The 111,399-nt window shown below is 41.0% G+C and carries 101 protein-coding genes, 1 tRNA gene and 1 pseudogene; 41 read left to right on the forward strand and 62 right to left on the reverse strand.

Annotated elements, in window-relative coordinates; genetic code table 11:
* Window positions 1-48 precede the first annotated feature (48 nt).
* Window positions 49-408: pseudogene (locus PAT01_RS05720) on the forward strand (mechanosensitive ion channel family protein); the annotation flags it as partial.
* Window positions 409-437: 29 nt separating this feature from the next.
* On the opposite strand, the gene PAT01_RS05725 reads toward PAT01_RS05720, so the two are convergent.
* Entirely contained in the window at window positions 438-2,573 is a 2,136-nt protein-coding gene (locus PAT01_RS05725; protein WP_138579779.1) for a TonB-dependent siderophore receptor, read from the reverse strand.
* Between the two features lie 442 nt (window positions 2,574-3,015).
* Here PAT01_RS05725 and PAT01_RS05730 point away from each other — a divergent pair, with 442 nt between their 5' ends.
* A complete protein-coding gene (locus PAT01_RS05730) occupies window positions 3,016-3,468 on the forward strand; it encodes a DUF302 domain-containing protein (protein ID WP_029772176.1) in 453 nt (150 codons plus the stop codon).
* A 147-nt stretch (window positions 3,469-3,615) separates the two neighbouring features.
* Here the strand turns inward: PAT01_RS05730 and PAT01_RS05735 are convergent, their stop codons facing one another.
* The 3 genes from PAT01_RS05735 to PAT01_RS05745 form a co-directional block, all read right to left on the reverse strand.
* Window positions 3,616-4,092, reverse strand: a complete 477-nt coding sequence (locus PAT01_RS05735; RefSeq protein WP_154945133.1) for a BamJ family beta-barrel-assembly machinery protein — start codon at window positions 4,090-4,092, stop codon at window positions 3,616-3,618.
* Window positions 4,093-6,516, reverse strand: a complete 2,424-nt coding sequence (locus PAT01_RS05740) for a Lon protease family protein (protein WP_248462482.1) — start codon at window positions 6,514-6,516, stop codon at window positions 4,093-4,095. It abuts the gene before it with no gap.
* Window positions 6,517-6,593: 77 nt separating this feature from the next.
* Complete coding sequence (locus PAT01_RS05745) at window positions 6,594-7,052, reverse strand: zinc ribbon-containing protein (protein WP_004585924.1); 459 nt, start codon at window positions 7,050-7,052, stop codon at window positions 6,594-6,596.
* 174 nt (window positions 7,053-7,226) lie between these two features.
* On the opposite strand from PAT01_RS05745, the gene leuS reads away from it, so the two are divergent.
* From leuS to lipA, 13 genes are all read left to right on the forward strand, one after another.
* Complete coding sequence (leuS, locus tag PAT01_RS05750; RefSeq protein WP_154945137.1) at window positions 7,227-9,815, forward strand: leucine--tRNA ligase; 2,589 nt, start codon at window positions 7,227-7,229, stop codon at window positions 9,813-9,815.
* Window positions 9,816-10,307 (forward strand): LPS-assembly lipoprotein LptE, encoded by a 492-nt coding sequence (locus PAT01_RS05755; RefSeq protein ID WP_024033758.1) that lies wholly within the window; start codon window positions 9,816-9,818, stop codon window positions 10,305-10,307.
* On the forward strand, window positions 10,307-11,344 hold the full coding sequence (gene holA / locus PAT01_RS05760) for a DNA polymerase III subunit delta (protein WP_004585921.1): 1,038 nt from the start codon (window positions 10,307-10,309) through the stop codon (window positions 11,342-11,344). The genes PAT01_RS05755 and holA overlap by 1 nt, the downstream gene beginning before the upstream one ends.
* 11 nt (window positions 11,345-11,355) lie before the next feature.
* Window positions 11,356-11,991, forward strand: coding sequence for a nicotinate-nucleotide adenylyltransferase (gene nadD, locus PAT01_RS05765; RefSeq protein ID WP_138684564.1), 636 nt, complete (start codon window positions 11,356-11,358; stop codon window positions 11,989-11,991).
* Window positions 11,992-12,045: 54 nt separating this feature from the next.
* Window positions 12,046-12,363, forward strand: a complete 318-nt coding sequence (gene rsfS / locus PAT01_RS05770) for a ribosome silencing factor (RefSeq protein WP_024033760.1) — start codon at window positions 12,046-12,048, stop codon at window positions 12,361-12,363.
* Between the two features lie 36 nt (window positions 12,364-12,399).
* Window positions 12,400-12,870, forward strand: a complete 471-nt coding sequence (gene rlmH / locus PAT01_RS05775) for a 23S rRNA (pseudouridine(1915)-N(3))-methyltransferase RlmH (RefSeq protein WP_004585918.1) — start codon at window positions 12,400-12,402, stop codon at window positions 12,868-12,870.
* 9 nt (window positions 12,871-12,879) lie between these two features.
* Window positions 12,880-14,760, forward strand: a complete 1,881-nt coding sequence (mrdA, locus tag PAT01_RS05780) for a penicillin-binding protein 2 (RefSeq protein WP_154945139.1) — start codon at window positions 12,880-12,882, stop codon at window positions 14,758-14,760.
* On the forward strand, window positions 14,757-15,863 hold the full coding sequence (gene rodA / locus PAT01_RS05785; RefSeq protein WP_004585916.1) for a rod shape-determining protein RodA: 1,107 nt from the start codon (window positions 14,757-14,759) through the stop codon (window positions 15,861-15,863). The genes mrdA and rodA overlap by 4 nt, the downstream gene beginning before the upstream one ends.
* Window positions 15,863-16,627 carry a septal ring lytic transglycosylase RlpA family protein gene (locus PAT01_RS05790; protein WP_154945141.1) on the forward strand — a complete coding sequence of 255 codons (765 nt, stop codon included), beginning with the start codon at window positions 15,863-15,865 and terminating at the stop codon, window positions 16,625-16,627. Before rodA ends, PAT01_RS05790 begins: the two co-directional genes overlap by 1 nt.
* Before the next feature lie 310 nt (window positions 16,628-16,937).
* Window positions 16,938-18,098, forward strand: a complete 1,161-nt coding sequence (locus PAT01_RS05795; RefSeq protein ID WP_004585914.1) for a serine hydrolase — start codon at window positions 16,938-16,940, stop codon at window positions 18,096-18,098.
* 341 nt (window positions 18,099-18,439) lie between these two features.
* Window positions 18,440-18,718: a DUF493 family protein YbeD gene (ybeD, locus tag PAT01_RS05800; protein WP_024033764.1), complete on the forward strand. Its 279-nt coding sequence runs from the start codon at window positions 18,440-18,442 to the stop codon at window positions 18,716-18,718.
* Window positions 18,719-18,737: 19 nt separating this feature from the next.
* Window positions 18,738-19,391: a lipoyl(octanoyl) transferase LipB gene (lipB, locus tag PAT01_RS05805; RefSeq protein WP_004585912.1), complete on the forward strand. Its 654-nt coding sequence runs from the start codon at window positions 18,738-18,740 to the stop codon at window positions 19,389-19,391.
* Window positions 19,388-20,353: a lipoyl synthase gene (lipA, locus tag PAT01_RS05810; protein WP_004585911.1), complete on the forward strand. Its 966-nt coding sequence runs from the start codon at window positions 19,388-19,390 to the stop codon at window positions 20,351-20,353. Before lipB ends, lipA begins: the two co-directional genes overlap by 4 nt.
* Window positions 20,354-20,417: 64 nt before the next feature.
* Here lipA and PAT01_RS05815 read toward each other — a convergent pair whose 3' ends face one another.
* Window positions 20,418-23,546, reverse strand: coding sequence for an efflux RND transporter permease subunit (locus tag PAT01_RS05815; RefSeq protein WP_154945143.1), 3,129 nt, complete (start codon window positions 23,544-23,546; stop codon window positions 20,418-20,420).
* 2 nt (window positions 23,547-23,548) lie between these two features.
* Window positions 23,549-24,781, reverse strand: coding sequence for an efflux RND transporter periplasmic adaptor subunit (locus tag PAT01_RS05820; RefSeq protein ID WP_154945145.1), 1,233 nt, complete (start codon window positions 24,779-24,781; stop codon window positions 23,549-23,551).
* 148 nt (window positions 24,782-24,929) lie between these two features.
* Between PAT01_RS05820 and PAT01_RS05825 the strand changes: the two genes are divergently transcribed.
* Window positions 24,930-25,868, forward strand: a complete 939-nt coding sequence (locus PAT01_RS05825) for a LysR family transcriptional regulator (RefSeq protein WP_096042013.1) — start codon at window positions 24,930-24,932, stop codon at window positions 25,866-25,868.
* Here PAT01_RS05825 and PAT01_RS05830 read toward each other — a convergent pair.
* Window positions 25,857-27,134 carry a VCBS domain-containing protein gene (locus PAT01_RS05830; protein WP_154945147.1) on the reverse strand — a complete coding sequence of 426 codons (1,278 nt, stop codon included), beginning with the start codon at window positions 27,132-27,134 and terminating at the stop codon, window positions 25,857-25,859. The genes PAT01_RS05825 and PAT01_RS05830 overlap by 12 nt on opposite strands.
* A gap of 215 nt (window positions 27,135-27,349) precedes the next feature.
* On the opposite strand from PAT01_RS05830, the gene PAT01_RS05835 reads away from it, so the two are divergent.
* The gene (locus PAT01_RS05835) at window positions 27,350-27,589 is read left to right on the forward strand and encodes an RNA recognition motif domain-containing protein (RefSeq protein ID WP_024033770.1); all 240 of its coding nucleotides are present in this window, start codon (window positions 27,350-27,352) and stop codon (window positions 27,587-27,589) included.
* Between the two features lie 57 nt (window positions 27,590-27,646).
* Here PAT01_RS05835 and PAT01_RS05840 read toward each other — a convergent pair whose 3' ends face one another.
* Window positions 27,647-28,240, reverse strand: coding sequence for a TetR/AcrR family transcriptional regulator (locus PAT01_RS05840; protein ID WP_154945149.1), 594 nt, complete (start codon window positions 28,238-28,240; stop codon window positions 27,647-27,649).
* Window positions 28,241-28,422: 182 nt separating this feature from the next.
* Between PAT01_RS05840 and PAT01_RS05845 the strand changes: the two genes are divergently transcribed.
* Window positions 28,423-29,448, forward strand: a complete 1,026-nt coding sequence (locus PAT01_RS05845) for an MBL fold metallo-hydrolase (RefSeq protein ID WP_371370264.1) — start codon at window positions 28,423-28,425, stop codon at window positions 29,446-29,448.
* A 55-nt stretch (window positions 29,449-29,503) separates the two neighbouring features.
* Here PAT01_RS05845 and PAT01_RS20065 read toward each other — a convergent pair whose 3' ends face one another.
* The gene (locus tag PAT01_RS20065) at window positions 29,504-29,653 is read right to left on the reverse strand and encodes a hypothetical protein (protein ID WP_024033773.1); all 150 of its coding nucleotides are present in this window, start codon (window positions 29,651-29,653) and stop codon (window positions 29,504-29,506) included.
* Between the two features lie 155 nt (window positions 29,654-29,808).
* Between PAT01_RS20065 and PAT01_RS05850 the strand changes: the two genes are divergently transcribed.
* On the forward strand, window positions 29,809-31,431 hold the full coding sequence (locus PAT01_RS05850; RefSeq protein WP_154945150.1) for a M28 family metallopeptidase: 1,623 nt from the start codon (window positions 29,809-29,811) through the stop codon (window positions 31,429-31,431).
* A gap of 52 nt (window positions 31,432-31,483) precedes the next feature.
* Here the strand turns inward: PAT01_RS05850 and PAT01_RS05855 are convergent, their stop codons facing one another.
* The 25 genes from PAT01_RS05855 to PAT01_RS05975 form a co-directional block, all read right to left on the reverse strand.
* On the reverse strand, window positions 31,484-32,428 hold the full coding sequence (locus PAT01_RS05855) for an EAL-associated domain-containing protein (RefSeq protein WP_154945152.1): 945 nt from the start codon (window positions 32,426-32,428) through the stop codon (window positions 31,484-31,486).
* Between the two features lie 232 nt (window positions 32,429-32,660).
* Entirely contained in the window at window positions 32,661-32,867 is a 207-nt protein-coding gene (locus PAT01_RS05860; protein WP_154945154.1) for an EF-hand domain-containing protein, read from the reverse strand.
* 73 nt (window positions 32,868-32,940) lie between these two features.
* On the reverse strand, window positions 32,941-33,144 hold the full coding sequence (locus PAT01_RS05865; RefSeq protein WP_154945156.1) for a calmodulin: 204 nt from the start codon (window positions 33,142-33,144) through the stop codon (window positions 32,941-32,943).
* A gap of 422 nt (window positions 33,145-33,566) precedes the next feature.
* Window positions 33,567-33,779: an EF-hand domain-containing protein gene (locus PAT01_RS05870; protein ID WP_004585903.1), complete on the reverse strand. Its 213-nt coding sequence runs from the start codon at window positions 33,777-33,779 to the stop codon at window positions 33,567-33,569.
* A 540-nt stretch (window positions 33,780-34,319) separates the two neighbouring features.
* On the reverse strand, window positions 34,320-34,535 hold the full coding sequence (locus tag PAT01_RS05875) for a TIGR02450 family Trp-rich protein (protein ID WP_024033778.1): 216 nt from the start codon (window positions 34,533-34,535) through the stop codon (window positions 34,320-34,322).
* Window positions 34,536-34,636: 101 nt separating this feature from the next.
* Window positions 34,637-34,987: a cupredoxin domain-containing protein gene (locus PAT01_RS05880; RefSeq protein ID WP_029772196.1), complete on the reverse strand. Its 351-nt coding sequence runs from the start codon at window positions 34,985-34,987 to the stop codon at window positions 34,637-34,639.
* Window positions 34,988-34,997: 10 nt separating this feature from the next.
* Window positions 34,998-37,241 (reverse strand): heavy metal translocating P-type ATPase, encoded by a 2,244-nt coding sequence (locus tag PAT01_RS05885; protein WP_154945158.1) that lies wholly within the window; start codon window positions 37,239-37,241, stop codon window positions 34,998-35,000.
* On the reverse strand, window positions 37,238-37,675 hold the full coding sequence (locus PAT01_RS05890) for a MerR family transcriptional regulator (RefSeq protein WP_154945160.1): 438 nt from the start codon (window positions 37,673-37,675) through the stop codon (window positions 37,238-37,240). The genes PAT01_RS05885 and PAT01_RS05890 overlap by 4 nt, the downstream gene beginning before the upstream one ends.
* 150 nt (window positions 37,676-37,825) lie before the next feature.
* Window positions 37,826-38,323: a DUF2059 domain-containing protein gene (locus tag PAT01_RS05895; protein WP_054982209.1), complete on the reverse strand. Its 498-nt coding sequence runs from the start codon at window positions 38,321-38,323 to the stop codon at window positions 37,826-37,828.
* Window positions 38,324-38,615: 292 nt separating this feature from the next.
* The gene (locus tag PAT01_RS05900) at window positions 38,616-38,948 is read right to left on the reverse strand and encodes a Na+/H+ antiporter subunit G (protein ID WP_004585897.1); all 333 of its coding nucleotides are present in this window, start codon (window positions 38,946-38,948) and stop codon (window positions 38,616-38,618) included.
* Between the two features lie 9 nt (window positions 38,949-38,957).
* Window positions 38,958-39,227 carry a K+/H+ antiporter subunit F gene (locus tag PAT01_RS05905; RefSeq protein WP_004585896.1) on the reverse strand — a complete coding sequence of 90 codons (270 nt, stop codon included), beginning with the start codon at window positions 39,225-39,227 and terminating at the stop codon, window positions 38,958-38,960.
* Window positions 39,221-39,757, reverse strand: a complete 537-nt coding sequence (locus PAT01_RS05910; protein ID WP_054982208.1) for a Na+/H+ antiporter subunit E — start codon at window positions 39,755-39,757, stop codon at window positions 39,221-39,223. Before PAT01_RS05910 ends, PAT01_RS05905 begins: the two co-directional genes overlap by 7 nt.
* The gene (locus tag PAT01_RS05915; protein ID WP_154945162.1) at window positions 39,757-41,274 is read right to left on the reverse strand and encodes a monovalent cation/H+ antiporter subunit D; all 1,518 of its coding nucleotides are present in this window, start codon (window positions 41,272-41,274) and stop codon (window positions 39,757-39,759) included. The genes PAT01_RS05910 and PAT01_RS05915 overlap by 1 nt, the downstream gene beginning before the upstream one ends.
* Window positions 41,271-41,624, reverse strand: a complete 354-nt coding sequence (locus PAT01_RS05920; RefSeq protein WP_004585893.1) for a Na+/H+ antiporter subunit C — start codon at window positions 41,622-41,624, stop codon at window positions 41,271-41,273. Before PAT01_RS05920 ends, PAT01_RS05915 begins: the two co-directional genes overlap by 4 nt.
* Window positions 41,624-44,416 (reverse strand): monovalent cation/H+ antiporter subunit A, encoded by a 2,793-nt coding sequence (locus tag PAT01_RS05925; RefSeq protein ID WP_055253048.1) that lies wholly within the window; start codon window positions 44,414-44,416, stop codon window positions 41,624-41,626. Before PAT01_RS05925 ends, PAT01_RS05920 begins: the two co-directional genes overlap by 1 nt.
* 154 nt (window positions 44,417-44,570) lie before the next feature.
* The gene (locus PAT01_RS05930) at window positions 44,571-45,704 is read right to left on the reverse strand and encodes a hypothetical protein (protein ID WP_154945164.1); all 1,134 of its coding nucleotides are present in this window, start codon (window positions 45,702-45,704) and stop codon (window positions 44,571-44,573) included.
* On the reverse strand, window positions 45,688-46,566 hold the full coding sequence (gene nlpI, locus PAT01_RS05935) for a lipoprotein NlpI (protein WP_029773956.1): 879 nt from the start codon (window positions 46,564-46,566) through the stop codon (window positions 45,688-45,690). The genes PAT01_RS05930 and nlpI overlap by 17 nt, the downstream gene beginning before the upstream one ends.
* 140 nt (window positions 46,567-46,706) lie before the next feature.
* Window positions 46,707-48,833, reverse strand: a complete 2,127-nt coding sequence (pnp, locus tag PAT01_RS05940; protein WP_004585889.1) for a polyribonucleotide nucleotidyltransferase — start codon at window positions 48,831-48,833, stop codon at window positions 46,707-46,709.
* A 500-nt stretch (window positions 48,834-49,333) separates the two neighbouring features.
* Window positions 49,334-49,603, reverse strand: coding sequence for a 30S ribosomal protein S15 (gene rpsO, locus PAT01_RS05945; protein ID WP_004585888.1), 270 nt, complete (start codon window positions 49,601-49,603; stop codon window positions 49,334-49,336).
* 109 nt (window positions 49,604-49,712) lie between these two features.
* Window positions 49,713-50,657, reverse strand: coding sequence for a tRNA pseudouridine(55) synthase TruB (truB, locus tag PAT01_RS05950; RefSeq protein WP_054982205.1), 945 nt, complete (start codon window positions 50,655-50,657; stop codon window positions 49,713-49,715).
* Entirely contained in the window at window positions 50,657-51,064 is a 408-nt protein-coding gene (gene rbfA, locus PAT01_RS05955) for a 30S ribosome-binding factor RbfA (RefSeq protein WP_004585886.1), read from the reverse strand. The genes truB and rbfA overlap by 1 nt, the downstream gene beginning before the upstream one ends.
* Before the next feature lie 109 nt (window positions 51,065-51,173).
* Window positions 51,174-53,831: a translation initiation factor IF-2 gene (gene infB / locus PAT01_RS05960; RefSeq protein WP_004585885.1), complete on the reverse strand. Its 2,658-nt coding sequence runs from the start codon at window positions 53,829-53,831 to the stop codon at window positions 51,174-51,176.
* A gap of 25 nt (window positions 53,832-53,856) precedes the next feature.
* Window positions 53,857-55,356 carry a transcription termination factor NusA gene (nusA, locus tag PAT01_RS05965; RefSeq protein WP_004585884.1) on the reverse strand — a complete coding sequence of 500 codons (1,500 nt, stop codon included), beginning with the start codon at window positions 55,354-55,356 and terminating at the stop codon, window positions 53,857-53,859.
* A 38-nt stretch (window positions 55,357-55,394) separates the two neighbouring features.
* Window positions 55,395-55,850: a ribosome maturation factor RimP gene (gene rimP, locus PAT01_RS05970; protein WP_004585883.1), complete on the reverse strand. Its 456-nt coding sequence runs from the start codon at window positions 55,848-55,850 to the stop codon at window positions 55,395-55,397.
* A gap of 280 nt (window positions 55,851-56,130) precedes the next feature.
* Window positions 56,131-56,207, reverse strand: a tRNA-Met gene (locus tag PAT01_RS05975).
* A gap of 376 nt (window positions 56,208-56,583) precedes the next feature.
* On the opposite strand from PAT01_RS05975, the gene PAT01_RS05980 reads away from it, so the two are divergent.
* Together PAT01_RS05980 and PAT01_RS05985 are read left to right on the forward strand one after the other, a co-directional pair.
* Window positions 56,584-57,045 carry a globin gene (locus tag PAT01_RS05980; protein WP_004585882.1) on the forward strand — a complete coding sequence of 154 codons (462 nt, stop codon included), beginning with the start codon at window positions 56,584-56,586 and terminating at the stop codon, window positions 57,043-57,045.
* A gap of 90 nt (window positions 57,046-57,135) precedes the next feature.
* Window positions 57,136-58,692: a cryptochrome/photolyase family protein gene (locus tag PAT01_RS05985; protein WP_138577438.1), complete on the forward strand. Its 1,557-nt coding sequence runs from the start codon at window positions 57,136-57,138 to the stop codon at window positions 58,690-58,692.
* Between the two features lie 58 nt (window positions 58,693-58,750).
* Here the strand turns inward: PAT01_RS05985 and PAT01_RS05990 are convergent, their stop codons facing one another.
* The 9 genes from PAT01_RS05990 to PAT01_RS06030 form a co-directional block, all read right to left on the reverse strand.
* Window positions 58,751-59,197, reverse strand: a complete 447-nt coding sequence (locus PAT01_RS05990) for an Hsp20 family protein (RefSeq protein ID WP_004585880.1) — start codon at window positions 59,195-59,197, stop codon at window positions 58,751-58,753.
* Window positions 59,198-59,444: 247 nt separating this feature from the next.
* Complete coding sequence (locus PAT01_RS05995; protein WP_054982203.1) at window positions 59,445-59,975, reverse strand: peroxiredoxin-like family protein; 531 nt, start codon at window positions 59,973-59,975, stop codon at window positions 59,445-59,447.
* Window positions 59,976-60,233: 258 nt separating this feature from the next.
* A complete protein-coding gene (locus PAT01_RS06000; protein WP_138577440.1) occupies window positions 60,234-61,628 on the reverse strand; it encodes a sigma-54-dependent transcriptional regulator in 1,395 nt (464 codons plus the stop codon).
* Between the two features lie 11 nt (window positions 61,629-61,639).
* Window positions 61,640-62,011, reverse strand: a complete 372-nt coding sequence (locus PAT01_RS06005) for an Hpt domain-containing protein (RefSeq protein ID WP_138577442.1) — start codon at window positions 62,009-62,011, stop codon at window positions 61,640-61,642.
* A gap of 87 nt (window positions 62,012-62,098) precedes the next feature.
* A complete protein-coding gene (locus PAT01_RS06010) occupies window positions 62,099-62,920 on the reverse strand; it encodes a putative bifunctional diguanylate cyclase/phosphodiesterase (protein WP_235207553.1) in 822 nt (273 codons plus the stop codon).
* A gap of 299 nt (window positions 62,921-63,219) precedes the next feature.
* Window positions 63,220-63,510 carry a hypothetical protein gene (locus PAT01_RS06015; RefSeq protein WP_138577444.1) on the reverse strand — a complete coding sequence of 97 codons (291 nt, stop codon included), beginning with the start codon at window positions 63,508-63,510 and terminating at the stop codon, window positions 63,220-63,222.
* Between the two features lie 541 nt (window positions 63,511-64,051).
* Window positions 64,052-66,871 (reverse strand): PAS domain-containing hybrid sensor histidine kinase/response regulator, encoded by a 2,820-nt coding sequence (locus tag PAT01_RS06020; RefSeq protein ID WP_138577446.1) that lies wholly within the window; start codon window positions 66,869-66,871, stop codon window positions 64,052-64,054.
* Window positions 66,864-67,460 (reverse strand): cysteine hydrolase family protein, encoded by a 597-nt coding sequence (locus PAT01_RS06025; RefSeq protein ID WP_138577448.1) that lies wholly within the window; start codon window positions 67,458-67,460, stop codon window positions 66,864-66,866. The genes PAT01_RS06020 and PAT01_RS06025 overlap by 8 nt, the downstream gene beginning before the upstream one ends.
* Before the next feature lie 21 nt (window positions 67,461-67,481).
* Window positions 67,482-68,513 carry a response regulator gene (locus PAT01_RS06030; RefSeq protein WP_273605736.1) on the reverse strand — a complete coding sequence of 344 codons (1,032 nt, stop codon included), beginning with the start codon at window positions 68,511-68,513 and terminating at the stop codon, window positions 67,482-67,484.
* Window positions 68,514-68,774: 261 nt separating this feature from the next.
* Here PAT01_RS06030 and PAT01_RS06035 point away from each other — a divergent pair, with 261 nt between their 5' ends.
* From PAT01_RS06035 to PAT01_RS06045, 3 genes are all read left to right on the forward strand, one after another.
* Window positions 68,775-69,038 carry a GrxA family glutaredoxin gene (locus PAT01_RS06035; protein WP_004587283.1) on the forward strand — a complete coding sequence of 88 codons (264 nt, stop codon included), beginning with the start codon at window positions 68,775-68,777 and terminating at the stop codon, window positions 69,036-69,038.
* 162 nt (window positions 69,039-69,200) lie between these two features.
* Window positions 69,201-71,018, forward strand: a complete 1,818-nt coding sequence (locus PAT01_RS06040; protein WP_004587284.1) for a DEAD/DEAH box helicase — start codon at window positions 69,201-69,203, stop codon at window positions 71,016-71,018.
* Window positions 71,019-71,150: 132 nt separating this feature from the next.
* A complete protein-coding gene (locus PAT01_RS06045; RefSeq protein WP_138577452.1) occupies window positions 71,151-71,741 on the forward strand; it encodes a hypothetical protein in 591 nt (196 codons plus the stop codon).
* Between the two features lie 80 nt (window positions 71,742-71,821).
* On the opposite strand, the gene PAT01_RS06050 is transcribed toward PAT01_RS06045, so the two are convergent.
* The 6 genes from PAT01_RS06050 to PAT01_RS06075 all read right to left on the reverse strand — a co-directional run bounded on the left by PAT01_RS06050 (window position 71,822) and on the right by PAT01_RS06075 (window position 76,732).
* Entirely contained in the window at window positions 71,822-73,378 is a 1,557-nt protein-coding gene (locus PAT01_RS06050) for an AbgT family transporter (protein ID WP_138577454.1), read from the reverse strand.
* Window positions 73,379-73,529: 151 nt separating this feature from the next.
* Window positions 73,530-73,805 carry a YfcL family protein gene (locus tag PAT01_RS06055; protein WP_004587288.1) on the reverse strand — a complete coding sequence of 92 codons (276 nt, stop codon included), beginning with the start codon at window positions 73,803-73,805 and terminating at the stop codon, window positions 73,530-73,532.
* Window positions 73,806-73,809: 4 nt separating this feature from the next.
* On the reverse strand, window positions 73,810-74,940 hold the full coding sequence (locus PAT01_RS06060; RefSeq protein WP_138577456.1) for an ATP-NAD kinase family protein: 1,131 nt from the start codon (window positions 74,938-74,940) through the stop codon (window positions 73,810-73,812).
* The gene (locus PAT01_RS06065) at window positions 74,930-75,484 is read right to left on the reverse strand and encodes an elongation factor P hydroxylase (protein WP_055253038.1); all 555 of its coding nucleotides are present in this window, start codon (window positions 75,482-75,484) and stop codon (window positions 74,930-74,932) included. The genes PAT01_RS06060 and PAT01_RS06065 overlap by 11 nt, the downstream gene beginning before the upstream one ends.
* 101 nt (window positions 75,485-75,585) lie before the next feature.
* Window positions 75,586-76,233, reverse strand: a complete 648-nt coding sequence (locus PAT01_RS06070) for a glutathione S-transferase family protein (protein WP_138577458.1) — start codon at window positions 76,231-76,233, stop codon at window positions 75,586-75,588.
* A gap of 118 nt (window positions 76,234-76,351) precedes the next feature.
* A complete protein-coding gene (locus PAT01_RS06075) occupies window positions 76,352-76,732 on the reverse strand; it encodes a DUF4112 domain-containing protein (RefSeq protein WP_138577460.1) in 381 nt (126 codons plus the stop codon).
* A gap of 333 nt (window positions 76,733-77,065) precedes the next feature.
* Here PAT01_RS06075 and PAT01_RS06080 point away from each other — a divergent pair, with 333 nt between their 5' ends.
* Entirely contained in the window at window positions 77,066-77,710 is a 645-nt protein-coding gene (locus PAT01_RS06080; RefSeq protein ID WP_138577462.1) for a DUF6795 domain-containing protein, read from the forward strand.
* The gene (locus PAT01_RS06085; protein WP_138577464.1) at window positions 77,707-78,852 is read left to right on the forward strand and encodes a lipase family protein; all 1,146 of its coding nucleotides are present in this window, start codon (window positions 77,707-77,709) and stop codon (window positions 78,850-78,852) included. Before PAT01_RS06080 ends, PAT01_RS06085 begins: the two co-directional genes overlap by 4 nt.
* A gap of 49 nt (window positions 78,853-78,901) precedes the next feature.
* On the opposite strand, the gene aroC is transcribed toward PAT01_RS06085, so the two are convergent.
* Both aroC and prmB read right to left on the reverse strand, forming a co-directional pair.
* A complete protein-coding gene (gene aroC, locus PAT01_RS06090; RefSeq protein WP_024031890.1) occupies window positions 78,902-79,999 on the reverse strand; it encodes a chorismate synthase in 1,098 nt (365 codons plus the stop codon).
* Window positions 80,000-80,057: 58 nt separating this feature from the next.
* Entirely contained in the window at window positions 80,058-80,993 is a 936-nt protein-coding gene (gene prmB / locus PAT01_RS06095; RefSeq protein WP_138577466.1) for a 50S ribosomal protein L3 N(5)-glutamine methyltransferase, read from the reverse strand.
* Window positions 80,994-81,144: 151 nt separating this feature from the next.
* Here prmB and smrB point away from each other — a divergent pair, with 151 nt between their 5' ends.
* Together smrB and PAT01_RS06105 are read left to right on the forward strand one after the other, a co-directional pair.
* Window positions 81,145-81,702, forward strand: a complete 558-nt coding sequence (gene smrB / locus PAT01_RS06100; protein ID WP_024031888.1) for an endonuclease SmrB — start codon at window positions 81,145-81,147, stop codon at window positions 81,700-81,702.
* A gap of 15 nt (window positions 81,703-81,717) precedes the next feature.
* The gene (locus PAT01_RS06105) at window positions 81,718-82,650 is read left to right on the forward strand and encodes an AEC family transporter (RefSeq protein ID WP_138577468.1); all 933 of its coding nucleotides are present in this window, start codon (window positions 81,718-81,720) and stop codon (window positions 82,648-82,650) included.
* Between the two features lie 5 nt (window positions 82,651-82,655).
* On the opposite strand, the gene PAT01_RS06110 is transcribed toward PAT01_RS06105, so the two are convergent.
* Both PAT01_RS06110 and sixA read right to left on the reverse strand, forming a co-directional pair.
* Window positions 82,656-83,006, reverse strand: coding sequence for a RidA family protein (locus tag PAT01_RS06110; protein WP_004587297.1), 351 nt, complete (start codon window positions 83,004-83,006; stop codon window positions 82,656-82,658).
* A 15-nt stretch (window positions 83,007-83,021) separates the two neighbouring features.
* Window positions 83,022-83,492, reverse strand: coding sequence for a phosphohistidine phosphatase SixA (sixA, locus tag PAT01_RS06115; protein WP_004587298.1), 471 nt, complete (start codon window positions 83,490-83,492; stop codon window positions 83,022-83,024).
* Between the two features lie 183 nt (window positions 83,493-83,675).
* Here sixA and PAT01_RS06120 point away from each other — a divergent pair, with 183 nt between their 5' ends.
* The gene (locus PAT01_RS06120) at window positions 83,676-86,399 is read left to right on the forward strand and encodes an insulinase family protein (RefSeq protein ID WP_138577470.1); all 2,724 of its coding nucleotides are present in this window, start codon (window positions 83,676-83,678) and stop codon (window positions 86,397-86,399) included.
* A 55-nt stretch (window positions 86,400-86,454) separates the two neighbouring features.
* Window positions 86,455-88,713, forward strand: coding sequence for a sensor domain-containing protein (locus tag PAT01_RS06125; RefSeq protein WP_138577472.1), 2,259 nt, complete (start codon window positions 86,455-86,457; stop codon window positions 88,711-88,713).
* 405 nt (window positions 88,714-89,118) lie between these two features.
* Here the strand turns inward: PAT01_RS06125 and efpL are convergent, their stop codons facing one another.
* Window positions 89,119-89,691, reverse strand: a complete 573-nt coding sequence (gene efpL / locus PAT01_RS06135; protein WP_004587302.1) for an elongation factor P-like protein EfpL — start codon at window positions 89,689-89,691, stop codon at window positions 89,119-89,121.
* A 194-nt stretch (window positions 89,692-89,885) separates the two neighbouring features.
* Here efpL and PAT01_RS06140 point away from each other — a divergent pair, with 194 nt between their 5' ends.
* Entirely contained in the window at window positions 89,886-90,272 is a 387-nt protein-coding gene (locus PAT01_RS06140) for an MmcQ/YjbR family DNA-binding protein (RefSeq protein WP_004587303.1), read from the forward strand.
* A 37-nt stretch (window positions 90,273-90,309) separates the two neighbouring features.
* Here PAT01_RS06140 and PAT01_RS06145 read toward each other — a convergent pair whose 3' ends face one another.
* From PAT01_RS06145 to fadI, 3 genes are all read right to left on the reverse strand, one after another.
* Complete coding sequence (locus PAT01_RS06145) at window positions 90,310-90,819, reverse strand: GNAT family N-acetyltransferase (protein ID WP_138577474.1); 510 nt, start codon at window positions 90,817-90,819, stop codon at window positions 90,310-90,312.
* A 288-nt stretch (window positions 90,820-91,107) separates the two neighbouring features.
* Window positions 91,108-93,330 carry a fatty acid oxidation complex subunit alpha FadJ gene (gene fadJ, locus PAT01_RS06150; protein ID WP_055253032.1) on the reverse strand — a complete coding sequence of 741 codons (2,223 nt, stop codon included), beginning with the start codon at window positions 93,328-93,330 and terminating at the stop codon, window positions 91,108-91,110.
* Window positions 93,330-94,640: an acetyl-CoA C-acyltransferase FadI gene (gene fadI / locus PAT01_RS06155; protein WP_024031879.1), complete on the reverse strand. Its 1,311-nt coding sequence runs from the start codon at window positions 94,638-94,640 to the stop codon at window positions 93,330-93,332. The genes fadJ and fadI overlap by 1 nt, the downstream gene beginning before the upstream one ends.
* A 329-nt stretch (window positions 94,641-94,969) precedes the next feature.
* On the opposite strand from fadI, the gene PAT01_RS06160 reads away from it, so the two are divergent.
* From PAT01_RS06160 to PAT01_RS06200, 9 genes are all read left to right on the forward strand, one after another.
* Window positions 94,970-95,926: an AAA family ATPase gene (locus PAT01_RS06160; protein ID WP_004587307.1), complete on the forward strand. Its 957-nt coding sequence runs from the start codon at window positions 94,970-94,972 to the stop codon at window positions 95,924-95,926.
* A 3-nt stretch (window positions 95,927-95,929) separates the two neighbouring features.
* Window positions 95,930-96,874, forward strand: coding sequence for a DUF58 domain-containing protein (locus PAT01_RS06165; RefSeq protein WP_054982187.1), 945 nt, complete (start codon window positions 95,930-95,932; stop codon window positions 96,872-96,874).
* A 2-nt stretch (window positions 96,875-96,876) separates the two neighbouring features.
* Complete coding sequence (locus PAT01_RS06170; RefSeq protein ID WP_055253030.1) at window positions 96,877-97,311, forward strand: DUF4381 domain-containing protein; 435 nt, start codon at window positions 96,877-96,879, stop codon at window positions 97,309-97,311.
* Window positions 97,304-98,290: a vWA domain-containing protein gene (locus PAT01_RS06175; RefSeq protein WP_138577476.1), complete on the forward strand. Its 987-nt coding sequence runs from the start codon at window positions 97,304-97,306 to the stop codon at window positions 98,288-98,290. The genes PAT01_RS06170 and PAT01_RS06175 overlap by 8 nt, the downstream gene beginning before the upstream one ends.
* Window positions 98,290-100,191: a vWA domain-containing protein gene (locus tag PAT01_RS06180; RefSeq protein WP_138577478.1), complete on the forward strand. Its 1,902-nt coding sequence runs from the start codon at window positions 98,290-98,292 to the stop codon at window positions 100,189-100,191. The genes PAT01_RS06175 and PAT01_RS06180 overlap by 1 nt, the downstream gene beginning before the upstream one ends.
* Window positions 100,185-101,849, forward strand: a complete 1,665-nt coding sequence (locus PAT01_RS06185) for a BatD family protein (protein WP_154945166.1) — start codon at window positions 100,185-100,187, stop codon at window positions 101,847-101,849. Before PAT01_RS06180 ends, PAT01_RS06185 begins: the two co-directional genes overlap by 7 nt.
* A gap of 63 nt (window positions 101,850-101,912) precedes the next feature.
* Window positions 101,913-102,470: a sigma-70 family RNA polymerase sigma factor gene (locus PAT01_RS06190; RefSeq protein WP_039972214.1), complete on the forward strand. Its 558-nt coding sequence runs from the start codon at window positions 101,913-101,915 to the stop codon at window positions 102,468-102,470.
* Window positions 102,470-103,222, forward strand: coding sequence for a DUF3379 family protein (locus PAT01_RS06195; RefSeq protein WP_024031868.1), 753 nt, complete (start codon window positions 102,470-102,472; stop codon window positions 103,220-103,222). Before PAT01_RS06190 ends, PAT01_RS06195 begins: the two co-directional genes overlap by 1 nt.
* A gap of 160 nt (window positions 103,223-103,382) precedes the next feature.
* Window positions 103,383-104,228: a Tim44 domain-containing protein gene (locus PAT01_RS06200; protein WP_138577482.1), complete on the forward strand. Its 846-nt coding sequence runs from the start codon at window positions 103,383-103,385 to the stop codon at window positions 104,226-104,228.
* Between the two features lie 266 nt (window positions 104,229-104,494).
* Here PAT01_RS06200 and PAT01_RS06210 read toward each other — a convergent pair whose 3' ends face one another.
* The 4 genes from PAT01_RS06210 to PAT01_RS06225 form a co-directional block, all read right to left on the reverse strand.
* Window positions 104,495-105,685, reverse strand: a complete 1,191-nt coding sequence (locus PAT01_RS06210) for an amino acid aminotransferase (RefSeq protein ID WP_004587316.1) — start codon at window positions 105,683-105,685, stop codon at window positions 104,495-104,497.
* A gap of 80 nt (window positions 105,686-105,765) precedes the next feature.
* Window positions 105,766-106,425: a GAF domain-containing protein gene (locus PAT01_RS06215; RefSeq protein WP_138577484.1), complete on the reverse strand. Its 660-nt coding sequence runs from the start codon at window positions 106,423-106,425 to the stop codon at window positions 105,766-105,768.
* Window positions 106,426-106,481: 56 nt separating this feature from the next.
* Window positions 106,482-108,131 carry a fused response regulator/phosphatase gene (locus PAT01_RS06220; protein WP_138577486.1) on the reverse strand — a complete coding sequence of 550 codons (1,650 nt, stop codon included), beginning with the start codon at window positions 108,129-108,131 and terminating at the stop codon, window positions 106,482-106,484.
* Complete coding sequence (locus PAT01_RS06225) at window positions 108,131-108,436, reverse strand: STAS domain-containing protein (RefSeq protein ID WP_004587319.1); 306 nt, start codon at window positions 108,434-108,436, stop codon at window positions 108,131-108,133. The genes PAT01_RS06220 and PAT01_RS06225 overlap by 1 nt, the downstream gene beginning before the upstream one ends.
* A 129-nt stretch (window positions 108,437-108,565) precedes the next feature.
* Between PAT01_RS06225 and PAT01_RS06230 the strand changes: the two genes are divergently transcribed.
* On the forward strand, window positions 108,566-108,895 hold the full coding sequence (locus PAT01_RS06230; protein ID WP_024031864.1) for an SUI1 family translation initiation factor: 330 nt from the start codon (window positions 108,566-108,568) through the stop codon (window positions 108,893-108,895).
* A 12-nt stretch (window positions 108,896-108,907) separates the two neighbouring features.
* Here the strand turns inward: PAT01_RS06230 and PAT01_RS06235 are convergent.
* Window positions 108,908-111,399 (reverse strand): EAL domain-containing protein (locus tag PAT01_RS06235; protein ID WP_154945168.1); only part of this gene is annotated, 2,492 nt, incomplete at its 5' end.

Below are 111,399 nucleotides of genomic sequence, written 5' to 3' on the forward strand. Positions count from 1 at the left end.
TCGCCCCTAGATTGAACAAATTTCAATCCGCAAAGTTCAACACGCCCTAATTACTTTCACCCCGAAAAAGAACTGAGCGTACCTGTTGATGTAAGCGTTCACTACAGCTCAGACCTAGAATTTGTAGAGCAAGTAACGCTAGAAGTTGCGCGCCAAGTACTGATTGACCATGAATGGGGGGTTGATGATTACAATACCTTTGTGGTGTATCACACCTTTGATAACTCAAGCATTAATTTTACCGTAATGCTGCGCGCAAAAGAGTACTTTAATCGGTTTTGGGTTAAATCTGCTTTTATTAAAGCGCTACATAAACGCTATAACCAAGAAGGAATTGTGATCCCCTTCCCTATTACAGCTATTAACACAGCGCAAGAAGCCGCTAATTTGAATAGCGATAAAAAATAAGCGCGAGATAAGCTCGCGCTTAAATTGCTTTAAAATTTATAGGTTACTTGGCCTACTATTTCTCGTGGGCTGCCCGGGAAATGACCGTTACGCTCACTAAAGCCACTTACTGCGTATTCTTTATCAAATATATTATTAATATTTACGCTTAATAACACATCGTCAAAGCGCGTAGTCCAGCTCATATCAAATACAGTAAAGGGTTTAACTTTTTGGCCATCTTGGCTTATTTGCTCGCTTACGTAATTTGCGCCAAATGCTATAGACGAGTCGATGCTATCAAGCGCAAAACGCGACCATAAACCAGCTTGGTGGCGCGGCGCATTAGCAAAGCGAGAGCCATCACCGTAGGTGCTTGAAATAGTATCGCCGGTTACACCTTCAACAACTAGTGTATCGTTGTAGGCGTAGTTAGCTGTTAGCGTCCAGTGCTCGGTTAAATCGCCCACCAGCGTTGTTTCAAATCCGCGGCTTTCTACCTCACCAATATTTAAAAGTGCTGCAATGCCGTCACCCGCGCCCGTGTCGTCTGGGTTACTCATTACTACGTTTTCTTTATTAATTTGGTAAATAGCAAAGGTGCTCATAATTTTGCCATCTAGCCATTGGTTTTTCATACCAATTTCGGTTTGTTTACCGGTTTCTGGCGTTAAGTTGCCCTCGCCTTCTACATCTTCTTGGTCACCCGACGATGCTGGGTTAAAGCTTTCTGAGTAGTTTATGTATAACGAGGTATTTTCAACAGGTTGGTATGTAACGGCCACGCGCGGTGTTACATCGTTATCTGAATAACTGTAACCGGTTTCTTTATTTAGCTCTTTAAAATAATCGTAACGCAGGCCGGCAATCACGGTCCATTGCTCGTTAATGCTTACAACATCTTGTACGTATAGTCCAAAACGGTCGGTTTCAACACCATCGCGGTTCATGTCGGTAAGGTTATAAGTACTTGGGTCGGTTTCGCCGTAATTTAAGTCAAATATGTTTAAGTTAGCCACGCCGTCCGCTTCATAACGGGCGCGTAAGTAATCGTACTCGGTATCGACTATGTGGTAGTCGCCACCAAATAATACTTGGTGTGCTAATTGGCCCTGCTCAAAGCTATAAACAAAGTCGGTGGTTAAGCTTGTTTCTTCGTTGGCGCGGTATTGCTTTCGGTATTCGCGTTTAATGGTTTCGTCATCAATGTTTGCTTCACCATCGCCGTTTACATCTACCCAGCTTTGCGACTCATGGTAGGCTTGGTCGCGTTCGTTATCCATGTAACGCAGTGTGCTACTTACAGAAAAATCATCATTAAAGTAATGCTTTAGCTCGGCTTGCAGCACTAACGCTTCCATGTCTTGGTAGTCAAATGCTTCATTTGCGTTGTAACTAGGGTCAACTAAAAAGTTGCCATTGTCGTCTACCGGTACACCACGTAAACGGTTACCGCCTAAGTCTTGCTTAATGTAATCAACAGTGGTGGTTAGTGTGGTTGAATCGGTTAAATCAAATAATAAACCAGCGGTAAACTCACTGTTTTTTGAATCTGCATTATTACGAAAGCTGTCTTGCTCCTCGTAATAACCACCTACACGATACGCCATGGTGTCGGTTAAACCGCCGGTCATATCAAGTGAGGCGCCATGTGTGTTGTAATTGCCAAGCGTTAGCTTTAGCTCTTTGCTTTGCATGTACGAAGGCTTTTTAGTCACGTAGTTGATCATACCGCCTGGCTCACCACCACCATATAACGCAGAGGCTGGGCCTTTTAATACTTCTACACGCGCTACATTAAATAATTGGGGTACACCAAAGCCCGAGTACGGATCGCCACGTACGCCATCATAAAATACATTGGCATCGTCTCTAAATCCGCGAAAAGTAACGCCTGAATAACTGTACTCACTTACTCCGGCTATTGAGCGGTATAAATCGGTAATATCGCGCGCGGCTTGGTCAATAATAAGCTGCTCGGTTAATACCTGCGCAGATTGCGGTAATTTAATAAGATCTAAATCCGTTTTAGTCCCAATTTTACTTTCGGTTTCTAGGTAAAACTGCTGAGCGCGGCCTGTTACTTCTATTGTTTCGATTTCGTTATTTTGCTCGGCAAGTGCCACATTAGAAAAAGCAGAAAAAGACGCAGCAATACTAAGCGCCAAGTATTTTTGGTTAAACATGTTGATCCTGAAAAGAGGTGTATAAAACGCCGCGAATGATAACGACTATCATTACTATATGCAATGCAAATAATTTCATATTCATCCTTATTTTTCGAATTAATCGCAACTAAAATAGGTACTTAAAGGCTTTTATGCTCACGTTTTATACATATTCCCTTTGCGCAGTGTTGAACCAAATAAGGAACTCAGATAGTGTGTATTTTTCATACGCTTTATAATAGCAATTCGCATTAATACTTAATCATTTTGTGGGGCTAAACGTGTCGCTACTTGCGTTAAAAAATGCTCATTTACGACTGCATGGATGCAGAAGTTAGGGCAATTGCCGAGAACGACTAAATAGCGAATTTTTTGCCTAGCTATAAACACGTTTTTCCAGCCTCAAAATAAACCACTTAATTAAGCGAATTGGTATCAGCTTTTTTATGAGGAGCAAACCATGTTAAACCGACTATTTTTAGGGGTTATTTTACTCTCGGCCACGGCCGTGGCGAGTGCGAATGACAGCTTAGTACGTTTTCAAAGTAATTATTCTGTTCAAGAAACGGCTAACCGTTTTGAAAAAATAGCCAGTAACAAAGGGATAACCATTTTTGCACGGGTAGATCATCAAAAAAACGCTCAAAATGTTGATATGGAATTGGCCCCTAGTGAAGTGATTATTTTTGGTAACCCAAAGGTAGGCACACCGTTAATGCAGTGCCAGCAAAGTGTGGCAATAGATTTACCGCAAAAAGTACATATATCTCAAGACAACAATGGCCAAGTTTGGCTTACCTATAACAGCCCCACTTATTTACAAGAACGCCACAATATAAAAGGCTGCGAAGAAGTACTTAATAAAATAGCTGTGGTGCTTAATAAGCTTTCTATGGCAGCGGTGGCCAAATAATTAAAGTTATACCAAACCGCAGTAATACTTAATTAAGCGAATTGGTTTTAATATTAAATAACTTAAATAACTTAAAAAAACACGCAATAAAAAACCCGTTAGCTAACGGGTTTTTTATAAAGTTAATAACACTTTTTTACGCGTGTATTAAGACTCAATAGCCAAAAGCTCTACTTCAAAAATAAGCAGTGATGCAGGTGGAATACTGCCCGCTCGCTTTTCGCCGTAGGCTAATTGGTGCGGTACATAAAATATGTACTTATCGCCTGGGCTCATAAGTTGTAAGCCTTCGGTCCAGCCTTTAATAAACTGATTTAAACCAAAGCTTATTGGCGTTTTACGCTCTACTGAGCTGTCAAATACGGTGCCATCTATTAACGTGCCGTGGTAATGCACGTTTACTTTACTAGTAGGGTTAGGTGTATTTTCGCTTTCGCCTTTGTGCAGCACTTTGTACTGTAAGCCTGAGGCGGTTTCTATTACGCCCTCTACTTTTGCGTTAGCGACAAGGTAGTCGGCTTCAATTTGCGCGTTAATGCCAGCTTGTTGCTTTGCTTTTTTACTATTTTGAAAAATTAAAAAACAAAATATAGCGATGATCACCGCTAAAATTATATTGATCATTTAGTGTTTTTCCTCATCTTCTTCGGCTTCTTTATCTTCTTCGCTATCGCCATTAACTATGTCGGCTATGTCTTTTAAGCGTGCTAAAGCAATACCGTTAACAGAATCCTCTGGGTATTCGCCGTCAATAATATCGCCGGCATCAATATCCATTAATAAGTTAAGTGCTTGGTCTACAGTTTCTACTGCGTAAATATTAAATTTACCGCGCTCAACCGCTTCAAGTATTTCATCATCAAGTACTAAGTTAACTTGGTTAGATTTAGGAATAATAACGCCCTGCTCGCCTGTTAAGCCGCGCATTTTACACAGCTTAAAAAAGCCTTCTATTTTTTCGTTTACACCGCCAATGGCTTGCACATCACCGTGTTGGTTAATAGAGCCAGTAAGGGCAATAGACTGGCTAATAGGCAAACTAGTAATGGCCGATATAAGCGCACATAACTCAGCAAGTGAGGCGCTATCGCCATCTATATACCCGTAGCTTTGCTCTATAGCTATGTTAGCACTTAGCGTTAAGCTAAAGTGCTGGGCGTATTTGTTGCCTAAATAACCGGTAAGTAGCATTACACCTTTTGAGTGAATTGCTTTACCTAGCTCGGCTTCACGCTCAACATCTATTACACCATCGGCGCCGGCGTATACGGTGGCGGTAATACGCGCGGGTGTACCAAACGACGTATCGCCAATGTGCAACACTGTTAAGCCGTTTACTTTACCAATGGCTTGACCTTGTGTGGCAATAAGCGTGTGTCCTTCTTTTATATCGCTTAGCATATTTTCGCTTATTTGGCCGGTGCGGTACTGCTTACCTTCAATGGCTTCATCAATATGATGCGCATCAATCAGTGTTTGCTTATCTTGCTTGGCGTAAAAGCTGGCCTCAGCCACCAGCTCAAGCACATCGGCAAAGCGCGCCGATAATTTATTATGGTGCTCTGCTTGGCGGTAGCTAAATTTAAGTAACCGCACCATGGCGGCCTCTGTGGTTGTGCACTTTAACGTTTGCTGGCAGTACTCACTCACTTTAGTAATAAATTGGTACTGAAGCTTATCGCTACTTGGTAAATAGTAATCAAAGTCGGCAAGTACTCTAAACAGCTCTGCAAATTCTTCATCGTACTCACCTATGGTGTAATACAAATCGCGCGAGCCTAATAAAATAATTTTTACATCAAGAGGAATTAATTGCGGACGCAGTGTAAAGCTGCTGCCTACTGAGCTGTCTTGATATGGTAGGTCGTTTTTAATTTGGTGCGTTTTAAGCGAAAGCTTTAAGCCATCCCACACTTGCGGGTTGGCCATCACTTTTTCGGCATCCATAATTAAGTAACCGCCATTTGCACGGTGCAATGCACCAGGCTGTATAGAGCGGTAACTGGTTATAAGCGAGCCTTGCGATGTTGAATACTCAATTTTGCCAAATATATTGCCAAAGGTTGGGTTTGGCTCATACACCACAGGTGCGGCATCGTCTTCTTTAAATTCAACTAAAATGTTAGGCGCAAAAAAGTCGGTAAGCATGCCTTTACGGTCAAAATCTTCTTTGCTTTCTTCGCTTTCATCTTCATCGTCTAGCCACTCAAGTACTGCATCAATTATTTCTACGCGAATGTCTTTTAAGTAGCGCAGCACTCCAATATGGGCAGCGTATTTATGCTCTAAGTCTTTTAATAATGGCTTTGTAGCTTGCTCGGCTGTGGCCTTTTTTAGATTACGCTGTTTTTCTTTTGATTCGCGTTTCCAGCGAGGCAGCTCAATCAGCGCTTCAATTAAGGCATCTTCTAGTTTTTCTATTTTTTCAAAAAACTCATCACGAAGCTCTTCATCTAGGGCGGCAAATTCGTTATCGCTTAACTGCCTGCCTTCAACTAAAGGCGCAAAACCTACGGCGTTTTTCTCTTCTATTAGCGCTACGCTTTGCTCAAGCGCCATTTCTTCTACTGCGGTAATAGCGCTGTCGTAAGCGTCGTTAAATTCGCTCTCGATTGACTTTTTTTTGCGCTGATAAGCTGGGTTATCAAACGCTGCCGGAAAGGTGTCGAGTACTTCATCTAAAAATGAGTCTATGTCGTCACTTAACTGCTTGCTTTGCCCTGCTTGCATAAATAGCGCAATTGGCTCGCGGTGGTCGTCGTAATTATTAACATACAACCACTCGTTAGGTGTGGGGCGATCTTTTGCGTGTTGTTTAAGTTTGTCTTTTACGAGTGTAAATCGGCCATGCGCGGCCTCACCCATTACATAAACATTGTAGCCTGGCAGCTCCATCCCAAGTGAAAAGTCGAGCGCACTTTGAGCGCGTTGTTGGCCTATAAAGGTAAGTTGCTCTGGGTATGGATTGCTCATACACGTGCTAACGTGATTAGTAGAAATGCTCGGTGCGAGCTGTGAAACAGATAATGGCAGCAGTTTTTTCGTCATTCTAACTTCTTTTTGTACCAACATACTCGCTGGCTTTGGGCGTATTAAGTGGCCTACAAGCCACTTAATACATATATTTAGGGTTGTAATGCCTTACGGCTAAAATAAATACCATCACATTCAATGCACGGTGTAATTTGTGTAGCGTGATAAATATCAAAACTATGGGTGCAATTCTTACATACTAATGTGCCCATGGCTATCCATTCGCCTGCGTGATACATCCCATTGTGCTTAAAATCTTGGCTAAGGGACTGCCATTCAAGCTGGGTTTTGTCCTCTATGTGTGAAAGCTCATACCATAACGACTCTTTAAGCTCTTGCCATGCAAGCGAATTATAGTGCGATTCGTTTTCTTGAACGTGTTCTATGTCGCGCTGCAAATAACTTTTATAGAGTCCGTATTTTTCTTTGCCTAGGTCTTTAAGTGCTTGCTCAGATTCAACAAATCGGGTCATTGCATCTTTTACTTCGTGATCTTTTACATCTTTTAACCAATTAGTTAAATCGCTAAGCCATGTTTTATAATCTGCCATTTTATACTCCATCAAAATCAAGGGCGTGTTGGCCTTTAACATAGATAAGTATAGGTTAACCTGCACTGAAAGTGAGATTTTAACAAAACCGTGCTTATACGCTGTGATTAGGCTTTTATTTGGGGTATCCTATCGGCAATTTTTTATTAGTTTGCAAGAAGTCTGGAATCATAGATGCAAGAGCAATATAACCCGCAAGACATAGAGTCAAAAGTCCAAAGTTACTGGGAAGAAAACCAGGTATTTAAAGTCACCGAAGATGAGAGCAAAGAAAAGTATTACTGTCTTTCTATGTTCCCATACCCAAGTGGCCGACTGCATATGGGTCATGTGCGTAATTACACCATTGGTGATGTTGTTTCTCGTTTCCAGCGCCTGCAAGGCAAAAACGTAATGCAACCAATGGGTTGGGATGCGTTTGGTTTACCTGCAGAAAACGCCGCTATCAAAAACAAAACAGCGCCAGCTAAGTGGACATACGAAAACATTGATTACATGCGTAACCAACTTAAGCAATTAGGCTTTGGTTACGACTGGGATCGTGAAATAGCCACGTGTCACCCAGAATACTACAAATGGGAACAATGGTTTTTCACTAAGTTGTACGAAAAAGGCTTAGTGTACAAAAAAATGTCAACGGTTAACTGGGATCCAGTTGATCAAACTGTACTTGCTAACGAGCAAGTTATAGATGGCCGCGGATGGCGCTCTGGTGCAGTGGTTGAGCAAAAAGAAATTCCACAGTGGTTTATTAAAATTACTGACTACGCACAAGAGCTTTTAGATGACTTAGACAAGTTAGAAGACTGGCCTGAGCAAGTTAAAACCATGCAGCGTAACTGGATTGGTCGCTCTGAAGGGTTAGACATTGAGTTTACGCGTACCGACAACAACGAAAAGTTTAGCGTATACACTACACGTCCAGATACATTTATGGGTGTAACTTACCTAGCCGTTGCCGGTGGCCACCCTATTGCGCAAGAAGCCGCTAAAAACAGCGATGCAATTGCAATGTTTGTTGAAGAATGCAAAAACACCAAAGTTGCCGAAGCAGACATGGCTACTATGGAGAAAAAAGGCATTGCAACAGGCTTTTACGCGACTCACCCATTAACGGGCGAGCAAGTACCAATTTGGGTTGCTAACTTTGTATTAATGCATTACGGCTCAGGCGCGGTGATGGCAGTACCTGCACACGACCAACGCGACTATGAATTTGCCACAGCATACGGCCTAGACATAAAACAAGTAATTGCACCGGTTGAAGGCTCAGAGCTTGAAGTAAATTTAAAAGAAGAAGTATTCACTGAAAAAGGCGTGTTAGTTAATTCTGGCGAATTTGATGGCCTTGATTTTGAAGGCGCATTTAACGCTATTGCCGACAAACTAGAAGCACTGGGTGTGGGTGAGCGTAAAGTTAACTTCCGCTTACGTGACTGGGGTGTTAGCCGCCAGCGTTACTGGGGTTCACCAATCCCAATGCTGAGCGACGAAAACGGTAACGAATTAGCCGCCACCGAAGAAATGCTGCCAGTACGTTTACCAGAAGATGTAGTTATGAATGGCGTTACTTCGCCAATCAAAGCAGACCCAGAATGGGCAAAAGCAACGGTAAATGGCGTACCAGCAACACACGAAACAGATACCTTTGACACCTTTATGGAGTCGTCTTGGTACTACGCACGTTACTGTAGCCCGCGTCACGACGAAGGTATGCTTGACCCAGCAGCAGCTAACTACTGGTTACCAGTAAACCAATACATAGGTGGTATTGAGCACGCTATTTTACACTTATTGTATTCGCGTTTTTTCCATAAGTTATTACGTGACTTTGGTTTAGTAAATTCAGACGAGCCATTCGATCGCTTACTTTGTCAGGGCATGGTACTTGCCGAAACGTTCTACCGTAAAGATGAAAAAGGCGGTGACGTATGGATTTCGCCAAGCGATGTAAATACCGAAACTGACGAAAAAGGCCGCGTAACTAAAGCATGGCACAAAGAAGATGGTGAACCTGTGTTCTCATCGGGCATGAGCAAAATGTCTAAGTCTAAAAACAACGGTATAGACCCACAAGAAGTAATTGCCCAATACGGTGCAGATACTGTGCGTTTATTTATGATGTTTACCGCACCACCAGAGCAAACGCTTGAATGGTCAGACTCAGGCGTAGAAGGCGCGCACCGCTTCTTAAAACGTATTTGGAAATACGCAGTAGATGTGAAAACAGTTGGCTACCAAGCACTTGATAAATCAGCGCTTAGTAACCCACAAAAAGTACTGCGTCGTGAACTACACAAAGCCATTGCAAAAGTGAGCGATGATATTGAACGTCGTCAAACGTTTAACACTGCAATTGCTGCCATTATGGAGCTCTCTAATAAGTTATTAAAAGCGCCGTTAAACGATAAGCAAGATGTTGCTATTGCTAACGAAGCATTAGAAGCCCTACTTATTATGCTTGCGCCAATTACGCCGCATTTATCGCACCAGTTATGGCAAGAGCTTGGTAAAGAGGGTGACATTTTAGATGCAGCATGGCCTAAAGTTGACGAGTCTGCCCTTGTTGAAGATGAAAAATTAATCATCGTCCAAGTAAATGGCAAACTACGCGCTAAGCTAACTGTAGCGGCCGATGCAACACAAGAGCAGGTAGAAGCACTTGCGTTTGCTGAGTCTAACGTAACTAAATTTACTGATGGCGCAACCATTCGTAAAATTATTTACGTACCGGGTAAACTACTTAACGTGGTAGCTAACTAAATGGTTAGCTTTAACACCCTTAAAAACACATTAGCCTTAGTGCTAATGTGTTTTGTGTTATCTAGCTGTGGCTTTCATTTAAAGAAAGCCTCTAGCCTGCCCGATAACCTTAAAACGCTTACACTTAAAGGTGATGATGAAAAATCATCGTTATTTTTAAACCTTAAAAAAGAGCTTAAAGCCAGTAACGTAGAACTGACGCCTTCGGCTAAAAATGTTGCCCAGCTTTACTTACGCAAAGAAAGCATTGAGCGCCAAACCTTGTCGTTGTTTCAAAATGGTCAGGTGGCTGAATACGAGCTTGCCTACGGGGTAAGCTATGTTGTTAAACGCCCAGGCGAAAAAGCCATAGAAAAACGCTTTGAGCTTTATCGTAACTACCAAGACGACCCCGATCACGCACTTGCAAAAGCAAAAGAGCTTGAGCTGCTTATTAGCGAAATTCGTAAGCAAGCCAGTGGTCGTATTGTTAGAGAGCTGTCGCAACTATAATGCGCTGTTATGCTAATCAGTTACCGAGTGAATTAAATAAAGGTTTAAAACCCTTTTATTTAGTGTTTGGTGAAGAACCGTTTCAAGAAGCGCAATGTGTGCAGCAAATACGCGACACGGCAAAAGCCCAAGGCTTTGATGAGGTAATTAAATTTACCCTAATGCAAGGGTTTGATTGGCAAGAAATTATAGCTCAATATCAAAGCATGTCTTTGTTTAGTGCGCGCACTATAATTGAGCTTGATTTAAACCAACAAAAACCTGGCACCCCAGGAAGTAATACCTTTAAAAAAATAGTCGAGTTAATTAACCCTGATACCATTTTAATCGTAAAAGGGGCTAAAGCCAGCCAAGACGTACAACGTGGCGCCTGGTTTAAAGCGCTCGATAAACACGGTGTATTTGTACCGTGCTACCCGCTTGCAGGGAATCATTTAAAACGCTGGTTAGATGAACAAGTAGCGCGCCTTTCTCTAAATATGCAAAACGAAGCAAAACTGAGCTTAATTAACGCTACCGAAGGCAATTTATTAGCGTGTTTTCAGGAGCTCGAAAAGCTCTCGCTACTGCATGGTAATGCCTTAATAACCCAGCAACTTGTGATGCAAGGGCTATTAAATCAAGCCAAGTTTGATATTTTTGACTTAAGTGATGCCCTATTAAATGGCCACGCCAAGCAAGCAATTAAGGTACTTAATAAACTGGCCAGCGATAACACCGAAGTGGTGAGTATTTTATGGGCTATAAATAAAGAACTCACCAGTTTGCTCACTATTCAGCAAGGGCTTTTAAATGGCGAGCCTATCGCACAGTTATTTAAAAAAAATGGTATTTGGAAAAACCAGCAAGGCCCAGTGCAAAATGCGATTAACCGCTTAAATATTAATACCCTTGAGCAAATAAGCAGTGAGCTTGCACTGTTTGATTCAAGCTACAAACAAGGTAACTTAATTGCGCCTTACCAAGCGCTTGCGCATATTTGTATTAAGTTTTGCCAGCCGCTTGATATTCCAATGCCTTGCCACGCACTTAACTAAAGATTTTTAACATGATTGCAATTTTTGGCGGCACCTTCGACCCCGTGCATTTAGGCCACCTAAATATGGCCTCACAGTGTGTAAATACATTTAACTTATCCACGTTGTACTTTATGCCCTGTGCACTTCCCGCGCACAAAGCTGCGCCAGGTATAAGTACAGCGCACCGTATTAATATGCTCAATGCCGCTATTGCCCCTTACCCTCATTTTGCACTTGATTTAAGAGAGCTTAATCGTACTGGGCCTTCTTACTCATTGTTGAGTTTACAAGAGCTAAGAGCTGAGCACCCAGATACGCCAATTCTTTTTTTAATGGGCATGGACTCGTTTAATAACCTCAACAAATGGTATGAATGGCAAGCAATTACACAGCTATGCCATATAGTGGTTTATCATCGCCCGGGGCAAACATGTAACCCAAATAAGGCGCTTAACAGCTATATTAGTAATGCCCACACTGAAGCGCTACAGCAACTTGCCACACACAACTTTGGTAAGCTTTATTTTTTACCTGGTGAAACCCTTGATGCTGCCTCAAGCACTATTCGAGAGCAATTAAAAAAAACCAATAAAAATAATGAACTATTACCCGAACCTGTCAGTCACTACATTAAGCAACACCAGCTTTATCAAAGTGATGATTAAAACCCCCTAGCATGTTAAAATGCACGCTATTAAATTTAAAATTGAGACAATACCTTGGATTCGAAACAACTACTTGCCTTTGCACTAGACAAAATTGACGATATGAAAGCACGCGACGTGGTACAACTAGACGTACGTGACAGCTCAGACATTACCGATTACATGGTTGTGTGTTCGGGTACTTCTAAGCGTCATGTGCAATCAATTGCCGATAACGTAGCAAAAGAAGCTCGCCACGCTGGCGAAGAACCTTTAGGTTACGAAGGTCAAGACGAAGGCGAATGGGTACTGGTAGATTTAGGTGATGTAGTTGTACACGTGATGCAAGATCACGCACGTAGCTATTACGATCTAGAAAAACTGTGGGGCTAAGCGCCACTATTTTTTAATTGAGCTTGGAAGTATTACGTGAAAATACAAATGATTGCCGTTGGCACAAAAATGCCAGCGTGGGTAGAAACCGGATTTGCAGAGTACCAACGCCGTTTTCCTAAAGATATGGCGCTTGAGTTAATAGAAATTCCGGCCGGTAAACGCGGTAAAAATGCCGATATTAAACGCATTTTACACACCGAAGGTGAAAAAACCTTAGCCGCTATTCCAAAAGGCAATCGCATTGTTACCCTTGAAGTAACAGGTAAACCACTTGATACTCACCAGCTTGCTAAAAATATGGAAAAGTGGCAGCTCGATGGCCGAGACGTTAGTTTGCTTATTGGCGGCCCTGAAGGGTTAGCCCCTGAGTGCATTGCCGCCTCTGAGCAAAAATGGTCGTTATCTAACTTAACGTTACCGCACCCTTTGGTGCGTATTATTGTTGCCGAAAGCCTATACAGAGGCTGGAGCTTAAATAACAACCATCCTTATCATCGCGAGTAACGCCTTGTTATGATTAAGCAAAGACCCACAATACGCGACCATTCCGCTGAGGCAAACTTATTTGCACGGCGCGCATTTGTGGGTTTTATTTTTGTTTTGGGCTTAGTGGCAATTTTGCTTTCTAATCTTTATACCATTCAGGTAGAAGAACACACCGACTATCAAACCCGCTCTAACGATAACCGTATTAAAGTCATTCCTATTGCGCCAAACCGTGGCCTCATTTACGACCGCAACGGTGTACTGCTTGCTGAAAACAAACCCGTTTATAACCTCGAGGTTATTCCTGAAGAGGTCGATGATTTAGCTAAATCGCTTGAGCAAGTTAGCAAAATAATTACGATTACCGAGCAGCAAAAAAAAGACTTTATTGATGACATAAAGCATACGCGTCGTTTTAAGTCGCAAGTACTAAAAGCCCGCTTAGATGAAACCGAAGTGGCCCAATTTGCGGTTAATCAGCATAAATTTCCGGGCTTTAGCATTGAGGCGCGCCTAGCACGCTTTTACCCATATGGCGATACGCTAACCCATGCATTAGGCTACGTTGCCAAACTAAACCGCAAAGAACTTAATAAGTTAGAACAAGAAGACCAAGCCACAAATTACCGCGCTACGCACGATATTGGTAAGCTTGGCATAGAAAAATATTACGAGCAGCTTTTGCATGGCCAAGTCGGCTCTCAACGCGTTGAAGTAAATAACCGCGGCCGTGTTATTCGCACATTAAGTATGACTCCCCCACAGCCAGGCAGTGATTTAGTACTTACCTTAGATATAGGTTTACAACAAATAGCCCAACATGCGCTTAAAGATATGCGCGGCGCGGTTGTAGTAATGGATGCCAAAGATGGCGGCGTATTAGCACTTTATTCAAACCCAAGTTACGACCCTAATTTATTTGTCCATGGTATTACCAGTAAAGATTATAAAGCACTGCTAAACCCCGACCGCCCTCTAATTAACCGTGCCACTCAAGGGCGCTATGCGCCAGCTTCCACAGTAAAACCGCATATGGCTATACTGGCACTTGAAGAAAACATTGTCAGTGAAAGCACCTCGGTGTGGGACCCTGGTTTTTTTCAAATACCGAATGTTGAACATAAATGGCGCGATTGGAAACGTTGGGGCCACGGCCACGTAGATGTTTACAAAGCGATTGAAGAGTCGTGCGATACTTACTTTTACGATGCGGCATACCGCTTAGGCATAACAAAAATTAGTAATTTTATGGCGCGCTTTGGCTTTGGTGACTTATCGGGAATAGACATACACGAAGAAACCACAGCCATATTGCCCTCAAAAGAGTGGAAAGAAGGCCGCTTTAAAGAGTCGTGGTGGCGTGGCGATACTATTTCCGTGGGGATTGGCCAAGGGTATTGGACTGCCACCCCCATTCAAATTGCTAACGCGACTAACATATTGGTTAATAAAGGCATAAACCACCCGCCGCATTTAGCACAAGTGGCTAAAAAAGAAGACCAAGTGACGCAAATTAATAACGAAGAAAAACCGCCAGTGGTACTTAATAACCCTGATAACTGGCGTATCGCGCTCGATGCCATGCACAATACCGTAAAAAAAGTAACAGGAACGGCACACCGTGCTTTTAAAGGCGCTAATTATGACCCTGCGGGTAAAACAGGCACAGCGCAAGTAGTGAGTATTGCCCAAGGTGAGCGTTACGATGCAAAATCACTTAAGGAGCGCCAACGCGATAACGCGATTTATATTGGTTTTGCTCCGTATGACGACCCTAAAATTGTGGTTTCAATTGTGGTAGAAAACACCGGTGGCGGCAGCTCTGTGGGTGCCCCTATTGCACGTGAGCTAATGGATTACTATTTTGCAGCAAACCCAATAGAAGTTGCTAGGAATACAGCGCAATGACCGTATTAAACACCCAGCGCTCGATATGGATGCGCATGCATTTAGACTTACCGTTACTAATTGCCTTATTACTTATGATGGCAGGCAGTATCACCATAGTATATAGCGCAAGCGGCCAAGACTCGGCCATGATGATCCGCCATATCACCCGTATGGGCGGCGCTATTATAGGCATGATAGTGCTTGCACAGTTCTCCCCCGCGACACTTAAACGCTTAGTGATCCCCCTTTACTGTGTTGGGTTACTCATGTTGGTGGGCGTATTGCTATTTGGCGTGAGCTCAAAAGGCGCTCAGCGCTGGTTAAATTTAGGCATTACTCGCTTTCAGCCCTCAGAACTTATGAAGCTAGCGGTCCCTATGATGGTGGCTTGGTATATTGGCCGTAACCAACTTCCGCCACGTCCATTACACCTAATTATTGGCTTTGTCATCGTGATGCTGCCTACCTTATTAATTAAAGAACAGCCCGATTTAGGCACCTCAATTTTGATTGCCAGCTCAGGAATATTTGTGTTGTTTTTATCCGGTTTAAGCTGGCGTTTAATTGGCTTTTTAAGCTCGGTTGTCGCACTGGCTGCATGGCCATTTTGGCACTACGGTATGCACGACTACCAAAAGCAGCGCGTATTAACGTTTTTAGACCCAGAGAGCGATCCGCTTGGCTCGGGGTATCATATTATTCAATCCAAAATAGCCATCGGTTCTGGTGGTATAGAAGGTAAAGGCTGGTTGCAAGGCACGCAATCACAACTCGAATTTTTACCAGAGCGCCATACCGACTTTATATTTTCGGTATTAAGTGAGGAGTTTGGCTTATTTGGTGTGTGTGTTTTATTAAGCCTGTACTTATTTATTATCGGCCGTGGTTTATACATTGCAGTAAACGCGCAAGATGCGTTTGGCAAATTATTGGCCGGCGCCCTTACCCTCACCTTTTTTGTTTATATTTTTGTAAATATAGGCATGGTATCGGGCTTGTTGCCTGTTGTAGGTGTACCTTTACCCCTTATTAGTTATGGCGGCACCTCTATGGTGACGCTAATGGCCGGATTTGGCATTATTATGTCAATTGCGACAGATAAAAGGATGCTTTTAAAATAATGAATAAGCTTACCCAGCTGTTATTTATTTCAGCCTTAATATTTATGTTAAGCGCATGTAGTAGCGGCTCTAATAGTCGTTATCATATGGAGCACGATGCCGCACCTTTACGCGCGCCAACCACACTTGAGATGCAAGATGCCGTTGTGGTGGATGTTAAAAAAAGTGCCAGTGCAAGTCGCCCGTACGAGGTGTTAGGCAAACGTTATACGCCGATGCTTGATGAAAAAGGGTATACAGAAGAAGGGATCGCTTCGTGGTACGGCCGTAAGTTTCATGGTTACCATACCTCAAACGGTGAAATTTACGATATGTTTGCCATGAGCGCGGCCCATAAAACCTTACCCCTGCCAAGCTTTGTACGCGTTACTAATACTGCCAACAATAAATCGGTGATTGTACGTGTAAACGACCGTGGGCCGTTTCATGATGACAGAATAATAGATCTTTCGTATGCTGCTGCTTATAAATTAGGCTATTACACTCACGGTACAGCCAAGGTTAAGCTAGAGGCGATTACGCTCGACAGCATTCCTGCACGTAAAACATATATACAGGTAGCTGCGGGTAGTACGCTTAGCAATATTGAAGCATTAGCTTCTACATTACGCCTGCAGTATCAAGTACCTACTAATATAGTAAAAGCAGACAACATATATCGTTTGCATTTGGGCCCGATTAAAGATGCCCAGCATGCACAAGACGTATTAAAAAAATTAAAACAAAACCAATTTCAAAACGCGTTCTTGCTTTACACTCAGTAAGACAAATACCTAAACCACGCCAAAATGTAGGATTCAGCGTTGTATTGGGGCTTAAAATCTAGGTGTTATTTTTTAAATGGCAATCCCTATAAAAAATAACAATACAGAAAATCAGCCTCAGTGAAACGCCCTGAAGCGTGGTTTAAAAACGATTTATACTGCGTTATTGATTTGAACAATAGAGTGACTATTATTGACAATCAATGCCTTGTCTAAGTTGTTTTTAATTCCAACGACGCTCGCATCTCGGGGTAGTTTGGGTATAAGATGGACTAACGCGAATTTTTAACTTTAACCATTAATGAGTATGATGAAATCAATTAAACATAAAATCCTCAAAGGTGTATGCGGCTTAGTTTGCACAGCCGCCGTATTTTCAGCCAGCGCCCAAATTATTCCGGCTCCACCTCAAATTAATGCAAAAGGTTATTTTTTAGTAGACTTTACAACAGGTAAAGTTATTGCTGAAGGTGAAGCTGATACAAAGCTAGCCCCTGCAAGCTTAACTAAAATGATGACCAGTTATGTAATTGGTACAGAAATAAACGCCGGTAACATTGCACCAACCGATATGGTTACCGTGAGCGAAAAAGCCTGGGCTAAAAACTTCCCTGAATCGTCAAAAATGTTTATTGAAGTAGGCAAGCAAATAAGTGTTGATGAGCTTAACCACGGTATTATTATTCAATCAGGTAATGATGCATGTGTAGCCATGGCTGAGCACATTGCAGGTAGCGAAAGCGCATTTGCTGATTTAATGAATGCCCATGCCGCTAAATTAGGCATGAGCAACAGCCACTTTATTAATAGCCACGGTTTAGATACAGACGAGCATTACACTACCCCACGTGATATGGCGACCCTAGGCGCTGCACTTATTCGTGATGTACCTGATGAGTACGCACTTTATAAGCAAAAATCGTTTACTTACAACGGCATTAAACAATATAACCGTAACTCTTTGTTATGGGATGAAAGCCTAGATGTTGATGGTATTAAAACGGGTCACACATCAGAGGCAGGTTACAGCTTAGTAACGTCTGCGACTAAAAACGACATGCGTTTAATTGCGGTTGTTATGGGCACATCAAGCGAGCGCGCACGTAAAGTAGAAAGCAAAAAACTACTTAACTACGGATTTCGCTTTTTTGAAACAATTACACCTTACAAAGCAGGCGACAGCTTTGCAGAACAACGTATTTGGATGGGTAATAAAGAAAATGTATCGTTAGGTATTTTAGAAGATACCCCAATTACCATTCCACGTGGTCAACATAAAAACCTTAAAGCTAACTTTGAGCTAGACAACACGCTTGAAGCACCATTAGCGAAAGGCACTAAAGTAGGTACGTTATTCTTACAACTAGAGGGCGAAGACATTGCACAATACCCACTAGTAACACTTGAAGAAGTGGAAGAAGGCAGCTTCTTTAGCAAAATTTACGACTACTTACGTTTACAAATTATGTAAACGTAAAAATAACCCGACAGTCGTTGGGTTGTTAAACGAAGCGCCTCTGTTATGAGGCGTTTTTTTTTGCTTGAAAAATGCTAGAATGCGCCCCATATAAGCAGGATCACCCTAAACCTGCCAGTCACGCTTAGCGTTATACCAATTCGGTTAATTAAGTAATCTATTTTGAGGCTGGAAAAACGTGTTGATAACTTGGCTAATAAATCGCTATTTAGTTGTTCTAAATGAGCATTTTTAACGCAGGTAGCAACACGTTTAGCCCCGCAAAATGATTAAGTCTTATTGCGGATTGATATTATCTCACGTAGCCAACATTTTTTGTTTGAGGAGTCACCGTCGTGGTTCAACCTGTTAAAAATACTAAATTTGATGAGTACCTTGAGTACCCATGTCCGTTCACATTTAAAGTTATGGGTTTAGCAAACGTTAACCTTACGGAACAAATTTTAGCTAAATTACAACCTATTGCACCTGGTGACTACGCACCAAAAGTAAAGCCAAGCAGTAAAGGCAATTATGAGTCGGTAACGTTTGTTGCCACAGTGACAAGCGGTAAACACATAGAAGAAATTTACAACGTGATCAGCAACATTGATGACGTACGCCATATGCTTTAAGCCATAGTTGAGACTTGTTGTGAACGAAAACACTTTAATCGTACGCCAACTAGGCCGTCAGCGTTACATGCCAATTTGGCAAAAAATGCAAGCCTATACCGACACCCGTGACGACAGCTCGCCAGATGAAATTTGGCTTGTAGAGCACGAGAGTGTATTTACACAAGGCCAAGCAGGTAAAGATGAGCATTTACTCGCCCCTGGTGACATAGAAGTCATTAAGGTAGACCGTGGCGGGCAAGTTACTTACCATGGCCCCGGCCAACAAATGATGTATGTATTATTTAACTTGCGCCGCTTAAAAATTGGTGTGCGCGAGCTTGTTACATGGCTTGAAGAGTGCATTATTGATACCCTTAATGAGTATGATATTAAAGCCTACGCAAAAGCCGATGCACCCGGTGTATACGTAAACGACAGTAAAATTGCATCATTAGGATTACGTGTTCGTCGTGGTTGCTCGTTTCATGGATTAGCATTAAATGTTAACATGGACTTAAGCCCGTTTTTACGCATCAACCCGTGTGGTTATGCTGGCATGAACATGGTGCAAACGAAAGAATTAAACGGCCCTCAAAACTTAGCACAAGCAGGTGAAGGGCTGGTAAAACACATGATAAAGAAGCTTAATGCAACACAGGTTAAGCATACTGAAGGGTTTGAAAACGAATGAATAAACCAGTCAAAATGGAACCAGGTGTAAAACTACGCGACGCAGAAAAAATGGCGTTGATCCCCGTTAAAGTTTTACCTACAGAAAAAACTGAAATGTTGCGCAAGCCAGAGTGGCTTAAAATTCGCTTACCAAAATCTACCGAGCGTATCGACGGTATAAAACAAGCTATGCGCAAGCACGGCTTACACTCAGTATGTGAAGAGGCCTCGTGCCCTAACCTTTCTGAGTGTTTTAACCACGGTACTGCTACCTTTATGATTTTAGGTGCTATTTGTACTCGTCGTTGCCCATTTTGTGATGTTGCCCATGGTCGCCCACTAAAACCTGATGCAGCAGAGCCTGAAAAGCTTGCACTGACAATTAAAGACATGAAGCTTAGCTACGTGGTTATTACCTCGGTTGACCGTGATGATTTACGTGATGGCGGCGCACAGCATTTTGCCGATTGTATTCGCGAAATCCGTAAGCACAACCCAACCATTACTATTGAGATTTTAGTGCCAGATTTTCGTGGTCGTATGGACCGCGCACTGGAAATTTTAATTGAAACGCCACCTGATGTGTTTAATCACAATCTAGAAACTGCCCCGCGTTTGTACAAGCTTGCGCGCCCAGGTGCCGATTATAAATGGTCGTTAGAATTACTTCGTCGCTTTAAAGAAGCGCACCCAGAGGTAAAAACTAAGTCTGGCTTAATGGTTGGCCTAGGTGAAGAAATTAGTGAAATAGAAGAAGTATTACGTGACCTACGTGCGCATAACGTTGACATGCTTACCGTTGGCCAATACTTACAGCCTTCTAAGCATCACTTGCCAGTTAAACGTTACGTGCCACCAGCGGAATTTGACGCACTGAAAGAATACGCTGATGAAATTGGCTTTACGCATGCTGCCTCTGGCCCATTTGTTCGTTCAAGCTATCACGCTGACCAACAAGCTGCAGGTAAAGAAGTAAAATAATTACTTTTTAAAACGCATTAAAAAAGCCCTTAGCAATTAAGTTGCTAAGGGCTTTTTTGTCGCTTTAATTTTTACCACTGCGTTTAAGTATATAATAAAACACAGGTGTAAGTATTAAGCCAAATACCGTTACGCCTATCATGCCAGAAAATACCGCAACGCCCATAGCTTGGCGCATTTCAGAGCCTGCTCCCGATGAAAACACCATAGGTACAACCCCCATAATAAATGCTATTGAGGTCATTAATATTGGGCGTAATCGCAACCGGCTCGCCTCTTTAATGGCATTAAATGCATCCATACCTGTATCTTGTAGCTCTTTTGCAAACTCAACAATTAAAATAGCGTTTTTAGTGGCAAGTCCAAACAACACGATTAGGCCAATTTGGGTGAAAATATTATTATCACCACCATAAATAGCCACACCAATCAGCGCACTTAGCAATGTCATAGGCACAATTAAAATAATAGCGACAGGCAAACGTAAGCTTTCGTACTGCGCTGCTAAAACCAAAAATACAAGCAATACAATAAGTGGAAATACATACATTGAAGTATCGCCCGCTAAAATTTGCTGATAGGTTATGTCTGTCCACTCATACGCAATACCCATTGGCAGTGTTTCATCGAGTATTTTTTCTATTGCGGCTTTAGCTTGGCCAGAGCTATACCCTGGTGCGGGTACGCCGTTAACCTCAGCCGTAACATAGCCGTTATAATGCATTACTCTATCCGGCCCTAAACTATGTTCAATACTAAGCACTGCGCCAAGGGGGATCATATCGCCATTTTTATTGCGCACTTTTAATTGCTTAATTTGCTCTACATCTTCCCTGTAGGGTGCATCGGCCTGCACATTTACCTGGTACGTGCGACCAAATAAATTAAAGTCGTTCACATAAACTGTGCCCAAATAGCCTTGCATCGCTTCAAATAAGGTGTTTATTTCAAGCCCTAAGCTTAGTGCCTTTTTACGGTCTACCTTTACATCTAGCTGTGGTACGTCGGTTGTAAAACTGGTAAACGCATTAGCAAGGGCGGGGTCGGCTTTAGCCTTAGCAATTACTTCATTTGTTACTTGCTGCAAGGTGTCAAACCCTAATGAGCCTCTATCTTCAAGCTGCAGCCTAAAGCCACCAATGGTGCCCATTCCCCTTACTGGAGGAGGCGGAAATATAGCAACATTAGCGCCTTTTATTTGACTAAGTTGTTTATTTAAATCTTCCGCTATTTCAGCTGCCGACATGCGCGGGCCCTGCCGCTTTGAAAACGGCTCTAACGGTGTAAACATCATCCCCGAACTTGGGTTTATAGATAAACCATTAATGCTTAAACCTGCAAAGGCGACGGCGTCACTAACGCCTGGGTGCGCCCTGATTATCTCTGACATTTGGCGAACCACCGCTTCAGAGCGATCTAGCGATGCTGCATTAGGTAATTGCGCAAAAGCGACGAGATACATTTTATCCTGCGGCGGAACATACCCTGTTGGCGTATTTTCAAACTGCTGCCACGTTAAGGCCAGTAAACCAACGTATAGCACACCAATTATGCCGCCTTTATGCACTATTCGGCCAACGGCTCCTGTGTATTTACCCGAGGCTTTATCGAACATTTTGTTAAAAGGCGCAAATAACCAACGGCCAAATAATTTATTAATGGCACGACTTAACCAATCGTTGTCTTGCCCATGAGGTTTGAGTAATAATGCAGCCAGCGCTGGGCTCAGCGTAAGCGAGTTAATGGCAGAAAGCACTGTTGAAATAGTAATTGTAAGAGCAAATTGACGATAAAATTGCCCTGTTAAACCGCTCATAAACGCAGTAGGAATAAACACCGCAGCAAGCACTAAAGTAGTGGCAATAATAGGCCCTGTTACTTCTTTCATTGCTTGAGTGGTTGCATCAATGGGGCTTAATCCCTCACTGATGTTTCTTTCAACGTTTTCGACCACAACAATGGCATCATCAACAACAATACCGATTGCTAACACCAAGCCAAATAACGACAACGCATTAAGTGAAAATCCCATTAAGTGCATAAAAGCAAAGGTGCCCACTAATGAAATTGGCACTGCCACCAGCGGAATAATAGATGCTCGCCATGTTTGTAAAAACAGCACGATGACCAACACAACTAATAAAACCGCTTCAAATAATGTATCGACTACAGCTTCAATAGAGCCCCTTACAAATACGGTAGGGTCATACACTATTTCATAGCTCATGCCCTCTGGAAATAGCGCCGACAGTTCAGCCATTTTAGCGCGCACATCGTCAGAAATTTGTAATGCATTAGAGCCTGGCGCTTGAAAAACAGGCACAGCGGCAATGGATTCATTATTAAGAAGTGGCCTAAGGGTATAACTATCTGCACCTAGCTCTACTCTAGCAACATCTTTTAGCAGTGTAATTTCGCCGTTATCGCCCGTTTTTACGATTATTTCTTCAAATTCATTTTGCTCTATTAAGCGCCCTTCTACATTGATAAGCCATTGAAACTCACTGGTGCCTATGGGTTGTGCGCCTAGGCTTCCTGCCGCAGCTTGCTGATTTTGCGAGCGAATAGCATTGACTACATCACTTGGATTTAAATTGAGCGCCGCTAATTTGTTAGGCTCTAGCCACACACGCATACTGTAATCGCCTGCGCCAAATACACGTACTTGGCCCACGCCATTAATGCGCTTTAGCTCATCTTTTATAAATTGATCGCTATAATTAGACAGGTACAAACTGTCGTATCGCCCTGTAGGCGAAGTTATGTGTACCGCGAGGGTAAGGTTGGGTGATGACTTTTCGGTGACTACACCTAGCCTTTGTACTTCCTCTGGTAGGCGGGGTATTGCTCTATTAACCCTATTTTGTACCAAGGTAGTTGCTTCGTCAGGGTCGCTCCCTATCGCAAAGGTGACTGTTAATGTCATGGTGCCGGCAGAGTTTGCAAGCGATGACTGGTACAGCATGTTTTCTACGCCGTTTATCTCTTGTTCAAGCACTGTGGCCACGGTTTCGGCTATTACCTTAGGATTGGCACCTGGGTAGTTAGCTGTAACAACAACTGTTGGGGGTACTACATCTGGGTATTCTGTAATAGGTAATTGCCATATGGCTATGGCACCCCCTATAAAAATAAGAATAGATAAAACCGCTGCAAAAATAGGTCGATGAATAAAAAACTGAGAAAAATTCATTATTACATGCCTATTTCAAGTGTTGGCTCGGCATTGGCTAAGCGGTTTTGATTATCAACCTTTTGCTGCCAAGCTTGTAACTCGTTTAAAGTACTTTGCTTTGCCATATTAATTAACTCTGGCGTAATGAGTACGCCAGAGCGCACGCGCTGCAAGCCATTAACTACTATGCGTTCGCCGCTTTTTAAACCTTGTTTAATAACTCGTAGCTCACCCACTTTGTCGCCTAAAGTAATGGCACGGTATTGCACTTTATTTTGCTCATCAACCGTTAAAACGTATTTATTATTTAAATCAGTACCAATGGCTTTCTCAGCAATTAAAATACCTTGCTCAGTATTGCCCCCTGCTAACTTTAAATGGGCGAATAACCCAGGTAAAAGCGCGCCGTCTTGATTATTAAATACAGCCCGCACGCGTAATGTACCGGTTTGGGTATTTACTTGGTTATCAACAAAATCAAGATTGCCCCAGTGTTGGTAATCTTGCTCATTCGCTAAACGCATCGCCACAGGTAACGCGGTAGATTGATTGTTATCAAGGTGCGCTTGTTGATAGTTAAGCCATGTTGCTTCATCAATATCAAAATAGGCATATACTTGCTCTGTAGAGACAATAGAGGTCATTACAGTTTGCCCTGCACTGACATAGTTGCCCTCGGTAATTAACGCACGAGACACTCGCCCAGAAATAGGCGCTTCTACGCGTGTAAAGGTTTTGTTTAGCTGTGCAAGCTCAAGGGATGCATTACTTTGTGCTACGTAGGCATTTGCTTGGTCAACCTCTGCGCCTCGGGTCTCTAATAACTCTTTAGATATTGATTTACTTTTAAATAGCTCTTTAGCTCGATTAAAATCTTGCTTTGCTAGTTTTAAGCGGCTTTTTGCTTCATCAAGTTGCGCTGTTAGGCGGTTTACTTGTGCATTAAATTCGCGGCTATCAATTAAAAATAAGGTGTCGCCTTTATTTACCAGCTCACCCTCTTCAAATACTGCCGCTTCAATATAACCAGATACGCGAGGACGCAAAGACACTATTTGCGGCGACTCTAGCCGCCCTGTAAAGCTGTCCCACTCGGTTATTCGCTGACTTATTACTTCGGCCACTTCTACGGCCACCCCTTGCGTAGAATCATCATTACTTTGAATAGAACTTGGTTTATCGCTGCATGCACCCAGTATTATCGCTAATAGCGCAATAATAAACGTGTATGTAAATTTATATATAGCTGACATGGTTAACTCTCTTGCTGTACGAGTTGTGTTAAAATCTGCTTATATTATGAACGCGGTAAAAGCATAAAAATAATTATATTATTGTATAAAACACATCACTAAAAATGATGTAAAATAATCTTACATTTAAAATTTATAACGGTGCTATATGCGTCCTCAAGAGCTTAATTTACTAATGATTTTTGATGCCATCATGACTGAAGGCAGTATCACTCGTGCAGCAGAGCAATTATCGCTGACACAACCTGCGGTATCTAACGCGCTTGCACGTATGCGCGCAGCGTGGGGAGAAGAGTTATTTATAAAAGATGGCCGAAATATTCAACCTACAGCATTTGCTAACAATTTATGGGGGCAAATACAGGGGCCACTTGGATCATTAGAACATGCTATAAACCAAAGTGAATTTAACCCAGCGACAGCGCAGCGCACTTTTCGTATTTCTGCCGCTGATATATTTGTAGAAATGATATGGGGGCCTCTTCGTAAAATTATTGAGCAGCAGGCCCCAGGCATTAATATCCATGCAATCCCTAATCGGGCGGTAGAGGCTGCCAATGTACTTAAAGACGCCGAAGCCGAACTGGCAATTAATCGCTACACCCTGTCTGAAAACGTTATTAGAGCCGAGCACTTATTAAAGCCTAAATATGTTGTACTTATGCGCCCTGACCACCCGCTTGCTAATGCCCCTTTAAGTATTACTGACTTTGCTAATACAGATCATTTATTAGTATCAATTACGGGCGATATTTTAGGGCCATCTGATCAAGCACTAAGAGTATTAGGGTTAAAGCGCCGAGTAGCGATGACGGTAAATAACGCGGCAAATGTACCTAACATTCTTAAAAATACCGATCTTATTTGTGTCCTCCCCTCAATAGCGCTTGAGCAGGAAATATTTACCAATAAGCTCGTGGTTTTAAAAAGCCCTATTGATACGCCACCAACACCCGTCTCTGTTATTTGGCATAAGCGCCAAGACAACGATGCCGGTTTGCAGTGGATACGCCGTCACATAGTGGCTATTATTCAACAACGTGTAAGTAGCCACGATAAAAAACTAGGCAAATATTTACTGCGCTAAAACGCCTTTTTTAATCACAAAATCAGCAAATCTTACTTGCTCTTCTTCAGCGCGAAGGCTATCGGTTTCGACTATTGAACGATAGATACCCCATTTAGGACGGGCAAAGTCATCATCGCTAAAGCCACGCCACATATCTATGTTTTGCTCGCTAATGCTAAATAGCTCTTCGTTGTCACTTAACCGGGTTAGGGTCATTTCAAATTGCCCCGCTTCACTAAAAGTAGCTTGTACAAATACCGCAATCCATTCATCAGTAATAAGTGACCAGTCGGTTTCGATAAGGTTTTTATCAAGCCCTGTGCTGTTACCGTTTTCATCAAAGCCTGCGCTATAACGTACTTGCAGCTGATTACCTGTACTGTTTTTTTGTGCACCAGAGAGCGTAATAATAGGTTGGTCGTCGTTGCCATTGGTATTGTCGTTGCTGTCGTTACGGGCTTTTATTTGAAAAAAGTGACTAAATTTACTACTTAGCTCAAGCTCGCTAGAGACTTTAAACTTCCAACTGTATTGTACGGTTTCGTCTTTAAAGGCAAGTGTTGCGGCGGGCGATTTATCAAAGGCTTTTATTTCGTTGCGCTGGCGGTCAGTTTCGCCCTTATCTTTATCTTGGTCTTCATCACGATGTGCTAAAAACACAAAGTGATTACCTACGATTGAGTCAGTATCTTCAATAATATGCACAACATCTTGATGATTCCCGCTATACATATCAGGCGATTCAATTGCACCTTCACTAAACGCATTTTCTATTAATGTATAAGCACTTAGCCCTGTGTTTTCGCCATCGGCATTGAGGGTTGTTTCTTGCGTTACTATAAAATCATCACGGCCTGCAGTGCCTATAATGCTTATAGACACTGTCGCTTCGGTGCCATCTACCGATGTGACGGTTATCTCATCAAGTAAGGTTTCGCCCTCGTTTAGTGCACTCACAGAGGCATGCTCGCCATTAAGTGTATATGACCAATTACCATCCTCAGTTAAGCTAAATGAACCATAAGTTGTGATGTTATTGCTTTGCGTTTCAAATACTGCCTCATTGGCTTGTGCATCCGTTATAGATAGTTCACCTGTAATTGCTATATCGCGGGTGTTTTCAATACTTACAGTTGTTTGACCGCTAATTACCGCGGCGCTTAGCGCTACAACCGATGCATTTACAGGCTCACTATTTGACCCTGAGCTGCCGCACCCTACAGCTAAAATACCCAAAGAACAAACAGAAGAAATTGTTAAAACACGCAAGCCAAACTTTGACATAAACAACCATCCCAGGTTAATGGTAAGTAAATAAAGTAAAATATAACTTACCAATTATTTGTTTTAATAACTAGATCTTTATTACCAGTATGGTTTTATAATTGTTAGCTGAGCTATTTGTAAAAAACAACTTTAAATAAAAGGGTAAAAATAAAATTAGGTTAAAACCAAGTTACTTGAGATAATCCTCAGCGAACCCCTCATTTAGGTTATATATGAAATTATTAGTTCGTAATTTGTCTCGCGCTACCACAGAGCAAGACCTTCGCACGTTGTTTGCAGCACACGGTAAAGTAACTACCTGTAACTTGGTGCTTGATAAAGACACTGGTTTATCAAAAGGTTTTGCCTTTGTAGAAATGCCAAACGACATAGAAAGTAGAAGCGCTATTAAAGCACTTAATCAATTAAGCGTTGATAAAAGCAAAATTCGCGTAAAATACGCAGATGAGTAATTAGTTACTTGCTATATTATTAAAACCAGCTATTTGCTGGTTTTTTACGTTTTAAGTTTATGCTTTATATTTAGCCAGAAATAAGCTGACTGTTTGTTCAATTACTTTATTATTTTGCTGCTCTGTTATTGTTTCAAACCCATAAAGTAGCGGATAAAACACAAACGATTTTAATTGATACACAAACTGTTTAGCAGCTATATTTAGCTCATCACCTTTTAAAACACCTGCTGTTCTAGCTTGCTCTAAAAAATCTTCTAAATAAGTCATACACCCCATAGTATTATTACTTAAAAACTTTGCTAGCTGCGGCTCTTGTAGCATTTGCATAAAGGCAATTTTAGCTAAACGTAAAAAATCAGGCGATGTAAGCATAGCCACTTCTTGCTCGGCAATAGCAGTAAGCTGCAAATCAATTGGTTGATTTTTATTAAAGTAAATAACATCACCATGATTAATTTTAGCCAGCATAGTCGTTAAAATAGCCTGAAATAGCTCTTCTTTTGTCGCAAAGTGATTATAAACAGTTCGCTTAGAAGCCTCCGCTTTTGCAGCAACTTGATCCATACTAGTGTGCTCTACACCTTTTTCAAAAAACAGATGCTCTGCTGCTTGAAGAATATTTATGCGTTTTTTTTCTGATAATTTCATAATGGGTTCTGCAATTGTTAATAGCTACATTTTAACTAAACAATAAAAAAATGCACTGTATAGTTTACTTTTCATCAAAACAATGAAAAACTACACTCATTAGTTTACTTTAAGGTTTAACGATGACATTTATAAAATGGGTAGTTGTGATCATCGCCATCATTGTTTTTGGAGGTTGTAGCGTGAATAAACAGATAGTTGCGCAAGGTGTTAATGAAGCACCTAATGTAGATAACTACGAAAATGGTAGATTTCATAACCATCAACAGGTTGAGCCGAATAGCTTTAAGAAAACACTCGGAATTTTAGGGCGTTACATAACAGAAAAGCGTACCAACATTACACCTAAAAAGCCCATTGCAATTAAAAGTGTTACAGCAAAAATGCTTAACTCCCTTGCAAATAATACTGTGCATGTCATTAAACTTGGCCACTCTAGCGTGCTTTTAAAAGTGCATGGCGAATACTGGTTACTCGATCCGGTATTTAGTGAGCGCGCATCTCCTTTTTCTTTTGTAGGGCCAAAGCGCTTTTCTAAATTACCTATTAGTATTAGCGAACTGCCACCAATCGATAAGGTGCTTATTTCGCACAACCATTACGATCACCTTGATAAATCAGCTATTAAAAAGCTGTCTGCAAAAACTAAGCAGTTTTATGTGCCACTTGGTGTAGATACCGATTTAGTTAAGTGGGGAGTGAATGAAAACAAAATTAGCACATTTAACTGGTGGCAGGAGTTACAAACCGAACATGCATTAGTTGCCTTTACTCCTACCCAGCATTTTTCGGGCCGTGGATTAAGTGATGCAAACAACACACTTTGGGGTTCGTGGGTTATTAAAACCTCCCAGCAAAGTGTTTATTTTAGTGGTGATTCGGGTTATTTCGCAGGCTTTAAAGAAATTGGTAACAAGTACGGTCCTTTTGATTTAACCCTAATTGAGACAGGCGCCTACGACAAAGATTGGGCCGATATACACATGACACCAGAGCAATCGGTTCAAGCTCATATTGATTTACAAGGTAAAACTTTAGTGCCTATTCATAACGGTACGTTTGACTTGGCGTTTCATGCTTGGGTTGACCCATTTGAACGAGTAACGGCTGCAAGCAACATAAATAACGTAACATTGAGTACACCCGAATTTGGACAAATATTTACCCCTACCGACGCTGCAATAACCCATAAATGGTGGAAAAACTAATTTGGTAGGTGTTTTAAAGGTATTTATTACAAGGTGTTAATTAAATAAGCGGCTATTAAGCCGCTTTTTTTATACTAATTGTACCTAACACTACAAAAGATGCAGCTAAAGCAAAAAACATCGCTTGCTGTGCGAGCAAAGCTGCTGCAAAAAATGCTACGCCGCTGCCTATAAACAGGTATCCGCTTTTTTTAGATTGGCTCATTGTGTGTGCTCCATTTATTGTTGTCGATTATTTATACACCCTACACCGGCAATTTTCAATTTTTGAAAAATAGAACTGGCAAGGTGATAAATATTCGACTCACATCAGTGCTTCCTTTATATTAAAAGCCAATTTTTAAAACTATTCAGAAAACTATGGCCTCTACTTTTTTTAAAAGCGCTAGCCTAAGCCTGCTAGTCGCTCTCTTTGGTTGCTCTGAACCTGCAAGCGAGCATTCTTCTTTAGAAAATACGCCCGGCGTAAGCCTAAATAACGTTAAACAGCATATAAAAACGCTAGCCTCTGATGACTTTCAAGGTCGCGGCCCACTTACTCATGGTGAAGTAAAAACAGTAGGTTACTTGAGCGAGCAATACGAAGCTATGGGTTTAACTGGGGCGTATAATGGTAAGTTTTTACAGCCGGTAAAAATGGCAATGGTCACGGCCAATCAAAATATGCAATTGCAGGTGGGCGACTTAAAGTTTAAAGCAGGTAAGGATTTTACCGCCCGTACAGAGCAATTACAGCCAGTAATAGATGTACGAAACTCTGACATTGTATTTGTGGGTTACGGTATTAATGCCCCCGAATACAACTGGAACGATTACGAAAACATTAATGTTGAAGGTAAAACCGTTATTGTATTGGTAAACGACCCTGGCTTTGCTACACAAAACGATGCGTTATTTACAGGTAATGCTATGACCTACTACGGCCGGTGGACTTACAAATACGAAGAAGCCGCACGCCAAGGTGCCAAAGCGGTATTTATTGTGCACGAAACTGCCCCTGCAGCTTACCCTTGGGGCGTGGTTGAAAGCTCAAACACAGGGACTAAATACACCCTGATGGACAATAACCTAAACGCTTCTAAGCTCCCAGTTATGGGCTGGCTAACACTTAATACTACTGAGCAAATTTTTAATGCCGCACAGCTTAACTACCAAAATTTAAAACAAAAGGCTTTAAGTGATGACTTTAAAGCCACAGCGCTTAATTTAACAGCCAACCTTTCATTTAAAAACGAAGTATCGCATGCCAAATCACATAACGTAGTTGCGCAAATTACAGGAAGCGACGCCCCTAATGAGTACGTGGTAATAGGTGCTCATTGGGATCATTTTGGTACCAAGCAAACCGACAGCGGCCCTAAAATTTATAACGGCGCAGTGGATAATGCCTCTGGCACAGCGGCCACACTTGAAATTGCCCGCATTATGAATCAAATCCACCAGCAAACACCGTTTAAACGCTCTATTTTATTTGCTAATTTTACCGCAGAAGAAACTGGCCTCATTGGTTCGCAAGAGTTTGCAACCGGTGGCGTTGTGCCCACTAAACAAATGGTCGGGCTATTAAATATTGACGGAATGAACGTGCTAGATGGCACCGATTACATTTTGCAATACGGTAAAGATTTATCCACCCTAGAAAACTACCTAGCAAACGCGGCAAAAGCGCAAGGTCGCGTTGTTAAAATGGACCCTCGCCCGCAAAACGGTTTGTTTTTTAGATCAGATCATTTTTCTTTAGCTAAGCAAGGTGTGCCGAGTTTATTATTTATGAGCCTTGGCGATACCGACCCTGATTACATTGCGCATAAATACCATAAAGAAGCCGACGATTACTCGCCGCAGTGGTCATTAGGTGGCGTAAAGCAAGACATAGAGCTTATTGTTGATATAGCCACAAAGCTTGCTAACAATGGCGATTGGCCTACATGGACGAGTGACTCAGACTTTAAAGCAAAGCGCGAGCAAGATAAGCCGCATTAGCAGGTAAAGTTTAAAGCTAAATAATAATCATACCAATCGCATTAAAATCCTCCTACTTGGAGGATTTTAATTTTGAGCGCGCCCGCATTAGTAAGGTTTCAGCTTTTGCTCCTAAATACACATAAATAGCCAAGGCTATTAAAAGCCCTACCACCGCAAGCATCATCGCAATGGCCGGTAATAAGTATTCAGCCTGCCCCAACGCTGCCTTAAACATGGTTAATAGCGCCTCAATAGATATTGCAATTAGCACGGTAGATATAAACCGGGTAATTGTACGCCGTGTAGAAGAGTGCCTAAATATATCCTTATGCATTAAAATCTCTTCTTCGAGAATGGTCTTTCCTAAATCAAACACGGCCAACGCTAAAGTAATATATATAATAATGCTAAAGGGCTCGAGGGGATCAGACGCTGAGTCAAAGTGGGTTAATAATGCATATATATCGTTAAATACTATGCTCAGTAAAAAGAGTACCAAAGTAAATAAACACGCCACAATCACCCCATAACCCGCTTTAAAATAAGGCGAAATACCGGCTCGCGCGCTGTCTCCCATTACAAACTCAATTAACTGGGTTAAGCATACGTCTAACACTAAATAATGCTGCTGGTTAATTGGCTTTTTTAGCTCTTTAATAGCCGAAATACATAAATGATTAGTTGCGATAGAAATATACGGTTCGGTAAAGCACACCGAGTCGGTTTGTTTAGATTGTAAAAAGTAAGGGCGCTCACTTAAATCTTGCTGATTACCTTGCTCGGCTAATTTTTTATAGGCACGCTTAAAGCAAACATTATTGCCTTGCTGAAGCCCAGATTCGTTTAAACAGTATTGCAGCTCTAAAAAGGGATATTGCTTTACTAAAAAACGCGTATCTCGATTTTTGTTAAGCCCATCTTCAATACTCATTAAAATAGAGTCAAGCAAGCTGTGTATTACTTGCTCATACTCATGGTAGCGCTCAACACTACTTATATAACTCATTCGCGCCATAATTGTGTACTCACTCAGTTGCTATAGCGTTAACTAAGCAAGTTTAAAACCAAGTATAAAAAATGTTTTTATTCATAAGATTAAGGTTTTAACTTGCGCTCATTTGCACCTATTTGGTGAAAAAGCCGTTATGCCTGCGCCATGCACAAAAAAAGCAGCTAAGTAAATGTTACTTAACTGCTTTGTGAGTATGACCTGATAAATTTTAAGCGCGTAAAACTACGCCATAAAATTATTGTACTTTAGAAAACTCTTGCTGTGAAAGCTCACCATTTTTATCTGTATCGAGCTTATCAAACAACCGTGCTAACTGTGCGTTGGCTTGTGCTTCTGTTTTGCTAATTACGCCATCGCCATTGACATCAAAACTGTTAAAGTCGACCGCGGCAAACGCCGCTGATGAAGAGGCAAGGGCTAGAAGTGCGATAAATTTTTTCATAATCATTTCCTTAGGCTAAGTGATTGGCAAAGGGGAAGAAATCCTTTTCTGAGATCCATAAAGGGAGAATCGGTTATTTGTATTCAAAAAAATCGTTTTCGGTTAGGCCATTTCGGCTTTGCATATTTAATTGCTGCATTATTTGTTCTGCTGATTGATCACTTTGGTTTGTTAAATCACCTTCGCCTTGCATAGGTGTTTTAAACTCTGTATTTGCCAATACCACCGATGATGACACCAAGGTGATAAGTACAAGTGTTGTTTTCAGCTTAGTCATAATGTAATCCTTCAATAATATGCATTACCTGTATAAATTTGCACTGAGGTGGTTACAATTCACTTCCTTGATATTCTTTTTAATAGGCTCCCTTGCCTATTTAGGTTGTCTTTGGCAACTCAGAATCATGCTTACACCACAGCGCATTAATCGTCTACGCTTGTAAAACCTCTGCTTTAAAAAGTTTACCGCTTGTGTTGGTATCAAACTTTGCAAATGTGCCAGAAAATACCAGCGCTATTGCAAGCAAAGTTGGGTATCGCTTTTACATATCGATTCCTTCGCTATGCGTTTATAATAAAATGCCCTGTGTATTACACTGTCCTTGTTATTCTTTATGGTAAGCTCCCTTGCCTACTTAGGTTGTCTTTGGCAACTCAGAATTAACGTGCCACTGGGCGTTAACTACTCAAAGCACTCACTTATGCTTTGTCGAACTCACTCTTAGATAGCTCGTTGTTTTTGTCAGTATCAAGTTTTGTAAACTGACTCATTAATTCAGCATCAGCAGATGCTTCTAACGGGCTTAATGTGCCACTGCCATCTTTATCGAGTGTGTCAAAATCTGTTACTGCAAAAGCCGCTGATGAAGAGGCTAAAGCCATTAATACCAATGTTGATTGTGCCTTTTTCATAATGAAATCCTTCATAGGGTTAGGGGAGTAGCCAATTGGCGTTACCCACGTTTTGCTTAATACAGCTTAACTATTACAACTTCAGTGCCATGTTTTATTTTCAATTAATAAACAATGAGTTATGCGATAAGTATATGGAAAAATTAAGTTTCGAGGGGTATTTTTGTTGCTTTTTAGCAACAGTTAGATGAGCCACTTAAAATAAAGCAATAGAATCAACAGCTTATGATTTATAAAAAAGCCACACATGAGCTAAAAGCTAACTAAAAACATAATCTGGGGAAGTTTAAGAATAAACTAAAGCTGAACAGCTTAATTAAAACAATTAAACGTCATAAAACCTAAAACATAACCAATTGAAATATATTGATATTTAAAAAAATATTTAGCGTTTATTTTTTAAAAGCATGGCAAGCCTGTAAAAAACAGGCATTTGTTGCCAAATGGCGAATTTAGTAAAAGGCAGGGATTAAAAAGAGAGCGCATTGCATTTAGTTGGGCAAAACAAATTGGCGTTTTTAAAGTATAAAAACAATTTAACTACTTCCAGCCTTGACGCCATTTTTGTGTGTCTTTTAAATCTCGCCAGCGTATTGAGTACTGATTTTTAGAAAATACCGACTCGGTAATGCATTCAATTACATTACCCTCTTCATCGTATTCTACTTCTACAATGATAAAGTGTTTTTCTTTGTTGATAGCTGGAGTGGCAGTCCACTTACTGTTTAGTAATTTTTTAGGGTTTAAGTTATTCATTAAATAATCTAGTGTGCTTAATTAACACTAATACGACATAACCCGTTGTTTAGCTCAACATAAAGTTAGGCCGTATTAATGTTACTTTATCTACTCACTGGTTACTCAGCGATTAACTTACCTTTATACATTTTCATTTGGCAATGAAAGTCGTACTCACCTGCTTTAAGTGCAGGCAAAGTGATTGTATTATCTCCCATTGCAAGGCTTTCACTTACATCAAGCTGCGGGAACACCATAGTTTCGGCGCACGGTGCACTGTCTTTTCTATCAAATGTAAGCGTTACTTTTTTATTAGCCGCCACCTTTATATGACTTGGTTGATAAACGCCGTTATCTACCACTATGGTTTGCGTATTATCATTACTGTGTATTTGCTTTGGCTTATAAAGCCAAAACCAATAAATAATGGCCACTATTAATACTGCACCAAGTAAATTTATCATTAACATTATCGACTCCTTAGCGCTTATTGGGTTTATAAAAACGTAAGCGATTGGCATTAGTGACTACTGTCAGTGATGAAAGCGCCATAGCTGCGCCCGCCACTACTGGGTTTAGTAGTACACCAATAAACGGATACAACACACCGGCTGCAATAGGGATGCCCGCAACGTTATAAATAAAGGCACCAAACAAGTTTTGTTTAATGTTTTTAATTGTTGCGCTACTAATGGCAATAGCATCGGCAAGGCCATGAAGTGAGCCACGCATTAAAGTAATATCGGCGCTTTCTATGGCTACATCTGTACCTGTGCCAATTGCAAAACCGACATCTGCTTTAGCAAGCGCGGGGGCATCATTGATCCCATCACCCGTCATGCCTACAATCTCGCCTTGCTGCTGGCGTTTAGTGACTTCGTTTACTTTATCCTCTGGCAACACTTCTGCGATAAAATCATCAATACCGACTTTTTTAGCCACAGCGTGTGCGGTCGCTTTATTATCGCCAGTGAGCATTACTAGATGAATACCTTCATTTTGCAGGCGCTTGATTGCCTGTACTGAGTCTTCTTTTAGCGGGTCCGCCACCGCAATTAAGGCCATAAGTTGGTTATTACAGGCAAAGTACATCGGGGTTTTTGCATCATTTGCAAAGGTGTGTGCTTGCTCTGTGGCGTCATCAACTGCAATCTCGTATTTATCCATAAGCGCTTTATTGCCAAATAGCAGTGTTTGCTCATTCACCGTTCCACTTACACCTTTACCGGTAATCGCATCAAAGTCGGTAACTTTACTCAAGGTTACGTTTTGTTTTTGAGCGTACTGTGTAATCGCCTCCGCAAGTGGGTGCTCAGAGCTATTTTCGAGGCTTGCAACTAATTGCATTACGTTATTTTCATCTGCGTTATTAAACGTTACAACATCTGTTACCTGTGGTGCACCTTGGGTGATAGTGCCGGTTTTATCTATAATCATGGTAGTAATTTTAGAGGTAGTTTGCAGTGACTCGCCATAGCGAATTAATATGCCAAACTCGGCGGCTTTACCTATCCCCACCATTACCGACATAGGCGTTGCTAAACCCAGCGCACACGGGCATGCAATAATCAGCACGGTGGTTAACGCTACCACAGCATAAGCAATTGAAGGGGCTGGGCCAAAATTCAACCATGCAAGGGCTGCTAGTATCGCAATTATCATTACTGTGGGCACAAAAATGCCCGATATAACATCGGCTAATCGCCCTATTGAAGGCTTAGAGTTTTGCGCGCGTTTTACCATATTAATGATATTGGCAAGGGTTGTTTCTTGGCCTATATGTGTGGCTTCAAATAATAATGTACCACTTTTATTAATACTGCCAGCAACCACTTTATCGCCTGCTTGTTTACTCACTGGCATAGGCTCACCCGTGAGCATAGATTCATCTAGTTTGCTGCTACCTTCGAGCACATCACCATCTACCGGGATTTTTTCGCCTGGGCGTACCCTTACATGGTCGCCCTTTTGCACATCACTAATGTCTATATCTTGCTCTGCGCCATCGCGTATTACACGGGCTGTTTTTGCTTGTAAGCCAATTAACCGCTTAATAGCCTGCGAAGTACGTCCACGCGCTTTCACTTCAAAAGCCAGGCCTAAACTAATTAACCCGATTATCATTGAAGAAGCTTCAAAATAAACGTGCCTTGCAACCTCAGGTAGTAAGCTAGGCGCAAGTACAACAAACATTGAATATAACCACGCAGTGCCCGTTCCCAAAGCAATAAGCGTATCCATGTTAGCACCATGATTTTTAAATGACTGCCATGCGCCTTTATAAAATTGCTTACCTGCTACAGCCATAACGACAAACGTGATAATACCGACCACACCCCATGCAATTCGCTGGTTAGTGGTTGTCACGCTCATATCAAAAATAAGCCCATAAATCATAAGCGGTACGCCCACACCTAAAGCCAGCATCATGTTGCGCATTAGCTTTTTGTAATGTGCCTCGTCTGACTTGGCTTTTTCATCAAGCGCATCTTGCTCTGATGTGTTATCCATAGGTTTTGCGCTGTAACCTATATTTTCAACGGCGCTAATTAATGTGCTTTGCTGCGCGCTACCCTCTACTCGTACGGTGCGATCTGCAAAGTTCATTTCGACATTGTTTGCGCCTTGCACACTATTGAGGGCTTTTTCTATTTTGGCTACACAACTGCCACAATTAGCACCTTCAATAATAAAGTTTTGCTCTGTTGTTTTACTGCTACTCATTGCACATCTCCGCTTTTATTTGGCTCAACAAGTGGGTCAACAAACGTCTCTATTAAGCTACACACATCACTTGCAACAGCGCCGTCTGTCGATGTTTCCCACTGTTTTAACGCCGCTTGCATACGCACTCGTAATTTAAGGGTTTCTTGAAACAAGGCTTCGGTTTCTTCTAAACGTTTTGCAATAATTTGCCGTGTAAGTGGGCATGGGCAATGCCCTTGTTCTGACTCGCCAATGATATGCTGTATATCTTTTAGGGAAAACCCGAGCTTTCGGGCGCTTATAATAAACTGTAAACGTTGGCGGTCTGCTTTTGTATATTGTTGATAACCATTACTTTGGCTACGTATGGGCGTTAAAAGGCCTATTCGTGTGTAATGACGAACTGTATCAGGCGTTACACTCATTAACTTCGCTAATTGCTTAACATACATAATTTAGCCCCCTTAGATTTTAGAGCTCAATTGTAAACCTATGTGTGACACACAGGTCAATAGAGGGGAGCATTAAAGCATAATTTAAATTTACTGGAGCTGATAAAATAAAAGCGCGCTAATGGGCGCGCTTAAAAAGAGGCAGAGAGATTAATTTTCTTGTTGGCGAGAGGCTTTTAGCTCTTCACTTAGTTCACCGGCTATTTGCTGAATTTTTGGCATTGCATCTTGCACTAGGCTTTGCGACATTTGCATAGACTCTTGCATTACTACAGGCATTTTTTGAAGAATTTTTTGCCCTGTTTCAGTTTTATAAAACGCCAGCATGTCGGCAATTTCTTGCTCGTTAAAATGTTTGTCGTAAACGTTAACCATCATCGGCTGCATTTTTTTCCAGCTCATTTCGGTTTTAAGTACGTTGGTCATATCTGCGTAGTATTTATCAAAAATAGCTTGCTCAGAGGGCTTAACACCCATTTGTGCAGACATATTTTTCATCATGCCTTCAACTTGCCCGTACATAGAATCAACCATAGCATCCATGTTCATCACGTTTATCAGCTCGTCTATTTTTTGCTGCTTAGTTGCTTCGTCAGCCAATACGCTGCCAGAAAATATAAGTAACGAAAGTAATAGTGCCTTAGCCATTGTCATATCCTTAAATATAAAAAAGTAAGACCATACTCACATGATTAATATCAATCCGCAATAATACTTACTCATTTTACGGGGGTAAACGGGTCGCTACTTACGTTAAAAAATTCTCATTCAGAACAACTAAATAGCTAATTTTTTACTAAATTATCAACACGTTTTACCAGCCTCAGAGTAAATTACTTAATTATGCGAACGGGTATAAAATAGTTTGTAAATGTGTAAACCCATACTAAAAAGGCCAAATAAAACATGTTTATTTGGCCTTTTTATCAGTGCACAGGGGCTAATCGTCTTCTACGTTATCGAGCCCTTTTGTGCCTTCTTTTGCTTTAAGCTTATGATGAATCGCTGATTTTATTAACATATACCCACTAATAGGGGCAGTAATTAATAAAAACACGGTAATTAAAATCTCTTTTACGCTTATGGTGTGCACCGACGTTGCAAAAAACACCATTGCAGCAATTAATATGCTGGCCATACCCAGTGTTGTTGCTTTAGTAGGGCCGTGTAAGCGCATGTAAAAATCAGGTAATTTAATTAAGCCCAGCGACCCTATTAAAATAAATAGCCCACCAAAAAGTAGTAATATTGATACAACCCACTCGCTTATCATTATAATATCCTATTCAATTAAGTCGCCGCGTAGTAAATACTTACACACTGCAACAGTACTTATAAAGCCAAGCATCGCGATTAATAACGCGGCTTCAAAGTACAAACCAGTGCCCATACTAATACTGTATAAAATAATTAACGCGATAACATTAATGTACATAGTATCTAGGGCTAAAACTCTATCAGGCACTGAGGGGCCAATAATTAATCGCCATAGGTTTAACAGTAACGATAAACCAATCATGGCAAATACAATAAGTAATACAGTATCTAACATTGAAATATCTCCTTTAGGGGAGCTTCGTAGCGCTGTTTAATTTGCTTAATAAGTGCCTCTTCATCTTTTAAATCAAGCACATGTATAAGTAAATAGCGCTGTTTAGGCTTTTCGCCTTCCTCTAGTGACTCAGGAATAGGATATACCTCGGCACTTACTGTACCAGGAGTAAGAGATACACAACTGGCAAGAATTGTAATGGGCATATCGTGTATTAAATCTATAGGCACCTTAACAAAAGCAGGACGTAACTTTTTAGCTGGGCCAACGATTAATAAGGCTACCTGTAAATTAGCAACCACTATATCGTAAAGTACAATGAGTAATTGTTTTAGTGCCAAACCTGGCTTTAGTATTAAAGGTTGCGGATCACGTAATGAAACACTTAATAGCGGAATAAATATCGCAAAAAACGTAGCTAATACTATATGCCCTGCGGATACACTATTATTAAGCAACAACCAAATTAAAAACAAAAACAAACTACGAAACGGCGTTGGCAACCAACGATAACGGGCTTGTAACCTCATTACTCACCTCCCTTCATAACTGCATTAATGCCACCACTTATGTCATGCAATTGCGTAGCAGCACTAACCATGTATTCACTTATTGGTCCGCCAAAAACAACTAACAAAGGTGAGCACGCAAGTAGCCCTACAATTATCATCACTTGTAATGGGTGAGCATTTTCGCCCTCGGCGCTTTCTGTTTTATTGCCTTTTCTTTCCCAAAACATACTTGTACCAGCACGAGAAAGTGCAACTAATAAAACAAAACTAGCAATTAAATAAACAGGCCAAAATAGTAAGGCTTGCTCGCTATTTAAGGTTGTTTTGAGGATCCAAACTTTTCCAACAAACCCCGATAGCGGCGGCATACCTACTACGGTTAATGCAGCAATTACAAAGCATGCTCCTAATAAGTAAGGTTGGTTTACGGCTCGTCCGGCAACCAGTCTATCCCCTACTTTGCCCCTTTGTGTGGCAATTAAATCAGCTAATAAAAATAGTGCAGCGCTGACTAATGTGGAGTGTACTAAATAATAAAGCAGTGCAGCTGTTGCAGTTACGTTTTGCAGTGCAATTAGAGCGACTAACGTGCCCACTGATACAACAACTAAATTTGCCGTTAACTTACGTAAATCTTGCGCAGCCATTACGCCAATTGCACCAACCACTATAGTAGCAATGGCTAAGCCCCATAACCACGATTGCGCCATATGTTCAAGCTCACCGGCTTGCTCACCAAAAATAACGGTATAAACGCGCAGCATGGCGTATACACCCACCTTGGTCATAATAGCAAATAAAGCGGCAACCACAGGCTTTGCACTGGCATAAGTATTAGGTAGCCACAAGTGCAAAGGGAGCAATGCAGCTTTTAAAGCAAATACAACTAACAGCAGTAAGCCGCCGGCCTTCGCCAAAAAGACATCATCGCCCGTTAACAGGGCTACTTTTTGCGTCATATCAGCGATGTTTAATGTACCCAGTACGCCGTATAAAATACCTAAACCAATTAAAAATACGCTCGAGCCAACCAAATTTAATATGACGTATTGGAGCGCTGCACGGGTATTTTGTTTATCTCCGGCATGCATAAGTAGTGAGTATGAGGCAATCAACAACACCTCAAAAAATACAAATACATTAAATAAGTCACCCGTTAAAAATGCCCCATTAACACCTAATATTAAAAAATGAACTAATGGATGAAAAAAGTTTCCTTTTGCATCATCGCCGGCACAGCCATATAAAATGACTCCCATTCCTAAAAAGGATGTGAGTGCAACCAATAAAGTAGAAAGCATATCGGCAACAAGCACTATGCCAAAAGGAGCAGACCAATTACCAATAGCGTATACATTGATACCACTGTTATATACATGGATTAACAGCAATGCACTGACAATAAATGTGATCACCGCCATGATTGACGAGGCAATACGGCGAATACGTAAACTTTTACCACAGGGTGGCAAAAGCAATATTACCGCTGCCAACATAGGTAATAAAATAGGCAAAGAGGTTAAATGTTGAATCATTTTTGCTCCTTGCTATCGGCTGCGCTTTTGATGATTTGCCCATCAACATGATCGCTTCCTAAATCGGCTCTACCACGTATAGCTAAAATAACCACAAACGCAGTCATTGCAAACCCTATCACTATTGCAGTAAGTACTAGTGCTTGAGGTAAAGGGTCGGCATATTCAGCCCCTGTACCAAGCACAACCGCTTTATTTATGGTTAAGCGACCCGCAGAAAACAAAAATAAGTTAACGGCATAGGAAATCATAGTAAGGCCAAGCACTACCGGAAACGTACGGGCTCTTAGCAGTAAAAACACTCCACAACTAACTAATACACCAACGCAAGATGCGTACAATAGCTCCATTAAATATTTACCTCTTTTTTCTGGGTATCTGCTGTCATGTTGCCAAGGCTTGCTAATATCATTAACGTGGCTCCAACCACTGTTAAATAAACGCCTAAATCAAACACAATTGCGCTTGCAAGTTCTGTTTTGCCAATAAATGGGATATCGAAATAATCAAACCACGTAGTTAAAAACGGCCGTTCAAAGAACCAGCTACCGACTCCAGTAAACAAGGCAATACCGATACCTGATGCAATAATTTTCCGGTAGTTGACTGCAAAGCGCTCGCTTATCCAAGCTGAGCCATGAGCCATGTACTGCAATATAAAGGCAATTGATGTTACTAAACCTGCAATAAAGCCGCCGCCAGGTAAGTTATGACCACGTAAGAAAATATAAGCCGATACTAATAATGCAAGCGGTAATAAGCTATGCGAAATACTGGCAAGTAGTATAGGGTGGCGCTCGCGTGCCCATGGGCGCCCTTCACCATCACTTGCTGGCATGAACAATGGAATACGAGAAAGCACTTTAAATATACCCAACGCTGCAATACCCAATACGGTTATTTCGCCTAGGGTGTCAAAGCCCCTAAAATCAACCAAAATAACGTTTACTACATTGGTACCGCCACCTCCTGTTTTGGCATTGGCTATGAAAAAATCTGATATCGATTCGAGTGGGCGTGTAAGTAATGCATAACATATACTTGCCACCACAACACCTAATGTTGAGGCTATCCCTAAATCTCTGAGTACTCGTAACGAACTAGACTCTTTAGGCGTATGTTGTGGTAAGAAAAACAACGCCAACATTAATAAAATAACGGTTGCTACTTCTACCGTTAATTGCGTAAGCGCTAAGTCGGGCGCAGAAAAACGCGTAAACGCCACCGACACCATAAGTCCTACAATAGAAATCATTAGTAACGCAACTACGCGTGAGCGATGCCAAATAACGGTAGCAAAAGCACCTATAATCAGTAGGCCTGCACCTATTGCGTTATGCACATCAACCGGAATACGCGGCATACTGCCCGCTAATTGTTGCATTTCAAATAATGGCCAACCGGCACATAACAATACCACCGCCAGCATTACAAAAATGTAGCGTTGTAATGAGCCGTTTTCGATAGTGTTTACCCTGCTTTGGCACCAATTAATAACTTTAAGCACAATTAGCTCAAAGGTTTTTTTAGCATTAAGTGGCGGTAATGATGCTTGAAATTGAAATAGGTATTTACGATTTATATAAATAAACAAACCACCCACTACCGCCATGGCGCTCATTAATAGCGGTAAGTTAAAACCATGCCATATAGCCAGTTCGTACTCTGGTACCTTTTGACCAAGTACAGCCAAAGACGCAGCAGATAAAATGCCATCGACTGAAAAATGCGGGAACAAACCAACCAGCACACACAGCACAACCAATACTTCAATAGGGAGTCGCATATAACGCGGAGCCTCATGCGGCTGGCGTGGTAAATCAATTGGCTCGCCATTAAAAAATACATCGTGAATAAAACGCGACGAATAAGCCACCGATAACGCCCCTGCAATAGTGGCTAACACCGGGATTAACCACGACATAGAGCCAAGCACTTGCTGATGTAAGGTTTCGGCAAAAAACATTTCTTTAGATAAAAAGCCGTTAAGCAATGGCACACCCGCCATTGAAGCAGCCGCAACCATGGCAAGTGTGGCCGTATACGGTAAATACCGCCACATACCATTAAGCTTACGCATATCACGAGTGCCGGTTTCATGGTCAATTATACCTGCTGCCATAAATAGCGAGGCTTTAAACGTGGCATGATTAATAATATGGAATATTGCCGCCACAGTAGAGAGCTCAGTATCTAGGCCCAATAACAGGGTAATTAACCCTAAATGGCTAATGGTTGAGTACGCTAACAGGCCTTTTAAATCGTGTTTAAATAAGGCGATATAAGCGCCAAATAAAAGCGTTGTTAAACCGGTTAAACCAACCAGTAAAAACCAAGTATCTGTACCTGAAAGTACTGGGTGAAAACGCGCTAATAAAAATATACCTGCTTTTACCATAGTCGCAGAGTGTAAATACGCGCTAACAGGGGTTGGGGCTGCCATAGCGTGAGGTAGCCAAAAATGAAATGGAAACTGTGCCGATTTAGTAAATGCACCTAGCAAAACTAATACCAGTGCTATTTCGTATAAATCATGTGATTGAACAATTGCCTTGCTAGCTAAAATTACATCTAGGTCGTAACTGCCAACTATATCGGCCACTAACATTAAACCTGCCAGCAGTGCTAAGCCACCGGCACCAGTAACAGCTAGCGCCATGCGAGCGCCCTTTCGTGCTTCTGTTTTATGCCACCAATAGCTAATTAATAAAAACGAGCTAATGCTGGTCAGTTCCCAAAACAGCCAAAGCTGAATAACATTGTTAGACATAACAATGCCCAGCATTGCGGTCATAAACAACAATAAGTAACTATACAGCTTAGCTAAGGAGTCGTTTTTACTCAGATAATAACGTGCGTAGGTAATTACCAGTATGCCTATGCCTAAAATCATAAACATAAACAGTAAGCTCAAGCCATCAAGACGAAATGATAAGTCCAGTCCAACAGCGGGGATCCACGTTACAGCATAACGAATCGTTTCACCTGCTAAAATAGCGGGGGTGTGGTATAGCGTAATACCTAATGCTGCTAAAGGGGCAAGTACAGTGACAGCTGCAGCTTGCGTACGGGATAGTTTGCCGGTGCATGAAGAAATAACACTGCCAATTAAGGATAACAAAGGTATCCAGAGCAAAGTCATAATGTAGGGCCTTTTATAATCATAAGTTTATCCTTACGTTTTATACATCACGAAAAGATGCTTTTACTGTCTGTTTTTAAACGACATTAATACGTACAGTTATACTTATAAACGGCCATTTTGTCTATAGATAGCAAGCCTAATCGATTTAAATTTAATCAAGCTGAGCGGTTTTAGCAGCATTGATTTGATCAACCCACAAAGCCCTGTACCGCTTTGATAAACCTAGTTGTTGATACTGCATAATTGACCATTGCTTAGCTGGCTTATATGCCACGCCGCCTTGCTGGCAGCTTAAGCTTTTGTGCCATCCATTTGGCGCAGCCTCACCTTGCGAAATATATAAATTTGGGGCCACGTATCCTTGGCGTTTACACAGCCAGCGCTGTTTAGAAATAGGCAGCGTATATTCATCTTCAAAACCACTAAAGTGCATTAGCTCATGCAAAAATACATTATAGTTTGCCTGGGTACTTAGCTGCATTTTTTTACCTGTTACATTGGCGCTGCCGCTCGTACCCATAATTACAGTGTAGTCATAACCGTTAGTAGACTGCGCTTTTAAGTGCGCGTTTTGCCATAAGCAATTAGCCATGTCCGAGGTGGGAGCGCAGTCAATTGCGCCCCCAGCGTAAACCGGTTTACTTAAGCAATACGCCCCGCTTTGCGGCTCAGGTTTTTTATTATACTGCGCGGCAAAACTTGATAACTTAAACAAGGCTCCTCTATTTACACCTAATAGCAGCACATTGTAACTACAGCTATTGTTAATCGGCGGGCGTGTATTTAACGCTGCAAAACCAAGTTGATGTAAAAAGGAAGGCGAAACTTGCTCATAGTCACTCCCTTTGTGCAGCGCTAAATGATTAAATGCCGCGCCTTTAGGCAGTAAGTTTTGGGCTAACAATAGTTGAAGGTCATTCCAGCGCCCTTGCTTTAAAAGAGCATCCGCGAGTTGTTGGCGCTTGTTGTGCCCAACATGCTCAATACTTTGTAGCCAAAATAACTTTGCTTGCTCGTTTTTGCTTGCATTAATCAGCTTTAAAGAATAATTGTACTGAGCTGATGGGATATTTTTACGCGCTAAAAAGCCTAAGGTCAGCTCGGGAAGATGTGCAATATTATTTGCAAAGTAACGGGGAAATTGCCAATAACTTTGCAGCGGATTAGCCTGAGCGTGAAGTACATGCCAAAAGCTAATGCTGCTTAACTGGTTGCTAGAGCCTTCAATAAGCAGGCTAAATAGCAAACCAATCAGATAACACAGGTATTTAACTAGCGTCTGCACCAGCCATAAGCTCAAGCTCTAAACGTGCATATTTGTATTCAATAAACTCATGCACATTAGTGGATAATGCCAACCTAAAGTAATCAGCAGCTAAAAACTGCTCACCGGCTGCTTGGTGCATTTTGGCTAAGTAAAAGTACGCCTCGCATAAGCGCTGTGCGTATTCTTGCTCTGATTTAACGCCCTCGCTAATACCCGATAAAAACGTATGCTCACTCATATCGCCGGTATAAAGCGAAATTAACTGATACGCCCATTGCGATTCATCCAGGGCTGCAGCATTTGTTTTAAGAGCGGCTAATGCTTGTTGTTTATCCTCTTGCGACTGTGCCAGGTAAAGCCATAAAACACGGTAAGGATCGTTGGGTGAACGCGCTAAAAACTCATCAAAGTCACTTTGCGCCAGGTTTGCTCTTTCACCATAATACAGTGCGATGCCACGGTTTAAATAAGCGTATTCATGCTCTTCATTAAGCTCAAGGGCTGAGTCAAAAAACTCATACGCTTTTTCGTATTGCTGCATTAAAGTGTGCTGAATACCTAAAAAGTTATACACCTCGGCTAAATCAGGCTTTAGTTTTATAGCGCGGTTAAAATCAATGCGCGATAACGTGGTCATTCCTAAGCTATCAAATAATACCCCACGGTCATAATAAAGCTTAGCTTGTTGCTCGGTACTTAAATCGGCTCGATTTAATAGCTCAGAGTAACGTGCAATCGCAATTTCACTTCTAAAGTCAGATGCAAGGGGTGCAGTAAAAGGCACATTAACAATCGGCGTAGGTTTTGATTCAGTCGTGGTTTGGCAAGCGCTTAAAGACAAAATAGCAAAAGATGCCAAAGCTAAATGTTTGAGTATCATTAAAATCCTTAATACCAAGATATATCGCAATAAAAATAAGACAGACCTTGTCTAATAAGGTTTCATTAAAGCATAAAAAAAGGGGCTAAACAGCCCCTTTTTTATTATCCCGCGTATATTAACGGGTTAAAGTTTAGCAATTATGCGTCTTTTGACTCATCAGCTGCAGGTGCTGCTGATTCCATTGCTTCTTTAATGCTTAGACGTACGCGGCCTTGGCGGTCTACTTCTAGTACTTTAACTTTAACTTCTTGACCTTCACTTAAGTGGTCAGTTACGTTGTTAACACGCTCTGTGCTGATTTGAGAAATATGCACTAGGCCATCTTTACCAGGAAGAATGTTTACAAACGCACCAAAGTCAACAATACGTACAACTTTACCAGTGTAGATAGTACCTACTTCTAGTTCTGCTGTTAATTGCTCAATACGTGTAATTGCGTTTTGCGCGCTTTCACCGTCTGTTGCAGCAATCTTAATTGTACCGTCGTCTTCAATTTCAATTGTTGTGCCTGTCTCTTCAGTAAGTTGACGGATTGTAGCGCCACCTTTACCAATTACTTCAGCAATCTTCTTAGCAGGAATTTGCATAGTGTAGATGCGAGGAGCAAACATTGATAATTCTTCAGAAGGAGCAGAAATCGCTTCATCCATCACACCTAAAATGTGTAAACGTGCAGCTTTTGCTTGTTTAAGCGCAATTTGCATGATTTCTTGTGTGATACCTTCAATCTTGATATCCATTTGTAGTGCAGTGATACCGTTAGTAGTACCTGCTACTTTAAAGTCCATGTCACCTAAGTGATCTTCATCACCTAAGATATCTGAAAGAACAACAAACTTCTCATCTTCTTTCACAAGACCCATCGCGATACCCGCAACAGACGCTTTAATTGGTACACCCGCGTTCATAAGAGCTAGTGACGTACCACAAACAGATGCCATTGAAGACGAACCGTTAGATTCAGTGATTTCAGATACAACACGAATTGAGTAAGGGAACTCAGTAAGTGTAGGCATTACAGCAGAAATACCACGCTTAGCTAGGTTACCGTGACCAATTTCACGACGCTTAGGAGAACCTACAAAACCAGTTTCACCTACACAGAATGGAGGGAAGTTGTAGTTAAGCATAAAGTGGTTTTTGTGTGTGCCCGTTAAATCATCGATTAACTGTGAATCACGTTCTGTACCAAGTGTAGCTGTAACTAATGCTTGAGTTTCACCACGAGTAAAGATTGCAGAACCGTGAGTACGTGGTAATACGCCTGTCATTACGTCTAATGCACGGATCATGTCTGGTTCGCGACCATCGATACGTTTTTCACCAGCAGTGATGCGGCCACGTACAATTTTCTTCTCTAAAGAACCAAATACTTTACCTACTTCTTGCTTATCAAGTGTTTCATCTTCAGCAAGCTCGCTTGTAAGCGCTTCAATTACAGCGTCTTTTGCTGCAGTTAATGCTTCTTTACGCGCTACTTTATCGGTAATACGGTAAGCTTCACCTACTTTATCAGCTGCAAGTTCAGCTACTTTTTCTTCAAGCGATACGTTTTTCTCAGGTGCAGACCAATCCCATGTAGGCTTGCCCGCTTCTGCTTTAAATTCGTTGATTGCGTTGATAATAGCTTGAGATTGCTCATGGCCGTATACAACCGCGCCTAGCATTACGTCTTCAGCTAGTACGTCAGCTTCTGATTCAACCATTAGTACTGCGTTATCAGTACCTGCAACTACTAAATCAAGTTGGCTTTCTTCAAGCTCTTTTAGTGTTGGGTTAAGTACGTACTCACCGTTGATGTAACCAACGCGTGACGCACCAATTGGGCCGCTAAATGGGATACCAGAGATAGCAAGTGCTGCTGATGTACCAATCATCGCAACCATATCTGGTTGGATTTCAGGGTTTACAGATACAACGGTTGCAATAACTTGTACTTCGTTTACGAAACCATTTGGGAAAAGTGGACGAATTGGACGGTCAATAAGACGTGCAATAAGTGTTTCGCCATCGTTAGGACGACCTTCACGCTTTAAGAAACCACCCGGGATACGACCCGCAGCGTACATACGCTCTTGGTAGTTAACTGTTAGTGGGAAAAAGTCTTGACCAGGTTGAGCTTCACGCTTACCAACTACAGTAACTAATACTGACGTGTCGCCGATGCTTGCTAATACTGCGCCGTCTGCTTGACGTGCGATTGCACCTGTTTCTAGGGTGACTGTGTGTTGACCTAGTTGAAATTCTTTAATAATTGCTTGCACTTAAAATATTCCTTAAATGTTTTTATATTTCATTAATAAGTGTCATTAAAAGGGCCAATTACAGTACATAATTGTATTCAGTTGGAAATCAATTAAGTACTACAATTGGCAAAATTTTTAATGACTGCAGATAACCTATTTATCTACGCGCATAGTATATACCAAAGCGACGTAAAATTGCGAGCCTACCCAAAGATAAAACGTAATCGCTTTTGCCACATTATTTTTTAATTGTTTTATCGCAAAGCGTTTAATTAAGCGTTTAATTTTTAGCTATGAAAAACCTTTAGATAACTAGGTGAATAATTCGCTATTAAATTGTTCTTAAAGATAATTTTAACGCAGTTATTGCAAGCGTTGCCTACCCTTAATTGTTAAGTGCTAGCACAAGGTTGGTGTTATTTATATTGCAGGGAGATTAAGTTAACGATGGAGTGTGAAGCGTTAAATTTAGGCACAAAAAAAGGAGCTATAAAGCTCCTTTTCTCGTAATCAAGTTCTTAGCGACGTAGGCCAAGCTCTTGGATTAACGCAGTATAACGCGAGATATCTTTACCTTTAAGGTAATCAAGCAATTTACGGCGAGTACTTACTTTACGAAGCAGACCACGACGTGAGTGGAAGTCATGCTTGTGGTCAGCAAAGTGACCTTGAAGCTTGTTGATATCAAAAGTAAGTAAAGCTACTTGTACTTCAGGTGAACCAGTGTCGCCTTCAGCACGTGCAAATTTAGCAATGATATCGATTTTTTCTTGATTGCTTAGTGACATAATAACTCCAAAAGTTAAATTTAATAGGTGCTTTAGCCGATCACTAATTCAGCCAAAACGATTAAGCGGGCGTATTCTACCAACTATGAGAATAACTACAAGTTAAAGTTTACTCGGGTTGCTGATTAGACAAGCCACGCTTTGATTTTAAATGCCCGTCAGGGTTGCGCTCACCGGTGCCAATAAACACACCATCAGCCAGAACTTTAATTGCCCCTTCGGGTAAATCAGTGCCTAGTACGACTGCTTGTCCATGGCTAAACGAAACGCCCTGCTCTTTGCTAATTTCTACAACGGGTAAATCAACCAATGCACTATCCATTGGCAATAGTAATTCATCAAGGTATGTAGAAGGGGCCACCTCTTCTTCTTTGGCCTTGGCTAATAAGGTTTCAAGGTGCTCAAGCGATACCATTTTATCTTTAGGGTAATGGCCAACCGCTGAGCGATGCAGCATAATAACATGTGCGCCACAGCCTAGGTTTTCGCCTAAATCATCAACAATGGTACGAATGTACGTCCCTTTAGATACATGGGCGGTCATTTGTACTTCGTTATTTGCTTCATCAAACTCATCAAGCGTTAAGCTAAACACGTTTATTTTTCGGCATTTACGCGGTACTTCAATGCCTTCACGCGCGTATTTATATAAAGGCTTACCTTCATATTTAAGCGCTGAGTACATTGATGGATACTGATCTGACTCGCCTAAAAACTTTTCAATTTCTGCAGCTAACTGTTCAGTGGTAACGTTTACGTCACGGGTTTCAACCACTTCGCCATCTGAATCAGAGGTAGTTGTGCGCTCACCTAACTTTGCTCTTACCACATAAGTTTTATCTGTATCGAGCAAAAATTGGGTAAACTTGGTCGCTTCACCAAAGCAAATAGGCAGCATGCCAGTGGCCAGTGGGTCTAGCGCACCGGTATGGCCAGCTTTTTGGGCAAAATAAATACCTTTAGCTTGCTGTAGGGCTTTGTTCGATGAAATGCCTTGAGGTTTGTTTAACAACAAAATACCATCAATCGGACGGCCTTTACTGCGTCTTGCCATTAGTCTTTAGTGCCTTCTTCGCTATCAGTTTCATCATCAACATGTTTAGCGTTATCTTCGCGAATAACAGAGTCCACTAAGTTAGAGATACGCATCCCTTCCATTAGTGAGTTATCTACTACAAATTTAAGCTCAGGCATTATACGAGCACGAATACGCTTACCCAATAACGAGCGGATATAGCCCGTTGCTTCGTTAAGTATTTTTGCGCTTTCTTTTGCTTTGTTTTCATCTTCGGTATTAAACACCGTAATAAAAACTTTTGCGTAAGATAAATCGCGCGATACTTCTACCGCAGACACTGTCACCATGCCTAAGCGCGGATCTTTAATTTCGCGTTGTAAAATTACAGCAATTTCTTTTTGAATTTGCTGAGCAACACGATCAGTGCGAGAAAATTCTCTCATGATTGTTTTCCTAAAACCATAACTTACTGAATTAAAATAATAAGTTAATTAAATAATGGATACAGAAATGGGGGCAAAGCCCCCATTTACAATCTTAGTTTACGAGCAATTAAAGTGTACGTTGTACTTCAACTGTTTCGAATACTTCGATTTGGTCACCAACGCGAACATCGTTGTAGTTCTTAACGCCGATACCACATTCCATGCCGTTACGAACATCTTGAACGTCATCTTTAAAGCGACGTAGTGACTCAAGCTCACCTTCGTAAATAACCACGTTATCACGTAGTACACGAATTGGTGCGCTGCGTTTAATAGTACCTTCAGTAACCATACAACCAGCAATTGCGCCAATTTTTGGAGACTTAAACACGTCACGTACTTCAGCAAGACCAATAATCTCTTGCTTAAACTCAGGAGCAAGCATACCAGACATGGCTTGCTTAACTTCTTCGATTAGCGCATAGATTACGCTGTAGTAGCGAAGGTCTAAGTTTTCAGTATCAATCACTTTACGTGCAGATGCATCGGCACGAACGTTGAAGCCAACTACGATTGCGTTAGATGCAGCAGCAAGTGTTGCATCAGTTTCGGTGATACCACCTACGCCAGAACCAACAATCTTCACTTTTACTTCATCAGTAGAAAGCTTAGTTAGTGAGTCTGAAATTGCTTCGATTGAACCTTGAACGTCTGCTTTAAGTACCACGTTAACTTCTGATACATCGCCTTCAGCCATGTTAGTAAACATGTTTTCAAGCTTCGCTTTTTGCTGACGAGCCAATTTAACGTCGCGGAATTTACCTTGACGGTATAAAGCAACTTCACGCGCTTTACGCTCATCTTTAACAACAGTCGCTTCATCACCTGCAGCCGGAATACCAGAGAGACCTAAAATTTCAACTGGAATAGAAGGACCTGCTGATTTAATGTCTTTACCGTTTTCGTCTTTCATTGCACGAACACGGCCGTATTCAAGACCACACAGTACGATATCACCTTGGTTAAGGGTACCTGATTGAACTAAGATAGAAGCAACCGGACCACGTCCTTTATCAAGACGAGATTCAATTACAACACCTGCTGCCATGCCTTCTGATGGAGCACGAAGCTCTAAAAGCTCAGATTGCATAAGAACAGCTTCAAGTAAGTCATCAATACCTAAGCCTGTTTTAGCTGAGATATGAACGTACTGCGTATCGCCGCCCCAATCTTCAGGGATAACGTCTAACTGAGCTAGCTCGTTTTTAACGCGATCTGGATCTGCGCCTTCTTTGTCCATTTTGTTTACAGCAATGATTAAAGGAACGCCAGCTGCGCGAGCATGCTGTACCGCTTCTTTAGTTTGTGGCATTACACCATCGTCTGCTGCAACCACTAAGATTACGATATCTGTCGCTTTAGCACCACGTGCACGCATTGATGTAAACGCGGCGTGACCTGGTGTATCTAAGAAAGTGATCATGTTGCCGTTAGTTTCAACGTGGTATGCACCAATGTGCTGTGTAATACCACCGGCTTCGCCTGATGCAACTTTAGCTGAACGAATGTAATCAAGCGTTGATGTTTTACCATGGTCAACGTGACCCATTACAGTTACTACTGGCGCACGCGGCTCAGACTTACCATCTTCATGACGGTCATTTAGTACTGTTTGCTCTAATTCGTTTTCTTTAACGATGATAACTTTGTGACCCATTTCTTCAGCAACAAGTTGTGCTGTTTCTTGGTCAATCACTTGGTTAATGGTAACCATGTCACCCATTTTCATCATTGTTTTAACAACTTCAGCGCCTTTAACAGCCATGCGCGATGCAAGCTCAGCTACTGTAATTGTTTCGCTAATACGCACTTCATTTTTAACATCGGCAGTAGGTTTTTGGAAACCATGTTGCAATGATGTAGGTGCTTTTAGCTTGCCTTTACGGCCTTTAGCGCCTGCAAATTTATCTTTTGCTGGGGCTTTTTTCTTTTTCTTCGCGCGGCGTGAACCTTGCTCATCACGTGCATCGGCAACATCTTCTGCCTCACGTGCATAAGTAGAAGTCGTAAGATGGTGATCCGCGGTTTCTTCGCGTTTCTTACGTTCTTCTTCTTCTTTTTTCCAGCGAGCTTCATTTTCTTCAGCTAGCTTTCTTGCCTCTTCTGCTTGACGTTTCGCTTCTTCTTCAGCTTTCTTCAATGCGGCCTCTTCTGCTTCTTTCTGCAGACGCTCAGCTTCGATGCGATCTTTCTCAGACTTAGCACTTTGCTCTGGGGTCATCTGCTGTTGTTTAGCTTTACGCTCTGCATCTGCTTTGCGTTTAGCTTCTTCTTTGGCTTTACGATCAGCGTCTTCTTTTGCTTTACGTTCTGCCTCTTGTTTCGCTTTTAATTCAGCGGCTTCTTGTGCAGCTTTTTGCTGCTCTTCGATACGCGCTTTTTCTTCAGCGGCTAGACGTTGCTGTTCTTGCTCTTGCTCCATTGCGCTCTTTTTCACGTAAGTACGTGTTTTGCGAACTTCAACTTGAACAGCCTTTGCCTTACCCGTAGAGCCCGTTACACTTAACGTGCTTTTGCTCTTACGTTGTAAAGTCATACGTGCTGGGCCATCTGAACCAGTACCACCGTGCGATTTGCTTAAGTGATCAAGTAACTGTGCTTTTTCAGCTTCAGTTACATTATCACCTGCTTTTTTAGTGATACCCGCTTGTGAAAATTGCTGAAGCAATTTATCAACAGTTGTACCTATATCGCCGGCTAGTTTTTCAACATTTACTTCTGCCATAGTGTGTAATACCTCCGTTAATAAATTACTCGTCTGCGAACCAACAAATATTACGTGCAGCCATAATTAGCTCACCTGCTTTTTCAGGTGTTAGCTCTGTAATATCTACCAATTCATCAATACCTTGCTCAGCTAAGTCTTCAAGTGTAATTACACCCTTGCTTGCCATAACAAATGCTAGATGACGCTCTAAGCCTTCAAGCGCAAGTAAGTCTTCAGCAGGCTCTACACCTTCTAAGCTTTCTTCCGTTTTAAGCGCTTTAGTGGTTAATGCATCTTTTGCACGTGAGCGCAGTAAATCAACCGTTTCTTCATCTAGGCCGTCGATTTCTAAAAACTCAGAAGCTGGCACATACGCTACTTCTTCAAGTGTTGAGAAACCTTCGTTGATAAGTAATGATGCAAATTCATCATCAATATCTAAGTTTTCAGTAAATAAGTTAATTAACTTATCTGACTCTGCTTCGTTTTTAGCGCGCATGTCTTCAACAGTCATTACGTTTAGTTCCCAGCCAGTTAATTGGCTTGCTAAACGAACATTTTGACCATTGCGACCAATTGCTTGTGCTAGGTTATCAGCTTCTACAGCGATATCCATTGAATGAGTGTCTTCATCCATTACGATTGAAGCTACTTCAGCCGGTGCCATTGCGTTAATAACAAACTGCGCTGGGTTGTCATCGTAAAGTACGATATCAACACGCTCGCCACCAAGTTCTGATGATACAGCTTGAACACGTGCACCACGCATACCAACACACGCACCTACTGGGTCAATACGCTTGTCGTTAGATTTAACGGCGATTTTAGCGCGTGAACCCGGATCGCGTGCTGCAGCACGAAGCTCAATCATTTCTTCGCCAATCTCTGGCACCTCAATGCGGAATAATTCCATCAGCATTTCTGGTTTTGAACGCGTTACAAATAACTGTGCGCCGCGTGCTTCAGGTTTAACTTCGTAAAGAAGACCACGGATACGATCTCCTGGACGGAAGTTTTCACGTGGCAGCATATCGTCACGGTAAATAACCGCTTCTGCGTTGTTACCTAAATCAAGTACGATTGCATCACGTGTTGCTTTTTTAACGACACCTGTTACTAGCTCGCCTTCTTGATCTTTATAAGCTTCTACAACTAAAGCGCGCTCAGCTTCACGTACTTTTTGTACGATAACTTGCTTTGCCATTTGTGTAGTTATGCGGTCGAATTTGATAGATTCAATCTGTTCTTCAACATAATCACCCAGTTGCAAGTCAGGTTCTTCAACTTGAGCTGCTTCTAATGTGATTTCGCTGTAAGGGTTTTCTAAAGAACCATCTTCTTGAACTTCTGCAATCTGCCAACGACGGAACGTGTCGTAATCACCGGTTTTACGGTCGATTGATACACGTACTTCAATTTCGCCATCGTGTTTTTTCTTTGTCGCTGTTGCTAGAGCGAACTCTAACGCTTCAAAAATCTTTTCTTTTGGAACCGCTTTCTCATTGGAAACGGCTTCAGCAACCAATAATATCTCTTTTGCCATGGGTAATGCCTCGCTTGCCCTATTCCTTCGCACTCGAATTAAAACTTTGCGATGATGTTCGCACGTTCGATATTGCTAAGCATGATTAAGTGCTCTTCGCCATCGCTTTTAAGTGTGATCATATCACTGCTAACTGCTACTAAGTCGCCTTTAAAATTACGGCGACCGTCTTGTGGAAGCTTAGTACGCACGCGTACTTCCTCTCCTTGCGCCTTCTCGTAGTGATCTTGTTTGAATAATGGACGATCAACACCAGGAGACGATACTTCCAAATCATATTCGTTTGTAATTGGGTCTTCGACGTCTAAAATCGCACTAATTTGGCGACTCGCATCCGCACAATTATCAACAGATATTCCATCCTCATGGTCAATATAAACCCTTAAGGTAGAATGGCGGCCTGCTTGTACAAACTCAAGACCATGTAATTCAAAGCCTAACATTTCTACTGCAGGCGTAAGCATGGTTAATAAATCTTGCTCAAGTTTTGTCACGAAAATCCTCCATACAAACAAAAAAAGGGCTTATAGCCCTAAAATACTGAGTTTAAGTTTTGATTTAATGACAAAGCCATAAATCAATGGTGCAGATACAACAACGCCCCGAACCAAGCGGGGCGTCACACCAATAAAGCATAAAACTGTGTGGCCTCAGGCCAAGCTTGGCTGCGGGTCATTACACTGACCAAATTAAACTACATTAGCTTAAACGCAAAACGCGCATTACTTAGAATGCGCGATATAGAATTAGTAAGGATATACCTACTATAAAAATTGGTTGCGGGAGCCGGATTTGAACCGACGACCTTCGGGTTATGAGCCCGACGAGCTACCAGGCTGCTCCATCCCGCGCCAATAGATATTAAACCTAAAATTCAATATCGCTGTTAGTGGTTAATCAACCGCTAAACAATGGCGGCTATTATAAGGATATACGGGGTAATTAGCAACCATAATAACTAATAAGTTTGATAAAATCAGTGAACCCCCATTTTAAGCTTCATCAGTATGTACTATGATTATGCAGACGTTAAAATGGTAATCGTAACGTCACTAATATGTACGTAAAAAGCCGTATATTCATAAATAAAATATCTAAAATTCATAAAACTGATACAATTTTGTGCTTTTTACGTTTAGATTACGTGCGATATTTGAGCAACGCACTATACTAAAAGCTCACCGATGTGGATAAAAATAAAAATTACAAAATTTAATGAGATTGCTAATGAATACTTATCAGCCACAGTTAATTAAAAGTTTGCATATAGTTAAGCCAAACTTTCATGCGTTTACCGCGCGCTTTCATGCAAAGCTTGAAGAGTCAAATATAACAATGCAGTACCCAAGTGCCGCTTATTTTAACGAAAAAAGTTATATTTTATATTGTGTTTTAGAACGTATAGTTAGGCATTTAGATAACCCATCTTCTGTTGCCCCATTTTTAACCTTTCACTTGCAATACTTAAAAAAGATGGGCGTTACGCCAAAAGAAATATCGCTACTATGCGATGCCTTTTACGATACCTTAAACGAGCACTTAGGGCGTTTATTCACCGCACAAACACAATTTGCTTGGCAAAAAGCGCTTCGTTATTTTGAAAGTTTTGCTAATACAACTTTGTTTAACAAAACAAATGTTATTTCGCTTGAGCAAAAAATCACTCAACTTCGCACAAGTAAGCTTTAAGTAACACAAGCCTCAGCTTTTATGCACGTATGAGCAAACTACCTAGATCCACGTTGTCGCTTTTTACGTACAACTAAATTTAGGTGGTTTATGGCTCATTATAAAGTGTTGCGCCTAATTTTAGGTGATCAACTCAATGCTTCGCATTCGTGGTTTAAAGAAAAAGAGCCTGATACGCTTTATTTAATTGCCGAGTTAAAACAAGAAACCAATTACGTTAAGCACCACGTGCAAAAGTTATGTGCTTTTTTTTATGCGATGGAGCGTTTTGCTACAGCTTTACAAAGCGCGGATTACAGCACACTGCACCTCACCCTTGATGATACCCACCAAGACAAAACCTTGCCTGTTTTACTCACGCGCATAGCCAAACAGTATCGTTGCAGTGAAATACATTATCAATACCCTGATGAATTTCGCCTCAAAGCACAGCTAAGTAAATTTAAAAAAGAGTCTGATCTTCTTGTTAAAGCCTATGACACCGAGCATTTTATGCTGCCATTTGAGCGTATTAACGAGCGGTTTGAAAAAAACAAACATGTGACTATGGAGCACTTTTATCGCGCTATGCGCAAGCAATATACTATTCTTATGGATGGGAGTAGACCGCAAGGAGGTCAATGGAACTTTGATAGTAATAACAGAAACAAATTTAAAAAAGCAGATTTAAACGCTATCCCCCCGCCAAAATTATTTAATAACGATGTAAGCTCTATCATTAGCAGACTTAAAAAACATAACGTAAATTACTTTGGTGAAATAAATCCTCAGCAGCTGCCATGGCCGCTCACTCGCAAACAAGCCAAAACGTGTTTAGAGTATTTTTGTACCCACCTGCTAAAAAATTTCGGCCAGTTTCAAGATGCAATGACCGACCAAGTTACAAATAACGCCAGCTTGTACCATAGCCGTTTATCATTTGCTTTAAACGCCAAGTTAATCCACCCGCTGTACGTTATTAGGCGTGTAATTGACGAATTTAATGCTCACCCCGACACAATTTCGATTTCTCAAGTAGAGGGCTTTGTTAGGCAAATTTTAGGTTGGCGTGAATATGTTCGCTGTATATATTGGACAAACATGCCCGACTATGCACAAAAAAACCAATTACAGGCCAACCAGTCGTTACCAGGGTACTTTTGGCAGGGTAATGTAAAAATGAACTGTTTAAGCCATGCATTAACGCAGAGCTTAGACACCGCATACGCTCATCATATTCAAAGATTAATGATCATTGGTAATTTTTGCTTATTAACAGGCATCGACCCTAATGAAGTCGACCAGTGGTATTTAGGGGTTTATATTGATGCCATTGAATGGGTTGAAATGCCTAACACCCGTGGCATGAGCCAATTTGCAGATGATGCTATTATCGCCACTAAACCCTATGCAGCCAGTGGTAATTACATCAATAAAATGAGCGATTACTGCAAAAACTGTCATTATGATGTTAAGCAAAAAATAGGTGAGAAGGCGTGTCCTTACAACAGCTTATATTGGCAATTTATGGATAAACACCGCGCATTACTTGAAAAAAACCCACGCATTGGCATGGTTTATAGAAACTGGGATAAACAAACACCTCAACTTCAACAGCAGACCTTAGCCCAAGCAAATTATTATTTAACACATATAAACGAGTTATAAGAACGAAAAAGCCGCCTCAGTTGAGGCGGCTACAATCAGGGAAAATGTTTATTAGCGATTATTTACCTTCGATTAGGTTTCCACCGCCAATTTCAATTTTACGAGGTTTAAGTGCTTCTGGGATTTCGCGCTCTAGATCAATGCTAAGCAGACCGTTGGCTAAATCGGCACCGAGTACTTTTACATGATCCCCAAGTTGAAACTTACGCTCAAAGTTACGTTCCGCAATACCTTGATGAATAAACTTGCGCTCTTCATTTTCATCTTTGTTTGGTTTAGTACCTGCAACTTTTAAAGTGTTGTTCTCTGACTCAATGGTGAGTTCATTTTCACTAAAACCAGCAACGGCCATAGTGATTCTGTATTTGTCTTTATCTAGTGCTTCGATATTATAAGGAGGAAAGCTAGGCTGCTTGTCTGTACGAGCTGCCGCATCCATTAAAGATGCTAAATGATCAAAGCCGATGAATGAACGATAAAGTGGTGATAAGTCTACTGTACGCATAATAATATCCTCATATTTAAGCGATATAATGTTGTTACTTTTCGTTTGAACAAGTACAACATAATTAAATTAATAATATAAATTTCAATAACTTCTGTATTTTTTGGGACCCATCAGGCGTCCTCACTAAACTATTTATGGGCAGTAAAATAGTTTTCAAGTAATTAAATTAAAAAAAGTGAAAAAAAATAAAAAAGGGCACAAAAAAGTGCCCTCTTCGTATATTCATCAAATTACTCAATACACGTTACTTAATAAAAGTACCGCGAATTGGGTAGTCGTTTTCGCGTGAAAATTTAATACCGCCTAGCACCTGCTTAAGGCTTGGGCGAACAAATGGGCTATTTGATTTATCAAGCATCTGTACTTGGTTATCTTCGTTTAAGACAATAATACAAGGCTCAGCAAATGGGTGATCTGTTTCAGCATCACTGCGCGGTTCACTAATGTATAAGCCTAAATCAGTCATTTGCTCAATGGTTAAATTGTAATAAAGAGGGAAATTTACGTCTATTTTTTCAAGATGCTTTTTAAGCTGCTCTTCGCTATCGCCACTTACTGCTACAACTTCTACACCTGCGCTGGCAAAATCGTCATGCATTGTTGCAAGCTCATTGAGTTGCTCGGTACATTTAGGGCAATGCTGGCCTCTGTACACCACTATCATTTTCCAAGGTTTGTCGCTTACGCGGTCAACTAAATTCACGTCATTGTTATCTAAATCGCTTACCACTAAAGGCTGCATTACACTCGCTGGCTGTAAATTAACGTTACTCATTATGATCTCCTTTTACTATTAAACTTAGGGTGTAGTAATAGAGCTTAGGGTATCTTTGTTTATTTCAACCATGAAAATGTAACTGAGAACGAAATGGCAGGCGACTCGCTTTTATTAAGTAGCCTTGTTTAATATGATTAGGAGAATTATAAGCTGTAAGCAGAATAATGAAATGTTAGATAAAACAGGCATCTTGCTCTTTTTAAGTAGCATTAGCACAGTATAAACACCAAGAAGATGTGAGCAAGAAGCGTAAAGCTAACTCCAGCCTTTTATTTTTCTGTAAATAGTCGAGGCGCTTACGCCTAAATAGGCCGCAGCAAGTGGAATGTTATCATCGCATACGGCTATTGCCGACTCTATTGCCCTTTTTTCAACTTGCCACAGGGGCTCTATGTCGTGTACGCCCATAAGCGAGTTAGTTTGTATTTGCTCTGCAGATTGAGACGAGCTGGTATTTTTGATTGGAATAGCAGAATTAACACCAAATGAGCTTGGCAACATATCTAACTCAACTACGTCACCCTCGTTGATAACAACGATATTTTCGATAACATTTTGCAGCTCACGGATATTACCGGGCCAATCGTAGTTGCAAAAAAGGTTTTCAACTTCTTTTGAAAAGCGATGGAATAATTTAGCGTTACTTTCACTTTTTTGCTTTAAAATATGCATTGCAAGCAACATTATATCGCCAGCTCGTTCGCGTAGCGGAGGTAACTTTACAGGAATAACATTAAGCCTATAGTATAAATCTTCTCTAAAACGCCCTTCGGCAACTTCAACTACAGGGCTTCTATTTGTTGCACACACTAGCCTTACATTACTGTGTAAAACCTCGCTACTGCCTACCCGATTAAACGCACCCGTTTGTAAAAAACGTAATAACTTAGCTTGTAGGTTGAGCTCCATTTCACACAGTTCATCTAAAAATAAAGTACCACCGTTTGCAACTTCTACAGCCCCTTTCCTGTCACTTAGCGCTCCGCTAAAGGCCCCTTTTACATGGCCAAAAAACTCTGACTCAAATAACTCTCCTGGAATAGCAGCACAGTTAATTGCAATAAATGGCCCTTCACTTCGTGGGCTAGTGTCGTGCAAAGTTTGCGCGCACACCTCTTTACCTGTGCCACTCTCACCGGTAATAAAAACACATGCTTTGCTTCGCGCTGCACTATCTAAAAGCCTAAACACCGTTTGCATTGCTAACGATTCACCAATAAACCCGGAAGTGTTTTGCGCTTTCTGTTCTTGAATTTTAACTGCAGGAGGTGCTTTTTGCGAAAGCGCGCTATCTACGGCGCTCACTAAGCGCTGGCCTGAAAACGGTTTTTCTAAAAAATCAAAACCACCTAAACGCATTGCCTCTACTGCAACATCAATAGAGCTATTTGAGGTGATCATGACTACGTTAGCGGGCTTTTCTTGCTTTTTAACAAACTGCAGCACTTCTAAGCCACTAATATCGGGCAAACAAACATCTTGGACAATGACATCAGGCATCATCTCTTTTATACCTACCAAGGCAGAGTAGCCATCGGTAAAGTGTTTACATTCGTGCCCTGCTTGCTCTAATTGGCTCGCATAAAGAGCCCCGCTTGCAATGCTGTCTTCTACTATATAAACCAGTGATTTTTTTTGAGAATCGTTCATGGCAGAGCCTTTTAGGTAATATTATTAGCAATAACTTGGTATGCAGCGTGGGTTTTTTCTAGATTATGTTGAACGATCTGAGCAGCGTGAATATTTTCTTCAATGGTAACAGGGGGGTAATCATGTAATTGACTGGCAAGGGCTGCCAAAGTTAATGCGCCATATAGCGCCGCAGAATTTTTAAGTACGTGCATTATATCTTTAATATTATCTTCATCTTGCTCATCAATTGCATTTTTAAGACGAACTCGCATTTCTTCTAATTCATTAATAAATAAGTTTACCAGCCTTACTAAAGTGAGTGAGCCAACATCTTGCTCTAATTGCGCTAGCACATGAGCTTGAGTGATGGTGTTATCAATATATTCTTCAGGTATTGGCATATTAGGCCTTTATTTATTATTGTGATACAAAGCTTTTATACTTTTAGAGTAAGTCGTTTTTCGCATTTTGCAAATCTAAACATTAAGTTAAGTGTACATTTTTACCCATGTCGCCGTATTATTAGCTAAACTACTTGGTCTTCCGAGTAAGTAACCTTGTGCTACATCACACCCTAGCTGCTCTAATATTTGTAATTGTTCGCGCTGTTCAATCCCCTCAGCAATGGTTTCTAACCCGAGTCTTTGCGCCATAGCAATAATTGCGCTACACAGGGTAAAGTCTTCATTGTTCGTTGTAATGCCACTTATAAAGCTGCGATCTATTTTTAGCCCATCAATATTAAACTGCCTTAAAAGGCCTAAAGAGGCATAGCCCGTTCCAAAATCGTCTAGCCAAATTTTTACCCCTTCTTTATGAAAATGCTCAAATGTTTTAGCAATACGCTGCGGACTTTTTATTAATGCTGTTTCTGTTAATTCTACTTTTATGGCTGCGGGGTCTATTTGATACTTATCAAGTAAGCTCATTACTTTGGAAAACACATCCCCTTCAATAATTTGTACCGGCGAAATATTCAATGAAATAGTTATATCATTCATACCTATTTTTCTCATTTGGCTTAAATCGCTTAGGGTTTGCTTAAAAATCCAATCACCTAAATCTAAAATCATACCTGACTGTTCTACATGCGGAATAAATTCATCTGGGCCAACAACACCATAGCGTGAAGATTCGCAGCGCACTAATGATTCAAAGCCAACTAATTGCCCACTTGTTAAAGATACAAGCGGCTGGTACACCATATTAAAACAATGGTTTTTCATTGCATGAGCCATAATTTGCTCAAGTTCATGCCAGCGTGCAATGTTGACCGTATTGATAGGCTCTAAACTTTTAAAAGCATTCATAAATTTCTCCACAAATAAGGGCTCACCGTAAGCTTGTTACATAAATTGCAAATTACAGACCAAAACGAGCCGTCAAAAACAAAAAATAAATGCATAAAATTCAATTAGTTAAAGTCGGGTTGTTAGTCTAAAGTTATTGATATATATATTTGCATTTTGCAAATCACACTGACACGCAAGCTGATTTAGAGTGGGAGCGGGAGTAAGCGATGGTTTGGGTATAAAGTGGCTTTAAAAATAAAAAGGCTGACCTAATTGCTTAGAGTCAGCCGAAATAAATACTAAAGGAGAAGTATTGTTTAGTTGTTTAAACCTTGTGTGCCTGATTGGGCAGATTGCTCATCTATGTTTTGAGCGTAGTTTAATGTGTTGCTTTCAATAGTGGCATTATCTAAATCACTATTGTTAAATTTATTGGTGAACATCTCGGTATTACCTTTATTAACAGGTTCAATAGTAACGGTGCCTCGCAGTGCTGTTGCACCAACAATAACAGCTGCAACAATAATAATAGACAGCACCATTAACTCTGGAGTAAGAACAAAAGACATTTTTTTTGGTTGCTGTTTAACTTTAGTATTAGTTTGCATAATGGACACCCTTAAAATTTATTTAACTACTTAGCAAATTTATATCAATGATAACTTCGCTCTACTTGGTGTTTATATTGCGAAAGCCATGCCAAAATAAATTTAATGATGATAAAAAATTTAAGTCTTTATAAATCAATGGGTAAATTAATTACTTTGATAGGGATAATAAAAAATAGCTGAGCGGATATTTGCATTATGAGATTTCAATTTCATTTTGATTTGCAAAATGCAAACCAATTTAAAAATAACCATTAAGAACCAACCTACACAACCCAATCAATTAAAAAGGATTAGTATTTCAGCATTATTTACAGTTTTGCTTAATATATTAAGGCTTTTTAGGCAGTAAAAGTAATTGACTACGCATTACTCAATCGCCATCGCTTTTTTTGAGAAAACAGTCAATTTTAACCTTTTGAGGTTAAATTTTTGCTAAACTCACTATTTATGTTTGTTTACTTAACAACTAAAAACTTTAATCATAAATACCTTAAGGCCATCTATAACTATTAACCTAAAAGCACGGTTGCATTGCTTGTTACTTTAATAACGACCAAATTTCGTTAATGCGCTCTAACTTAGAGTGTTTAGCGTCATTAAGTTTTGGTAAGTATTGATTTAAGAGCAAATTGAGTTTTTCGCTAATAATTGGTTTAGCTAAATAGTCATTCATTCCTGCTTTAATAAAACGCTCTTTATCTCCATGAATCGCATTCGCTGTTAACGCTATAATAGGGGTGACAATAGCTAACTCTCTGATTTTTTTAGTGGCAGAAATACCGTCTAAAATTGGCATTTGAATATCCATAAATATTAAATCTATTGTTTGCGTTTTAACTTTTTCAATCGCCTCTTGCCCATTACTGGCTATTTTAACTAAGCACCCTTGCTGCTCTAAAAATTGCTGAATCACAATTTGGTTATTTTTATTGTCTTCAACCACGAGTACGTGCGTACCTTTAAATGGCTGAGCATTAATAGTGGCTGTGTTTAGTGTGGTTTCTTTTTTATTAGTAAAAATAATATCAAGATGAAAAAGCTCTTCCTCAAGCGCAGCAATCGCTCTGGGCAAATGCGAAGGCTTAAAAGGCCCATTAAACATCAACATACCAGAGCTCGGCGCCTCTGTTTTTTGGTTTTTACCCAGTAGGTCTATGAGTAATAAACACGGTTTATTTAGGCTCTTATAACTTTTTAAAAATTGTTGCGCTGCGTCTAAATCGGCTTTATTAGTGGTAACAATAGCGTCGGGCGTATTGATACTGTCTAGCTTTTCGATGTCCTCAAGGCGTGAAAAATCTATCGAATGGCGAGTAAGCATATGCTCTATCGCCGTGTTTAATGGCAAGTTTTTACTTATCACACACACATAGGGCTTTTTGGCTCTGGCAGAAAAGCCTTCTCTTTGCACCTGCTCGCTTGTATCTATTAATAAAGGGTAATTCACAATAAACTCACTCCCTTTACCAAACTGCGAGTTAACAGTAATGCTGCCCCCTGCAGCATCACATATTTGCTTACATATGGCTAAACCTAAGCCACTGCCGCCATATTCCCGAGTGATAGAGTTATCCGATTGTATAAACGGCTTAAACATACTCTCGAGCTTGTTTTGCGCAATGCCTATTCCTGTATCTTTAAAACTAAGCTGCAACGTAAATTTATTATTTTCAAACTCAACACACTGTGCTGTCACTATAAGTGAACCTTTTTGAGTAAACTTAATGGCATTTGAGAGTAAATTTATTGCAATTTGCCTTATACGACCATGATCGCCCACCACCTGCGCAGGAACATCAGGGTGCAGATCAAAAATAAGTTCGAGGCCTTTTTGCACGGCGCTTTCACTTACAATATCGATAGCCTCTTCTAAGCAAATATCGAGGCTAAATGGCTGATTATCTATTGAGATTGCTTGCGCTTCAAAGCGTGAGTAGGTCAGCACGTCATCTAAAATACTCAATAATGCATCTGAACTTGTTTTAATCATTTGGGTGTAACGTTTTTGATCTGTTGTAAGCCCAGTGTCGTGTAAGATATCTGCACAGCCAATCACTGCATTTAAAGGTGTGCGTATTTCATGGCTTATATTAGCCATAAAGCGACTTTTAGACTCAGCCAACGATTCAGCCTGGTGCTTAGCATCTAAGAGTATTTGTTCCGCTATCACACGTTCTTGAATATCAACCACGGTCGCCGCTATAGACGTTAAGTGTGTGCCATTAAATGAGGTAATTGGTGTGAGGGTCATTTCAACCCAATTTGGCTCATTAAGCGCGTTGGTTAACCTAATATCCAAACGTTTAACTTCTCGGTTGCCACTACTGTAGCCTGTAAGAGCTGTGTTTAGCTTTTCCACATCCTCACCCATTACAAAATTAGCAATGGGTAAGCCAAGGTGTTTATTTATGTCTGTTTGGAAAAAATTTTGCCATGCTTTGTTCATAAACAATAAACCGCCCTGCGCATCTAACCTCAATACAATATCAGGGATGTTATCGACCACAGAGTGGTAGTTATATTCTATTTCAGCCATGGCTTGTTCAGCTTTTACACGCTGGGTAATGTTGGTTTCTATGGCTATAAAATGCTTAACATTACCGTAATCATCTTTTACGGGGGTGGCATCAATAGCAACCCAGTATTCGTTTTTATTTTTATCATAATTAACGGTTTCTATTTGAAAAGGCTCGGCATTTTTAATCGCTTTAGCCATTAACTGGCGCGACTCTAGGCTTGTTTTAGGCCCTTGCAACAGTTTGCCAGGGCTAAGCCCGATGACTTCTTCACATTTATAACTAGTAAGCGTTTCAAAGCTTTTATTAACCCATTCTATTTTGCCAAATCGGTCGGTAATTATAACTAAATTATTGGTGTGGCTTGCCACTAAAGAAAGTCGCTTAGCGTACTCTTGTTGCTGGGTGAGTAAGTATTGGTAGTCTTTATGTCGTTGAATGTCGTGTAACGAGCCAATAAACCCGCCGCTATCGTCGCAGGCCAAGCGCATTTCAAACCAGTTAGTAAGGCCGTCATTATTTTTTACTTGCAGCTCTATACTGGCACTAAAAACGCCTTCAAAAATAGACTCAATATACGCTGACAGCTTTAACGAGTCTTTGGTCTCTAACAGCGATGTGATTTTTTTACCTATGAGCATGGCCGGCGTAAAACCCAACTTATTAAGCCATGCTTCGTTCACGTAGCTAAACACTAAATGTTTATCACATTCAAATACACACTCATCAAGTAAGGCAAGTAACTTAGTTTGCCTGCGGGTGTTTGCAGAAAGCTGCTCTATTAGCGCGTAATGAACTTGTACTTGTAGCTCGTCTTTTTCTTCCATATGCGCCTCATTCATTTACTAGTTCTGTATGGCTGCACACCTTGGCATAAAGCGGAAAAACCTCTTCACAGTAAAATGATTGCTCAAACGGCGTTCTGCTTGATGTACAGTCATTAAGTACCGTCACATTAAAGCCAAGCTCTACCGCAGAACGCGCCGTAGAGTCAATGCAAATAGAGGTCACCGTGCCTGCTAAAACAATGTTAGTGATGCCATTTTTATTAAGCACATTTGCAAGCTCTGTATGAGTAAACGCATTTAACCCGCGTTTACCGGGTATTTGCATAATACGTTTGCCATATTTATTAAACTCTTTAATGCCTTGAGCACCATAAGAGTCGGCTTTAAAAGCCCCTACTTCGGCAATCACTTTTAAAATACCAATTGGGTTTTTAAGCTCGCTATAATCTTGTGTAAAGTGAATAGGCGTACTGAGCACTAATGCAAATTTATCTATGTATTTGTCGAGCAGCGCTAACGTGTTATTTACCACGCCGGTTACTCTTGATGACTCTTCAACCACTTGGTATAAAATGCCATCAGGCGAAAAGTAATCATTTTGAAAACCAATGAGCAGCAAAGCTGTTTTTGATAAATCGTTCATAACGTCCTCCTAAACGGGCCTTTAGGCAGCTTGCCAAGGCTTAATAAACTCTTCTAATACAGCTTTTGTTACCGGTTTTTGAAGATAGTGCGTCACCCCTTTTTCGAACAACTGAGCAATTTGTTGCTCCTCAGTAATGCCCGTTAAAATAACTTTTGGCGTGTTATCGTTTGGGGTGTTTTGTTTAATGAGCTGCTGAGCTACATCACTGCCAAACATACCTGGCATACGCTCATCTAACAGCAGTAAATCGAAAGGTTCTTGCTGGGCAATAAGTAAGGCACTTGAGCCATTTTCTGCACAGGTTACTGCGCAGCCAAGCATTTCAAGCATGACTTTGGTCGCAACTTGGCTTGGCAAGCTGTCATCAGCAACCAATACAGATAATTTGCTGTGGGTATTTAAATTATTAACCGCATTAACTAAGTCAGTATCAAAAAACGGCCACGCCAATACAGGTTGAGAAATAGCGTGATGGCTTTGCAGCTCACTGAGCGCATCAAATGCGCAAATTTTTATACTCTGAGACGCCCCATTATTTAAAAAATCACTCGCAAGTTGCTCTGCAGATAGGTGACGCGCATCTTCAATTTTTAAAGCGTTGGTGTGGTTGCTGTCGGCGAGTTTTAAACCATAGTTTTGCGCACTAAAATTAACTAGATAATGAATGCTTTGCTCTAAGTCGTCTTTATTATTGGCTGCGCTAATAAACTCTTTGTTTGTATCTACCGATGAAATTGGCTCACGGGTTGCAAGTAAACCGTGTATATCAATGGTGTGCATTTCAGGATTCGAATCTACCCAGTAATTTAAATTAATGCCCTGTAAATTGGCCTCTACTGTTAGCAAAAAATGGCTTTTAGCGGCTTTTAGCGAAGGTAAAATAAACGCTTCACACTGGATAATCATTTGCTCAGGAGACACCTGTAAACAAATATAATTACACTGTAATTTGTTGATGAGTGTAATTGCCACATTTGTGTTGTCTGCTTTGCAAAAGCGGGCAATTACCCCTTGAATAATTTCTAAAACATGGCTGTTATTACTCATCATCGTTCCTAATAAGAATGGCTCTGTAGTTAAATATCAATTTACATGCCACTTGCAGCGCCTTTACTAATACGATGAATTCATTAGATTTAAAAATTACACATCCTTTACATAAATGCGCTTTTGCAAATTGCAATTCAAAATGCATGGCAAATGAGTAATTAAGCGAGTTAACAGTAAAACAGAATTAACCAATCGATTTTTTGCGCTTTAAATTATTAATTAATCGTTTAATATGAACCCAACTAAATTGAGGAGAGTATTATGCTTACAGTAATTTTTGGCCGCGAAGGCTGCCCATTTTGTGTACGTGCTAAAGATGTTGCCGAGCAACTATCAAATGAGCGTGATGATTTTAAGTTTCGTTACATCGATATTATCAAAGAAGGCATTAGCAAAGCGGATTTAGAAAAGTCTGCAGGAAAACCATGCCCAACTGTGCCACAAATTTTTGTAGATCAAACCCACATTGGTGGATTTACTGAATTTGAAGCCTACGCAAAAGAAAATCTAGGCCTATATAAATAACGCTTTGTATATAGCTTGTTAACCAGTTTAAAAAATCAAAAACTTAAACTGGTTAAATTTCAACCAACATCAACCACATACAAATTAGTTGTAATTTATACAAGCAATTGCCTCGTATTTCCTATACAATGCGCGCCTCTTTAAATTCGTTGAGGCGTATTAATGTCAGAACCAGTCACGTTTGAATCTCTAAATCTTTCTCCTGCAATTTTAAAGGCAGTTGAAGAGTTGGGTTACAAGACACCATCTGAAATCCAAGCTCAATGTATACCGTTATTGCTAGAAAGAAAGGACGTACTGGGACTAGCACAAACGGGTACAGGTAAAACTGCAGCATTTGCACTGCCGTTACTAAACAATATTGACCCGTCTGTGAAACAGCCACAGATCCTTGTACTCACACCAACACGTGAGCTTGCGATCCAAGTTGCTGAGGCATTTGAACAATATGCAAAAGGTACTCGTGGTGTTGAAGTATTAGCACTGTACGGTGGCCAAAGCTACAGCATTCAATTAAGCGCACTTCGTCGTGGCGCACAAATTATTGTTGCTACTCCGGGTCGATTAATCGATCACATAAACCGTGGCACTATCAAGTTTGATGCTTTACAAGCACTTGTACTTGATGAAGCCGATGAAATGTTACGTATGGGCTTTATCGATGATGTTGAAAACATCATGGAAAAAACACCGCGCGAAAAGCAAACATGTCTTTTCTCTGCGACCATGCCTAAGCAAATTCAAAACATCAGCAGCAAATATATGAATAACCCTGAACAGGTTCATATATCTGCGCGTAACTCAACTGTATCATCTGTTGAGCAAGTGTTTTGGAATGCACACGTACATAAAAACAAAGCCATTGTTCGTTTCTTAGAAGCAGAGCAATACGAAGGTGCTATTGTTTTCGTACGTACACGTAACGATACAGTGCAACTTGCTGAGTTACTAGAGCGCGAAGGTTTCTCTGCTGCGCCACTTAATGGTGACATGAACCAGCAAGCACGTGAGCGCACGGTAGATCGCTTAAAAAGCGGTATGCTAAACGTTGTTATTGCAACAGACGTAGCAGCACGTGGTCTTGATGTAGACCGTTTAAGCTTAGTTATCAACTACGATATTCCACAAGACTCAGAAGCCTACGTTCACCGTATTGGCCGTACAGGTCGTGCTGGACGTACTGGTAAAGCAATTTTATTTGTTAAGCATAACGAACGTTATTTACTTAAAAATATCATTCGTCATACTAAGTCTGAAATTGCACAAGTTGAGCTACCTACAGCTAAAGTAGTTGAAGAAAAACGAATTAATGCGTTAAAAGAAAAGCTTACGCTTGCTCTTGAAAACAAAGACATTACGTTCTTCAATGAAGTTGCTGCTAGCATGGCACAAAAACTAGACTTATCTTTAGAAGACCTAGCGGGTGCATTACTGTGTTTAGCACAGCAACAATCGCCAATTAAAGTTGAAGAAGTTAAGATTCAACCTCGCAACGAGCGTAATACACGTAACGAGCGTGGCGATCGTAATGACCGTCGTCGTAACGAACGTGGTGACCGCCCTGAGCGTAAACCTCGCGAGCGTAACAGCCGCGATGCAGGCCCTATGGATACTTACCGTATCGAAGTGGGTCGTGAGCACGGTGTACAGGTTAAAAACATTGTTGGCGCGATTGCTAACGAAGCTGATATCTCAAGCAAGTTTATTGGTGACATTCGTCTACACGACAGTCACAGTACGGTACAATTACCGCAAAACATGCCTAAAGATGTACTTGATCACTTCCAAAAAGTGTTTATTTGTAAACGCCCAATGGGTATGACACTAACACAAGATCAAGGCCCAGCTGAGCCACGTGGTGAACGCGCTGAGCGCCCAAGTGGTGATAAAAAGCGTAGCTTTAACAAAGACAACCAACGCGGTGATAAACGTGGCGGCCCTCGTAAAGAACGTCGCCCTGTGAGCTTCACATCTAACTAAGCTTTATAGCTTACGTTATAAAAAACCTTGCCACGAAAGTGCCAAGGTTTTTTTGTTTTAAAGCCACTGCTTTTGTAAAAAATAAAAATTCTGTAAACTAAGAAAAAACTATAATTCACGGATGAATTAAAATTGAAAAAATATTATGACAACTTGCTCTTTGCAGCAATAATAAGCTTTCCAATACTGAGCATTGGCATGCTTATGTTAATGGATTTTACCGACCCGCCATTTATCGAAAATAAAATTTATGAGGCTATTTTTTATATAGCGCTTCCTATTTTTTGCGGGGCATCATTTATCTATCTCCATGTACTTGTAATCAAAAAATATAGACGTTGCAGTGACTATAGAGAGCACCTTAAAGATAGCTTTTCAGATACAAAAATGAAGTTATCATTAATCTTCATCTACCCATTACTCCCTTTGTTAATCTATGCAACTCTCTATTTTTTACTCTCTGCCCCCATTGAGTTATGGGCTTACTACACGCAAGGCGATTATTGGTATAAGGAATATATCCTCACTGATGTACAAGAATGTGGGTCTGATTATGAAGATAGTTGTACTCGTTTATACTTTAAAGACCCTACAACTAACAAAACGCACGATTTTAGATGGTACGACGATAAATCTACAATAATGAATAACAAAAACGATTATGTGTATATTGTTGGTGAGGCCAGTTTGTTTGGCTATATAGTGAGAGAATTAGAAAGGTAATTAACACTACTTTTTACATTGCAGCAATTTTATATAAAAACCTCACTCAAGTGAGTGAGGTTCATAAATTAAGGTTTAAGTTAAGGTAACGCCGGATAAACGTAACTCGCATCTAACCCTAACGGAATACCGAGTGCCCAATACCCTAGCAAGAAAATACTCCAGCCAATCATAAACGCGATTGAGTAAGGGATCATAAGCGCGATGAGCGTGCCTATACCGGTATCTTTTACGTACTTTTGGCAGTACACCACAACCAATGGGAAATACGGCATAAGTGGGGTAATAATGTTTGAGCTAGAGTCTCCGATTCTGTAAGCCGCTTGGGTTAAATCGGGTGATATACCTAGTTGCATTAACATTGGTACAAAAATAGGCCCCAGTAATGCCCATTTTGCAGAGCTTGAGCCTACGAACAAGTTTACAAAGCCGGTTAAAAATATAATACCTACAACCGTTACGGCGCTGGGCAACTCCATTGCTTTTAAAAGCTGCGCCCCTTCAATGGCCATTAATGCCCCTAAGTTAGACTTAGAAAACGCAGCAATAAACAACGCACAAAAGAACGCCATTACAATGTAATAAGCCATGCCACTCATCGCGGTACTCATCGCATCTATCATATTTTTTGAGTTTTTAAAGGTACCAACGGTAAAACCATACACGGCACCGGGTATCCAAAATAATAAAAAGATTAAAGGCACGATAGATTGCATCAGGGGCGATCTAAAATTAGTTAGTGAGCCATCGGCACTGCGCATTGCTGAATCGGCAGGAGCGGATACAAACGCAAGTAAAGCAAGTCCTGCAATCATTACGCTACTGGCTATAAAAAAAGCACGTTTTTCATCACTTTTAGCTTCATCAAACGCGGGTAAGTTTTGGGTGTCTTCATTAAGTGCTGTGTTTTTTAACCGAGGCTCTATTATTTTATCAGTGATATACCAGCCTAATAACACAATAAATAAACTCGAGGCAGAAGTGAACGCCCAGTTATTAAGCGGGTTAATCGACATATCGGGGTTAATAATTTGCGCTGCACTTTGGGTAAAGCTTTGCAGTAATGGGTCTATTCCTGATGGAATAAAGTTAGCGCCAAATCCACCACTCACACCAGCAAATGCGGCTGCAATACCCGCTAATGGGTGTCGCCCTGCGGCAAAGAAAATAACACCCGCTAATGGGATCACTAATACGTAGCCAGCATCGGTTGCTGTATGGCTTACAATAGCTACCAAAATGACTGAAGGGGTTAGCAGTTGCCTTGGGGTAACTTTAAGCATTAGCTTAAGGCCTGTATTGATATAACCTGAGTGCTCAGCCACTCCCACGCCTAACATGGCAACCAGTACCACCCCTAGCGGTGCAAAGCCTGTAAAGGTTTTTACCATAGAAGATAAAAATGAGGCGAGTGAGTCGCCCTCTAATAGGTTATTTACAACAATGGCTTGGCCTGTCCGTGGGTCTAACGCGTCAAAGCTAATCCCCGACAGTAACCACGAGCACAACCAAATAAGTAACATAGCGAATAAGAAAATAATCGCCGGATCGGGAAGTTTATTACCAACTCGCTCCACAAAGTTTAAAAAACGCGCGATTAACCCTGTAGGTACCGCAGCTTGATTATTATTGTTCATTTAAAGCTCCCAAAATAGGTTTAAGTAACAATATACCATTAATGTGTAACAGTAAATTAACTAATAAATCTATTATGGGCACAAATAGAGCATAAAAAAACGCGGCTTCATTATCGTCGCCGCGTTTTTATAATTGTGAACTAAACATCGGTTAAGCGAGGGCTTTCACTTCTTCCCAAAGCCTAACAACCAAGGTTTTATCTTCTTCGTTTAGCTCGCCATTGCGGTATGCTTTAACTAAGCTCTGCTCTACGGTTTCGTTGAGCTCATCAATAGAAATTGTCAGCTCTTCTACTTCTGCATAACCTACTGCAAGGTCGTAATGTCCGCGCAAGTAACCACCAGCGAACAGCTCATCATCTGTTGCTTTAATTACTAAATCATCAAAGTATTGCTGCGCAGCATCAATATAATTCACTAAACTCATTGGGTTACTTCTCCTGGTTTTCATAACCGACAGCATACATAATATGGTCGTTATAGCCGGTGGTTACTTTAATGTAACCTGTTAATTCATCATCTAAAGCGCTGTCGCCGGTGTCACAAATAAGTGGACGCCCGTTCAACGCGTGTAATTTGGTTTTAGTTGCCACCACAATAATGTTTTCTTTGCCAATAGTGCGAATAAGCTCAGGGCTTAGCTGCTGATTCCCTCGGCCAAAAATATGGCCTTGCCCGCCTATTAATGTAATAACTAATTGAGTAGCTTGCCCGTGCGTGTACTCAAGTAGCTGTTTAGCAGTTAAGTCTTGCGCAACTAGGGTTTGATCTTTAATTAAATCTACGCCTAATAAAGTATTATCCAGCCCCATTTCTTGCATTATTGCTTCAACAGTTGAGCCACTACCCATAATGTAATAGGTGTCTTCATCCATTTCGCTCACCACATGCGCGGCAATGTCGGCAAGTACTAATTCATCTGTTTCTTTACCACCATTTTTAACCGCTTGTACATAACGTACTTCGCTTGGTATTTGCATTTCACCGTAGCACTTAGCTTTTACGGTGCCTTGCCTAAACGCCTCTTCGTCAATATCCATTACATCGGCATCTGCAAGTGTAACTAGCTCGCCTTTTACTAGCATTTCTACTACGCGCCCTGCTGCTTTAGGTGTAATTGCATATACGCCAGAGTGAATTTTACAGCCAGCAGGTATACCCAGCACTGGCACGGTATCTTCTATGGCATGACAAATATTGCGCGCAGTACCATCGCCACCAGCAAACAGGACTAAATCTACGCCTAAATTTTTAAGTAGTTTAGCGCTAGCCTCTGTATCATCGGCGCTTGTTACGGTATTGGCGGTATAAATTACTTCAACATTAAAGCCTAGTGCGCGTGCTGCTTTTTCGCCCATATCGCCATTTACAGTATAAATTGTTAACTGCTCTTTATAGGGTACAAGTACTTCTAGGGCAGCCTGTGTGCGGCTGTTAGCTTTGGCTTGCGCACCCAGCTCAATTGCCTTTGCAGCAGTGTTTTCGCCATCACTGCCTTTTAAAGCAACGCTGCCACCAAGTCCTGCAACAGGGTTAATAATTAAGCCTAACTTAAACTGCATTTTGTAACTCCTGAGGGTGGTGCCAATTAAATTGTTGAGCGGTTAACGGCCACGGTGTTTTATAAAAATCACTTAACGCTTTTAATAATGCATGGGTACGTGCGTTAACTCCCTGCTCTAATAACATTAATACTTGCTGGTGTACTCGCGCCTGAAAGTCAAACCGACAAGTTTGCTCACCGTTCAAGTTATCTACCGACACATTAAAATCAAAGCCAGCAGCGGTGCTGAGCAGCCACTCTATGGCTTGTGGTTTTATTTCTACGTTTTCAAATTCAGCCTGCTGGTGTTTATCTCGCCCATCTGGGCAGTACCAATACCCATAATCTTCAAGCTCTCTGCGTTTATTGCCAGCCACTAACCAATGCGCTATTTCATGTAGGGCACTGGCGTAAAAGCCGTGTGCAAATACAATTTGATTAAAACCATGGGTATTATTGGCAGGTAGATAAACAGGCTCATCATCGCCTTTTACTAAGCGAGTGTTATGGCTTTGATAAAAAACACTATCGAAAATAGATATAAGATCGGCTATATGATGCATAAAAACTGATTAATTCGTCTCGGTTACAGCGCAAAATTAGCGCACTAAAAACGAGACGAATTGTACGGGCTTTTACCTTTAAAGTAAAAGTGATGAGCGAGTTATACCTCTACTCCCGCCTCATCGCACTGCACTATATCGGTTTCTGTAAGTGCTTGGGTTATCCACTTTTGCAAAACAGGGCAACGCATCACAAAATCACAATACTGCTGCGCCGCTGGGGATAAGGTAATCTGATACGTTTTTAAACGAAGTACAATGGGGGCGTACATCGCATCGGCAATACTAAAGTCGCCAAAAAACCATTCATTAGGAAACATATCTTGCTGCTGGGAAAATATCTCATCAATACGTTGAATATCTTTTAGTGCAGCACTTGATAGCGTTACTTTACGTGTGGCTCTTATATTCATCGGCATTTCGTTTCTCAGTGCCATAAAGCCGGCATGCATTTCAGCGCTTAATGCGCGCGCTGTAGCTCGCTGAGTAATATATTTAGGCCACCCTGCTCCCGATAAATAGGCATCGTTAATATATTCACAAATTGCGAGCGAGTCCCACACTTGCAAATCACCATCAATTAACGCCGGCACTTTTTGAACGTGGAAGTGTTGTTTTAGTTCGTCGTAAAAGTCACTGGTGTCGAGCACAAGCTGGGTTTCGTCAAACGGGACATCAAATTTACTCATTAAATACCATGCGCGTAATGACCAGCTAGAATAGTTTTTATTACCGATAAATAATTGCATTTTGTATATACCAAAGTGAATAGGCTTCCCTACCTTACTAGGTGATTAAACAACCAACAACACTTTGTTTTTTATTCTTAATGCTAAATTTAAAGCCTCTAAAAAAACAGTATTACTATCAATTATCTAACTGCGCATTTAAATGTTTTTTTAATAAACGGGTATTGCGGGTGTTGGCTTTAAAAAAAGCATCAAATATATCGCCAAAAAATGGAACTAAGCCGCCTACAAAATCAATCAGCATATTAATAATCATTTTACTCTTTATACGTTTACTCACGCCTAAGCGCTGCGCTTCTATTAGCACATAGCTTGATAAAATAAGTCCTGCAGCATCCCCTATTACGGGTATTAAGCCAATCACCGCCTCTAGCCCTATGTTAAATTTAGTAAAAGGGATGGCAATGCTGCTATCGGTATAATGACTAAACTTTTCCAAACGTTTTAATGTTGATTCATATTCAGCATGCGAGAGGTTAGTTTGAATATTTTTACTCATAATAGCTACTTTTTATGTGAGGTTGTCATATATAAACACTAAGGATATTAATACTTAATGAATTATTAAAAACTAATGGAATACTTTCAACGATGAATTTAATATAAAAAATATTAGTACGCCTACAGAATAAATACGGAAACATCTGCCCAAAATATAAAGTACCCTCGGGAGTTAATAATCTATAAAGACTACTTATATAAAAGAAAAGTGCTAGAGGAAGAATTGCGTACTTTTATTAGCAATTAAGGCACCTTATAAAAACAGGTACAGTTCACTTTACATACATTTTTTTCTTAGTTAAAATCTAAGAAAATTATGCAAGGATTGCCTATGAATAAATCTATTTATTTACCTCGATTAGCCATCCTATTGATTCTTTTTTGTGCTATTGTTTTTCCGGCCCTTAGTCAAGGAGAAGATATGTTTAGCTGGTTCAGAAAAAAGAAAGAAGTATTTTTAAGCCCTGAAGTCAACGGCGTCGTCACTGAAAATGGCATACCAATTGCTGATTTAGAAATAATACGTTCATTAACATATATTGATGGCGTTGAACGACTTGATTCTGTAATGACAGGAGATGACGGACGATTTCATTTATCAAAGAAAACTATACTTTCTTCTATCCCGAATAAATTAATTTCCGAAGACCGTGTCCATCAGAAGATTTTTATTCGTAAAGATAACAACTTAGTTATTGGTTTGTGGGGGGCCACACAACCAGGCATTTCAGAGTTACCTGAATTCACCAAAAAGCTTGATTTTTTAAAGTGTGAAATAACTAATCAATTGGTCAGATTTGAATTTAAAAATAACACCAATAAATACCTCAATAGAACTGCAACAAGCATTTGCAGATGGGATGAAGATTACAATCCTACATGGGTTATGGAAAACGGTGAAGAAAAGTACGAAATCCATAATGGCGATTTAAATGATTTAACAGAACGTTTTACAGGGAAGAAGGTTGAACTATGAATAAAACAATATCACCAAGCACAGCTGCTTCTGTCGCGAATAGAGTTTATGATATAAGAAAAAGTTATGACTTCAGCGGAGAGTTTCATAATGACTTTGTGAGAAACTTTAAAGTGACTAACAATCAAATTCAGGGGGTTAGTGGTGGGCTAATAAATCAGCTTTTGAACCGTACGACAGGCTTCGCTTTAACTGCTGAAGGTGTTTCATCACAATTCAAAAACCACCATATTATTGGCATTCGTGGAACCGTTTTCTCATCTTGTGCAGATTGGCTAACTAACTTAAATGTTGCAACTACCCTTGGTCCTAAAAATTTGGAAGTACATTCAGGCTTCGAGAAAGCCTTCACTAGTATGGAACCCATGTTTAATTCTTATATAAAAAAGCATAAACCAGAATTTTTGCATATTGTAGGGCACAGTTTAGGTGGTGCAATTGCTCAGCTTACTGCTATTTGGGCTAGCAAAAAAGGTATACCTACTAATTTATATACGTTTGGTGCGCCTAGGGTGGTATTAAGTAATTCAATACATTCAGCAGCAAATAATATCGGTCAATATCGAGTTACTCATGGCGCCGACCCTGTTCCTTGTGTACCTGCCTGGCCATTCAGCCATACCTCTAATGAATACCAAACTGCTATGAATGAAGGATCTTTTTTTAGTCTTGCCGCACACTCTATGGAAAAAAGTGAACCTGGTTACGTCAATACCGTCGCTGCATACAGTGATTATGCAAGTATGGAAAATTCTTTGAAGACCCTACATCATAATCATACTGTTCTAAAGTATTCATCGCGTTATAACGTAACCTTTTCACTTAAATGGCAACGAATAATTACAGACGGCTTAATAACTTTTTTAAAGAAAACAGGACAATACGCTTTTATTTCCGTCCAAGCGGGTTTAGGCCTCGGCCTAACTTTCTATGATACGCTTGCTCGATGTTTATTTGATTCTGTAGTCAAATTTGTAGAATTAACTGAAGAGTTAAAAGGCTTAATTGGTCATATGCTTGCATTTGTAGGAAAAAAAACTTACGAGGTTAAAGAACTAAGCAAACAGTTCATCAGGTGGGTGCTCGGTTTGATGATCAAAAAGCTTTATATGGTAGCAAAACAGGCAATTGATCTTATTTAAATTAAAATGAGCGCGGTTCGTAAAACCTAACCGCGCTCCCAGAAATGACTTAAACAGAGCCGTTAATTGGTCCATGTTCGTGGTTAACATGTGGGTTTTGCCCGCGCTGGCGCAGTAAATGGTCCATTAAGGTAATGGCCATCATTGCCTCAGCAATAGGGATTGCACGAATACCAACGCACGGATCATGACGCCCTTTGGTTATCATCTCTACTGCTTCGTTTTCAGTATTAATGCTTTTACCTGGAATAGTGATACTTGATGTAGGCTTAAGCGCAATAGAGGCAATAATATCTTGCCCTGTAGAAATACCAGCAAGTACGCCACCCGCGTGGTTTGAGGTAAAGCCTTCTGGGGTTAACTCATCACGATGCTCTGAGCCTTTTTGCTCTACCACATCAAAGCCATCGCCAATTTCTACACCTTTAACGGCATTAATGCTCATTAGTGAATGCGCAATTTCAGCATCTAACCTATCAAATACAGGCTCGCCTAATCCTACCGGTACGTTGCTAGCCACTACTTTTACTTTAGCGCCCACTGAGTCACCTTGCTTTTTAAGGTCTCGCATGTACTCATCAAGCGCTTCTAGCTTACTTGCATCAGGGAAAAAGAATAAGTTGTTTTCAACTTCATCCCAGTCGTAACTTTCGGCTTTTATTGGCCCAAGTTGGCTTAAACATGCTTTTACTTCAATACCGTGAAACTGCTTTAAGTATTTTTTAGCAATTGCGCCTGCCGCTACACGAATTGCGGTTTCACGCGCAGAAGAGCGACCACCGCCGCGATAATCGCGCAGGCCGTATTTGTGCCAGTAAGTGTAATCGCCATGACCTGGGCGAAACACATCTTTAATTTTACCGTAGTCTTTTGAGCGTTGATCGGTATTTTCGATAAGTAAACCAATACTTGTGCCTGTGGTTTTACCTTCAAAAACGCCTGAAAGAATTTTTATTTGATCGTCTTCTCGGCGCTGCGTTGTATAGCGGCTTTGCCCAGGTTTACGACGGTCTAAATCAATTTGTAAGTCAGCCTCTGTGATCTCAAGGCCTGCGGGAGTACCATCTACAACACCGCCTAGGGCAACGCCGTGGCTCTCACCAAAGGTGGACACTTTAAACAACTGCCCTATGCTATTACCTGCCATTAACTTTCCTCATTCCTAATGACTACAAAAGTTGCCGAGCATACGCTCGGCCTAAAATTTATTTTGCAAAATACGTATCAAGCTGCGCTTTGCTTATTACAAATACACCTAAGCCGCCTTGCTCAAACTCAACCCACTCAAATGGTGCGCCCGGATATAAAGCATCCATATGTACCATAGAGTTACCAACTTCTACAAATAACAAACCGTTATCAGTTAGATGATTGCTAGCATGCTCTAAAATAGTACGTGTAACGTCTAAGCCATCATGCCCAGATGCTAAACCAAGCTCAGGCTCATGATGAAATTCTCGTGGTAAATCAGCCATGTCCTCAGCATCAACATACGGAGGGTTGGCTACTATTAGGTCATACTTTTGCCCTGGCACTCCACTAAATACATCTGACTGAATAGGCAGTACGCGGTCACTTAGCATATAGTCGTTTATGTTTATATCTGCTACTTCAAGCGCTTCATACGAAATATCAACCGCATCGACTTGTGCCGCTTCAAACGCTTGAGCAAGCGCAATAGCAATACAAGCAGAGCCTGTGCATAAATCTAAAATACGGTTAACGCTTTGCGGCTGCTCAAGCCACGGTGAAAACTTATTAGCAATAAGTTCAGCAAACGGCGAGCGCGGAATAAGCACACGCTCATCAACATAAAATGGCATGCCCGCAAACCAAGCAATGTTTGTTAAATAAGGAACCGGCGTGCAGTCATTTATACGCTCTGCGATTAACCCTGCTAGGCGGTTTTTTTCTGTGCTTGTTAACCGCGCATGCATTAACTCTTTGGGGGCATCAATAGGTAAACTTAGTGCAGGCAGTAATAAGCTAACAGCTTCATCCCACGCGTTATCTGTGCCATGTCCAAAAAATATTCCACTACTTGCAAATTGGCTTGTAGTCCAGCGTAACCAGTCATGTAACGTTGACAGTTCTGCAACAGCTTCATCAAGTGTTGCTTCTTCTATTTGTAAATCACTCATATTTTTTACCTGTTTTAGCTAACTGACTGTTTTGAGTCTTTGCGACGATTGCATTGCCTAACTGTGCTGAGCAAATTACAATTGCCCCTCACCTTTATATTGTACCGCCTTTTGCGCTGCGTTTTTACGTTTTTTTGTTTAGGTAAAATTTATGAAAAAAGACATCTCATCACAATCGTCCCTAAGCAATGACGACATTGACCTTTTTCGCCAAACAATTACAGGCGCTAAGGTGTTTAAACAAGATACCCATAGGTTTGATACAAAACCTAAGGTGTCACAAGCGAAGCAATTTGCCCAGCAAAAAAAGCAGGTTGAGTCTGAATTTTTCTTCTCTGACGAATATATTCCCGATATAGACACAAATAGCACCATTAATTACGTGCAAAATGGCCACGACTCTTTTTTAGCAAAACAGTTACGACGCGGCGACTTTGCACCCGATTTAACACTCGATCTGCACGGGCTTAATAAAGAACGTGCAAAAGATGAACTCGCGGGACTTATTCACGAGTGCAAAAAACAGCATTATTACTGCGCGTGCATAGTGCATGGCATTGGCGAGCGTGTTTTAAAACACAAAGTACCGCAGTATTTGGTACAGCACCCCGATGTAATTGCCATGCACCAAGCACCGCTAGAATATGGCGGGCGCGGTGCCGTGCTGATTTTAATTGATTTACCGCAAAGCGATGAGTTTAGACGCTAATTAAAGGAAGAATACGTGCAAATTTTTTCGATTATTTTTCCCTTAATTTTTATTGTCGCACTGGGCTACACCTGTTGTTATTTTAAGTTTTTTAATCAGCAGCATATTGCCGGCTTAAGTAAATTTACTTTTTATGTGAGCTTACCCGCCTTTTTAATGCTCAATATGTCGCAAATAAATTTGCATCAAAGTATTAGCCTCGAAGCATTTTTAAGCTTTTATATTCCTGTATTAGCGGTATTTGCTTTGGGCATACTTATTGATAGGTACTATTTAATTAAACAAGCCAATGCTGGAAATTATCAACAGCATAGTGTGTTTGGTCTTGCCGGTAGTTATTCAAATATGGTGTTAGTGGGTATACCCATTGTTATTGCTTCACTTGGCAAAGACATGATTGCTATCGCCTTTATGATCATCACATTTCATAGCACGCTGCTTTTTGCGTTAACTTATTTAATAGGCGCGAAAGGAAACACAGCTGACTTCTCGTGGGCAAAATTTGCTAAAAACATGGTCCTTAACCCTATAGTGTTAAGTATTGGCTGTGGATTACTTTTAAATGTGTCGGGAATTACATTATTTGCTAATTTAGCCAATGCCTTAAAGCTAATCGCCAGCCCTGCTATTGCATGTGCTTTATTTGTGTTAGGCGCTAATTTGGTGTTTTATAAAGTGGCAGCAAATTGGCAGCCGGCCCTTATTTCTTCACTGTTAAAAATACTGATTTTGCCTGCTGCTGTGTGCGTAGCAGCTACGTGGGTGTTTGTACTAGATACGCAAATTCGTAACGTACTGGTATTGCTAAGCGCCTCGCCTGTTGGCGTTAATGCGTATTTAATTGCAAGCCAATTAAATACGCATCAAGTTACGCTCGCCGGTGCAGTGGTGCTTTCAACGGTGCTTAGTGTAGTAAGCTTTTCGTTTTGGCTTGCTGTGCTTTTATAAAACGCTTATTTAAGTGCGGCCACTACCGAAATTTCGACCAATAGCGCATCGCGCGCCATTTTAGCTTCAACACAGGCGCGTGCTGGTGCATAACCTTCTGGCACCCACGCATCCCATACAGCATTCATATCGGCAAAATATTCCATGCTCTTAACGTAAATAGTTGCGCTTAGCATATGTTTTTTAGAACTCCCCGCCTGCTCAAGTAAGGCCTCTACTTTGTCGAGCATAGTTTGCGTTTGCTCTGTAATGTTTTGCTCTGCATCGCTGCATACTTGTCCGCATAAATAAACGGTTCCATTATGTTTAACTATACGGCTCATGCGCGCACCCGTTTCAAGGCGTTCTATACTCATTGTTATCTCTTTTCTCTATATGTTGGCAGGCGCGTTAATATTTACATATTCACTGCGCTGTGATGTTTCGTCATACTGAATTACAGCAACTGCTGCGGTGTTAAAAATAGGCATATTACCCGGGCTGAGCTGATCAACTATATAGCTCACAATAGGCATATGGGCGACCACTAACCAGGTATTACACTGAGGATGCATGGCAATAAGTGTTTCTAAATAATCAGCTGCTATTTGTGGCTTTCCCTCGGGGATTATGTCGCTACAGGTTTCACTAAATTTAAATACATTGTTTTTTTCAACTTCTTTAGCCGTTTGCTGCGCGCGCGAGTAAGGACTTACCAATAACGCATCAACAGAAAAGTGTTTGTGTAGCCATAAGCCCATTTTTTCTGCTTCTGCATGGCCTTTCGGAGTTAGGTTTCTTGCTGCGTCGTTAGCTTGCATCGGTGTCGCTTCGCCGTGGCGCATAATTAAGATTGTTTTCATAAAAAATCAACCGATTAATGAATATAAAACAGTAGCCAGTTTGCCCATTTGTCCGCTATATTAACTATTATTCCAAAGAATAATTCTCTCATGATATTCAGGTAAATCTTTTCGCTATTTTTTCGCTGTCCTGAAGCTATCATCTGTTGTTAACAAGTAAACGTCTAGTTTCAGGAGCATCATTTGAATATCAGCCGCAATGATAACAGAGCATACCGCGCCATTACACTCGACAATGGGCTAAAAGTATTATTAGTGCAAGATAAAGATTCAACTAAAGCCGCTGCTTCTATGGCGGTTAACGCTGGCCATTTTGATGACCCCCTTGACAGGCAAGGCCTTGCACACTTTTTAGAGCATATGCTTTTTTTAGGTACCGACCAATACCCTGATTCTGGAAGCTTTAATAATTTTGTGTCTCAATCGGGCGGTAACACCAACGCCTGGACCGGCACTGAGCACACCTGCTATTACTTTGATATTAATAACCAAGCCATTGAAAAAGCACTTGCGCAATTTAGCCGTTTTTTTATTGCCCCATTATTAAACCCAGCGGAAACCGAAAAAGAACGTAATGCCATAGAGGCTGAGTTTAAATTAAAAATAAAAGATGATGGGCGTCGTATTTATCAGGCTCATAAAGAAACCGTAAACCCAGCCCACCCCTTTGCTAAATTTTCGGTGGGTAATTTACATACCCTCGCCGATAGAGAGCGCTGCATAAGTGACGAGTTAAGAGATTTTTTTAATAAGCACTATCAAGCGCAGTGGATGACACTGGTAATTTGTGCCAACGAACCGCTTGATACACTTGCGCAGTGGACGCATCGTTATTTTAGTGGCATTAATGGCCATAAAGGTGCGCTTAAAGCCCCTATTGAGGAGCCATTATATCGCGCGCAAGATATTGGCAAAGTACTGCACATTGAACCACACAAGCACATGCAAAAACTCATTATTAGTTTTGCTATGCCAAATATCGATGACTTTTATCGCCACAAAACCGTCAGCTTTATAGCCCATTTACTCGGCTACGAAGGCGCAGGCTCGTTGTACTCAATTTTAAAAGAGCAAGGGTGGATTAACGCACTTTCTGCCGGCGGCGGTATAAATGGCAGTAACTTTAAAGATTTTAACATTAGCATGGCGCTTACCGATGAAGGCATTGAATACTTTGAAGACATAATAGAAATTGTGTTTGAGTATATTTGCCTAATCAACGATAACACCGACAAACTACCGCGCCTGTATCAAGATAAAAAAAACCTGTTACAAATTGCGTTTGATAACCAAGAAAAATCGCGCTTAATAGATTGGGTAAGTAACCTAAGCATTAATATGCAGCACTACGACGAAGCTAACTATGTGCAAGGCGATTACTTAATGGAGGGCTTTAATAAAGCCACTCACGAAATGGCGATGCAATGGCTTACCCCGCATAATATGCGCTTGGTACTTATTCATCCAGGCGTAGAGGCTGAGCACACCACCGCGTGGTACAACACCCCTTACAAAGTTGAGCCAATTTCGCCGCATTGGCTGGAGTCGCTTGCGCATATAAATAAACCGCTGAGCACTATGCTGTTGCCCACAGCAAACCCCTATTTAACAAAAGAAGTGGTGTTATACGAAGTCGAAAAACCCCAAACCAAGCCTTTACTGTTAGTTAAAGAGCCAGGGTTTGACTTTTGGTTTAAACAAGACAACACCTTTAGAGTGGCCAAAGGTCATTTTTATTTAGCAATGGACTCGCACTTTGCAGTAAAAGATGTAAAGCACATGGCATTAACGCGCCTTTTTAGTGATTTATTTATGGACAGTGTTGGCGAGCAGTTTTACCCCGCAGAATTGGCAGGTTTAAGTTATCATTTAACCTCTCACCAAGGCGGGCTTACGTTGCACACCGCTGGGCTATCGACTAGTCAGCTAGAGTTGGTGGAACAATTACTTGATGCGCTGTTTAATGTTGATATTTGCGCACGCCGCTTTGCCGAATACAAAAAGCAATTGGTAAGGCACTGGCGCAACAGCAACCAAAATAAGCCCGTGAGTGAATTATTTAGCGTGTTAGGTGCCAAAATAATGCCATGGAACCCACAACCCGACGAGTTAGCCACTGCACTTAAAAATACATGTTTTCAGCAATTTAACGAATTTAGAGCCGATTTTTTTAAAGCCTTACATGTTGAGTCGTTTTTACACGGTAATTGGCAACAAACAGACGCGAAGGTATTTCATAAAAAAGTGGCAGAGCATTTAAAAAACGCCACGGCTATTGAAGATTTAACACGCCCGCTGCACGAGATAGACCAAGTGACTCGCTGCGAACTTGAACTGCCATGCAGTGATAACGCCATGGTCATTTACTACCAAGCACAAACTGCAGAAGTGGATGAAAAAGTTAAATTAATGGCACTTAATCATATAATTAACCAAGACTATTTTAACGAGCTGAGAACCACACAACAGCTAGGTTACTTAGTTGGCTCTGGCTATGCACCATTTAACACCCGCGCCGGTATTGCTTTTTATATTCAATCACCAAAATTTGAAGCTCAGACTCTACTGCACAGGCATAATCATTTTGTAAGCCAGTTTATTGCTAACCTAGACTCCCTGGATGAAACAACATGGCAGCAGCATAAACAAGGTTTGACAACTCATATTGCTGAAAAAGATAAAAACTTACGGTTACGCTCACAGCGCTTTTGGCTTGCAATAGGCAATAAAGATCATGACTTTCATATGCAAAAACGCCTGCTAGAGGCACTGCACGCCCTCAGCCTAGAAGAAATGAAAAGTTATGCCATAGCTACTTTTTCTAAAGATAGGCCAAGGTATGAGTTATTAAGTAGCGCAAAAGTAAATAAATCGCAAAAAATGCCGCTTTGCTCGCAATCTCTTTGACTCTGCAAGTGGCATGATTTAAATTATCATTTGTTAATTAGTAGTAATAAAACAAATGATAAAAATAACAACAATAAAATGTGGTTTTTACTGGTTGCTGCTAAGCCTAGCACCCGCAGCGGTTGCCTTTGAACACGCCTTTAATATAAATACCAACACCGTTTTAATTATTGCCAGTGCCCTACTTGCGCTGGCTTTGCCATACCTATTATTTGTAATTTATAAATTAAAGCGCTCTCGGTTACAGCACAGCCTCTCGGAAAAGCGCTTAAAAAGCACGGTTGAAGGCAGTGGCGATACGCTTTGGGATTGGAATATAAAAACTGGCGAAGTTATTCGTATTAACGATAAATACATGATGGATTCAACAACGCTAATGGGGTTTCCGCCAAATAAAAGCTTGATCCACCCACACGATATTGCCTCAGTAGAGCATTTATTAAAAAAACACTTTGCTCAAAAGTCTGCTTTTTTTGAAGCCACTTACCGCATTAAAGACACCTTTGGCCACTGGCACTGGGTATTAGACCGCGGAAAAATAATAGAAAAAGATGCCAACTTAGCGCCACTGAGAATGACCGGCACAGTGCGCGATATTTCAGTGTTAAAATCAACACAAGAGCGCCTCAATTTATTTGCTAAGTGTGTAGAATCACTCACTGATGCACTTGCTATATATGATAAAAACTTTAACTTAGTTGATATTAACCCCAGCTTTTTAACGCTTTTTGGTGGCGTTAGAGAGCAATATCTCAAAAAGCCTTTTAATTTACCTGGTTACGATAAAAGCTACACAGAAAACGTTAAAAATATAGTACGAGAGCGGGAGCGAATTCAACAAGAGGTAAAACTGCGCAATAGTGAGCGAGTGTTACTGCCCATAGAGATTTCTATTGATGAGATAAAAAACGATCAACACCAAATAACAAACTATGTAGTGGTTTATTCAGATTTAACCGAACGTAAAAATGCACAATCGCAACTGCATAATTTATCAAATAGAGACCGTACGACCAGTTTACCTAACAGAAATTTATTTTTTACCGACCTACAAAAGCTAGTAAAACAAAATACCCACCATGCCCTTTTGGTATTTGATTTAGATAATTTTAAAAAGATTAATGATTCATTAGGCCACCAGCTAGGCGACAGCCTGTTAGCAAAACTGGCTATGCGATTAAATAAATTAACCCGTGAGAATGATGTTTTTTACCGCTTAGGGGGTGATGAATTTGCCTTAGTTATGGCAGATACTAATGATATCCATGTTATTACTCGCATGGCAAAGCAATTTTTAGCTGCAATTGCGACCCCATTTAAAATGGCAGGCCACGAGCTCGCTATTACCTCAAGCGTAGGCATAGTGTTATTCCCTGAAGATGGCAGTACTCCAGAGCTGCTGTTAAAAAACGCTGATACCGCCATGTATCATGCTAAAAAGAAAGGCAATAGTTACCTGTTTTTTAACGACACCATGAACCGCCAAGCGGTTAAACGTTTACAAATAGAAAACCTAATGCGCTTTGGTCTAAAAGAAAACCATTTTGAAGTGTATTACCAACCAAAAATGAATATTCGCACAGGTAAACTTACCGGAATGGAAGCATTAGTGCGCTTTATAACCCCTAAAAAAGGCGTTATTAGCCCCGGTGTATTTATTCCTATTGCTGAGGAAACCGGGCAAATAATAGAAATTGGTGAAGTGGTTTTAAACAAAGCGTGTCGCGATGTAAAACAATGGCTAGACGATGGGCTATTTAGCGGCCGCGTTGCAGTTAACTTATCGGCTAAGCAGTTTAGCTTGCCAGATTTAACGACCCGTATTGACGTGATATTGCAAAAAAACGAGCTACCTTCTTACTTTTTAGAGCTGGAAATTACCGAGGGCACGGTAATGGACGACCCACAAGAAGCCATTGCAATTATGCGCTCGCTAAGTGCGCGTGGTATTCATTTAGCCATGGACGATTTTGGTACAGGTTATTCATCTTTAGCGTACTTAAAACAATTTCCGCTGAATACCTTAAAAGTAGACAAAGCATTTATTGATGACATGAAAACCGAACGAGGCCGCAACATGGTTGACTCTATCGTGACGATTGCGCAAAACCTCGATTTACATGTGGTTGCTGAAGGTGTGGAGCAAGCAAGCCAAATTGACATACTCAAAACGCTAAATTGTGAAACCGTACAAGGCTACTTCTATTCAAAACCGCTTTCAAAAGATGAGTTTACGGCCTTTTTGAAACAGCAACAAAGCAACTCTACGCCAAGCCTTATTAGTGCTAATAAACATTTAGCGCAAATAAGGTAATGTTACGGGCGCCATATACACGCACCAGCGCCTACGTTGCGTATAAAAGCACGCCTGTAATGCAAACCAAATAAGCACCATGCGCCAGGGCCTATTAGCGCCCCTAATAAAATCCACCGTTTAATTGGCATACCTTTTTTAAGCGCTTGAATGTAAATGGCCAAAGCACATAGAGCGTTAATAAAAACGAAAAGCAAACATCACCCCAACTGAGCTCAAAACAACGCTGCGCATTTTAACGGCAAATAACACACTTTTAAAGCAGCAGGCTTGATAAGTCAATGAGTCGCCATTTTAGCTATCAGCGCATATAAATTAAGTATTGATGCAGATTACTATTACCTAGTTTAGAAATTTAGCCATAAAAAAAGCCGGCATAGCGCCAGCTTTATTGTATAGCTTGGGTTACTTTTCAGCGCGGCCCATAAATTTGTGCTCAACCGTATTAATACGGATACGGTCGCCCGTAGATATATGCTCAGGCACCGAAATGGTTAAACCCGTGCTCAGGCGTGCAGGCTTAGAGCGTGCACTGGCAGAAGCACCTTTGATTGAAGGGTCTGTTTCTTCAACAACCAGCTCTACGCTTGATGGCAAATCTAAACCTACAGGCGAGCCATCAATTACAATAACGTGTACGCCTTGCGTTTCTTCGTTAACGAATTGAATTTCTTCTGCTATCGCCTCTTTATTTAAGTTATACGGCGTGTAGTCTTCATTATCCATAAACACGTATTCATCGCCATCAATGTACGAAAGCATTGCTTCGCGGCGAGTTAAATCTGCTAGGGTTAGCATGTCGCTGTCTTTGAAGGTTTCGTCTACTTTTGCACCTGTTACTACATCGTATAAACGCATACGGTACAAACTACCGCCTGCACGGCCTTGTGGAACTGAACGTACAATATCTTTAACTACCAACACGCGATTATTAAACTCAATCGCGGTTCCTTTTTTAACTTCACTCGCCTTTGGCATGGGGGTTTTCCTATTATTTTTTTGATTGCCAGAAACATACCACGAACTGGGTATTGTTCAACTAAAAATACATTAATTTGGGGCTGCATCTGATATAGACTTGCAAATTTTTAATTTAAAACTAAATACCTATAATCAAAAGCGAAAAAAACTGCTATGGTATCTCTACCGAGTATGACTTCAAGGATTGGATCATGGACCAAAACACAGTACATGAGTATTTAGTAAAGAAGCCCTTGGTGCAAGTGACAAAACCATTTGCTCAAGAGGTTGATGTTTATAAAGTAAATCATAAAATGTTTGCCACCCTTGCCTTAGGTAATGATGGAGACGTAAATGATGATGGAGATCCTATTTGGTGGCTTAATTTAAAGTGCGATCCCGATGAAGCACTTAAATTGCGTGATATTTTTCCTGCGGTGATCCCTGGCTATCATATGAACAAGCGGCTTTGGAATACGGTGATATTAGATGGCTCTATTCCACAAGGCGAAATTGAAAGAATGATCGATAATTCGTTCAAATTAGTTGTTGAGAATATGCCAGAAAAAGACCGTAAAGCAATTGAAGCACATCTATAGAAACCACCATCACGGGCTAGCTTGCTAGCCCTATTTGCTACAATTTTAATGTGTATATCAAATCGTCATAACGTGTATTATTAATAGTGTGCGCTTGCGTATTAATACCAGTTAACGTTAATCCACACTTTTGTAATACCTTTTCAGACCCTACATTCCCCTTTGTAACCACGGCTTTAAACTGTGTAATACCGCATTGTTGCCATGCCCACTCAATCACGGCACGCAATGACTCACTGGCAAAGCCTTGATTAAAATACGCGGGTAAAAACAAATAGCCTAGCTCAGCTTGCTCAAGTTCGTATGTAAACCCCGTTACACCCATGGGCTCATTTGAACGCTTATCAAATACCACAAGGCAAAGTGGATGAGTAGAAGTGCTATCCCAACTTTTTAAACGTTGTTCAAAGCGGCTGCGTACAAACGCTTCGCTGGGCATATCGTAGCAATAACGGATCACGGTAGGATTTTGATGTAACTGCAAAAATAATGGCCAATCACTGCTTTGAAGTGGGCGCATTGCCAATCGTGCTGTAAACAACTGCATGATGGTTTACCTCTTATCTGCTTAGCTGCAAATTAAGCTAACATACTTTATAGCAAGCCACTTAATTATAAGTCTTATTTGAGGGTAAAAACCTGTCGATAACTAAATAAAAACTGGCAATTTAGGTTTTATAAATGCACGTTTTTAACACAGGTAGCGATACGTTTAGCCCCGCAGAATGATTAAGTATTATTGCGGGTTGCTATTATTGCGCCCTAGAATTCTATATTTACAAATAGCAGATATAAAAAAACCGCATATAATGCGGTTTTTTTTAATCAAGCTGTTTTACGAGTCTTGCTTTGGTGAGTCAACGCTCTCTTCTTGAGGTTGCTCATCAGCAGGTTCTGCTTCTATAGCTTGTTCAGCAACAGGTGCTGGGCTTGGCTCATCTGCAACAGGCTGCGTTTGATAAAACTTAGCGCCTGATTCAGCCATACTTACTAACGTGTCGCATGGGGCAAAATTTGCATTGCTATTAGCTAATGTAGACATTTCAGAGCTAACCTTGCTGGCGCCCAATTTATCCATATAGCTAAACGGTCCACCTAAAAACGGTGGGAAGCCAATACCAAATATAGCGCCAATGTCGCCATCACGTGGGCTGGCAATAATGCCATCGTCTAAACAACGCACGGCTTCGTTAAGCATTTGTGATACACAACGCTTAGCAATTTCGCTTTTATTTAAACGCGGTGCAGGGGTTACACCTAATAGCTCATACACTGACTCGTCAACTTTTTTGCTCTTTTTATCGTACTCATAAAAACCACGACCCGTTTTACGGCCTAGGCGTTTTGAATCAATCATACGAGAAAATGCATCAGGCGCTTTAAAACGCTCGCCTAATTCTTTTTCAAGAATTGGGGCTATTTTAGAGCCTATATCAATCCCTACTTCATCAAGTAAAGCAAGCGGCCCAACTGGGAAACCAAACTCTACAAGGGCTGCATCAATTTTTTCAATTGGCTCACCGGCAAGCATTAAATTAGCTGCTTCATTTACATAAGGCGCTAAAATACGGTTTACGTAAAAACCTGCCATGTCTTTTACCACAATGGGCGTTTTACCTTGCTTACGTGCAAAGTTAACTACGCGCGCTATAGTCTCTTGTGAAGTTCCTTCGTGCGGAATAATCTCCACTAATGGCATTTTTTCAACTGGCGAGAAGTAATGCAGGCCAATCACGTTTTCAGGGCGCTGTGCCTGTGCTGCAATTTGTGAAATAGGCAGTGATGACGTGTTACTTGCAAAAATAGTATTGCTTTGGCATTGCTGCTCTATATCGGCAACCATACCTTGCTTTAAGGCTAAATCTTCAAAAACAGCTTCTACTACTAAATCAATGTGTTTAAAGCCACTGTAGTCGGTAGTACCGGTAATACGGTTCATTGTTAACTGCATATCAGCTTTAGACATAATGCGGCGTTTAAGGCGCTTATCTAAAATTTTGTAGGTGTAGTTCATGGCATTACTAATGCCCTGCTCTGCTACATCTTTAATACGTACAGGTACTTTGGCTTTTACTGCGCTTACATGCGCAATACCAGCCCCCATTAGGCCGCCACCTAAAACAGCTGTTTTACTGATTGCTGGCGCATCGTCGTTGCGCCACTCTTTTTTCATTTCAGTGGTTGCAAAGAAAATACCGCGAAGCGCTTTAGATTCATCACTCATTACAAGTGTTGCAAAGCTTTCAGCTTCTGTTTTGTATGCTTTTAATTTATCAAGCTCTACACTTGCACGTACAGCTTTAATAATCGCAAGTGGCGCAGGGTAATGTCCGCCGGTTTTTTTAAGGACGTTTTCTTTGGCTTTTTTAAAGATAAAGTTGCGGCCAAACGGGTTTGACTCTAATAATTTACTTACTTTATCAAGCTTTGGCTCTTTATCTGCTGGCTTTTTCTTAGCTGCAAATTCTTTAGCTACTTTTAGCAATACACTTTGTGGTACTACATCATCTAATACGCCTGCTTTTTTAGCCTGCTTAGGGCGAATTTGCTTGCCAGTTAGCATCCATTCAAGTGCTTTTTGAATGCCTACAATTTTAGTTAAACGCTGCGTACCGCCGCCACCTGGTAATAAACCAAGTTGTACTTCTGGCAGGCCTACTTTAGTCATATCGCTATCTGTGCCTACGCGGTAATCACACGCTAAAGCAAACTCTAAACCACCACCAAGCGCAGCACCATGTATTGCACTTACTGTTGTATAAGGTAGTTTTGTCATATCAAAAAAGGCTTGATGACAAAGTTCACTAATTGCTAACGCATCTTCACGCTTTTGCACGCTATCAAGCATTTTTACATCAGCGCCCGCGATAAAGTTATCGCTTTTACCACTAATAAATACCATCCCCTTTACTGACTCTTGTTTCGCTTGTTCAAGTAAAGCTTTTAAGTCATCAGCGAATGAATCGCGCAGGGTGTTCATTTTCTCACCCGGCACATCAATGGTTACTACGGCAATTTTGTTTTCATCTACCGTTAAATTAAATACTGAATCTGTCATTACGCGCTCTCCAATACAAAGGCTGCACCTAAACCACCAGCAGCACACGCTGTTGTTAATGCTAAACCGCCACCACGACGTTTAAGCTCGTGTAAGCTTTGCGTAATTAAGCGAGCACCGGTTGCAGCAAATGGGTGACCATATGCCAGTGAGCCGCCGTTAACGTTAAACTTATCCATGTTAATTTCGCCAATTGCTTTGCTACGACCAAGTTGCTCTTGCGCAAACTTATCAGATGCAAACATTTTCATATTGGCAAGTGTTTGCGATGCAAAGGCTTCGTGCATTTCAATTAAATCTAAATCAGCAAGTGTAATTCCTGCTCTATCAAGTGCGATAGGCGTTGAATGCGCTGGGCCCATTAGCATGTCTTTTTCTACACCAATTGCCGAAAACGCAAAGCTACGTACATAACCTAAAATTTCGTAGCCTAGTGCTTTTGCTTTGCTTTCGCTCATCATCAGTACGGCAGCTGCACCATCGGTTAATGGTGTTGCATTAGCAGCGGTAACCGAGCCATGTTGGCGATCAAATACCGGTTTAAGCTTAGCGTAGCCTTCAACTGTAGAATTTTTACGAATGTTATTATCTTCTTCAATAAAGCTTTTATATGGCGGTAAGTGTGCCGTCATTACTTCATCTTTTAACTTGCCATCGGCCCATGCTTGGGTTGCAAGTGAATGCGAGCGATGCGCTAGTGCATCTTGATCTTCACGGCTTATGTTATGTGTTTTAGCCATTTGCTCAGCAGTTTGGCCCATTGAAAGCCCTGTTGAGTACTCAGCAACCGCAGGCGGTACTGGTAATAAATCTTTTAAACGCAGTTTTGAGAATATTTGTAAACGCTGGCCTAAGGTACGTGCTTTGTTTAAATCAACTAAGCTACCTGCCAATTTTTTACTTACGCCAATAGGTAATACTGAAGATGAATCGGCGCCACCGGCAATACCTACATTTACAGAGCCTGCCATAATAGATTCAGCTACATTAGCAATGGCCTGAAAGCTGGTAGCACACGCACGCGATACTGAATACGCGTCTACGCCTACTGGCATACCCGTACCTAAAACAATTTCACGTGCAATATTTGGCGCTTCTGGCATTTGTACTACTTGACCAAATACAAGTTGATCGATTTCTGACTTGTCGAAATTTAATCGTTCAAGCATTTCGTTAACCACCAACTTACCCATATCAAGGGCTGGTACATGGTGAAACGCTGTTGCTTGTTTTGCAAAAGGAGTACGTAAGCCGCTAACGATGGCAATACGGTCGCCTTTTGGTGTTTTTAGTATGTTTTGCTCAGACATTTATGCTCTCCCGCTGACAGGTCTGACCTGTTTGTTTTCCTCGATTCTAAACAACCCGTGTGCTAAAGCCAATAGATAAACACAAATTTATACAAAAGCACTAAAGGTAGATATATACATAGTGCTTAATATTGACTACCACAATAGGCTTTTTTACGCGTTTTTACAAAGTTTTGTGGTACGCTAAAAACCGTTAAAAAATAACGAACTATTTTTAAAAATACAGTCTAACTCTTGAGTTACTCACTTATAAACCTTATAACTAGGTCAGTATTAATCACCTAAAATAAATTAGGTACAAACCCAGCTGACGAGGAAGTCTATTTATTATGGCAGCTAACGCATTCAAACAATTAAAAACGTACTTAGATACACAAATTATTGGCCAGCCAGAGCTTACTCAAGCACTCCTTATTGCCATTTTAGCTGATGGCCATCTATTAGTAGAAGGCCCGCCAGGGCTTGCAAAAACCCGAGCTGTTAACGCCCTTGCTAAAGGTATTGAAGGCTCGTTCCAGCGCGTGCAGTTTACGCCCGACTTATTACCTGCCGATGTAACCGGCACCGATATTTACCGCCAACAAACCAGCGAGTTTGTGTTTGAGAAAGGCCCTTTATTTCATAATCTTATTTTAGCCGATGAAATAAACCGTGCCCCAGCAAAAGTACAATCAGCACTACTAGAAGCCATGGCAGAACGCCAAGTAACGGTAGGCAAAAACACCTACCCGCTAAGCGATTTGTTTATGGTAATGGCTACCCAAAACCCGCTGGAGCAAGAAGGGACTTACCCGCTGCCAGAGGCACAATTAGACCGCTTTTTATTACATTTAAGCATTGATTACCCAGGTGCAGAGCACGAGCTAGACATACTGCGATTAACCCGTGGTGAAGCACTTAATGAACAACAAGCGGTTATGCAACAAATTACCCAAAGCGATTTATTTGCCGCTCGCCAAGCTATTTTAGGCTTGTATTTAGCCGAGCCGCTTGAGCAATATTTAGTACAGCTTATTATTGCCACTCGTGAAGGGGCTAAGTTTGATGAGCAACTTGGCCGTTGGATTGAGTTTGGCGCAAGCCCGCGTGCTACCATTGCACTTGATAAATGTGCCCGTGCCCACGCTTGGTTACATGGCCGCGATTTTGTAGCACCCGATGACATTCAAGCCGTTGTACATAATGTACTGCGCCATCGTATTATTTTAAGCTACGAAGCACAGGCTGATGGCATTACTAAAGATCAGGTTATAAGCCGCATTGTTGAACTTGTAGCCGTACCCTAAGTTATGCAAACACAATTAGACTCAAAAGCGTGGCTAAAAGAAAGCCACAGCCACGGTGTAAATTTAGCGCTAAAAGAACTGCTGTATTACAAAGCTAAAGCACAGTTATTAGAGCTGGCACCTAAAGTTAAAATTAAAAACAGTTTAACTGGGCAATACCTTGCGCCCCATAAAGGCCGAGGCATGGAGTTTGCCGAAGTGCGTCATTACCAGCAAGGTGATGACATTCGCTCTATTGACTGGCGAGTAACAGCGCGTACCGGCGAAACCCATACAAAGCTTTTTCAAGAAGAAAAAGAGCGCCCAGTTTTTGTATTTACTGATTTTTCAAACTCTATGCTATTTGGCTCAAAGCTGCTGCTTAAGTCGGTACAGGCTGCGCACATTAGCGCGCTAGTGGCGTGGTCGGCGTGTCAACGCGGAGATAGAATTGGCGGTATTGTGTTTAATCAACACTCGCATTTAGAACTAAAGCCCAGCGCCCGCGAAAAAGCGGTATTAAAGCTGTGTCATAACCTATGCGACAGCCACCAGCAAGCACTTAACAATATAGATAAACAAGCAACCAATAACTTTAGCGATAATTTAAAACGCCTTAACCACTTAGCTAAACCTGGCAGCTTAGTGTATTTAGTCTCTGACTTTAATGCCTTAGATGATGCAAGCTTTAAACAATTAGAAATATTAAGCCGCCACTGTGAGCTGATAGGCTGTCATATAAGTGATCCGTTTGAACATACGCTCCCCGCGTTTAAAAACACTGTCACGGTTAATGCCAACGGCCAAGATTTTGCGCTACCGCTTATGGATAAAAGCTTTAGAGAACGCTTTGCAAAAAACGCCGAGCAAGCATTTAGCACACGCCTAAATCGCTTAACTAAATCGGGTCTTAACTTAATATCATTCAATGCAGCGAGCCCGCTTGAGCTGCAATTAGTGAGAAAATAACCATGCAAACCAATCCACTCGATGGCCTGCACGATATAATAGCGCCAAGCCAAGTTAGTTGGTGGCCACTCGCCCCTGCTTGGTGGGTTATTATTACCCTGCTGTTCATAGCAATCTGTGCAGCTGCTTTTTGGTTTTACAAAAATTATAAATTTAAAAAGCCTAAGCGCTACGCAATCGATTTAAGCCACAACGAGCAAAGCGCGCAAACACTTCATATTATTTTAAAGCGCTTAGTAATAGAGTATTACGATAAACGCCTAGCAACGCAATCAACTGCTAACTGGTGTAACACACTTAATACCTTAACCGGTTTAAGCTTTACCGAGCATGAGCTTTTAAGCCTGTATAATGCGCAGCAAACCAATGACGCGCTTAACGAAAAATTACGCCAAGGCATAAAGCAATTTAAACTAAAGGAGCCAGTACATGTTTGAATTTAGCTGGCCATGGTTGTTTTTATTACTACCTCTGCCCTTATTACTTTTATTATTAAAACCTGCTGCCAGTAACGCACATACCCGGTTACGTATTCCAAGCTTTGCCAAACATAACTTAGCCAGCCAAAGCCTTGAAAAAAGCGCACGTAAACTAACTATTTTTGAATGGCTACTTTGGCTATTACTGGTCACTGCTGCAGCCAACCCGACATGGTTAGACGACCCCATTTCATTACCAAACGAAGGGCGCGATATAATGCTTGCGGTCGATTTATCTGGCTCAATGACCGAACAAGACATGGCTTACAACGGCCAATATGTTGATCGCCTCACTATGGTAAAAGCGGTATTGAGTGACTTTATAGAGCAGCGCCAAGGTGACAGGTTAGGCCTGATATTATTTGGCGACACCGCATTTTTACAAACGCCACTGACTCGCGATGTTAAAACCGTAAGTAAAATGCTCAGCGAGTCTCAAATAGGCTTAGTTGGGCGTGCCACTGCTATTGGCGATGCGCTAGGTTTATCGGTAAAGCGTTTTGCCAACAAAGATAAAAGTAACCGTATTGTGGTGCTATTAACCGATGGCCAAAACACCGCAGGTAATTTAAAACCTGAAGATGCCCTACTCCTTGCCCGCGAGGAAGGCATAAAAGTATATACCATAGGTGTTGGCTCAGATAACCCCCGTGGATTTAGCCTATTTAATATGGGTGGTATGAGTGGGGGCAGCTTAGATGAAAGCTTGTTAAAAGGCATTGCCGAACAAACCGGTGGGTTATATTTTAGAGCCAAAGATGTAGCTGGCCTTCAGCAAATTTACGCGGAGCTTGATAAGTTAGAGCCAATTAGCGCAGATGAGCAAACATTTCGCCCGCAAAGCTCATTGTTTTACTACCCACTACTTATTGCTATTTTACTCATTAGTTTAAAAGTAATGTTAAGCACCTTACGTGCATTAAAGGAGCCTAACTAATGGACTTTACATTTATTCGTCCCGCTGTTTTGTGGCTTTTAATACCTGCACTTGCGTTGTTTTTTATAGCCTTTATTAAACATAAAAAACAAAGCGCAGATAACCTAATTGCCCCTCATTTGGCGCCGTTTATTATGAACGAGTCAAACACTAAAGCCAGCCAACCACTTTGGCTGGTCGCTGTATTTTGCTGTTTAGCTATTATTTTTAGTGCAGGCCCTAGCTTTGAAGAAAAACAGGTTCCTGTATTTCAAAGTAAAAGTGCCCGTGTGATTGTAATGGATATGTCGTACTCAATGTACAGTACCGATATAGCACCAAATCGTTTAATGCAATCACGCTTTAAAGCACTCGATATGATTGAGCTATTTAAAGAAGGCGACACCGCTTTAGTTGCCTATGCCGGCAGTGCATTTACTATTTCGCCACTTACAAACGATGCCACTACGCTTACTAATTTAATTCCGAGTTTAAGCCCCGACATTATGCCCGACAAAGGCTCTAATGTTTTAGCTGGCCTTGATATGGCAAAAGAGCTTTTAACACAAGCAGGCTATATTGATGGCGATATAATATTAGTCACCGATGGCATAGACCAAGAAGAGCAAAGCGATATTACTAGCTTTACCAGTAATTCTTCTTATCGGCTAAATATTTATGGCGTAGGCACAGAGCAAGGCGCACCAATTAAATTACCTGAAGGCGGTTTTTTAAAAGACAGCTACGGTCAAATAGTCATCCCCACCATTAACATAAGCCGCTTAAAAAGCCTAGCGACCCGCAGTGGAGGAAAGTTTGCCCTTTACCAACCAAGCAGCAGTGACATAGCCACTTTTGCACCAAGTGCCAATAGTGAGTTATTAAAAGATGAAAAACAAAGCCATGCCCTGTGGCGCATAGACGCAGGTATATATGGGTTACTTATTTTACTGCCCTTAGGCCTTTATTTATTTAGAAGTGCAGCATTTGTAGGGGCCTTTTTAGTACTCAGCGTTTTGCCAACCCAACAGGCAAGTGCATTAGAGCTCCCCTCTTTTTTAAAAAACACTGATCAGCAAGCGCTAGATGCTTATAAAAATAAAGATTTTGAACGGGCCGCCAATGCCGACTCAAGCAGCTTAAAAGGGGCTGCATTGTACCAACAAGGTAATTTTAATGCCGCACTAGAGGCCTTTAGTAAAGATAAATCAGCCACTGGTTTTTATAACTATGCCAACGCGCTTGCCAAATCAGGACAGCTAGAACAAGCCATAGATGCTTACAGACAAGCACAAACGCTACAACCTAACTTTAGCGAAGCCGCTGATAACCAAGCTTTGGTTGAGCAGTTGCTCGAGCAACAGCAGCAACAGCAAGAGGGTGATTCGCAAGATAACCAGCAACAATCTGATCAAAGTGAGCAACAAAACAATCAGCAATCAGATCAAAACCAACAAGGTGAAAATAGCGATTCTCAATCAGAGCAAAGTCAAGGCGAGCAATCACAAGAGCAGCAAGGTGAGCCAGGTGATGAGTCTGACACTGAGCAAGACCAACAAAGTGCTGAGTCGGGTTCACAATCAGATAAACAAAATGAGCCAGAACTACAAACTCAGCCACAAGCTAATCAAGAGCAAAAACAGCCTGAGCAAACAAACGAAGAACAGGCTGAAAATACTCAGCCGCAAACAGCGCAGCAGCAAACGTTAACAGATGAGCAAAAGCAAAATGCTCAACAACAAGCCGCGCAAGCACAAACGCGTGAGCTCACCAACGAAGAGAAAGAAAAAGCCCAGCAGCTTAACCAGTTATTAAGAAAAGTACCGGACGATCCGGCAATTTTATTACGGAATAAAATGCAATTAGAAGCCCAAAAAAGACAATATCAACGTCGCCCTACAGGAGTAGAAAAATCATGGTAATGCGATTATTTTGCTGTTTATTGCTATTAAGTGCGATGCCATCATGGGCCGCCACCAAATTAGAGGCAAGTGTAGATAAAAACCCAGTCCTTGCTGGCGAATTTTTTATGCTTAACATTTCAGTTGACGACACAATAAAAAGCGAGCAACCCGACACCTCGGTGTTACTTAAAGACTTTGTAGTTGGGCCAACAAGTTTAAGTACGCGCACCAACATTATAAATGGCAGCATTAATAAGCAAACAACCTGGTCTGTTAAGTTAATGACCCGTAATGAAGGTGAATACACCATTCCGGCATTTAACGTGGCCGGTTTAAGCTCGCAGCCAATAAAATTAAAAGTGGCAAAGCGCGCTGCCGATGCTGATAAAAATAACGATATTTTTTTAAAAACATCGCTCTCAAGTGACTCGTTGTTTGTTCAAGAAGCTGGCGTATATACGATTAAACTCTACCTAGCAAAAGAGCTGCTTGATGGCAGCCTAAGTACGCCCAGTATGCAAGATGCACAGCTTACTCAATTAGGTAAACAAACCGAAAGCTATGAGCTTGTAGATGGTAAACGTTATTTAGTGATCACCCGAGAATACTTACTACAACCGCAAAAAAGTGGTGTATACACCATTGTTGGTCCTACGTTTCAAGGCCGTGTACAGCAAAATTACCGCCAATTAGAAGTGTCGGCTTTAGGAGATGATCAGCAACTTGAGATAAAACCTATTCCGGCAAACTATAAAGGCGCATGGCTACCAAGTGAGTTAGTTAATATTGATGAGCAGTGGCAGCCTGATGAAAATACAGTAGAAGTTGGCACGCCTATTACACGCACTATTACCTTAACCGCGTTAGGGGTTACTAAAGAGCAACTGCCCGAAATTGATATGAAAACCATTGCGGGGATTCGCAGTTACCCCGATGATGTAGAAACAAACAATGCCGTAAGAAACGGACGGGTTGTATCTCAGCAAACAGCGTCATTTGCGTTATTACCACAAAAAGCGGGCACCTACACCCTCCCAGAAATAACACTGCCTTGGTATAACACCAAAATAAACCGCATTAGTTACGCTACATTGCCTGAGCGCACTATAACGGTAACTCCTAGCGCCAATGCTATAAACCCAGGTGCTATTGCAAACGACAACCTTAATACAGGTGAGCCAACTTTGCCTGCTAACAAAGTAAGTAATACACAGCAGCCCAATACAACAATAGCCGCGCCGCAAAGTGTTATGCCGCTTTGGTTAATTATTATTGCCGTGCTTGGGTATATTTTTTGGATAATCACTGCAATTTTTTATTGGTTAAGCCGTTCAACTAATAATGAGCCAAAAAATAACAGTGTATCTGTAAATAAAGCCCCACCGCTTTCATTAAACGCGCTTAAAAATGCAGCTAAATCAAATAATCTCAATGCATTTTATAGCGAACTAAATGCGGTAGCGATTAAGCTTACGGGCAAAAAAGTGGCTGCGATAGATACGTTAATACACAACATCAAAAATGATGAACTGGCGACGCAGGTTAACCGTTTACAGTCAGCTCTTTATGCAAATAGCAGTGCAGATGTCGATCTTAATGCTATTATTAACATAATTGAGCAGCACCAAGTTCAACGTACAAAGTCGCAACAAGCTGTATTAAAAGACCTTTATTAACTAGTTTGATAAATTTAGGTCTTTTCATGCATTAAATAATAAATTTTAATTAAAAAAGTACTTATGCTTGGAAAGAAAAAATCAAATAATCAGGTCTTAGTTGATATGGCAGAGAAACAAAAGCGCTATGAAGCCTTGGTCCATGTATATAATAAGGAGCTTTATCGCTTTGCTTATTGGTTATGCCGTGACCCACATATTGCAGATGACCTAGTACAAGAAACGTTTTTACGTGCTTGGCGCTCGCTTGACTCATTATTGGATCAAAAAGCCGCCAAGCCTTGGCTGCTGACTATTTTGCGTAGAGAAAATGCACGTCGCTTTGAGCGCAAGCAGTTTGACTACAGCGATGTAGAAAACGATACACTTGTCGATGAAACCAGCCATTCGTTAGATGATGAAATGGAGCAAACGGTTATCCAACGCCAAATTGCGCTGCTATCTGATGAATACAGAGAACCCTTACTTCTGCAAGTTGTTATGGGGTGCTCTGGTGAAGAAATAGCAGAGATTCTCGATTTAAATAAAAACACGGTTATGACTCGTTTATACCGTGCCAGAAACCAACTTAAAGAGGCTTTAAGCCGTGATGATGAACAACTTAAAGGGGCATCAAAATAATGGATGAACTTGAGTTTCGTCGACGCACTATTGCGCAGCCAAACGATTTAGATAAGGAGCTTTTAGAGTTTGCTAAAGAGAGCTCTGAGCGACAAAACTTTATAAGCGATATGAAAGACTTTGATAAACAAATTCAAGATGCGTTAGATGTGCCTGTGCCTGACAATCTTGCTGAGCGTATTCTTTTAAACACCTCGTTAAAAGAAAAAGCAATGCAAGAAGAGCAAGCAACTGGGGATAACGTTGTAGATGCACGCTCACGTTTTAAGTTTGACCGTGTTCACTTAGCCCTAGCCGCGTCTTTTTTTGTAGCTATTGGCGCATTCTTTTTTAGCACAGAGCAACACATTGCTCATGAAGCAGGCGAACATGCTTTAACCCATGTTTACCATGAAATTACCGCCCTTGAAAAAACCAATGCTATTAGCCTACAAAGCGTTAACGATAAGCTTGCACTGCTAGGCGCTCATATAGAAGAGCTGCCAGGTAAAATTACTTATGCGATGTTTTGCGACTTTAAAGGTGAAAAAGGTCTGCACTTAATTTTTGAGTCGGACTTTGGCCCAATGACGGTCTTTATTGTTCCTTCTGAGAATAAGTCGTTTGGGTTTGGCGAAGATGATTTTCATGATGCGCGCTTTGCAGGTCATATTAATCGAGGCGACAAAGCCGATACTATTTTAGTGGCTAATACCGGCGCGCCAATTAATGTGTACAACGAACGGGTTACCAATGCCATTCGCTGGCTGTAACTAGCGCTTAACGACTAAAAACCGCTGAGTAACACTGAGCGGTTTTTTTGTGCCTATTCAGCGCTCATTTTTCATCCAAAACAATTGATTTTAAATGTAATTATTAATTTTTACTGAAAAGTTAATTATACTCACCGCTCAGTTTAACTTAGGGAATTACATGAAGAACATCATCGTTATATTTTCATTACTTGCACTACTGTGTACAGCAAGTTTTGATGCACACGCACGCAAAAAGTTTGGTAGTAGTAAACGCGGTACAACCCCAGCAACACAACAAACCACACAAAAGCAAAAAGCCGATACCACAGCACCTGCAGCCAAGACAAAAAGCAGTAAAAAAGGCATTATGGCCGGCGTATTAGGCGGATTGTTAGCCGGCGGTTTAATTGCCGCTATGCTAGGAGATAACTTTGAGGGCATGCAGCTATTAGAAATTATTTTATTAGCAGGCGTTGTCTTTATTTTGTTTAAACTTATTACGGGGTTTATGCGCGCTCGCCACTCCCCGCAATTAGCCGGTACACACGCTACGGGGCACTCTGCTTTTAAGCAAACTGCCGCAGAGCAACCTGCCAGCAGTGGTTTTACCCAGCAAAGCGCACACACTGAGCAAGTACCTTTCAATTTACCCCCTAATTTTGACGTAAATGGCTTTTTACAAGGCGCGCGTAGCCACTATCACACTATGCAAACTGCGTGGAATAATGCAGATTACGCCACGATGGCTGAGTATTTAAGCCCATCGTTAGCTCAAGAGTTTAAAGCTGAGCGCGAAGCGATTGAACGGGTAGCGACTGAGGTGATGTTTATTGATGCCGAGCTTGTGCGCGCTGAAACAACAGCAAATTCGTGGCAAGTAAGTGTGCAATTTAAAGGCAAATACCGCGACTTAGACGACAAAAAAGAAGAGCCTATTTTAGAGATTTGGCACCTTCAGCGTGCTACCACCTCCGATGCACCGTGGCTGATTGTAGGCGTAGAAGACTTAATCGAAAGCGAATAGTGCTGTAATTATAGTTATACCAATTCGCTTAATTAAGTGATCTACTTTGAGGGAGGATAAACGTGTTGATAGCTCGGCAAAAAAATCGCTATTTAGGTGTTCTAAATGAGAGCTTTTTAACGCAGGTAGCGACACGTTTAGCCCCGCAAAATAATTAAGTATCATTGCGGATTGGTATTAGCTAATTGGTATAAATAACAGCTAAAAAAAACCGCCCAGCCTAAAGTTTAGGCTGGGCGGTTTTTTATTACTGTTATGTAGTAGTATTATTTACAAACGTCAGCAACGGCGTTTGCGAAATACTCAATATTAGTATCACTAATACCCGCAACATTTACGCGGCTAGAACCAACAATGTAAATACCGTATTCTTTTTGTAGGCGCGCAATTTGCTCTTTATTAATGCCTAAGAAAGAAAACATACCGTGTTGACGTTCAATAAACGAAAAGTCTTGCTCTATCTCTTTTGCTGCTAAGCTTTCTTTAATTAAGCTACGTAAACCATTAATACGATTACGCATTTCATCAAGCTCACTGTGCCACATTTGTGTAAGCTCTGTGCTGCTTAAAATAGTGTTTACAATGTCAGCACCGTGCGCTGGAGGCATTGAATAAATACTACGAACAACGCTTAATAGCACTGAATTTGAAATATCAGCGGTTGCAGTGTCTTTTGCAATAATTGAACACGCACCAATACGCTCACGGTATAAGCCAAAGTTTTTAGAACATGATGAACAAATAATTAGCTCTTCTACTGCATCAGCTAAAATGCGCAGTCCACGTGCATCTTCTTCAAGTGACGAGCCAAAGCCTTGGTAAGCAATATCAATAAGTGGTGTAAAGCCAACTTCTTTTGCAAGCTGAGCAACTGTGTTCCACTGTGTCTCGTTTAAGTCCATACCACTTGGGTTATGACAACAAGCATGAAGTAGCACAATATCCCCTTTTGGTACTTGCTTAAGGGTGTTTATCATGTCGTCGAACAATAAATCTTTGTTTTCGTAATCGTAGTACGGGTATTCTTTAACGTTTAAGCCCGCAGCTTCAAACAAGCTAATGTGGTTTGCCCATGTTGGCGTAGTTACCCACACTGTTGCGTCTTTATTGCAACGCTTAACAAATTCAGCGGCAACGCGAAGTGCACCTGTACCACCTGGTGCTTGTGCAGTACGTACGCGGTTTGCTAAAAGTGCTTGGTGCTCACCTAGTAATAGGTTTTCCATTTTTTGACAGTAGTCTAAGTTACCCGCTAAACCAATGTAAGATTTGCTTGTTTCGTTTTCTAAACGAAATGCTTCAGCTTTTTTTACCGCTTTTAATACCGGTGTGTTGCCTTGCTCATCTTTATAGACACCTACACCTAAATCAATCTTGTTAGGGTTTGTATCTTGTTTATAGGCTGCCATAAGGCCAAGAATAGGATCTGTTGGTAATGGTTTTAATTCTGAGAACATTAGCTATCTCTTATCATTAATTAGGGGTTGGCTGTTGTAGTAAGCTTAACATAAAAGCTTACCTTCTTGGCTAGTGATATTTACACTAGAAAGTGAGGAATTTTAATGCAGCACGCAACTAATACAGCCAGTGTACGGCTATCAAAAAAGTCGTTACTAAATGCCTCTGCATCTATAATACCGACGCATTCATGTTGCTCGTTAAATAAGGGTAAACAGGTTTCAGCTTTCACTTTAGGGTCACACGTATAGTACTCACCACCTTGTGCTAAATAGTTTTCTACGTTGTTAATTACACGCCCGCGCTTAGACAATGCAACTTGTACATTATTGCTGCCTGCTGCGAATGCTTCAGTAAGAGGAAACAGTGGACGGCTTGGCGCACCTTGATACGCCAGCTTTAATAATTGCGGACCCTGAGCAGTGTCAACCGCTTGATAAATACCATACCAATCGACCTGTGTTTGCTGCTCTATGTAATTAACTATATTTTGTAGGTTTGCTAGTTTTTGCTCGTTTTGTGAAGTCGCGCTCACGTGATCAATAAGTTTAAATGGCTCATCTTGTAAATAACCAAACAAACTACACGCACCGCCTTCACCGAGTTCAGGAATTTGATATTCCCAACGTACAGACGGCAGCGCGCTTGCAGCAATATACTGTTCTAGCTGCTCTAGCTCTTTGGCAATTAATTGTGGGTCTATATTTAATTGCGCAATATCAAGGTAAGAAGAAATCATTTGGCCATCCATACATCTAAAATTTTTTAGATAATAACATGGAAATTTTTTCTGAGCTATAGCAACTTGTAACACATTTCGACTTGGTTACCACTTGCGTTATACGTGACTTTTTCTGCCACTTCTTCGAGTAACGATAAGCCACGGCCAAACTCTGCGTTGAGTTCGGTACGTGTAGAGGAGTCACTTGAGAACCCCCTACCCGAGTCACAAATAATAAAGTACAAACACAAAGTATCTGGGCAATAACGCATATCAATAATAATCATCGCCTCTTTCATTTTACTCAGTGCTTGCTCTCTTAATTCATAGTATTTAAAAAAGCCATCGTCTTGTTTTTTTATGTCTGAATCAAGGCCTAACACGCCGTGATCAAGTGCATTGTTATACGCCTCAGAGAGCAATAAAAATATATTTGAGCGATGCGACCTAAGCCCCTCAACACTGCTTAATACATTAACAACATCATACACAGGGTCTGTGCATTTAATTTGCTGTGCGTTTAAGCTAAGTGAAAAGTTAAATGCCAAATTAGAATACGCCTCTTTGGCCTCAGGCTCTGGGGTTAGCGGCAAACAATTAAGCAGCACTAAGCTTAAGTCGTCTAATTGCTCACTGCCATTGGCAAAGGTATTTACATTATCTATAACACGCTGACTGCTGATCATCGGCTTGCTTTTAAGTGCTGCTAAAAAGCGCTGCTCACCATAAAAAATATCGGCGTCGTTGTTAGTTTCTATTATGCCATCGGTTGAAAGCACCAAGCGGGTGTTTTTATCAACTTCTAAATTAATTAGTTCATATTCAAATTCATCGCTGTCTAAAATCCCCAGCGCCATATGTTGCGACTCAAGCGTTTGCTTTACTTCACCATCGGTATTTATTAAGTACGCATCTGGTAAGCCACCAAGCCATGCTGAAATACTTTTGCCCGAGGCACTGAGCTCAATAATAGTCGCCGCGCAGAACATGTGCTCTGGCAGTAAATTATGCAGTAATATATTGATCTCAGAGGCGATATCGTTAACAGCCATGCCTTTTTGCACCATAGTGTAAAACACCCGTGATGCAGGTAATGCTCCAATCGCGGCCGCTAACCCATGCCCGGTAAAATCACCCAACATGCAATATAAATTGCCTATTGGGCTTTGCGCGACTAAAAACATGTCACCGTTAAACATAGAAGCAGGAGAAAGGCTAAAGTCTAAATGGTCTTTAAACTTATCTTGGTTTTCGAGCGAATTATTAAAAATGTGCTCAATTATTTCGTGCTCGCGCTCTATTTGATTGCGATGATACTCAAGTAAGGTGTTTTGTTGATGGGCTTTTTTACTTAATTCGCGCGTACGGCTGTGCGCTTTAATTTTTGCGTTTAAAATTACTTTTTCAAACGGCTTTTGAATAAAGTCATCCCCGCCTACTTCTAAACAACGCTCAAAGCTGCTTTGATCTTCAAGCGAAGTAATAAAAATAATGGGTAGATAAACGTCGTTGTATCGCTGCTTTATCAGCTTTGCAGCTTCAAAGCCATCCATTACCGGCATAAGTACATCGAGTAGAACAATATCAATCGCTTCTTTTTCTAACACCTCGAGTGCTTCTAGGCCGTTAAACGCAATTGATATTTTATAGTTTTCTTCGAGCAGCATTTTTTCGAGCAGGATGCGATTAAGCGCCTGATCGTCAACAATAAGTACGTGGGTCATTAGTTAATATCAAACTTCTTATCAAAACGTGATATTTGCAGTATTTTTTTAAGCTGAGGCTGACAATTGCTGATCTCTATTGTTTGTACCTGGCTTTCAATGGTTTTTTTCATGTTAAGCAACATACCAAGAGCAGAGCTATCCATGTAGTCGGTCTCTCTTAAATCGATAATCACTTTATTTGTTTTAGGCTCAATTTGGGCATAGGCTTGGCGAAATGATTGCACTAAATTAAAGTCAAATTTGCCTTTAATTTGTATCGTTAAAGTACTTTCATCAACCGATAAACTCTTTGTTAAACTCATTATAAACTCCAATAATATTTCCTTTGACCTAAATATAACCTGTTAAAAGTATTTAGCAAAAATAAAAACACTCGCCAGCAAATTTGTTATTATTTAATACATCAATAAAAACGTTTATTTAGGTAAATTATGAGTGATAACCGCTTAGTATATTCAACCGATATGGGCCGAATTAGCCAGCCAAAGGTTGAGCAAGAACCCACTGCAAAACTATTTAAAGATGGCTTTATCCGCATAGAGCGCCAAACTAAGGGCCGAAAAGGTAAAGGTGTGATGTTGGTTGTGGGTATAGATCCAAAAGCGCACGATCTAAAAAAGCTAGCTAAAACCATAAAAAGTAAAATGGGCCAAGGTGGCGCGGTAAAAGAAGGCATTATTGAAGTTCAAGGCGATGATCGCGAAAAACTAAAAGGGATTTTAGAAACCCTTAAATTTAAAGTAAAAATTGCGGGTGGCTAAACCCGCAACTTTTTATTTGCTACTAGCAATGTTAGGCGCATCGTTTAATTTTTTGTATAACGCTAGCAGTTCGCTCTCAGCAATCGGTTTACTGTAATAAAACCCTTGCACAATATAACAATTATTATTTTGCAAAAACTCTACTTGTTCAATCGTTTCAACCCCTTCTGCAACTACGTCTAATTTAAGCTTTTGCGCCATGGCTATAATAGCGGCGGTAATTTCCATGTCATTAGAATCAGCAGGGATATCTTTTACAAACGAGCGGTCAATTTTTAATATGTCGACCGGGAATCGTTTTAAGTAACTTAGCGACGAATAGCCAGTACCAAAATCATCAATCGATATTGAAATGCCCAGTGCTTTTAGTTCGTGTAACTGCGTAATAGCAGCTTCAACATTGCCCATTAGCATACTTTCGGTAAGCTCCAAGTGTAACCGCTTAGCACTTACCCCTGTTTGTTTAATAATACTGCTTAGCATGGGCACTAAATTAGCGTCTTTAAACTGACGTGCCGATAAATTAATAGATACGTTGTTATCTCGTCCATCTTGCGCTAAACGCACGGCAAACTCGCACGATTGCTGCAATACCCACTCACCGAGTTCTACAATGAGCCCTGTTGCCTCAGCAATAGGAATAAACTTGGTCGGCGATATAAGCCCTTCTACTGGGTGGAACCAGCGTAGTAGCGCTTCATAGCCTACAACGTGCTGAGTTAATGAGTTTATTTGCGGCTGATAATAAACCTCAAACTGTTTTTCTTTAATCGCATGGCGTAATTCGTTTTCAATGAACAGCCTTTCATTGGCAGCCGCGTTCAGCTCTTGGCTATAAAAGTGGTAAGTATTACGCCCTTTGGCTTTTGCCTCATACATTGCTAAATCAGCATGTTTTAAAAGCTGATCTTCTTCTAGGCTATCGTAAGGGGCCATTGTAATACCAATACTAGCGCTGACTATTACTTCGTTATTGCCAAGCTTTATAGGCACATTAAGTGTTTTTTGAATAGTATTTGCGACATCACTGGCATGCTCTTGGCTTTCAATACCACTGAGTAATACAGCAAATTCGTCGCCCCCTAGGCGGGCAATTGTATCTTCGGCGCGTAAGCGTGCTTTAAGGCGGTTAGCAACTTCAATTAGTAACTGATCGCCTGCATCGTGGCCTAACGTATCGTTAATGCGTTTAAATTCATCTAAATCAAAGTAAAAAAGTGCAAACGCATAATGGCCGCGCTCAGCCAAAGCCATTGATTTACGCAGCTGCATTCTAAAAAATGTTCGGTTTGCTAAGCCCGTTAACGTGTCAAAGTACGCAAGCTGCTCCATTTTGCGCTGGCTTTCTTTAACAAACGAAATATCTTGTGCGGAGGCTACATAACTGGTGATCTCACCGCCATCTTCGCGAATAGGAGAAACACTTAGCGATACCCAAATAGGCTGTTTATCATTGCCCTGAATCAAGGTATCACCACGCCAGTAGTTTCTACTGCGAAGGTCGATATTGATATCTTCAACCAAAATGGCCATCTCAGATGCGATAATATTCAACAGCGGCGCGCGGTTAAAGTGGCTCTCTGGGTAGCCTGTCATCTCAAGCATTTTGGGATTAACGTATTCTATAACAAAGTTTTCATCGGTGATCACCACACCGGTTCCTGAGAAGGCAACGGCTTTAGAGAGCCTATTAGCGGCTTTCTCGGCAATTTCTTTTTCTGTAATTCGCTGGTTTAACCCATCTATAAGCTTACGAATTTCTACGGTCATATCTCTAAATGAGCCGTTTAGCGTGCCTATTTCGTCTTTGTTCTCTGGCGGGAATTCGGTTAGTAATTGCCCTTTACCAAAGCCAGTAACTGCATGTACTAATGTGTGAATTCTGCGAAGCACTAGCTGATACAGCGCTTGGTGTAACAATAAGGCAACCAAGACCGCATAAAGCACAAACAAGCCAAAGAACTTCAGTTTTAAATCTTGCAGAGCAGAGAGCGTTGATGAGCGTTTTTTATAAACCCCAATATACCAGTCTAATTTATCAATTTTACGAATATTAATAATGTGTGCTTCATCATTTTGTACAAACGAATTAGCATACTCTGGTAATTTCATGGTAATTGCTTCATTTATAATGGCTTGCAATTGCGGATTAACGAATTCGTTTGTTGTTATTGTTTTATCTTTGCTGCCATAACTTGCTTGTAGCGCTGGGTTAAGACTCGGGTGAGCAAGCAGTTGGCCTTTTTTATCAAAAACCAGTAAATGTTTTTCTTTATCGCCCACAGGTAAAAATGAAATCAGCGTGTTTAAATCTATATCGCTGCCGGTCACCCCTAAAAATTCATTATCAACATACAAAGGGACAAGCAAACTAATAACCCATTTATGCCATACTTTATCGTAATAAACCTTAGACCACACAGGTTCTCTGCTGGGGTTTAAATCACTTTGTACATACTTAAATGTTGCACCATTAGAGCCTCTGAGTTCAGCCGGTGCGTTTA

Origin of the sequence: Pseudoalteromonas atlantica, assembly GCA_007988745.1 — a bacterium.
Lineage (GTDB): Bacteria > Pseudomonadota > Gammaproteobacteria > Enterobacterales > Alteromonadaceae > Pseudoalteromonas > Pseudoalteromonas atlantica.

Coding starts and splice junctions, on each gene's coding strand:
- PAT01_RS05725 (WP_138579779.1), bottom strand. CDS start 2,573: ATGTTTAACCAAAAATACTTGGCGCTTAGTATTGCTGCGTCTTTTTCT.
- PAT01_RS05730 (WP_029772176.1), top strand. CDS start 3,016: ATGTTAAACCGACTATTTTTAGGGGTTATTTTACTCTCGGCCACGGCC.
- PAT01_RS05735 (WP_154945133.1), bottom strand. CDS start 4,092: ATGATCAATATAATTTTAGCGGTGATCATCGCTATATTTTGTTTTTTA.
- PAT01_RS05740 (WP_248462482.1), bottom strand. CDS start 6,516: ATGACGAAAAAACTGCTGCCATTATCTGTTTCACAGCTCGCACCGAGC.
- PAT01_RS05745 (WP_004585924.1), bottom strand. CDS start 7,052: ATGGCAGATTATAAAACATGGCTTAGCGATTTAACTAATTGGTTAAAA.
- leuS (WP_154945137.1), top strand. CDS start 7,227: ATGCAAGAGCAATATAACCCGCAAGACATAGAGTCAAAAGTCCAAAGT.
- PAT01_RS05755 (WP_024033758.1), top strand. CDS start 9,816: ATGGTTAGCTTTAACACCCTTAAAAACACATTAGCCTTAGTGCTAATG.
- holA (WP_004585921.1), top strand. CDS start 10,307: ATGCGCTGTTATGCTAATCAGTTACCGAGTGAATTAAATAAAGGTTTA.
- nadD (WP_138684564.1), top strand. CDS start 11,356: ATGATTGCAATTTTTGGCGGCACCTTCGACCCCGTGCATTTAGGCCAC.
- mrdA (WP_154945139.1), top strand. CDS start 12,880: ATGATTAAGCAAAGACCCACAATACGCGACCATTCCGCTGAGGCAAAC.
- rodA (WP_004585916.1), top strand. CDS start 14,757: ATGACCGTATTAAACACCCAGCGCTCGATATGGATGCGCATGCATTTA.
- PAT01_RS05790 (WP_154945141.1), top strand. CDS start 15,863: ATGAATAAGCTTACCCAGCTGTTATTTATTTCAGCCTTAATATTTATG.
- PAT01_RS05795 (WP_004585914.1), top strand. CDS start 16,938: ATGAAATCAATTAAACATAAAATCCTCAAAGGTGTATGCGGCTTAGTT.
- lipA (WP_004585911.1), top strand. CDS start 19,388: ATGAATAAACCAGTCAAAATGGAACCAGGTGTAAAACTACGCGACGCA.
- PAT01_RS05815 (WP_154945143.1), bottom strand. CDS start 23,546: ATGAATTTTTCTCAGTTTTTTATTCATCGACCTATTTTTGCAGCGGTT.
- PAT01_RS05820 (WP_154945145.1), bottom strand. CDS start 24,781: ATGTCAGCTATATATAAATTTACATACACGTTTATTATTGCGCTATTA.
- PAT01_RS05825 (WP_096042013.1), top strand. CDS start 24,930: ATGCGTCCTCAAGAGCTTAATTTACTAATGATTTTTGATGCCATCATG.
- PAT01_RS05830 (WP_154945147.1), bottom strand. CDS start 27,134: ATGTCAAAGTTTGGCTTGCGTGTTTTAACAATTTCTTCTGTTTGTTCT.
- PAT01_RS05835 (WP_024033770.1), top strand. CDS start 27,350: ATGAAATTATTAGTTCGTAATTTGTCTCGCGCTACCACAGAGCAAGAC.
- PAT01_RS05840 (WP_154945149.1), bottom strand. CDS start 28,240: ATGAAATTATCAGAAAAAAAACGCATAAATATTCTTCAAGCAGCAGAG.
- PAT01_RS20065 (WP_024033773.1), bottom strand. CDS start 29,653: ATGAGCCAATCTAAAAAAAGCGGATACCTGTTTATAGGCAGCGGCGTA.
- PAT01_RS05850 (WP_154945150.1), top strand. CDS start 29,809: ATGGCCTCTACTTTTTTTAAAAGCGCTAGCCTAAGCCTGCTAGTCGCT.
- PAT01_RS05855 (WP_154945152.1), bottom strand. CDS start 32,428: ATGGCGCGAATGAGTTATATAAGTAGTGTTGAGCGCTACCATGAGTAT.
- PAT01_RS05860 (WP_154945154.1), bottom strand. CDS start 32,867: ATGAAAAAATTTATCGCACTTCTAGCCCTTGCCTCTTCATCAGCGGCG.
- PAT01_RS05865 (WP_154945156.1), bottom strand. CDS start 33,144: ATGACTAAGCTGAAAACAACACTTGTACTTATCACCTTGGTGTCATCA.
- PAT01_RS05870 (WP_004585903.1), bottom strand. CDS start 33,779: ATGAAAAAGGCACAATCAACATTGGTATTAATGGCTTTAGCCTCTTCA.
- PAT01_RS05875 (WP_024033778.1), bottom strand. CDS start 34,535: ATGAATAACTTAAACCCTAAAAAATTACTAAACAGTAAGTGGACTGCC.
- PAT01_RS05880 (WP_029772196.1), bottom strand. CDS start 34,987: ATGTTAATGATAAATTTACTTGGTGCAGTATTAATAGTGGCCATTATT.
- PAT01_RS05885 (WP_154945158.1), bottom strand. CDS start 37,241: ATGAGTAGCAGTAAAACAACAGAGCAAAACTTTATTATTGAAGGTGCT.
- PAT01_RS05890 (WP_154945160.1), bottom strand. CDS start 37,675: ATGTATGTTAAGCAATTAGCGAAGTTAATGAGTGTAACGCCTGATACA.
- PAT01_RS05895 (WP_054982209.1), bottom strand. CDS start 38,323: ATGGCTAAGGCACTATTACTTTCGTTACTTATATTTTCTGGCAGCGTA.
- PAT01_RS05900 (WP_004585897.1), bottom strand. CDS start 38,948: ATGATAAGCGAGTGGGTTGTATCAATATTACTACTTTTTGGTGGGCTA.
- PAT01_RS05905 (WP_004585896.1), bottom strand. CDS start 39,227: ATGTTAGATACTGTATTACTTATTGTATTTGCCATGATTGGTTTATCG.
- PAT01_RS05910 (WP_054982208.1), bottom strand. CDS start 39,757: ATGAGGTTACAAGCCCGTTATCGTTGGTTGCCAACGCCGTTTCGTAGT.
- PAT01_RS05915 (WP_154945162.1), bottom strand. CDS start 41,274: ATGATTCAACATTTAACCTCTTTGCCTATTTTATTACCTATGTTGGCA.
- PAT01_RS05920 (WP_004585893.1), bottom strand. CDS start 41,624: ATGGAGCTATTGTACGCATCTTGCGTTGGTGTATTAGTTAGTTGTGGA.
- PAT01_RS05925 (WP_055253048.1), bottom strand. CDS start 44,416: ATGACTTTGCTCTGGATACCTTTGTTATCCTTAATTGGCAGTGTTATT.
- nlpI (WP_029773956.1), bottom strand. CDS start 46,566: ATGATACTCAAACATTTAGCTTTGGCATCTTTTGCTATTTTGTCTTTA.
- rpsO (WP_004585888.1), bottom strand. CDS start 49,603: ATGTCACTAAGCAATCAAGAAAAAATCGATATCATTGCTAAATTTGCA.
- truB (WP_054982205.1), bottom strand. CDS start 50,657: ATGGCAAGACGCAGTAAAGGCCGTCCGATTGATGGTATTTTGTTGTTA.
- rbfA (WP_004585886.1), bottom strand. CDS start 51,064: ATGAGAGAATTTTCTCGCACTGATCGTGTTGCTCAGCAAATTCAAAAA.
- infB (WP_004585885.1), bottom strand. CDS start 53,831: ATGGCAGAAGTAAATGTTGAAAAACTAGCCGGCGATATAGGTACAACT.
- nusA (WP_004585884.1), bottom strand. CDS start 55,356: ATGGCAAAAGAGATATTATTGGTTGCTGAAGCCGTTTCCAATGAGAAA.
- PAT01_RS05980 (WP_004585882.1), top strand. CDS start 56,584: ATGAATACTTATCAGCCACAGTTAATTAAAAGTTTGCATATAGTTAAG.
- PAT01_RS05985 (WP_138577438.1), top strand. CDS start 57,136: ATGGCTCATTATAAAGTGTTGCGCCTAATTTTAGGTGATCAACTCAAT.
- PAT01_RS05990 (WP_004585880.1), bottom strand. CDS start 59,197: ATGCGTACAGTAGACTTATCACCACTTTATCGTTCATTCATCGGCTTT.
- PAT01_RS05995 (WP_054982203.1), bottom strand. CDS start 59,975: ATGAGTAACGTTAATTTACAGCCAGCGAGTGTAATGCAGCCTTTAGTG.
- PAT01_RS06000 (WP_138577440.1), bottom strand. CDS start 61,628: ATGAACGATTCTCAAAAAAAATCACTGGTTTATATAGTAGAAGACAGC.
- PAT01_RS06005 (WP_138577442.1), bottom strand. CDS start 62,011: ATGCCAATACCTGAAGAATATATTGATAACACCATCACTCAAGCTCAT.
- PAT01_RS06010 (WP_235207553.1), bottom strand. CDS start 62,920: ATGAATGCTTTTAAAAGTTTAGAGCCTATCAATACGGTCAACATTGCA.
- PAT01_RS06015 (WP_138577444.1), bottom strand. CDS start 63,510: ATGCAAACTAATACTAAAGTTAAACAGCAACCAAAAAAAATGTCTTTT.
- PAT01_RS06020 (WP_138577446.1), bottom strand. CDS start 66,871: ATGAATGAGGCGCATATGGAAGAAAAAGACGAGCTACAAGTACAAGTT.
- PAT01_RS06025 (WP_138577448.1), bottom strand. CDS start 67,460: ATGAACGATTTATCAAAAACAGCTTTGCTGCTCATTGGTTTTCAAAAT.
- PAT01_RS06030 (WP_273605736.1), bottom strand. CDS start 68,513: ATGATGAGTAATAACAGCCATGTTTTAGAAATTATTCAAGGGGTAATT.
- PAT01_RS06035 (WP_004587283.1), top strand. CDS start 68,775: ATGCTTACAGTAATTTTTGGCCGCGAAGGCTGCCCATTTTGTGTACGT.
- PAT01_RS06040 (WP_004587284.1), top strand. CDS start 69,201: ATGTCAGAACCAGTCACGTTTGAATCTCTAAATCTTTCTCCTGCAATT.
- PAT01_RS06050 (WP_138577454.1), bottom strand. CDS start 73,378: ATGAACAATAATAATCAAGCTGCGGTACCTACAGGGTTAATCGCGCGT.
- PAT01_RS06055 (WP_004587288.1), bottom strand. CDS start 73,805: ATGAGTTTAGTGAATTATATTGATGCTGCGCAGCAATACTTTGATGAT.
- PAT01_RS06060 (WP_138577456.1), bottom strand. CDS start 74,940: ATGCAGTTTAAGTTAGGCTTAATTATTAACCCTGTTGCAGGACTTGGT.
- PAT01_RS06065 (WP_055253038.1), bottom strand. CDS start 75,484: ATGCATCATATAGCCGATCTTATATCTATTTTCGATAGTGTTTTTTAT.
- PAT01_RS06070 (WP_138577458.1), bottom strand. CDS start 76,233: ATGCAATTATTTATCGGTAATAAAAACTATTCTAGCTGGTCATTACGC.
- PAT01_RS06075 (WP_138577460.1), bottom strand. CDS start 76,732: ATGAGTAAAAATATTCAAACTAACCTCTCGCATGCTGAATATGAATCA.
- PAT01_RS06080 (WP_138577462.1), top strand. CDS start 77,066: ATGAATAAATCTATTTATTTACCTCGATTAGCCATCCTATTGATTCTT.
- PAT01_RS06085 (WP_138577464.1), top strand. CDS start 77,707: ATGAATAAAACAATATCACCAAGCACAGCTGCTTCTGTCGCGAATAGA.
- aroC (WP_024031890.1), bottom strand. CDS start 79,999: ATGGCAGGTAATAGCATAGGGCAGTTGTTTAAAGTGTCCACCTTTGGT.
- prmB (WP_138577466.1), bottom strand. CDS start 80,993: ATGAGTGATTTACAAATAGAAGAAGCAACACTTGATGAAGCTGTTGCA.
- smrB (WP_024031888.1), top strand. CDS start 81,145: ATGAAAAAAGACATCTCATCACAATCGTCCCTAAGCAATGACGACATT.
- PAT01_RS06110 (WP_004587297.1), bottom strand. CDS start 83,006: ATGAGTATAGAACGCCTTGAAACGGGTGCGCGCATGAGCCGTATAGTT.
- sixA (WP_004587298.1), bottom strand. CDS start 83,492: ATGAAAACAATCTTAATTATGCGCCACGGCGAAGCGACACCGATGCAA.
- PAT01_RS06125 (WP_138577472.1), top strand. CDS start 86,455: ATGATAAAAATAACAACAATAAAATGTGGTTTTTACTGGTTGCTGCTA.
- efpL (WP_004587302.1), bottom strand. CDS start 89,691: ATGCCAAAGGCGAGTGAAGTTAAAAAAGGAACCGCGATTGAGTTTAAT.
- PAT01_RS06140 (WP_004587303.1), top strand. CDS start 89,886: ATGGACCAAAACACAGTACATGAGTATTTAGTAAAGAAGCCCTTGGTG.
- PAT01_RS06145 (WP_138577474.1), bottom strand. CDS start 90,819: ATGCAGTTGTTTACAGCACGATTGGCAATGCGCCCACTTCAAAGCAGT.
- fadJ (WP_055253032.1), bottom strand. CDS start 93,330: ATGACAGATTCAGTATTTAATTTAACGGTAGATGAAAACAAAATTGCC.
- fadI (WP_024031879.1), bottom strand. CDS start 94,640: ATGTCTGAGCAAAACATACTAAAAACACCAAAAGGCGACCGTATTGCC.
- PAT01_RS06160 (WP_004587307.1), top strand. CDS start 94,970: ATGGCAGCTAACGCATTCAAACAATTAAAAACGTACTTAGATACACAA.
- PAT01_RS06165 (WP_054982187.1), top strand. CDS start 95,930: ATGCAAACACAATTAGACTCAAAAGCGTGGCTAAAAGAAAGCCACAGC.
- PAT01_RS06170 (WP_055253030.1), top strand. CDS start 96,877: ATGCAAACCAATCCACTCGATGGCCTGCACGATATAATAGCGCCAAGC.
- PAT01_RS06175 (WP_138577476.1), top strand. CDS start 97,304: ATGTTTGAATTTAGCTGGCCATGGTTGTTTTTATTACTACCTCTGCCC.
- PAT01_RS06180 (WP_138577478.1), top strand. CDS start 98,290: ATGGACTTTACATTTATTCGTCCCGCTGTTTTGTGGCTTTTAATACCT.
- PAT01_RS06185 (WP_154945166.1), top strand. CDS start 100,185: ATGGTAATGCGATTATTTTGCTGTTTATTGCTATTAAGTGCGATGCCA.
- PAT01_RS06190 (WP_039972214.1), top strand. CDS start 101,913: ATGCTTGGAAAGAAAAAATCAAATAATCAGGTCTTAGTTGATATGGCA.
- PAT01_RS06195 (WP_024031868.1), top strand. CDS start 102,470: ATGGATGAACTTGAGTTTCGTCGACGCACTATTGCGCAGCCAAACGAT.
- PAT01_RS06200 (WP_138577482.1), top strand. CDS start 103,383: ATGAAGAACATCATCGTTATATTTTCATTACTTGCACTACTGTGTACA.
- PAT01_RS06210 (WP_004587316.1), bottom strand. CDS start 105,685: ATGTTCTCAGAATTAAAACCATTACCAACAGATCCTATTCTTGGCCTT.
- PAT01_RS06215 (WP_138577484.1), bottom strand. CDS start 106,425: ATGATTTCTTCTTACCTTGATATTGCGCAATTAAATATAGACCCACAA.
- PAT01_RS06220 (WP_138577486.1), bottom strand. CDS start 108,131: ATGACCCACGTACTTATTGTTGACGATCAGGCGCTTAATCGCATCCTG.
- PAT01_RS06225 (WP_004587319.1), bottom strand. CDS start 108,436: ATGAGTTTAACAAAGAGTTTATCGGTTGATGAAAGTACTTTAACGATA.
- PAT01_RS06230 (WP_024031864.1), top strand. CDS start 108,566: ATGAGTGATAACCGCTTAGTATATTCAACCGATATGGGCCGAATTAGC.